This window comes from Salinicoccus sp. ID82-1 (assembly GCF_021991715.1).
Lineage (GTDB): Bacteria > Bacillota > Bacilli > Staphylococcales > Salinicoccaceae > Salinicoccus > Salinicoccus cyprini.
Genome location: NZ_JAGFLY010000005.1, coordinates 172,448 through 262,304, shown reverse-complemented (window position 1 = coordinate 262,304; position 89,857 = coordinate 172,448). Strand labels below are relative to the sequence as shown.

The following is an 89,857-nucleotide window of genomic DNA, read 5'->3' as shown; positions in this document are numbered from 1 at the left end:
CATTTAATCATAAAAAAACGGGGAACCCATCGGCTCCCCGTCCTTCATTTACGATTATTTCGTTGTCGCTTTGATTTCTACATCGATGCCATTGTGGGCCATCTTGGAATACGGGCAGACCTCATGGGCTTTCTCCACGTACTCTTCAGCCTTGTCCTGGTCGATGCCTTCGAATTCAACTTCAACTTCCGCTGAAAGCTTGAATCCACCGTCCGATTCGTCTTTCAAGAGTCTTGCTGTTGCCATGACTACGCGCTGCACATCGCCAGCCTTATCTTTTTTCAATACACCATCCAGAGCACTGTTGAAACATGCGCTGTAAGCTGCGGCGAAAAGCTGTTCCGGATTCGTTTCGTTCGTGTCTTCACCGGACATCTGTTTCGGCTGTTTGACATTCATTGAAAATGATTTGTCTTCGCTGTGCACTTCTCCGTCTCTACCGCCTGTATTGATCATCTTGACTTCGTACAATGGTTTCATTAAAGCTCAACTCCTTCATCAGTATGTTTCCATTGTAAGAAACTCACTGCAAACTATCAAATAAACTGCCCGGTCATTCGCACGCATGACCATCCTTATTGCCATCCATTCTAGACTGATACGCTGCATGACCCGCGTGCACACCGTCCGGATAGACCCGTCTCAGCTCGGTACAGTTTGCGAAACGCTCATCTTCACCCTGCGTATCATTCGCGCTTTCCTCCTGATGGATTTCGGAATCATACGGCTGATCGAGCGACCATATGCCGCGCCCTGCCGCTTCAGCTTCCGCCTGTGCCGCCTCCAGCTGCCCGAGGTGTGTCGTATTCGGCGGGTTGATGTACTTGACCTGTGCAAGACCCTCCCTGACCAGCATTTCATTGACCATCTCCCCGTCCGCATAAATATATGCCAGATATCTATCATAATGATCCTGGTCCGGTCCCACATCGAATTCCACTTCAATGCTTGAAGCCTCTTCCAGAATCTCTTTTGTTCTTGCAGAGGCCTCTTTGCCAAACGGCTGTTCACCGATTCTCGGATGGTTCGTTTCGGGAGTATCAATAAGCAGATATCTGAAAGACGCCTCTTCTCCATCAAAGTTGAACCGCGTCGTATCTCCATCAATAAATGATGCTACTGTGACAGGAATCCGCTCTCCCTCTGAAGGCGCTGCATCCTCGGCCCCAAAGGTTTCGCTGATTTCACGAACCGGATTCTCATCGGAGTCCGCAACAAGGAAAGCGATCGCAAAAGCGGCCACTGCAGTGACAAAAGCAATACCAGCATATCTGAGATGTCCTTTTGCATTTTCCTGCTTCTCCATCAGATGAATGATGAAGATCCCAATGGCCATCAGCACAAGGTATGCACCGACTACACTGAAACCGGTGCCGAGGCTAAGTGCTTCATCCATCAACGCAGCAATGAAACCAAGCACTATCGCAATCGTCATCATCATGATGGAGGTTTGCCAGGATTGCTTATGCCCTTTTTGTGTCGCGTGCTTCACCAGTCCCATACCGAAGGTCACACCTGCCATCAAAGCAGCTAAAACAGATAGAATCAAAAACAAATTCATATAACCCCTCTTATTCATTCAATTACTCTAATACTACTACAGTCATCACCAGACACAATCCATTTATACGAATTTATACAACACTTCTCAATATTGCTCATAATCAATATAATTTTATTGATAAACGATAAATAACGTAATATGATAGTATATATCATAATGTGAGGTGTAAAAAATGAAACGTGGATCATCCTTATTTCTAAAAGCTGCTGTCGTACTCATGGCCCTGCCCGTCCTGGCCGGTTTCGTCTATCTGATATACTTTCTGTTAGGAAACCCGATCAATCCTGAGTATGCCCTGATCCTGTATCCGATCGTCATCGGCATACTGCTGACAGTACTGCCCTATCTCTTTGCGCTGGTCCAGGGCTTTAAACTTCTGAACTATATTGACCGGAAGGATGCATTCTCCAATCTGTCGGTCAAGGCACTGCAGAAAATCAAGATTTCAGCATTCATCATCAGTGGCATCTACTTCATTATACTGCCGTTCGTCTATATCGCAGCAGAAATCGATGATGCACCCGGTCTGATCCTCATGGGTATGGTGCCTGTATTCGCAGCACTGGTCATTGCATTTTTCGCTGCCATACTGGAGAAACTGCTGGATGAAGCCATCAACATCAAAACTGAAAACGAACTGACAGTCTGAGGTGAGAATATGACAATCAGAATAAATATTGATGTGATGCTCGCCAAGCGGAAAATGAGCGTCACGGAACTATCCAATAAGGTGGGCATTACCATGGCCAACCTGTCCATACTGAAAAATGGAAAAGCCAAGGCAATCCGCTTCTCCACTCTCGAAGCATTGTGCCGTGCACTCGATTGCCAGCCGGGAGACATACTGGAGTATGAAGAAGAAACGAAGGAATAGCTGAAGAAGAGCGGCCCATCTGCAAAAGTGGGCCGCTTTTCTTCAACTGTTATAGTTGTTTTATTATGAATGAAGCGGAAGTTCTTTGGATTGATGGCTGCGTCATCTACTCAAAAGACTGGTTCCTTCCTTCTCAATTTCCCTCTGCTTGAGTTCTCTTCTCAGTATTTTGCCACTGATCGTCGTTTTTGGGAGCTCCTCCATCACTTCAATCTCCCGTGGTGCCACATGGGCAGCCAAGTTGCTTTTGACGAATACACGTATCTCTTCAAGAAGTGCTTCCGACTGTTCGAATCCTTCCCTCAACACGATGAACGCCTTGACAATTTCTCCGCGAATGGTGTCCGGTTTACCGATAACACCTGCTTCCTGGATGGCCTCATGCTCTATCAGTTTGCTCTCCACTTCGAACGGTCCGATACGTTCACCAGCCGAGTTGATCATATCATCATCGCGGCTATGGAAGAACACATAGTCTTCTGCATCCTGATAGGCCAGATCTCCTGATATATACCAGCCTTCATACTTGAAGTAGGAATCGAATTTATCCTTGTTGCCCCATATCTCTTTCATTAGACCTGGCCATGGTGTGCGGATGGCAAGTTGCCCGACTGCACCTCTTGGGACTTCATTGCCCTCTTCATCCAGAATGCCGACTTCCACGCCAGGGAAGGGCCGGCCCATAGAACCCGGTTTGATTTTCTCACCCGGCAGGTTTACGATCAGATGTGCACCTGTTTCCGTCATCCACCATGTATCGTGGATTCTTACGCCGAGCTGTTCCCAAGCCCAATAGATGACTTCAGGGTTCAGAGGCTCACCTACACTGAGTATATGCCTCAAAGACGAAAGATCGTAATTCCTGATCACCTCTCCTTGCGAAAGAAGCATTCTGAATGCAGTCGGTGCGCTATACCAGATGGTCACCTTGAGTTCCGCAATTAGCTGGTACCAGTTCTCGGCTTTGAAACGTCCGCCCTGAACAACGATTGTCGCCCGGTTCAACCATGGGGCAAACAGTCCGTATACACTTCCTGTGACCCATCCCGGATGTGAAGTGCACCAGTATATGTCATCCTCTTTGATATCCAGGACCCATCTACCGGACTGATACTGGTGCGTTATGACACGATGGGCGTGAAGTACGCCTTTAGGCTTGCCTGTCGAGCCGCTCGTGTAGTGGATCAGCATGCCATCTTCCGGGTCCATCCATTCCACAAGGTCCCCGGCATCATTTTCGACTGGAGAAGCCTCGATATCTTCAGCGAAAAGAATCGTTTTCAGTGAAGGAATATCTTCACGAGGGACACGTTCCACCATATCCCTGTCTGTAATCAGAAGTGTACCATTGCAGTCGTTGATCCGGTCCCTTACTGCGTCCTCCATGAATGCTTCAAACAGTGGTCCGGCGATGGCTCCCACTTTTATGATTGATAGTATTGCAATATAGCATTCCGGTGTTTTCGGAAGAAAGACAAATACACGATCGCCTTTTCTGATGCCATTTTCCTTCAGAATCCGAGCATAGTGATCCGACTTCTCTTTGATCTCCTGGAATGTATAGGACCGCTTTTCTTCCCCATTGGCATAATGAAGTGCCGTTTTGTCACCGTAACCATCTTCCACATGGCGATCGATCGTCTCATAGGCGATGTTCAATTTCCCTGTTGATCTGAATTTCAACCCATCCGCTGCATTATCCCACCTGAATGTCCGCCTCGTATGATCGTAGTCCCCTAGATTATATGCACCTGGTACGGGATCTATGATTTTTGCTTCTCTATGCGACAAGATATCCACTTCCTTTCCTATTTTTCAGCAGCTGCCGGCTGGTTCAGATCAAGACTGTCCAGTATCTCTTTCTTATATTCAGCCAATTCTCCGCTTCCTCTTGTTCTTGGACGTGCTTCATTGATTGCGATCTCCCTCTCCATTTCACCAGGCTGTCCGCGCAGTGTAATGATGCGGTCGCACAAGTATGTGGCTTCATCAATATCATGGGTGACAAGCACTATCGTCGTCTGATATGTCTTCCATATATCCAGCAGCAGATCCTGGAGCTGCATTTTTGTGAACGCATCAAGCGCGCTGAAAGGCTCATCGAGCAGCAGCACCTCCGGAGAGGTGACGAGGGCACGAGCTATGGCTGCACGTTGTGCCATGCCTCCTGAAAGTTCCTTCGGATATGCATTTTCATTACCGGCAAGCCCTACATTTTCAAGGAACGTTTTCCCCTTCGATTCCTTTTCCGCTCTCGTTCCCTTCAGTCCAAATGTGACATTTTCCAATACGGTCAGCCATGGCATGAGACGCGGTTCCTGAAAAATGAAGCCGATTGCATTGCGGACCGCCCCGGGTGCTTTTCCATTGAATTCTATACGACCATCGTAAGCGTCATCGAGTCCTGAAATTGCCCTCAGCACCGTACTTTTTCCACAACCGCTCGTCCCCAATAGGCCGATGATTTCACCAGGTTGTGCTGTAAAAGAAATATTCCTCACCGCCGCTTTGTCATTAAAAGTTCTACCGACATTCCGTAGTTCCAGACTCATCGGAACCCTCCTTCTATGATTTCACCATGCCATCCTGCCAATGCAGTGTCCGAGTTTCTATGATTTTGAGTATCCAGTCCGTCAATTTGCCAATAATTGCAAATAGTATGATGCTTGAAAGGATGATTTCAGGCGATAGGGTATTCTGACCCAGTACCAGAAGGTAGCCGAGGCCACTGCTCGCTCCCATGAGTTCGGCCGCAACAACAAACATCCAGCCGAGGCCAAGCCCGCTTCTCACTCCTGTCAGAAATGACGGAAGTGCTGCTGGCAGGATGACACGTCTGATCAGCTGAAGATTGTTCAATCCATACATTCTTCCGACTTCGATCAGTTTACGGTCCACTCCGGCGATTCCTCCGATAATATTCAGATACACCGGGAAGAAGACACCGACCGCGATCATCGTCACTTTCGATGGTTCGCCGATGCCCATCCATAGAATGAAGAGGGGCACCCACGCCAACGAGGGAATGGAGCGAAAGGCCTGGATCAGTGGATCAAAAAGCTGTTCCGCCTTTTCGTAGAAACCGACAATCGATCCGACCACCATCGCAGCAACTGTACCAATCAGGAAGCCTATGAAGACACGGTATGTAGTGATTCCTACATGTGTAAAAAGAGTGCCATCCTGGAACATGCCGTTTATTGTGGCGAGTATTGCGGTTGGGGCGGGAAGTTGATAGGCAGGGAATATCCCGGTTCGGCTCAGCACTTCCCATACCGCAATCAAGACAATCGGCAGGATACTGCCGAGCATGATTGGCTGAACCCTCTTCTTCCTTCTTGCAATCGTCTTTTTCTCATCAATGCGTTCATTTGCGGGGACTGCAGTCAGCTGTCCGACACTTTTCTCCATTCATTTCACCTACTTGTGCAATTTATTCGGCGGCTTCAACTGTCTCTTCGGCAAACTTCGGTTCAATCAGATCCGACGTCAATGCCTCGATATCCACTTCGGAGTCGATCACTTCAACTTCCTGAAGGATTTTCCCTGCTTCAACGAGTGCATCGTGATGGGTTTCACCAGGAACAGCGTTTGAAAAATCATTACGTTCAAGCTGCTTCTGAGCCACTTCCTTGTCGATCTGGGCTTCCTTCATCAAAATTTCAGCCGCTTCTTCCGGGTGCTCCTGTGTCCATTTTCTTGCCTTTTCGTATACTTCAATCACGCGTTCAACATACTCAGGATGCTCTTTTGCAAAATCCTCTCTTACATTCAGGAAGCCGTAAGTATTGAAATCCGGTTCCCTATAGAAGAGTTCCGCGCCGGATTCCACTTCGAGACGGGCCATGTGTGGATCCAGCCCAGCCCAGGCGTCCACATCGCCATTGGCCAGGGAAGTGGCACCGTCACTGTGCTGTACATTGACGATTTCCACATCCTCCTGTGAAACACCTTCTTCATTCAGTGACCTGAGCAGGAAAATGTAAGGATCGGTGCCGAGGGTTGCTGCGACTTTTTTACCTTCCAGATCCTGCAGATCTTCTATATCCGAATCTGCATTTTTGACAAGTGCTGTCCATTCCGGCTTCGAGTAGATGTAGACGTTTTTAATCGGAGCGCCATTTGCTTTCGACATCAGAGCAGCAGCACCTGCAGTCGAACCGAAATCGACACTATCACTGTTCAGAAACTCGAGTGCCTTGTTGCTTCCATGGCTGAGTGTCCACTCCACTTCAATGCCTTCTCCTTCAAATGCCTCTTCAGCCCAGCCGAATTCCTTGAGCACCAGGCTTGTCGGTGAATAGTAGGCGTAGTCAAGTCGTATCTTATCCGGCCCGGCCGTCGATTCAGCCGATTCCGCTTCATCCGACCCACATCCAGCCATCACCACGACGAGTACCAGAACTAGAAATATCCACGTTTTATGATTAAAAATTGATTTCTTCATTTTTCCCCTCCTATTCTATATTTCGCATGCATATGTCGAAATGGTCCCTTTCAGCCGTTGTGCTTCCTTATATGTGCATCTATTATGGACAACCTGTATACCACCTTCTCTAGCAATATCTGCAGCTTCCGGAGAGATGACGCCTTCCTGCAGCCAGAAGACTCCAGGATTCACTTCCACCGCCTCCCTGGCAATTCCAATTGCTGCTTCCGGACTTCTGAACACCTGTACCACATCGATAGGCTCCGGCACACTCGAGAGATCCGGATAGGATTTCTCTCCGAGTATTTCCGTCTCCCTTGGATTCACCGGAATGATTCTATATCCAAGGCGCTGCATCTTACGGGCAAGCCTGTAGCTCGGCCTCGCTTCTTTTCCGCTCAATCCCACGACCGCCAGTGTCTTCTGCCTATTCACAGTATTGCCGCTCTCATCCACCACTTTTTCAGTCGGCGAATCGAGTGCCCACCGGATGACACCTTCATCATTGATGATGATCTCCTGTTTCTCTTCAGCTCCGATGCCGGTTGCTTTAGCCAGCGCCTGATTCAGATCCTGCTGTATGTCTCTCACCGATTCGATACCGACGGACAGGCGGACAAGCTCTTCCAGTACACCCGTTTCTTCCAGCTGTTCTTTTGTAAGCTGCTGGTGTGTCGTGGAAGCTGGGTGGATGATGAGTGATTTGGCATCTCCGACATTTGCAACATGTGACCAGAGGGACACATTGTCTATCAACTGCTTGCCTGCAGCCTTGCCGCCTCTGATACCGAAGGTGATGATTGAACCGAAACCATTTCTGAAGCTTTTTTTGGCCAGCTCATGGGATGGATGGTCCGGGAGGCCAGGGTATGTCACCCATTCGACAGCTGGATGATCGTCTAGAAACCTGGCAAGCTTTTCAGCATTTTCATTGTGCCGTTCCACCCGTACATGCAATGTTTCAAGACCTTGGATCAGATGGAATGCATTATGCGGACTCAATGTTGCGCCGAAGTCACGCAACAGCTGAACGCGAATCTTCGTACTGAAAGCCAGTGTCCCAAAGTCGACTGCGTAGCGAATGCCATTATAGCTGGAATCCGGTTCGGTGAATTCCGGATATTTCGCCGTATTCCAGTTGAATCTTCCTCCGTCGACCACTACACCGCCGATGGATGTGCCATGTCCACCGATCCATTTTGTTGCCGAATGGACTACGATATCTGCACCGAGTGCAATCGGCTTGCATACATGAGGTGTCGCAAAGGTGTTATCCACTATCAGCGGGACACCGGCTTCATGTGCAATGGCAGAGACCGCTTCTATGTCCAGTACCTGGAGTCCCGGATTGCCGATTGTTTCGCCGAAGACTGCTTTTGTCCTATCCGTAATGGCAGCCTTGAAATTCTCGGGATCTGCAGGATCCACGAATTTGACATTGATGCCATAGCGCGGCAGTGTCACTGCAAACAGATTATATGTACCTCCATAAAGATTCGATCCAGCAACAATTTCATCACCGGCGCTGGCCAGATTGAGTATGGATAATGTAATGGCAGACATGCCGGATGATGTCGCCACTGAAGCTACACCTTCTTCAAGCAATGCCATGCGCTTTTCGAATACTTCTACGGTCGGGTTGCCGATGCGGGAATATATATTGCCCGGCTCATCCAGTGAAAAGAGGCTTTCTGCATGATCCGTATCATGAAATACATAGGATGTTGTCTGATAGATCGGCACCGCCCTTGCCCCGGTCGTTGGATCCGGAGCTTGTCCACCGTGCAGCGAAATGGTTTCGAGATCATAAGTAGAGTTGTTTTCTTGTGACATGATGATTCCTCCTTGAATATGAATTTATTAAAAAAAGTTCTCTTCTTGTATAAGAAGAGAACTTTGAACCCCCTCTTATCTTTCAGGAATATGATTCCTGCAGGAATTAGCACCTTGTCAAGCTGTACAGCTTGACGGTTGCCGGGCGTCATCGGGCCAGTCCCTCCGCCACTCTCGATAAGTATTTATATGGATTTCTAATAATGTATACTACAATACTATGAATTAAAAATGAATGTCAAAACATTTTTTAAATAAAAATTATTCGGATTTTTAAAGCTGTACAGCGATTACGGATAGCCTTCTATTCCAAGAGCTTCTCAATCGGTGATGATCATATTCGTTCAGATTATAGAATATTGATCGCATGATTTTTCCGTCGCCTGGGTAGGATTGAAGTAGGATGGGGATGATTCCATGGCCGATATGATGACACCTGAACAAAGGAAACGCACGATGAGCAGAATCAGAGCGCAGTCGAAGCTTGAGAACAGGATTACGAAAGCATTGTGGGCCAAAGGGTACAGATTCAGAAAAAATGTGCGCAGACTGAAAGGCACACCCGATATTGCCATACAGAAATACAAAGTCGTCATCTTCATCGACTCGTGCTTCTGGCACGTTTGTCCCGAGCATGGGAATTGGCCGAAGAGCAACCAGGCATTCTGGAATCAGAAGCTTGCGAGAAATATGGAAAGGGATCGTGAGGTGGACACCCACTACCACGATGGCGGCTGGCACATCATGCGTCTATGGGAGCATGAGTTCAAAAATGACTTCGAAGGGGCTGTTGATAGGATTGCTGAATGCATAGAAGCTGCAAAACGCATAAAAAACGCGGAAAAAATAGGAGATGAAACGCAATTTCATTGTTGACAATTTACGAGAATCATTGTAAATTTGAATATGTAGTTTTTAAAGCGTGACTCATCACCTGACCACCTGCCCGGCAGGTGTTGAAATTGTTGTGAGTCCCGACAGATAAATAAAAGCTTGGTCTGTTAGCTCAGCGGGAGAGCACTTCGTTGACATCGAAGGGGTCACTGGTTCGATCCCAGTACAGACCATCCAGTATTAAAACGCAAACATCCAGTCAATAGACTGGATGTTTTTTTTATTTATAACTGTTCAGTATTCTTGAAACAAGGCCGAGAACCGGCAATTCGATGATGGGCCCGATCACGAGTGATAATGCAATCAGCGGCTCGTCTGGAAAGGCAGCAATGGCAATTGCGAGCGCAAGCGGTGAATTGCGTGCCAATGTCATGATGATGAGGCTGACTGATTCCTGTTTGCTGAATGACAGAAGTCTGCTGGCAGCACTGCCTCCAATGAAGTTGATTGTGAAGAATACAAGCAGTGGCAGTAGGAGGAGCAGCACAATATCCAGATTTTCAATCAGTGAAGTCCGCTCGGAGGCGAACATGGCGGCAATTGCTACGCCAAGGAACAGGACATTCGCCTGCTCGAAAAACCGCTTCATCCTGCCCCCTGATCCAAACAGCCTTCTCGTCAGTATGGCAAGGAGGAGCGGTATGCCGATGATGGTCAGTATGCTTTCGATGATCGTATGTACCGGCAGTCCCATACTCTGCTCCAATCCAAAAAAGAGGTGGAGGTAGACAGGTAGAAGAATCAGCTGCAGTATCAGATTCATAGGCAGCATTGAGGTGGAAAGTACAGTGTCCCCTTTTGCAATGCCTGTAAAGACAAGATACCAGTCTGTGCATGGTGTAACGGTGAGCATGATGAAACCGATCCATAGAAGCGGATGGTCAGATAGAAATAACATTCCGATCAGATATGCAATGATGGGGGTCCATATGAAATTGATGACGAGGGACGTCACAACAAACTTCACTTTTCTGAATGATGTAAAGACACGCTTCAATGGCATCAGTAGAAAAAGACCATACAGCATGAGCATGAGAAACGGGGCAATGAAGTGGTCCGCCATACTCCCTATGGCATCAATGCCGCCGATCAAGAGACCGATGCACACAGCAAGCAGTATGATGACCGGCTGGTACCTCTCCAGACTGTTCATGATGCGCACCTATTCCAGCAGATTGGCAACATCCCATGTCTCTCTTTTATAAAGCTTGAACATGAAGTACATAAGGACAATGATGCCGAATTTCATGGACAGATCATCGAGCTCCGTATCCGCCATGATGACGGTATTCCCATTCGGCCCTTTTTCCTTGACTGTAGCCACATATCTTTTGTCTATATGGGCTTCCATATCACCATCGGAATTCTCTTCAACCTTCATATGGTGGTCATCCACCTCTCCGACTATCTTGAACTGCAGGAGATTTCTGCCCGGTTTTTCCTTGAATACATGCTGCACATCATCTGTCACAATAATATATTTTGAAATATTCATATCCTTGAAGCGGCGCCTTTTCAAGCCGAGTACTACAGAAGTGCCCCGTGTGGACGTATATGAATAGGTATTCTGTTCCTCACAGTTTTTTAGAACTGCTTTCTCAACATAGCCGACTGTTTCATCGTGATCGTCTTCTATAGCCAAAACTTTTCTATTCGAATCAACCGAAAGTTTAAATTGATACTGCTTCATAACTGCCTCCTTCATACTGTGTCCGTATCCATCAGAATATCGTCTATAGTGATGGACTGGTTTTTCTGAAAAGTGCCACGAGCTCGACGTGAACTGTATGGGGGAAGAGGTCCACTGGCTGTACTCTCTCGAGTGCATACCCGAATTCCCTGAGTGACGCAGCATCTTCTGCGAAAGATTCCGGATTGCAGGAAACATACACGACACGGTCCGTTCCAAGACGTCCGATTCTGCGCATGACCTTGCCTCCAGCACCTGAACGTGGCGGATCCAGCATCAGCAGATCCGGTATGCCCCATGACTCGAGTACTTCGTCCATTCCCCTTCTGGCATCTTTCGCCAGGAAGTAGGTGTTGCCGATTCCATTGTCTTCTGCGTTTCTTTTGGCCGATTCGATGGATGTCTCCACAATTTCGATACCTGCGAGTTCCTTTACCCTTCTGGCAAATGGCAGGGAGAATGTCCCTACACCGCAGAACAGGTCGATCATGCGTTCATCGAATTCGACTTCAGCCATTTCAATGGCCAGTTCCACAAGCTTCTCCGCCTGCTGCGGATTGGTCTGGAAGAACGTATCGAACCAGATTCTATATTTATAGCCGTACATCTCATCGTTGATGTAGTCACGGCCATGAAGAATATGCGTATTTTCCGACTGAGTCATATCGGCCCAGTCGGTATTTTCCATCCACATCAGACTTTTCAGGCTACTGAACTTAGTCGTCAGTCTCTGAACAAGGTCCCCCACAGCCGTCTCGACCTCAGACGGTCCTTCCGTCGCAAAAACAGCAAGCATCAGCTCACCTGTCTTCTGGGACTGGCGTACCATCAGATTGCGCAGCAGGCCTGTATGCTGATCCTTGTCGTATCCGCTCAGCTCATGCTCCCGTGCCCACTCCGACACTTCGAGCATCGCCTGGACCATCTCGTCTCCTGCAATGAGGCACGTATCGAGATCGATGATATTGCGGAAATTGCCCAGTTCATGGAGACCAAGCGCCCCATCACGACCGAAAGTGAATTCCATCTTATTGCGGTACTCCCATGGTGTCTCCATGCCGATCGCATCTGCGACAATATCCACATCAAATCCATGGTCACGAAGAAACCCACGTACTTTATCCGTTTTATAGTGAAGCTGCCCCTGGTACGTCCAGTGCTGCCAGACGCAGCCGCCGCATTTCTCGAAATGTGGACATGGTGCCACAACACGTTCCGGACTTTCCGATACGATCTCATCCGGAAGCAAGCGGGCCACTTTGCGATCCGGGTTCGGCACGGTCACCTTGGCCGTCTCGCCGATGAGGGTCTGCGGCACGTTGAGTTTCAGTTTCCTCGGATTGCTGCCACCAGCGTCACGCCATACATGACCCATCCCCGATCCCTTCTTATCCAATTTATCTATTTCCACTATATGTGTTTCATAATTCTGATTCGACAAAACAGTCTCTCCTATCCGTATCTCTTAATCTATATATACATTATCCATGATTTTCATAGTAATTGCTTCAAATATTTTAGGATGATTTACTATAATGTGCAATATAGAAAATGCATTCATATCAAAAGACGAACCATCAATCCGACACATGCACCGAAAACTGCGTGGCCGAGTGTCCAGTATAGCCATGCACTATAATCATCGGATGACGGTGGTGACGCTGACAGCCCGGTAAGAAAATAGAGAATGCTGCCACCCAACGTGGACAGAAGGACAAATGACCAGACCTCCGTTTCAAAACCGAAAGGGACGAGCAGGAGATACATCACCACTGCACTCGCAATGCAGCAGAAGTAGTGGAACAGGATGCCGAGCAGCTTATGATCGCTCCTTTGCTTGAGTACGGGGATGTAGTCGATGTTATAGAACAGAACATCCGCCTTGTTGCCGGTAAAAAGACGGATCAGCTTCATTACCAGAGTGAAAACCACTCCCGAAACCGCTCCGGCCAGAACCAGCTTCAAGAAAATCATCATCCCAACACCCCAATCCTTCTGCACAGCTTTATTCCAATGGATTGCTGTAAACATTCATAGTAACTATACCCATAGGAAAAAACCATTAACGATAAAATGTGAAATAAAAGATGAGATATACATATGATTCATTTGCGTGGAAATCGAGGGATTTTCGTGACAGAATATAAGCAAGAGGTGATTGTAATGGCAAACATCGAATTGTCCGAATATGCAAATGCCATCAGATTATACGAACCGTTCGAGCCGGTGATGGCTGAAAACACCAGCAAGGAAACTTTGACGGATGAAGTATTGGAGATATTACGCAATGAAAAGGCAGGGACGCAGGATATTGATATCCCGGATGACCAGATCGCAAAAAGGAGACTGATCCGTGCCCTGCTCAACATCAGACAACCACTGCCACTTAAAAAGGAAATGATGCGAAAGCTTGATGCACTGCTGCAACAGGAGAAAGCAGAGAAGCAGACAACTTCTGCAGCCTCGATTCCAAGTATTGTTTCAGCTTTCCCCGAGAATGGAATACAGGGCGCCGACATGATGGCACTCTGGCAAGGGAATATTACCGACATCAAAGCCGATGCCATCGTCAATGCCGCCAATGAGAAACTGCTCGGATGCATGCAGCCGCTGCATGATTGTGTGGACAATGCCATCCACTCCGCTGCCGGACCGATGCTGCGGGATGATTGTGCCGAAATCATCCACCGTCAGAAATCAGATGAAGAGATAGGGACCGCAAAAATAACACGTGGCTATCATCTGCCGAGCACTTACGTCATCCACACTGTCGGACCGGCAGTGACCAATGAAACACCCCTCAACGATGTGCATGTTGCCGAACTCATTTCAAGCTACCAGTCCTGTCTTGACCTGGCACATGAAATTGAAGACATCAGAACGATTGCCTTCCCTGCCATATCAACAGGCGTGTTCGGCTTTCCAAAGCAGCGGGCAGCAGAGATCGCTGTCACGACAGTCGGCAACTGGCTCAAGCAGAACGATCATCATTTCGATCGGATCGTTTTCAATGTATACAGCGAAGCGGACAAAGCAATCTATGAAGACGTGTTCAAGTAACAAAGAGCGGCAGAGTTTTCTGCCGCTCTTTGTTTATGTCCACTCCTCAATCGGTCTGAGATAGGATTCGATCTCTTCCCTTCTTTCCTCAAGAAAAGGCGGCAGATCAAGTGTCTTGCCAAGCGTTTCAGCCGACCGGTCCGCAGTGAATCCCCTGGATACAGGACCGACGATTTCGAAGGTAATGTCATTCTCCTCTGTAAAATACAGACTTTCGAAATAATAACGGTCTTTGATTCCGGTCGTTGCATATCCTTGGTCTTTCAATATTCTGTCCCATTCCAGAAGCGGGCGTTCTTTCGACTGGATGGCCAGGTGGTGCACACTGCCCCGCCCTGCGCGTGCTTTTTGTCCCGATTGTGCTTTTATCAGAATCTCGCCGAACACTTCATCTGCAACGGAAGTAAGCAGCGTTTCCTCGGCATTGCCATGGACGACGGTATAGCCGAAGGTGTTCTCAAGCAGTAAAACGATGCTTGGCATGTCCATCACGGTGATTTCCACTGTACCCATGCCAAGAATCCGATGCCCTTCTTCTATGTCATTTTCACTCCATGGCTGCCAGTCTTCCGGGACAGCCTGATTGTCATGATTGATCAGTACAAGGGCCAGGCCATCCGGATCATTGAAACGGAGTGCTTCCCTATTGCCATACCGGGTGATGTCTTCGTGCGAAACACCATAGCTATCCAGGCGCTGCTGCCAGTATTGGAGACTCTCATGGCTTGGTACAAGCAGTCCGATGGCGGAGATCATATTGGTACCGGGATGGGTGCTGCCGATATTGCCGATTTCAAAAAACGTCAGATCATTTCCTGTACTGCCAAGCGCATCACCATAGAAGACGTGGTACATCTTCGGATCGCCCTGATTCACGGAAACTTTCACCCTTCTCAGACCGAGTACTTCCGTATAGAAATGATTGTTCTCTTTTAAATCTTTTGTAAACATGGAAATATGATGGTGTCCTGATATCATTCCATTCACCTGCTCTCCTTATTTGGCCGCTCCACAGACATCCATGGACGTTCCGCTTCCCAGTGCATTCTGACTGGAATCTTGTAGACTGTAGAAAGATTCTCTGTCGTCAGCACTTCCTGCTTCGGACCCTGCGAAATAATCTCTCCATCACGTATCAGCAGAACGTGACTGATTGCATCAGTAATCTCCTCAATATGGTGGGTGACGTAGAGCAGTGGCAGAGTGTCTCGAGCAACCGATTCAGTCATCGACAGTACATCCTCCCGTGCCAGCACATCGAGACCCGCACATGGTTCATCCAGAATCAGAAGCTCAGGCTCATTCATCAGTGCACGGCCGAGCAGTACTCTCCTCTGCTCGCCTTGCGACAGGACGGCGTAGCGTTTTTCTGATATGTACTCGAGCCTCAGATCTTTCAGAATACTTGCCGCCCGCTCGGCATCTTCTGGCGTAATTTCCTGATAGATGCCGAAAGATGCAAACTTGCCGCTGAGTATGATGTTTTCAACGGTCTCCCGGTTCATCGTCTGCTGAAATCTACCCAGCGCATTGCTGACAAAACCGATCTTCTTTCTCATTTCAGGAAGACTCGCCTTGCCGAATTCCGTCCCAAGTACTGTGGCACTCCCGGCTGTCGGATAGTTGTACCCCGTAATAATATTCAAAAGTGAAGTCTTCCCCGAACCATTCAGACCGAGGATCGCCCAGTTCTCTCCCCGATTCACTTCCCAACTGATATCTTTCAGAATTTCTTCCCCGTCCCGCTTCCATAGTATATTTTCCAACTTGATGATCTTTTCCATATGACACCCCTCAGATGCTTGATGTATTTACGTGTAAATATACATAAAAAAGGCGATGGAATCCAATCCACCGCCTTGATTACTACTATTCGATCAATCCCATGCTCAAGTAGCGTTCACCCGAGTCCGGTGAGATGGACAGTACCCGCTTGCCTGGTCCCAATTTTTTGGCGACAATGATGGCTGCATGCACAGATGCTGCAGCAGAAGGACCAACAAAGATGCCCTCCTCCTTGGCCAGACGCCTGAACATGTTGATCGCATCCTCATCTTCAATCTGGATGATCTCATCGTATATATCCGTGTTCAGTATGTTCGGCACGAATCCAGGACTTGTACCGACCAGCTTGTGCTTGCCCGGCTGTCCGCCTGAAAGCACCGGTGAACCTTTCGGTTCAACAACTGTGATATGGATGTTTTCCAGATGTTCCCTCAATACCTCGCCTGTGCCTGTAATCGTGCCGCCTGTTCCCGCAGTCGCTACAAACGCATCAAGGTCATGGTCGAAATCCTCAAGAATCTCCATGGCCGTCGTCGTACGATGGATATCCGGATTCGCGTAGTTTTCGAACTGCTGCGGAATAAAGCTGTTCGGGATCTCCGCCTGCAGTTCCTTCGCCTTTCTGATGCATCCCGGCATCTTCTCGTCCGCCGGCGTCAGTACCACTTTGGCACCATATGCCTTGAGCAGGCTGATCCGCTCACTCGTCGAGCTGTCCGGCAGGACGAATATGGCCTTATACCCTTTAGCCGCAGCATTCATTGCCAGACCAATGCCCGTGTTGCCACTCGTCGGCTCGATGATCGTACCACCAGGATCAATTACACCATCCGCTTCCGCCTGTCTCAGCATGTTGAATGCCGCCCGGTCCTTTACACTTTTGCTCGGATTGAACAATTCAAGTTTTACATAGACATCCGCAGCCCCTTCAGGGACTACCCTATTCAGTTTCACAACCGGCGTATTACCGATTACATCTACAATGCTGTCGACCCTATTCATATGGACTTACCCTCATTTCTTTTAATTCCTACTTCAACAGTATCTTATAGCAATTTACGCTGCAGGTCAAAATGATGGATCACAGTGCCCGCTTCAGGCGAATCATATCCCGGCACCAGATGCCATTTTCATAGATATGGTCCTCATAGTTGTCCACGAAGAAGTTGTGTATGATGCCATCAATTCTGAAGCCGCATTTCTGATAGAGTGCAAGCTGGCCGATGCTTGAGTTGCCGGTTCCGATTTCAATGCTTTTCCAACCTGACTGAGCATACCTTTCCACGGCATCCATCAGCAGATGTTTACCCAGACCTTTGCCTTGATGTCCCTCTGTAACAGCAATATTGTATATCTCGATGGCGTCCCGGGAAGTCTCCCCAGCTACACAGACACCGATGATCTCACCGTCCATTTCAGCAACGTAGCAATCAGACTTTGCCAGGTACGAACATATCTGCTGCTCGGATGGATCCGCAATTCTCAGCAGCGCCATCGGTACGCGTTCGTCTTCTCTGATCTGTCTGATATGTATTTCATCAATATTATCCATCAGTTCCGTACCGCCCCTTGCCGATTGACGAGATCGAAGTACAGTCTGATCAGATTCTGTTCGTAGGGAATGAATGTCCCTGCTTCAATCATTTCCAGTACCTCTGCCTTCGATGCCCACTTTACATCTTTGACCTCTTCATACTGCAACGACAGCTCCCTGATATCCACATCCATTTCAATCAGGTAGATATCATCGAAACCCCGACCAAAATTCATCGTCATAGTAGGCCTGACATTCTCCAGATTCAATTTCAGACCGATTTCCTCGAGCGTCTCCCGCTCGGCAGCCATCTGGCTCGTATCGCCACTGAGCGCACTGCCGCCCACCGTCACATCCCACATATCCGGCCATCCTTCTTTGAAAGGCTGCCTCTGCTGGATGAGCATCTCTCCACTGGTATTGAAAATGCACACGTGAACGACCATATGATACTCACCCGGTGCAAGCTGATTTCCACGCACCATCGTCTTGTTCATTTTATTGCGTGAAACATCGTATATATCCCATGTCTCCATAGACCAATCTCCTATTTTCAGTACTTATGCCCAGTATATTGATTTTTATCTGGAAACTCAAAAACATCACTGCTCTAAGGCTTTTACAACAGTACTGCCCGCCAGAATATCCCCTGGATGCCTATGATCCTTCCGTACAAGAACCATCCCTATATATACAATCACCAGAATCATGGATAGAGCATAGAAGGTAATATAGAATGGTGTATCAAAGCCATCATATATGCCACTGATCGTACTCATATGTCCGAACTGCCATGGCAGAAACTTCATCGTATTTCTGATCAGGCTGCCCGCTGCCGGGTTTCCGCGATAGACGACTTTGAGCCCGGTTCTTCGTTTGCCAAAGGAGGCGTATGGCGCTCTCCCTTCCATGTAGGAAAATATAAGAATGATCGGCACAACGGAACAGAACGTAGCAATCAGCTGCGCCTGGACAGCGGTATACTGCGGAATGCCATCCAGTATGAAAAACGTAATAATGAAATTAAGAATGGCTACAACCGCGAGACAGACGAGGATGAACAGCCAGTCGAAAAACAGCGCTTTGAATCTAAGCTTGATTCCTGGTACTTCTGCGGCCTTCTGATATATACTATGCATCTTCTCTACGGTCTTCCCACAGTTTTACGCGCTCATCAAAGCCGACTTCCCTATGAATTTCATGAAGCATCCAAACGTAGCCGAACATATCACTGAACATCGCATTCGATACACCATAATCCGCCATTTCGGTCACGGCCTGCACTTCTGTGCAACCTGCCTCCATGGCTTTGCCATATGTTTCCTCGATATCCGGCACCATGATGTTGAACCATATCGGCTTCGGATCATCCGGTTTCGGTGCCCTCAGTTCAAACGCTTCATTTTCGTCCAGCATATGGAACCTCACATCATACAATGAAAAGACGACTTCATTTTCCCCTTTTGGAAAATCTGTCACTTCAATGCGTTTGACATCAAATATACGCTCATAGAGTTCCAAGGCTTGCAGACTGTCAGCAACAACCATATCAATTTCCACACCGATCATTTCACTCACCCCTTCAGTGTATTTATTCACTTACATTTTATCAGATTTCCGGCATGAGCAGGTACATTATACAGTGCTATCAAGTTGAAGAAGGACAAAAAAACCTGCCCAGATTAATCTGGGCAGGATTCAACGATCGACACTATTCATGAGCGAGTGGATCTTACGGACGGTATTCACATTTCTAATTGTGACTTTCTTATACACTTTCGTCCCCACTATTTTCGACATGCCGCTCTTTGACAGATCCTTCCTATCCATCGACCAGAGTATGGCTCCTGGAATATAGATGACCTGCTCGATATCCGGACGGATCTTGAGTTCATCCAGCACTGATCGATTGTCGATCTCTTCCCATAGAAACAGGACATCGCTTTTTCTTTCCTTATCATTCCGCCAATTATCCGGAAGATGATCAATGACAGCTTCAATTTCCTCAAAACTTCTGATCAGCACTCTGATGTCGAGATTAAAGTCCTGCAGAATCGTCGCTTCCAGAATATCTGGTAGTTCATGCTGATCATGAATTTCATTCGAGAAAATAATATTGCCTGAATTGATATAAGTTGCCACATTATGCATACCTGCATTCTCAAAAGACACTTTCAAATCTTTCATATCAATTTTATTGTTGCCACCCACATTGATTCCGCGAAGCAGTGCAACATAGATCATATTCATCTCCCCCTACCCACCTCAGATTCATTTACATTTTACCACATGACCCCTGCTCCATCGCTACGATAAACTATAGTGGAACAATAAAAAAAGACATCCATTTTCATGAATGTCCCTGGCATCTATCGCTATTTCTATATGGAATGCTGTGCTTCCATCTCTTCAGACAAGGTGCGTTCTGCTTCATTGATCAGTACGCGCGCTTCATCAGTCGATTTGGTATTCATCAGCTGGTTACGCAGTTCACCTGCACCTTTGAAGCCTTTGACGTATATTTTGAAGAAGCGATGGAGCGGTGCATATTTACGCGGTTCAATTTCGGAGTATTTATCATGCAGATCGAGGTGGATCTTCAAAAGATCCAGCAGCTCCTGGCTGCTGTGTTCCCTCGGCTCTTCTTCAAATGCAAATGGGTTCTTGAAAATCCCCCGTCCAATCATGACACCATCCACACCATACTTTTCAGCAAGTTCCATACCTGTTGCACGGTCCGGAATGTCCCCATTGATCGTCAGCAGTGTATCCGGTGCAATCTCGTCACGCAGTTTCTTTATTTCAGCAATCAGTTCCCAGTGTGCATCCACCTTGCTCATTTCCTTACGGGTTCTAAGGTGAATGGACAGGTTCGCAATATCCTGCTGGAAGACATGCGTCAGCCACGCGTGCCTCTCTTCAAGTTCCGTGTATCCGAGACGCGTCTTCACACTGACAGGCAATCCCCCTGCTTTTGCCGCCTGGATCAGTTCCGCTGCCACTTCGAAACGACGGATGAGTCCACTACCTTTTCCTTTGCCGGCAACATTTGCCACAGGACAGCCCATGTTGAGATCGATGCCCTTGAAGCCCTCCTCAGCCATGCCGATACTCATTTGCCGAAAATGTTCAGGGTTATCGCCCCAGATGTGTGCCACCATCGGCTGCTCATCTTCAGTGAAAGTCAGCCTGCCACGCACACTCTGTTTGCCGTCCGGATGACAGTAGCTGTCCGAGTTCGTGAACTCAGTGAAGAACACATCCGGCCTTGCCGCTTCAGCCACGACATGACGGAAGACGACATCCGTTACATCCTCCATCGGCGCCAGTACAAAAAACGGTCGTGGCAGATCACGCCAAAAATTATCTTTCATACGAAATTCAAATCCTTTCGTTACGTTATACCTAAGCAATACTTTATATTAATATGTTCCGCCGTCCACATCAACCTTTTAATCCGGAAATACTCATTTATTTCACATTTGAAATTCTGCCCGAGCTAGGAATAGATGCCCTTGAGCAGTTTCTGCAGCAGTTTCGTCTTCCAGATGCCGTAGCCCATCAATGCACCCGCCATATTGAGAATGTAGTCATCAATATCAATGACACCTCTCCTTGTCAGCACTTGTGCAACCTCAAGGATAATGAGCACGATGGTCATGGCGACAACAAACTTGCTCGCTCCATCTATCTTTCTGATCAGAAATGGCAGATAGATTCCCATCGGCAGGAACATGAACAGGTTGCCAGTCAGATTCCTTATCGCAAGGCCAGTGTCCATACCATTCCCTGCTATTCCATGAATATTTTCGGCAATGGTGCGGAATGGCACGAAATTCGATGACGCCTGTATATATTCAAGCAATGAATGACCAGCATACATGCCATTTTCAGGACGAATGAACATCAAGTCCATCAGAATATAGAGGTAGAGGATGAAACTGAGACCGAGAATGAATTTTACTATTTGCTTCATGCTTTTTCTCCCATTTGCCTTACCTTTAGATATTTCAAAAGACGCTTAAAATAGGTTTTACCTTGCACCAATATTTATACCTCAAACTTGGTTAAAACTAAAAACAGAAACACTAAGCTGTTAAAAATTATTTCCTATTTGAACTAAATGTAATTTACTTTAAAAGTAACCTGTAGCCTTAAAAACTTAAATATTTTATTACGTAAATTAAACCCAGATCTAAAAGTTAAGAACTGGGCAATAGATTATATTAAATATTTTATCCGACTAATGAAAGTTGTTACTTTAAAATGTTCTTTACTAAATTTGTTTAAAACGAAATCAGCTATAATGTTAGAACTTATTTAAATAGTTAAATAGATTAAGTACTTTTCGAGATTTAGACGAATAAAAATTTTTAATATCTTCACACTTGGTAGGTATTCCTCAATACCTTCATCAAATATAACAATTCATTAATGTCTTTTCCATTATTAATCTCAGCATTAATTACTTCTATCCACTCTCGTTTATAAATTAAAAGAGCAACTGAAGAACTGGTGTGTATGCAATCAATACTTAATCTCAATTGACTTGGATCTTCATCTAACCATATTATCGTATTTCTTATTAAAGAAGCGATTGTCTCCCATGCTTGCACAGTCAATTCTAAAATATCTTCTTCAAAAGGGGCTAGTCTCCAGTACCTTTCTATACAAGGTAATTGATCTTCGTCATCACTCAATATACCTAGAACATCTGAATCTCTATCACTATTTGCTTCTGTTAACAAATAATTTACCATAAGAAAATCGCTGTCTTGAAAGGGGTTGAGTGGCAAATTTAAACCCAACTTAATGCCTCTTCCTTCTGTGATGCCAAGGGTTGCACTGCTATTGGGTTTCAATATAGATTGATGGACCACTATATCTCTTTGCTTAAACAGACTCTTAATTAACGGCACTTCGTTTATAACTTTACGCTGCTCCTTATACCATCCTGTAAATCCGTCTCTACTTTGCAATTCCATTTGAAGTATTTGAGGTACTTCTTTTATTACTCTTAGAAAAGAATTTAAAGAATATCTAAACGCATCAGAGTCGTGATAATTATATTCCATTTGGTGAATATTCCAGTGTGCTTCTTCCAACCTATCATACGCACTGAAAATAATTCCCCTTACTGATTCTGACATATCAATTACACCTTCACTACTTTATTATTGCGAACGTCAAGTTTTCATTCTTAAGCTACAATGTAAAGTTTTAAATTTTCATTTTTGTTTACTCAACTCTCTCCAACCCTACAATACTCTCAATATGGTTCGTCTGCGGGAACATGTCCACCGGTGTGACCGGACTGATGTCATAGCCTTGTGTTTTCAGGTATTTCAGGTCGCGCTGCAGTGTGCTCGGATTGCATGATACGTAGATGATTTTCTTCGGAGCGACTTCTGCGAGTGCTTCAAGGAACTCGGGGTGGCATCCTTTCCTAGGTGGATCGACGAAGACGACGTCGGGTCTGACGCCCTGTTTGACGAGTTTCTTCATGACCTCTTCGGATTTTCCGAGGTGGTATTCCGCGTTGTCCACGCCGTTCAATCGTGCATTCTCCTTCGCGTCCTCGACTGCGGAACCAACGACTTCGATGCCGATGATTTTCTTTGCCTTGTCCGATGCGCACAATCCGATGGTGCCGATGCCGCAGTATGTGTCGATGATGGTCTCGTCACCTTTCAGGCCGGCGAGGTCGATGGCTTTCTGATAGAGCTTCTCGGTCTGAGCATGGTTGACCTGATAGAAGGACCTTGCCTTGATGCGGAACTGCTTGCCGAGAAGTGTATCTGTAATATAGTCTTCTCCGTACAGCGTAATCGTCTCGTCACCGAAGATGACATTGGTCTTCTTGTCATTGACGTTCTGGACGATGCTTGTGACCATCGGAAAGGCTTTTGTAACTTCGTTGATGATGTTCTTGAAAATGTTCTTCTTGCCGTTGGTGATGAACGCCACCTGGACTTCGCTGTCATCATGGTTGGAACGGATGATGACGTGCCTGATGAGCCCCTTGTGCATTGCTTCATCGTAGACTGAGACATGCTCTTTATTGAACTGTTCCTTGATGAAGACCATCAGCTGGTTGTGGATCTCCTTCTGGATCAGACAGAATTCAATGTCGACGATATTATGGCTTCTCGGCTGATAGAAACCCATCTCCACTTTGCCGTCTTTGAACTGGACGGGAATCTGGGATTTATTGCGGTAGTTGAATGGATTCTCCATGGCCATGACGTCTTTCGTCTCACGGTCGAGCTTGCCCATCCGGTTGATGCTCTGATCCACTGCACCTTTCTTGAATGCCTGCTGCTCCGGGTAGCTGAGCGGCTGGATCTGGCATCCGCCGCATGCATAGTAGTACGGACATGGCGGTTCAATGCGGTTTTCGGATGGTGTGATCACCTTCATGCTTTTGCCGAAACCGAATCTCTGGTTGGTCTTCAGGACCTTGAACTCTATCTCCTCACCTTTCAGTACATTCCCGATGAAGATCGGATAGTTATCTATCTTGACGACACCCATGCCTTCATGTGTATAGTCCTCTACTGTTGCTGTGTAATAGTCATTCTTTGCTACTGCCATACTGCTCCTCCTTGCTTAGATCAATCTCGTACCAGCTGAATCCATCATCGATTGATTCGATATAATTTATTCTGCTGTCTTTTTCTATATAGCCCCTGGCTTTTGTCGCCGACATCATTTTATATTTACGTGCAGGCATGATGGTCATTGGATTCCTATGTTCGAACTCGGGTTCTGTCATCATGTATTCAACGACGATGTCCCGGACATGCCGATAGGATTCATGGACGACTTCGGCATCTCTCAGAAACGGTGTATATGATACCCGGTAGTTGTTTGCCGGCACTATGAACCAATCATCCGGTTCCACCGGTCTGCCCTTGTATTTCATTTCAACAATGCGTTCCGAATCGCTGATCTGCTTTGCAGTCCCACTGTACCGGGGCGGTCGTGTAATATCAACGGTGTAGTCAAGATCGAAGAAAACATCGAAATTGTAGCTCGGGAAGCCGTCTTTCGATCTGTTCGGCGCAAGCAGTTCATCTGTAGCAGAAGATGCCTCTACAAACTGGGAAGCGCTCCATTCGAGCCACTCCTTGAGTGTTCTGCCATCCACTTTGATGATGGTCATTATATTGGTGTGCTTGTATAGATCAATGGCTGCAGACAGTGTAATTTCTCCCGCTTCAAGCACCGTATAGTCATCCGGACCGTCACGGCCGGCTCTGATGACCGCATTGAACCCGATGATCGGATGTGTCTCGATTTCCCCTTGGTCCATCAGAGCACGGGCATATGCCTTGCCTGCTTCTGCTGTCACCTGGACGGCTTTTGAAGGCAGTACTCTTGAGAAATACGTATGCCAGGCTTCGTCTATGTGTCCAATGGGCTTCGAAAGATAATCCGAGACCTGATCATGAAGGTTTTTGTACTTTGTTTTGAGCGATTCATCGAGTGGCATGTCTGCCGCTTCGATAAGCTGGGCCTTTGAATCCGTGATATGCCAGTCCTCACCACGCTCAAGCTCGAACGTCAGCTGGCCGAGGTGGCTCGCAGATACACCCGGCTGGACCATCGGCTTGCCGTTGACTGCGCCTTTGTTCAGGTCGATATTGTCGATTTCCGCTTCCAGCATCTGATCCGGGAAAAATTCATGCGTATGTCCGAAGACGATGCCATCGATATCCTTGATCATGGTCATCAGCAGTGTCTGGTTCTCTCCATAGCTCTTAAGGTGATCAGGGTGCTTGCTCATGCCGGAGTGGGACAGGAGAATGATGATATCGGCACCTTCCGCCCTTATTTCTTCAGCTGTCCGCTCCACAGTTGTGCGCATATCTTCTACAGTCACGTTGCCTTCAAGATGCGTCTGATCCCATTTGAGTATCTGTGTCGGCACAACGCTCAGAAATCCTATCTTGAGGATGCCTTCTGCTGTCCCCTTTTCAAGGATGACATATGGACTGATGCGCTCTTTTATCGGATGGTCCTTGAAATCAACATTGGAATTGACGATTGCGGCATTGATCTGGCTATATGCTTTATGAAGGTAGTCGAGACCAAAGTTGAATTCATGATTTCCGATGCCGATGACATCATAGATGCCGTTCATTACCTGTGGCACAAAGAGTGGCGTATCCTGATGCCTGTAGTCATAGTCACTCCACACATCGCCCTGGAGCATATCCCCATTATCCACAGTGATCACCAGTTCATCCGGGTGTTCCGTCTTATATCGATCAATGTACGACTGCACATGAAGCAGGCTCGATGATTTTAAAGAAGTGTTGAAATAATCATACGGGTAGATTGCCCCGTGTACATCTGTTGTTGCAAAAATCGTCAGTTTCATAGAACACCTCTGGTTGATTGATTGTATTCATTATATCAAAATTGCATATTCTTTAGGCTTGAAGTGGAATATTCCGGGTATACAAATTAGGAATCCAATTGAAAGTGGTGAATTTATGTACTCGGAACTAAAAGGCAGGACAGCAATCGTTACAGGTGGATCAAGCGGTATCGGCAAGTCGATAGTGGAGAGATTCCACGAAGAAGGCATGAATGTTGTATTTACTTACCATAGCGGAGATGAGGATGCGAACAAGATCGTTGATGATCTCGACAGTGGGGAAGCATCCGTCGTCACCATGAAATGCGATGTGACCAAAGAGCAGGAGATCATCGATCTTGTAAAGCAGACCATCGATCAGTTTGGCGGTTTTGACGTCATGGTCAACAATGCCGGCATCCAGAATGATGTACGCAGCCATGAATTGTCCGTAGACGAATTCGACAAAGTCATCAACACGAATCTCCGTGGCACCTTCATCGGTACACGCGAAGCTGTGAAGCACTACCTCGATACCGACAAGAAAGGCAGTGTCATCAATATTTCAAGTGTACATGAAATCATTCCATGGCCACATTACGCCCATTACACTGCCAGCAAGGGCGGATTGAAACTGCTCACGCAGTCCATGGCACTTGAATATTCCAGGCTCGGCATACGTATCAACAATATTGCACCTGGCAGCATCAACACGCCGATCAATGAAGACTTCTTCTCCACACCGGAGGAAAAGGAAGGCGCGGATGACTTTGTACCGATGGGCTATGTTGGCGAACCGGAGCATATTTCCAATATCGCAGCATTCATGGCATCAGAACAGTCCGTCTACATTACAGGGCAGACCATTGTTGCGGATGGCGGCCTGAGCCTCTATCCTTCCCACAGGGATCCTGAATACGACGAGTAGAAATAAAAGCTGAGTGGCCTGGCCACTCAGCTTTCTCTTTCTGCCTGTTTGCGCTTTTCTCTTTCTTCCTCTTTCTTTTCGCGCGCTTTTTCCTTCTTCTCTTCTTCTTCTTTCCTTTCCCGCTTCTCCTCTTCCACTTCCTCTTCCATCTCATGCATCTCTTCCTGATACTCCTTTTCCACTTCGGAAGTTGCCGGGATGAAAGGTTCCTTATTGCGGTCCGTACGTTTGCCGTAGCGGAGCATTTCATAGACCAGCATTCCGTTGTTCGGCATGCCGTTGACCGTCTTCATCGGAATTGCATCAAAAAGAACATAATAGAATGTGTAGAAGATGAAACGGTTCCAGAAAGTCGCCTGCTCTGTCATATATCCATTCGCAAGCAGCCCGTTGATGGTAAGACCGGATATGACATTGATCAGAATCGGACTGGCATAGATCATCACATAGGCAAATCTGCTCTGGTTGCTCAGTTCATCGTATGAGAACCAGCTGTATAGGTGGTAGTGCTTACGTATGTCCAGTTTTCCCAGTTTGAAAAGCCTGGGGCCGGAGCCGAGCGTAAGCCTGCTGTTTTTTGCTCCAAAGATAAGACCTGCAATCACATATCCCATCTCTCTCATGATCACAACAATTGGAAGTATGATGAAAGCAGATATGATCAGTGATATAAGGTCGGGAATACCAAACATAAAACGTACCTCTTTTCATGTAGTATGCTGCGCATATTATGAAGGATGCATCTGGCATATTCCCTTTTACCCACTATCATTTATTTGAACCCTGGAAATATAAGACTGAAAGGCAGATTATATTTCCTCTTCGAGTGTCAATATGTGCTGATCATAGAATGACTCCGGCACCCGGATTTCCAGATGCTGCTTCAGATTCGTAAATCGTGCCGGCAGGACACCGCCGAATTCCCCATCCAGGTTGAGCTGCACTTCTTCGAACGAAGAAATATTCACTTCCTCTGCTTTGAAGAAATGGACTTTCGGATGCTTCAGGTGCTCGCCTCTTGTCGCAAGCGTCATGATATGGCCGATTTCGGCAATACTCGCCTCTTCCACTATGATGAGGGTGAATTTCCCATCATTCAATCTGGCATCGGGTACAAGCTTGTCGAATCCGCCGATCGAATTCGTCAGACCAAGAAGGAAAAGCATCACCTTGCCCTCGAAGACTTCATTATCATACTCGATTCTGACATCGGTACTTCTGATTTTAGGCAGCATCTCGATGCCTTTGACATAGTATGCCAGAGGACCGATGATCGATTTCAGCTTGCTCGGTGCCTCGTAGGATACTTCCGTAATCTTGCCGCCGCCTGCAATATTGATGAAGTATTTGCTGTTCATCAGCCCGATGTCGATGCTCGCAGCCATGCCATTGAGAATTGTGTCGGTCGCTTCCATTATATCTGTCGGCAAGTTCAAAGCTTTCGCAAAATCGTTGACGGTCCCGATCGGAATGATGCCGAGAGAAGGCCGTCTATCAAAAATGGCCATGCCATTGACTACCTCATTCACCGTACCGTCGCCTCCGGCAGCCACAATCAGATCGAACCCGATCTCACATGCTTTCTCTGCAGCAATTCTTGCATTCCCCATCTCAGTTGTTGCATGGGTACTCGTAATATAGCCATTGATCTCGAACCGCTCCAGTACGTCTGCCAGCGATTCCCTGAATACTTCTCTGCCGGAAGTCGGATTATATATAATTCTCGCAGTTTTCATTTTCTTCTCCTATTATTCTGTTTAGTGTATGAATAGAAAAGATAGACGCTCAATACAAATACGATGATCTGCAGCGCATGCAGCAATGTGTCGTGGCTGGTCGTCGATACAAGAATCATGATTCCGATAAGGAAACAGTTGAAAATGAAGAGGAGCCTATACAACGCCTGCATCCTCCTGCATATTCATAACAGCGGAAAACAGATTGGACTTCCTCTCCTGGTACTCATCATCAGCAATACGTGCGTTCAGATGGGCAGCCTTCAACCGTCTGAATCGCTCAGTATACTCCCGATTCTCCTCGATTCTATTCCTGCAGTAAAGGATTTCATCTTTCCGTTCCGACTCGTGGTGCATCATGATGAAATTCACTTCGAGGTTCTCATGGGTATGGCGCAGAACGACCTCCTCGATATAATCGTTGGAGAAGTCTTCAACCTTGTCGTAGCCTACCCCCGTCAAACGATCTGCCAGTTTATCTATATTATCTTCATACTTTATCAGCAGCAGAACATCGACTTCACCAGGCAGGTTCATATTCTGAATGCTTGTGGAACCAACATGGTGAATTTCCTTTACACTGGTCCTGAAGTGATTCAGAATGTTCAATGAGGCCTGGATATAACAATGCAACGCCTTTTGATAGTTTGTGTCACTGTTCATCATTAATCATCCTAGTTATGTCATTCATTAAAATTTTTGTGTATAATTGACTTGAAAAAAATTTATTTTCAACATTATATCATATTTGATGAATTGTATGTGTACTACATTAAAGGAGGGCATCATGAAGAAAGTACTGATCATTCTACTTGTCATCATTTTCGGCGCCGGAATCTACATCAATTTCGGCATGGACCGAACGATGGATAACAGTGAATCCATAGCGAATGGACCGGCAGAAACCAACGAACCAGCCACTTTAGAGACCAGCGGGGAAAACACTGAAACTTCTACGGAAGAAGTGACTGAGGAAGCATCCACCGAACCTTCAGAGGAGAGCGATACGCTGACGTTCAATCAGGAGTCGCTCGAAGCAGCCTATGCCGAAGCTGTGGTTGCCAATGAAGCACTGATCATCGATGTGGTCATTCCTTCATACTACAGCGACAGCTTCATCGATTCATTATCGGAACAGTTCGGCTCAGACTACATCGAATTCAACCGGGTGGACCTGGCATCCACTACACCAGAGCTCGAAGCAGTGTCTGTCAATGCGAACAGTGATGCCGTCATCATGGACGCGCTGCAGATCAGCGACTATAATGCCGAGGTACTGCCTGAGCGCAATCTGGATCGTCTGACAAATGCCTACATGAATCTCTATGATGATGGCAAAGTCGTCTATATTCTCGGCAACCCGAATGTTCATCAGCATGAAAACCTTGCTGCTGTACTCGAAGAGGAGAGCAATGATCTCACAGCCAGCGACTACTACTATATAGACAACCAGGACGTGTCCGTAGAAGGCGACTTCTATGACTACGAGACGGATGAAATGACACCTGCATCCGAAATGCAGGTCGTACAGAATATATACGAATTCATGGCACAGTAAAACGCTTGGGTGAAGTTTTCACCCAAGCGTTTTTAAATGGATATATTGATCCTGATCATCTTTTGTCGATTTCTTCCAGCAGAATCTGATTGACCATCTTCGGATTGGCCTGTCCTTTTGATTTCTTCATGATCTGTCCGACGAGGAAGCCGAGGGCACGGTCCTTGCCGTTCTTGAAATCTTCGATGGACTGCGGATTCGCATCCAGTACTTCCGTCACCATGCCGGTAAGCACGGATGGGTCTGAAATCTGCTCCATGCCGAGGTCTTTGACGATCTGCTTGGCACTGCCGCCATTTTCAACAATTTTGGTGAAGACCTTCTTCGCCTGCTTGCTTGAAATGGTGCCATCTTCGATCAGGGCTATCATTTCAGAAAGGTTTTCAGGTGTCAGTTCAGTATCGCCGAGCTCGACCTGCTGCTTGTTGAGGTACTCGTTGACGCCACCCATCAGCCAGTTGGATGCCTGTTTGATATCCGCCTGGTGTGTTTCCACCATTTCGTTGAAGAAGTCGGATGTCTCCTTTTTGAGCGTCAGTACATGTGCATCATATGCCGGCAGCTCGTATTCGTTGACGTACTTGTCCTTGAGCGCGTCCGGAAGAAGCGGGATGCTTTCCCTGATCCTGTCCTTCCATTCCTGATCGATGTGAATCTGAACAAGGTCCGGTTCCGGGAAGTATCTGTAGTCGTCAGACCCTTCCTTGACACGCATCAGGAGGGTATCCCCCGTCTTCTCGTCAAAGCGGCGTGTCTCCTGGGCAATCTCTCCGCCCTTCATCAGCACCTTCTCCTGACGCTTCTCTTCAAATTCCAGCCCTTTCCTTACATAGGTGAAGGAGTTCAGATTCTTGAGCTCGGCCTTCGTACCGAACTCCTCCTGGCCGTAAGGACGCAGGGAGATGTTGGCGTCACATCTGAGTGAACCTTCCTCCATCTTGCAGTCGGATACGCCGGTATACTGGATGATCGCCTTCAGCTTCTCAAGGTATGCATATGCCTCTTCAGGTGTTCTGATGTCGGGCTCGGAGACGATTTCAACGAGTGGTGTGCCCTGGCGGTTCAAGTCGACCAGTGAATAGTCGTCCTTGTGGGAAGACTTTCCTGCATCCTCTTCCAGGTGCAGACGCGTGATGCCGATGCGTTTCGTTTCTCCACCGACTTCGATTTCTATCCAGCCGTTCTCACCGATCGGCTGATCGAACTGGGAAATCTGGTAGGCTTTCGGATTATCGGGATAGAAGTAGTTCTTTCTGTCGAATTTGGTGACGTCGGCAATCTCCATGTTGAGTGCCATGGCTGCTTTCATGCCGAAGTTGACCGCTTCCTTGTTCGGTACGGGCAGTGTACCCGGATAGCCGAGGTCGACGACACTCAGATTCGTATTCGGTTCGGCACCGAAGTGTGCAGGTGCATCCGAAAACATTTTCGTATTTGTTTTGAGTTCAACGTGGACTTCGAGTCCGATGACGGTTTCAAAATGCATTATCGCACCTCCAGTTGCAGCTGCTTCAATTCTTCATGCAGATTGAACTGCTCTTCGAATTTGAAGGCTGCATTGTATATCTTCTGCTCATCAAAGTGGTTGCCGATCAGCTGCAGACCGATTGGACGTCCTGAAGCACTCAGTCCACTCGGTATGGACAGTGCGGGCATGCCTGTCAGATTGGCCGGAATCGTGAGGATGTCATCCTTGTACATTTCCAGCTGGTCATCGGATTTCTCACCGATATTATAGGCAGGTGTCGGCGCTGTCGGACCGATGATGAGGTCATATTCATTGAAGATTTCTTTCATTTCCTGCTCTATTACACCACGCAGCTTCTGTGCGCGGATGTAGTGCTGGTCGTAGTGCCCTGCACTGAGGACGAATGTACCAAGCAGAATACGGCGTTTCACTTCGGAACCGAAGCCTTCGGCACGTGTCTTCTTGTAGTGCTCTTCAAGCGTCTTCGCACCTTCTGCTTTGTAGCCATAGCGGATGCCGTCAAAGCGTGCAAGATTGGAGCTCGCTTCACTGGAAGCGATCAGATAGTAGGCACTGACGACATATTTGGTATGCGGGATGGAGACTTCCTCCACTGTCGCACCGAGCGATCTGAAAGTTTCTGCCGCTTTTTTCACTGATTCCTCCACTTCCGTGCTGATGCCTTCGCCGATGAATTCCTTCGGCAGGGCGATCTTCATGCCGGTAAGATCCTTATTGATGCCTTCGAGGAAATCAGCATCACGATCCGGTACACTTGTTGCATCCTTGTTGTGGTTACCTGAAATCAGTCCAAGAATTTTCGCATTGTCCCTGACATTGCGTGTAATCGGTCCAATCTGGTCGAGGGAAGAGGCGAAGGCGACCAATCCATAGCGGGACACGCGTCCGTATGTCGGTTTCATTCCAACAACGCCACAGAATGCAGCAGGCTGGCGGACGGAGCCGCCCGTGTCGGAACCGAGGGAGAATGGTACATATCCTGCTGCCACAGCAGCTGCCGAGCCACCTGAGGAGCCGCCCGGTACAGCGTCCAGATCCCATGGATTGCGGACATTTTTGAAATAGGAGTTCTCAGTGGAACCGCCCATGGCGAACTCATCCATATTCTGCTTGCCCATCAGGATGGCGTTCGAGTCATTCAGCTTCTCCATGACCGTTGCATCATAGACCGGCCTGAAGTCTTCGAGCATGCGGCTCGCACATGTTGTCAGTATATCCTTCGTACAGATGTTATCCTTGATGCCCATCGGTATCCCAAAAAGCGGTCCATCCATCCTATCGTCTTCCTGAAGCTGGTCGAGCGCTTCTGCCTGTTTCAATGCATCTTCCTTATTCAAAAATAAAAAAGAACCGATTGTCTCATCAGACGCTTCGATTCTATCGAATAGCGCACCCACTACTTCAGAAGGTTTGGTTTCTTTGGATTGTATCTTATCGTACAGTGCTTCCACTGTCAGTTCATGAATGTTCACACGAGCCCTCCTTATAGCATTTTCGGCACTTTGAATTGGCCGTCCTGTGTAGATTTGGCGTTGCTGAGCGCTTCTTCCTGGGACAGAGGCGCTTGTTTGTCATCCTCACGCAGGACATTCTTCAAGTCCACTGCGTGGAACATCGGTGTCGTCGAACTCAAGTCCACCTCATCAAGAAGATGGGCATAGTCCACAATTTTATCCAGTTCTTCTGTGAAGGCTTCCGCCGCTTTTTCATCTTGTATTTCTATACGTGCAAGATTGGCCACGTGTTTTACTGTATCCAGATTGATCTCAGACATCCTGTTCCCTCCATTTCTAATAAAGAACATATAAATTTTATCAAACATTACTTTAAAAATCTATTCCATCTATTTCGATAATGTAAAATGGGCCCAATAGTGTAAAATTATTTTCTTTATTTTCTAAATATTCTTTTTAAATGAAATTATGTATAGTATAATTAAACTGTGTAATTTTATACCGTCACAATGGCTATCACATCAAGGATTGAGGCGGTTCGGGGCATGGAATTCCACAGAATCAATTTGCATTGGTACACCAGGTTTTGTATTGTGTTTAAGGGGAGGAGATAAAATGATACTGAATTCAGCACAATTTACTTTTACGGCTGGATGGCAGGAGTACATCATGATGGCAATCTACTTTGCCATACTGATCGGCATCGGATTCTATGCCTACAAGCAATCCACATCCGATCTCAACGGCTATATGCTGGGTGGCCGCAACATCGGGCCATGGGTCACGGCACTTTCAGCCGGCGCTTCCGATATGAGTGGCTGGATGCTCATGGGTCTGCCGGGCAGCATGTACAGCGTCGGGCTTTCAAGCATCTGGATCGCCATCGGACTGACCATCGGCGCGTATGTAAACTATTGGGTGGTGGCACCAAGACTCAGAGTCTACTCTGAGGTGTCCAACGACTCGATCACGCTTCCGGATTTCTTCGAAAACCGGTTCAAGGACAACAAACATATTCTAAAAATTGTTTCTGGTATTGTTATTGTAGTATTTTTTGCAGTTTATACAGCCAGCGGAATGGTATCCGGCGGTAAACTGTTCCAGAGTGCATTCGATGCCCCTTATCATTGGGGATTGTTCATCACTGCAGCTGTTGTTGTCATCTACACTTTCTTTGGAGGATATCTCGCAGTCAGTCTGACAGACTTCTTCCAGGGAACAATCATGTTCATTGCCATTGTACTGATTCCAATCGTCGCATGGCTGAACCTTACTGGGCAAGGTGTTGAACCTTTCGTCAGAATTGAAGAGCTCAGCACACTGGCTGATGCCAATTACTTATCATTCATCGGCGGCGTTTCAATCATCACGATACTCAGTAACCTGGCCTGGGGCTTCGGCTACTTCGGTCAGCCGCACATCATCGTGCGTTTCATGTCCATCAGATCACATAAGATCATTCCAAATGCGAGACGCATCGGCATCACCTGGATGTCCATCGCACTGATCGGTGCATGTATTACAGGACTGCTCGGAATTGCATTCACGGATGCCACAGCCAATGACGTAGCCGATCCGGAAACCATCCTGATTCTGATGAGCCAGGTACTGTTCCATCCACTTATCGGTGGATTTTTCCTTGCGGCAATTCTGGCCGCAATCATGAGTACGATTTCCTCGCAGCTCCTTGTTACATCAAGCTCGCTGGTACAGGATTTCTACAAGATCGTCAGACGCAAGTCATTGGATAAGGAAACAAAATCCAAAGAGGAACTCGATAGGCACTTTGTGCTTCTTGGCCGTCTTTCCGTCGTGCTCGTCGCCATTGTTGCCATCATCATCGCATGGGATGAAGACTCCGTCATCCTGAACATCGTTGCGAATGCATGGGCCGGATTCGGGGCTGCATTCGGGCCGCTTGTTGTGCTTTCCCTTCACTGGAAAGGACTCACACGCTCCGGTGCTGTCGCATCCATCATTGCAGGTGCAGCAACGGTCATCATCTGGATCGCAGCCGGTACTTTCGGTACAGGCCTGTATGAAATCATACCGGGCGTCATCGTTTCGACACTTGCAGCCATCATTGTAAGTAAAATGACCCAGGGCACAGGCATTTCGAAAGAGATGGAAGCTGAATTTGATGAAACGACAAGTATTCTGAAAAATAACAGATAGCATATTGAAGGCCGCATCGATATTCATCGATGCGGCCTTTTCATGTCTGCTATTCATATATATGCACGCTGACATCTTCTTCTCCGGATTTTGTGATGAGTGAATAAGTCTTGTTTTTATCTTTGATCGACACTTCAACTTCCGTATCATTGAAATGTTCTGATACCAGACCTCTGACATACTGGGTCAGCCCGATCACCTCGCCCCTGCTGCTGTATTCCAGAGGAATTTCTATCGTCAGACGCTCGAGCGTCCCATCCATGAAGTAGCCTTGTCCGACCGACGTTGTGAAACTGTCGAAATACGACTCCAGATCCCTGTTGAAATTGATATATTCATTGTTGATCTCTTCATTGATGGTCCCTGCTTCAGAGGAAGGCAGCAGCGCATACGCTGCATTGACCTGCTCGAAGCTGTCTATCTGATCCGCTCCAGGTGCCACTTCTGCTGTGGACACGAAATTACCCGGCACAATGGCAGTATCGGTCGACTGTACGAAGATGCCGAATCTGATGGTGATATCCTGATAGTCTTCGTTGGCCCGGATGCGTTCAAGAATCTCCTGGGCCATCTGCTCGCCCTCCTGCCTGATTGTGTCGGCATCCAGTTCCCTGGTGAATGTCGGACCATACTGCTCTTTCTGATACTGGTATTCACTGTTCATCGCCAGACCGATGGTCATGCCTGAAAAATCGAATGATCCGTCGTTCTCCACCATATAGTTCTGCTCAAGTATGTGGGAGAGGTACAGAGGGGATTCGGCGGCAATCCTTTCAGGATCGGTCTCACCTTCCACAGATGGGTTCAGTCCAAGGTTGCTGAATGCGTTATTGCTGGCCATCTCCTCTTCCGACATCGCCTCTATCTCTTCCACCGTATAGGCGCGGCCGAGATATCCCCGGATCATCTCTTCGGTGAACACCTGCCCTTCCCTGAATACATATTCTTCGGGGCTGAATGATTCGCGGCTCAGCTCGAACAGACCTTTTTCAAACGCTTCGATGTTGTAGCTCGATACCATATTGGAGCTTGTCAGTCCCCGCGAAGGAGAAAGTTCATAGGGAATGACAGTGCGGTAGTATTCGTCTCCACTGCTCGTGGTTGCCGTCTCCTCCTGCTCCTCTGCAGGCAATGTACTTACTTCTCCTTCATTTGCCGCCTCATTCTGTTCGGGTGTCTCCTCGGGGCTGCATGCTGCGAGGAAGACTGACAGAAACAGAAAAGATATTATATACTTCTTCATGACTACTGCTCCATATTCTCAATGAATTCTTTTTCGTTCCAGACAGTTACACCGAGGGATTCCGCTTTCTCAAGCTTGCTCCCGGCATCTTCCCCTGCAACGACGACGTCCGTTTTGCCGGATACACTGCCTGTCACCTTGCCACCGGCATTCTCAATCATTTCCTTGGCTTCTCCACGTGTCAGTTCTGTCAGTTTTCCCGTCAGTACGAATACCATGTCGTCAAACTGGCCACTCGATGCTTCTTTGACATCTTCAGTCATATTGACACCGAACGCCTTCAGCTTTTCCACCAGTTTTATGAAATCGGGGTGCTCCGTATAGGTGACGATGGAAGCCGCAATCTTTTCACCAATCTCAGGAATTTCAATAAATCGTTCCTTAGGCTGCTTCATGATCGCATCCATCGAGCCGAATTCAACCGCAATCAGCTCGGACGCTTTCGTACCGACAAATCGCATTCCGAGTCCGAAAAGAAGTTTCCTGAGCGGATTTTCCTTGGATGCTTCAATAGCTGTGAGGAGGTTCTGGACCTTCTTCTCCCCCATCCGTTCGAGCGGGATAAGGTCATCATAGGTCAATGCGTACAGGTCACCGACATCCTTGATCAGACCGGCATCGAAAAGCTGCCGGACCACTTTTTCACCCAGTCCATCAATATTCATCGCCCCTCTCGATACGAAGTGGATCATGCCTTCGACAAGCTGTGCCGGACAGCCGGGATTGATGCAGCGGATGGCCACCTCATCTTCCAGTTTGACCGTCTCATGACCGCAGCCCGGGCACTTTGTCGGTGCCTTGTAAACTTCCTGGCTGGTCCGCTCTTCAAGTATCGGACGCACCACTTCCGGGATGATGTCACCGGCTTTGCGTATGATCACCTTGTCATTGATGCGTATATCCTTCTCTTCAATTAGCTCATGATTGTGGAGTGAAGCCCGTGCGACGGTGGTGCCTGCCACTTTGACCGGCTCGAGGATGGCCGTCGGTGTAATTGCGCCTGTACGTCCGACAGTGAGTTCGATATCGAGCAGATCGGTGACAACCTCCTCGGCCGGGAATTTATAGGCAATCGCCCATCTCGGAGATTTTGCCGTATAGCCCATCTCCTCCTGGCTGCTGAAGGCATTCACTTTGATGACGATGCCGTCGATGTCATATTCCAGATCATTGCGATGGTTCTCCCAGTATTCGATATACTCGAGCACGCCTTCAATATCACTGACGAGCCTTCTCTCCTTGTTGGTCTTGAAACCTGCGTCATCGAGCTCATCGAGGGCGCCGCTCTGCGTATCCGCCTCAAGCTCCGTCAGATCATTGACGCTGTACAGAAAGATGGACAGGTTCCTTTTGGCTGCAAGCTTCGGATCAAGCTGGCGCAGGGAGCCGGCGGCTGCGTTCCTTGGATTCTGGAATGGTGCTTCGCCATTCTCCTCCTTTTCGGCATTCAGCTTTTCAAATGATGGCTTCGGCATGTATGCCTCGCCTCTCACTTCGAATGACAGCGGGCGGTCGAGTGACAGCGGAATCGCGCGGATCGTCCGCAGGTTCGAAGTGATGTTCTCACCGACCGTGCCATCTCCCCGCGTCGCTCCCTGTACAAGCTGGCCTGCTTCATATTTCAGCGAAACGGCCAGACCATCTATCTTCAGTTCGCACATGTATTCCACATCACCGACAGCTTCCCTTGCCCTTCTGTCGAAAGCTCTCAAGTCTTCTTCATTGAAAGCATTGCCGAGGCTCAGCATCGGTGTGTCATGCGCCACTTTCTCAAAACGGCTCAGCACCGCGCCACCGACTCTGACTGTCGGAGAGGAATCCGTCCGGTATTCAGGATGCTGCTCCTCGAGCGCAATGAGTTCGTGCAGCAGCTTGTCATACTCGCTGTCCGGAATGGTCGGTGCATCGAGCACGTGATACTCATAGTTATACCGGTTCAGCCTATCCTGCAGTGACTTGATTTTCTCTTCCATTGATCGACCTACTCCTTCTTTTCAATCGGTGCGAAATTGGCCAGCAGCCGCTTGACACCGACTTTGGTGAAAATGATATCGAGTTCCTGGCTGTCCCCTTCTCCCTTGATTGCAGAAATGATGCCGTCACCGAACTTCTTATGGCTGACCTTGTCACCGATCGCGAAGCTGACGCCGCTGTTGTTTGTAACAATGCGGCTGCGTTTTGGCATCCGCTTCTTCGGTGCGCTGCCACTGCTGAAGAAATCGGCCTGTGCAGATGCACCGCTGCCATCCACAAGCTCTTCCGGTATCTCTGCCAGGAATCTGCTCTGCATGTTCGATTCCGTCTTACCGAAGATCATGCGGCTGTTCGCCCTTGAGAGGAACAGATGGTCTTCTGCACGGGTCAGCGCCACATACATCAGACGGCGCTCCTCCTCCAGCTCCTTGTCATCATAGATGACGCGTCTTGAAGGGAATATGCCCTCCTCGAGACCAACGATGAAGACCACTTTGAATTCGAGGCCTTTTGAAGCGTGCATTGTCATCATTGTGACACCACTGTCATCTTCGACGCCATCCTGATCCGATACGAGTGCCATATCACTCAGGAAAGTGAACAGCAGTTCATCGGAAATCTCATTATCCCGGTCGAATTCACGAGTTACCGTCTTGAACTCTTCCAGGTTCTCGATGCGGCTTCTTGCCTCGATGGTCTTTTCGCTCTCCAGCACTTCGATATACCCTGTACTTTCAAGTACTTCATCCACAAGCTCGGTAATTGTGATGAACCGGGATTTCTTTTTAAGCTGCTCCAGCAGGTCGACGAGTCCCATCAGCTTGACGACTGCCGTCTTCGGAATGCCGATGAAATCCGATTCCTTGATGCCTTCAAAGATGCTGATGCCGGTCGCCTGGCCATGCGCCTTCAGCTTGTCGACCGTCTTCGGTCCGATGCCCCGCTTCGGCGTATTGATGATGCGCTCGAAGCTGATATCGTCATTCGGATTCAGTATCACTTTCAGATAGCTCATCAGATCCTTGATTTCCTTGCGGTCGTAGAACTTGATGCCGCCGACCATCTTGTACGGAATATTGGATTTGACGAATGTATCCTCGATCGCCCTCGACTGGGCATTCGTCCTGTAGAGTATCGCCATGTCGCTGTGACTGTACTTGTTCGACAGATCGAGGATGTTGCCGACCACTTCCTCCGCTTCCCCACGTTCCGAGTCCGCCACGATGTTCTGCAGCTTCGGTCCGCCATCGCGTTCGGTGCGCAGTGCTTTCGGCTTACGCTCCGTATTGTTCTCGATGACCGCATTCGCAGCATCCAGAATATTTTTGCTTGAACGGTAGTTCTGCTCGAGCTTGATGACCACCGCTTCCGGATAGTCATCCTCGAAGTTCAGGATATTCGAGATATCCGCCCCTCTGAACTTATAGATGGACTGGTCGGAATCGCCGACGACGCATATGTTGCGGTACTTCGCAGCCAGCTGTGTGATCAGACGGTACTGGGCATGGTTCGTGTCCTGGTACTCATCCACGTGGATATACTGGAAGCGGTTCTGGTAGTATTCCAGCACTTTCGGCTCCTTGTCGAACAGCTCGATCGTCAGCATGATCAGATCATCGAAATCAAGGGCACTGTTGCGGTAGAGGATCTGCTGGTAGTCATGGTACATCTCACTGTAGAGTGTATCCGGGTAGGCGACAGCTTCGTGGATGCTCTGTTCCGGACGGATCAGCTGGTTCTTCTTGTCGGAAATGAAGCCGATGATGTTTCTCGGGTTGTGCTGCTTCGGATCCAGATTCCGTCGTTTCAGAATATCCTTGACGACCGATTTCTGGTCCGTCGGGTCAAGGATGGAGAAGCTGTTTTCATATCCCAGATGATTGATGTTGCTCCTCAGAATACGGACACACATGGAGTGGAATGTTGAAATCCACATATCCTGTGCACCTTCTCTGATCAGTGCCGATACACGGTCCCGCATTTCACGGGCAGCCTTGTTGGTGAAGGTGATGGCCAGTATGTTTCTGGCAGGTACTTCTCTCTCTTCGAGCAGGTAGGCCACCCGGTGCGTCAGCACACGCGTCTTGCCACTGCCGGCGCCCGCCATGATAAGAAGCGGACCTTCCGTCGACTGGATGGCTTTCTTCTGTTCTTTATTCATCAAACTCAGATCCATAATCAAAACTCCAATTTATTTAATGATTGTACGCAATGCTTTTTTTACACTGTCATAGATGATGTTGCCGACAACGATGGTATCGGCATACTGCGCCATTTCCTTTGCTTCCTCTTTCGAGGTGATGCCACCGCCATAGATGACATGCGATTGCGACACGTTCTCTTGTACCGTCCGCATCACTTCCGGATCACCATATGTGCCGCTGTACTCGATGTATATGTAAGGTGTCCGATAGAGCTTGTCCATCATGTTGATGTAGTGCGTCACCATTTCAGGCGCGACCACTTTCCCTTCGGCTTTTCTGAACGCCTTGCATTCCGGGTTCATAATGATATATGGCAGCAGGGAAACTTCATCATAGTCGAGCAGATGACCGTATTCCGCCAATGCTTCGAGCATCAGTCCATGCTGCCATTTCATATCCGCCGTATTGAACACAGCCGGGATGAAGTAGTGGTCGAACCCCGGCACGACGGCGTCGGTCGATGTGATCTCAAGCGCAACCGGCACCGAGAAGCGGCGCACCCGCGCCATCAGGTTCAGAACGTTGTCCTCGGTAATATCATCCGTCCCCCCGATGATGATGGCATCCGTCTCAGATTCGCAGATTGCGGCCAGGTCATCATCACTGATTTCCTTCGCCGGATCCAACTTGAATACATGTTTGCAATCTTTAAGCATATATAAAACTCCCATCAGAATTCATAAGGATATTATAGCATTTTTAGACCTGAACTGTTTTATTATATGTGATTTGCAGATGGCAAAAATACAAAAAACCGACCGGCAAAGGCCGGTCGGTCCGTACTAGTCGATGCCCAGGTATTCCTCCAGGGTCAGTCCGCTTTCATATATGGCTTCCGCTTCCTCACCGACATATCTCAAGTGCCATGGTTCATACATGTACCCGGTGATGTCCTCCTTGCCTTCAAGGTAGCGGATGATGAATCCATATTCATGCGCGACATCCTTCATCCACTGGAATTCAGGCGTGTCGCCGAATGATACTTTCAGCGTGGTTGCACTGTCTGCCGATCCTACATCAATCGCAAGCCCCGTCTGGTGCTCGGAGTGGCCCGGCTTTGCACTGTACTGGTCAGCGGCTTCCTGCCCATCCCGTGCCACGTAGTTGCTATAGAGCTGGGCCTGGTAGTCATACGACCTGAAGTCACTGACAAGGACGAAATCAAGTCCACGTGCCGCCCCGTCCTGGAACATCTGCTGATAGGCTGCGACGACTTCCGGCTGCAGGCCCGGTGCATAGTCCGGCGGCAGGGAAATCTCCTTATTGACGATGAGGATGCCGTCCACATAGGTGACCCCATCAATCACTTCAACATTCGGCAGCGCTTCGAGGTTGCCGATCTGTGCCGGCTCATAAGTTCTTTCGAAATTCTCATGCAGCGCCATCTGCTCTTCGCTCAGCGTCACACCACAGCCCGCCATCAGCAGCAGGGCCAACAGCATACCCGCTTTCATACTTCTAATCATCAAACCGCTCCTTTGGCAATCGGTAGTTTCATCTTACCATATCTCCGCCGGATGTCTAAGAGCATACTGCTATTCGAGGCCTGCTCTTCTGAAGATGATGTCCACACGCTTCAGGTGATGGGTCTCATCAAAACAGTCATCGATCTCCGCTTCCGTCAGCAGCTCCTGGATGCGGTCGTCCTGCTCTACAAGTTCACGGAAAGGCACTTTCGTCTCCCATGATTCCATCGCTTTCGGCTGGACGAGATCATAGGCTTCCTCACGGACCAGACCTTTGTCGATCAGTGTCAGCATGACACGCTGTGAATAGACCAGTCCGAATGTCTTATCGATGTTCGCCTTCATGTTATCTTCGAATACCGTCAGATTTCTGATGATGCCAGTGAACCGGCTCATCATATAGTCGAGCGCGATGGTCACATCAGGCAGCATGATCCGCTCTGCTGAGGAGTGCGAAATATCGCGTTCATGCCAGAGCGGCACGTTTTCGTAGGCAGTCGTAATATAGCCGCGGATGACACGGGAGAGCCCTGTGACATTCTCGCTGCCGATCGGATTGCGTTTGTGCGGCATGGCACTGGAGCCTTTCTGGCCCTTGCCGAACGCCTCTTCCACTTCTCTCGTCTCGGTCTTCTGCAGTCCACGCACTTCCACCGCAAATTTCTCGATGGACGTCGCGATCAGGCCGAGTGTCGCTATGTAGTAGGCATGGCGGTCGCGCTGCAATGTCTGTGTGGACACTTCGGCTGTACCGAGGCCAAGATGCTCGCAGACGTAGCTTTCCACTTCAGGTGGGATGTTGGCGAATGTGCCGACGGCCCCACTCATCTTGCCGACTTCGATTTCTTTCCTGACATTTTTGAAACGTTCAAGGTTCCGCTTCATCTCCATGTACCACAGTGCCATCTTGATGCCGAATGTGGTCGGTTCGGCATGTACACCATGAGTACGTCCCATCATCAGCGTCGTCTTATGTTCGCGTGCCTTGTCGGCCAGCACTTCGATGAATTTCTCAAGATCCTCTTCAAGCAGTTCATTTGCCTGTTTGATCATATAGCTCTGCGCCGTGTCGACAACATCCGTCGATGTCAGTCCGTAGTGCACCCACTTCTTCTCATCACCGAGCGTCTCCGATACCTGGCGTGTGAAAGCAACAACGTCATGGCGTGTCTCGGCTTCTATCTCCTTGATGCGGTCCACATCAATCTTTGCATTCGGACGAATCCGCTTCACTTCATCCATTGGAATATAGCCGAGTTCCGCCCACGCTTCAGAAGCTAGGATCTCAACCTCCAGCCAGGCTTTGAATCTGTTTTCTTCCGTCCATATCCGGGACATTTCCTCACGGGAATAACGAGAAATCATGCATACACGCTCCTTAGTCTTATTTCTTTTCCATTATAACAAATCATATTAAAAAACGAACATTTTTTTATAATAAAATGAAAACGTTCGATAAAAAAGACGGATATCCTAATTATCCGCCTCAGTTTCAATTCTTTTTCCTTCAAATACTATTTCCTGGTGATCGACAACAAGCTCTCCATCCCTTTCGATGAAGACCGGCTGCTCCGTTCGTCTGACCGGCTGGTAGCCGGCCTCGCGCATCCGCGCGAGACACTCACCCAGTGATTCATTCTCCGCCACTTTAAACTTTTTCTTTTTCGGCATTTCTTTCATCTTCCATTTCCCTTGCTTCAGAAATTTCTTCCAGTACTTCCTCTACATTTTCAGGCTGGTAGTTTTTGAGACGTTTGCGTTTGACGCCCTTCGTCCAGAAACCACCATTGATGTTTTTAGGTTCATGTGTAATGATGAACGCTTTCTCATCCAGTTCCTTGATGGTGTCGATCAGTTTGCGCTCATACTTTCTTGGTGTCAGTATCTGCATGGTTGTCCGCTCGCCGTCACGGCCGTACTGATAGCCGTGCGTGACGCCATAGCCGAGGTCCCGGATGTTTGTCGGGAGGTCCTTGTCCTTCTGGGAAGTGATGACATTGACCACCAGATATCCGAGCGCCAGTTTCTCTTCTATTTTGAGGCCGACCAGTATGCCGGCACCGAAACCGAGTGCATATGCGACGACGTTCTGGAACTGGTCGAGGTTTTCAAGTACCAGACCCAGTCCGATGACGTAGACGAACGTTTCAAGGATACTGAATGCTGCTGCTGTGTAGCGATACCCTTTCAATGTAGAGATGGTACGCATCGTAAGGAAGCTGACATATACGATGTTCACTACGAAGATGACCAGTACCATCAGCCAGGGGTTTTGTGATATGGCTGTTATCATTCCATTCTACCTTTCCTGAGTGAGTATATCTTTTCCATTTTCTAAACTACTGCTCTTCCTGCTTCTCTTCATAGGCAGGCTTGTTGTAGCGGTTGTAGGGCTGGTCCCGCTTGTGCTGTGTCTTTTTATACCATTTTATGATCGTGTCATAGTCTTCTTCAGAAACTTCCTTGCCTTCAAGGAAATCATCGATGGCATTGTAGCTGACGCCGAGTGCCTCCTCATCGCTGATGAGCGGCCTGTCGTCCTCGAGATCCGCTGTCGGCACTTTATTGGCCAGGTGATCCGGCGCTCCGAGGTGATCGAGCAGCATTCTGCCCTGACGCTTGTTCAGTCCGAACAGAGGAATCAGATCGGCTGCACCGTCGCCGAATTTCGTATAGAATCCGGTGATCGCTTCCGCCGGATGGTCGGTCCCAAGAACGACACCCCCCGTGGAAGCAGCCACCGCATACTGGGCCTTCATCCTTTCACGTGCCTTTTCATTGCCTTCGACGAAGTCGCTCAGTATATATCCTGCTTCCTTGAGCGACGCCACACTGCGCTCGACGTTCGGGCGGATATTGATGGTCGCGGTATGTGTCGGCTGGATGTACTCGATCGCATCCAGTGCATCCTGCTCATCATTCTGCTCGCCGTACGGCAGGCGCAGTGCATGGAATTCATAGCCGGCACCGGTCTCCGCGTTCAGCTCATCGACAGCCATCTGGGTGAGCTTGCCGAGTAGGGTGGAGTCCTGGCCGCCGGAGATGCCGAGCACGAATGACTTGATGAATGTATAGTTCTTTACGTAGTCCTTCATGAAATCGATGATTTCCCTGACTTCCGCTGCAGGATCGATTTCAGGCTTTACATGGAATTCCTTCAGAATCTCTGCTTGCAATGGTTTCATGTCATATCACTCCAATGTTTTATTACTTGCTTCTTCAATCAGGTCCTGCTTGATCTGCCACAATGCTTTCGAGAGGTCGACCGGGTACTCCTCAGGATTCAGGAAACGCTTGTACTCTTCCCATAGCAGGGTGAGCCCCTGTTCATGTCGCTGCTTCATCCTGCCGGTGGTCTCTATTTCATAGACGCATTCTCCATCAACGAAGATATCCTTCATCAGCTCCACGGTATCATAGGAGCGGATGAGCTTCCGTTTCATCGGGTGGATCGGATGGAACATGAGCAACGGCGCATCCTCCTCTATCTCTTCCCCAAAATGTGTAATATATTCACCTTCCGACATGCCTGTGTTCCGGTTGATGATGCGATGGATATTCTTTTTGCCGGGCGTCGTCACCTTTTCCGGATTGCCGGATATTTTGATGCGGTTCTCAAGTTCCCCTGCTTCATTTTCGATGGCCACAAGCTTATACACGGCACCGAGCGCAGGCTGGTCGTAGGCCGTAATCAGCTTGGTGCCGATGCCCCAGCTGTCGACTTTGGCACCCTGGGACAGGAGGGAGAGTATCGTCACTTCGTCCAGATCATTCGAGACGATGATCTTCGCATCCGGGAACCCGGCTGCATCGAGCATCTTCCTTGCCTCCTTCGACAGGTAGGCGATATCACCCGAGTCGAGCCGTATGCCGATGAAGTTGATCCTGTCGCCATATTCACGAGCCACCTTGATGGCATTCGGCACACCGGATTTCAATGTATCGAAAGTATCCACCAGGAAGACGCAGTTCTGATGGGTGTCGGCATAGGCCCTGAAGGCCTCGTAGTCGTCCCCATATGCCTGGACCATCGCATGGGCGTGTGTACCGCTCGCCTCAAGACCGAACAGCTTCGCAGCCCTGACATTGCTCGTACCGTCGAATCCGCCGATGATTGCAGCACGCGCCCCCCAGAGGGCGGCGTCGAACTCATGAGCGCGGCGTGTACCGAACTCCATCAGTGTCCCTTCGGGGACGATCTGCCTGATTCTGCTCGCCTTTGTGGCAATGAGCGTCTGGAAATTGACGATGTTGAGCAGCGCCGTCTCCACGAGCTGCGCCTCGATGATCGGTGCCTCCACCTGGACGAGCGGCATGTTGGCGAAGACGATTTCGCCTTCCTCCACCGCACGCACCTTGCCGGTAAAACGCAGATCCCGAAGATACGAAAGGAAGTCCTCATCATATCCGATCGACCGCAGGTATTCGATATCGGAGTCCGAGAACCTGAAATTTTCGAGGAAATTGATGATGCGCTCAAGACCGGCGAATACGGCATATCCATTGCCGAACGGCATGTTCCTGAAATAGAGATCGAATACTGCCGTGCGATCTGCGAGACCTTGTTCCAGATAGGTTTTAGCCATATTGATCTGGTAAAGATCGGTGTGCAGCATAAAACTGTCATCTTCAAATTGATACATTTGTTCCAGTCCCTCCATGAAGTGCTGTAAATCAGTTATAATCATTCTAACACAACCATTTTTCATCAACATAATATAACAGGAGGATTATCATGAAATTCGAGAGTTTCAGGGCGCGTTTTATCGTCCTATCCCTCATTGTCTGCATATCCGGCTTCTCACAGGGGATGCTTCTCCCCCTCATCTCCTTCATCTTCGAAAACCGGGAAATACACGCGACAATCAACGGGCTGCATGCCTCAGGGCTCTACATAGGGGTGCTTGCATCCGCCCTTTTCATAGAAGGACCTTTAAGAAAATATGGATTCAGGCCGATGATCATCGCCGGCGGCATCATCGTCGGCATCTGCCTGTTCCTGTTTCCGGTGCTTGATTCCATCTGGATATGGTTTCTGCTGCGCCTGCTCGTCGGCATCGGCGACAATGTACTCCACTTCAGCACCCAGACATGGCTGACCCAGAGTACACCGCAGCACAAGCTTGGCAAGGTCATCGCATTCTATGGCCTGTTCTTTTCGCTCGGCTTCATGATCGGACCGAAAGTCAGCGAGCTCGTCACCATCTGGGAGCCGCTGCCGTTTCTTGTCTCAGGTGTGCTCACCATGATCGGCTGGCCGCTCATCTTCCTCTTGAAGGGAGCTGAAAATGCAAAACCGATCGAATCCGGCGTGCCGGTGACGGTCTTCAACACCTTCAAGAACTTCAAGGCTGTCCTCAGAACCAGCTGGATCGCTTTTCTGTTCCCGCTGCTTTTCGGCATCTTCGAGGCTTCCCTGAACAGCAACTTCCCGGTATTTGCCATCCGCAACAATTTTGAACTGTCCGATATTACATGGATTCTGCCGGCATTCAGCTTCGGAGCCATACTGCTGCAGGTGCCGATCGGTTCGCTTGGTGACAGGATCGGACGCAGCAGGCTCATCTCGGTGCTCCTCGGTCTTGGTGCCGTCACCTTCTTCTTCATGGAAGTGTTCAACAGCTCATTCATCATGCTGCTCCTGCTGTTTACACTGGCCGGTGTATTTGTCGGCTCGATGTACTCCCTCGGCATCAGCTACATGACCGATATTACGCCGAAGTTCAATCTGCCCGCCGGAAATCTGATGGCAGGCATCATGTTCAGCCTCGGCAGCATCACCGGTCCCGTCATCGGCGGGTACATCATTACAGCGACAGATGGGGCATACTATTTCAGCTTCTTCACCATCGCCATCATCGTGATTCTCATATTGAACATTTTGTTTATGGTCAGACGCGGGACTGTGGCACAATAGAACCATGATCACCCATATCGGAAATCGAAGGAGGACAATGAATGAACAATGCACTGCTTGTCATCGACTATTCATACGATTTTGCCGCACCGGAAGGCCGCCTGACTGCCGGAGAGGCCGCCCAGGCGATTGAAGCCGCCCTCGTCCAGAAGATCCGGACTTCATATGAGGCGGGTGTGCCCATCTTCTTCATGATGGACCTTCATTTTGATGATGATGGACTGCATCCGGAATCAAAGCTGTTCCCGCCGCATAATATCGAAGGGACGGGCGGCCGTGAGCTGTATGGTGAAGTGCGTGAGGTCTATCAGCAGATCAAGGATCGACAAAACGTCTTTTACATCGATAAGAGGCGCTACAGTTCTTTTGCCGGCACCCCGCTCAACCAGCTGCTGCTGGAAAGAAAGATTGACACTGTGACACTGACCGGTCTTGTGACCGACATCTGCATCATGCATACGGCAGTGGATGCCTATAATTTCGGCTATGACATCATCGTCCCGGCCTCCTGTGTGGCATCCTTCAATCCGCCGGCACACGAGATGGCCCTCGAACATTTCAAAAATGCCCTCGGCGCGACTGTAGAACCATAGAAGGATGCATACTTCAGTGATAAAATGGGAAAAGTAATATCATAATCAAAGGAGAATGAACATTATGACTCAAACTAAAATTTTCGGCCACCAGAATCCGGATACGGACACAATCACTTCAGCAATTGTTACGGCAGACATCGAGGAGCAGCTCGGCAATGACGCAGCCGCCTACCGCCTTGGTGAAATCGGGGCCGAGACGGAATATGCGCTCAACCACTTCGGTGTGAAAGCCCCTGAACTGCTCGAGTCGCTTGAAGAGGGCGCTGAGGTCATCCTCGTCGACCACAACGAATTCCAGCAGTCGGCGGAAAATATCGAAAAGGCGGATATCCTGAAAGTGTATGACCACCACAGGATTGCCAACTTCCAGACGGAATCCCCACTCTACTATCGTGCGGAACCTGTCGGATGCACCGCAACCATCCTGAAGAAAGTATACGAGGAGAATGACCTGCTGATTTCACAGGAAATGGCCGGCCTCATGCTTTCCGCCATCATTTCCGATACACTGCTGTTCAAATCTCCGACAACAACGGAAGCTGACAGAACAGCTGCACAGGCACTCGCCGAGATGGCGGACATCGAAATTGAGGGCTATGGCATCGAAATGCTGAAATCAGGTGCATCCACAAAGGACAAGACGGCTGATGCACTGATTACTGCAGATGCCAAATCCTTCGAGATGGGGCAGAGGACGACACGCATTGCACAGATCAATGTCATCGATGTAGATGAAGTATTCGACAGAAGAGATGAACTGGAAAACGCCATCAACAGACAGATTGAACAGGAAGGCTATGACCTGTTTGTACTGGTTGTAACGGACATTCTGAATTCCAATTCAAGAATTCTCGCACTTGGAACAGAAGCACAGTCTGTGGAAAAGGCATTCGACGTTGCCCTGGATGAGAATTCAGCAATTCTTGAAGGTGTCGTTTCCCGCAAGAAGCAGGTTGTACCGCAGATCACTAAAGCATTGTCATAAGGAGGCAGAAATATGCTGAAAAAAGAGGCAGGCAGACTTTATCTGGAAGAAGGACATGATGTCATCGCAGAACTCATCTATCATGAGACTGACGAATATTATGATGTGACAAGCACGTATACAAGACCGGAGCACAGAAACAGAGGACTGGCCAGAGACCTTGTGGACGAAATCGTGGAAATGGCACGTGAAGACAATAAGAAGGTCCAGCCGACATGTCCCTACGTCGCCTTCGCCATCCGTGATTCAAGCTATGACGATATAAAAATCAAATAATAGACAGCAAAATACCCCGCCATGAAGATGGCGGGGTATTCTACTGGAAGGAATTCCAAAAATAATAGTTGAAAGAATGAAAAAATGGTATGTCCAAATAATAACACTATTTTTCTGAAAAATCAATATTATCAGCATATTTTCATTCGTTGAATATTTTACTTATTACACTTTCCTTGCCTGCTTCAAGCCGCTCTTTTGAGCACGCATCCTCAATCCGGTAGCCCAGCTCTTCCGTCGCTCTGGAAAATGAGACTTCGTCGAGGTAGTTTGTCGTCTCCGCCTGGTCGAAACATCCGGGATGGACGATTTCATGCAGTGTATGATCGACAATCACACGTTCCGATTTGCTTGTACGATCCGCCAGAGGCAGAAACAGCAGAAGTAAAGCAATCAATCCCAGAATAAGGATGATCCATATGCCTTTCCTATTCATCTAGAGAAATCCGACAAAGACGCCTTCCGGTGCTTCAACTTCACCTTCCTGCCTTTCGATGGTGCCGTCTTCGTTTATTTTGAATAGTACAAGGTTATGTGAACTTTCGTGGGCACATACGAGATAGTCGCCATCCGGCGTTATATTGAAGTCCCGTGGCCAGTCTCCGTTGGTGGATTCAATCTGGATACGCTTGAGCGACTTGCCTTCCCCTTCGACTTCGAATACGGCAATGCTGTTATGGCCTCTGTTGGACACATAGATGTACTTGCCATTCGGATGCTTGCGTATGGCCGCTCCCTGGGAATGGCCGTCGAAGGATTGCGGCAGTGCGGAGTACGTTTCCACAGGGAAGAATTCACCGTCGTGGTAGTTGGCGACAATCACTTCATTGGAAAGTTCGGTGAAGATGTAGGCATAATGACCCCCATCACCGAAGACGAGATGTCTTGGTCCACTGCCGGCTGCCACTTTCGTCTCCGTCACTTTTTCAAGCTTGTCGTCCTTGATCTGAAGCGTCACAATCTTGTCTGCTCCGAGATCGACTGCCGCAATATACTTGAGGTCCGGTGTTTCGATGACGAAGTGGGAGTGCGGGTTATCCTGACGCTCATGTGGTCCGTCCCCTTCCACCTGGAAGACATCCAGCTGCTCGGTCACGACGCCGCGCTCATCCACACGATAGAGTCTGATTTCGCCTGACAGATAGACTGCATCGACCAGATGGTTTTGATCGGATGTGAGTGTCAGGTGGCAACCGGACGCACCTTCCTCGAGACAGTCTTCGATGAAGCGCAGCTCTCCCGTTTCCAGGTTGCTGACGCCGAATGTTGCGATGCCTGCTTTCGTCTTGCCCTTCTTTACCGCGTAGACGCGGTCATTCTGTATATCCAGGTAGGTCGCATTCGGTGTCTCCGCCGCTTCTTCTATCGAAATAAACTTGCCCGCCTCAGCATCCAGTTCGAATTTGTAGATTCCTTTGCCATGTTCCTTAGTATAGGTGCCGACATACCCAATCATTGAAATTCCTCCTACGCTTTTTTTATTATCTTAGCACACCAGTAACCATACCCTAAATGAAAAGAATTAATACTTCTTGAAATGCAGAACATATGTTCGTATAATTGAACCATATACACGAACAGGCAGAGAAGGGGATGCGGATGGACTATCGGAAAATACCAATGGAGGAACTCGACTCGAATATTCCCAAAGGACGCGGAATGATCAAATGGGCGCCCTTCGCCACCATGCCCGAGCAGTTTGAGAAGGTTGCCGGCATGATTGAAGACCAGATGAAGGTGGCGCGGCCCATCCTGTCGGATGACCGGCTGGAGGAGATGAATCGTATTCTGAAAAAGGCACTGCATGACAAACGGAGCATCAGGGTCGAATACTATTATGACGGTTTCCGTTTCAAAGCGGATCTCAAGCTCATACAGGTCGATACGTGGAGCATGGTGCTCATCGGACAGCCGACGGACAGGTCGGATGAGGAGATGATATTCATTTCATTCATTGATGTGCTCGATATCGTCATGATATGAAAAAGCCACGCAGAAATTTCTGCGTGGCTTGATATTAGCGTTCCAGGAAAAGGACCGGCTCCTTCTGATAATCGGTCGCGAGCATCAGATGGTAGACGAGGACCGTCGTCGTAATGGCACCGATGCCGCCCGGCACAGGAGTAATATGCGACGCCTTGTCCTTCACTGCGTCAAAATCTACATCACCGACCATCCTGCCTGCGTCATTGAAGTTGATGCCGACATCCACGACGACCGCCCCTTCCTTGACATGCTCAGGCCCGATCAGATTGATTACACCTGCTGCGCTGATGATGATATCGGCCGCCCTGCATCTGCCGATGAGGTCATCTGTATACACATTGCATGTCGTCACTGTGGCATTGCGGTTCATGAGCATCAGCGACAGCGGCTTGCCGACTACGGCACTCGCCCCGACCACCGTGACATGCTTGCCTTCGAGATTGATGTCGTAGAAATCGAGCATTTCCATCACCCCTGCCGGTGTACATGGTTCCAGACGATTGCTCTCATCCGTCAGTACCTGGCCCAGATTGAACGGGGTCATGCCGTCGATATCCTTGATCGGATTCATCAGCTCCACTACACGCTTCATATCAATATGCTCAGGCAGCGGCTGCAGCAGCAGGATGCCATTGATGGCATAATCCTCATTGATCTCCCGGAATTTCGTCAGAAAGGCCCTGTTCGAAACATCCGCCGGAAAATGGAACTGCTCCGTATCGATGGACAGCTTCTCAAACCGTTTCATCGCCGCTCGTTCATAAGAGATTGCATCGGACAGTTCGCCGACCCTGACAAACGCAACTTTCGGTCTGATGCCATGCTTCCGGGACTCCTCTACAGCATCCCTGATTCCCTCGGAAAGATGTGCCGCAACCGCCTTGCCATCCATGATCGTTGTCATAAAAAAGCTCCTTTATCCTTTTTTCAATCAATATACCACACTATACTCAAGATGATGCAGCCGGGACCGGAGCCTCGGCAAATAAAAAAAGCCGCCCCAAAGGACGGCAGATCAATTATTTTGTTTCACGGTGTGTTGTGTATCCGTTGGATCTTGGGCAGTATTTTTTCATTTCAATACGCTCAGGGTTGTTTCTTTTGTTCTTAGTCGTAATATAGTTACGATCTCCGCACTCAGTGCAGGCCAAAGTTACATTTACTCTCATCAGTTCCGCCTCCTTTACTCTTTACCTATTCCGCTTTGCGGTGAGGAACATCCAATTGGAATAATATTTCTATTATACCACGTCCGGAATTCTGTTGGAAGATGACCCGGACTCCATTTCAACTGGCCAGTTGATCATCCTATGCGAGGATGAAACGATGGTAATCAATGTCAGTGTGTTCCTCGTCTACATTGAACCGCCTTAACCATTTTAAAGGTTTTAAAGGATTTTTTCAACACTTTTATCACTCACCCTGAAATTTACAGCAGATCCCGGCGAATTTCGTGCATATCATACCACCCGTCGGGGTCAAACTCATGCAATGAAAAAGCTGACCTTTTTCAGGCCAGCTTCATATCCGTCATTTATTTTCTGCTTCGATTTCACGCTTCAGCTTTTCTGTGAAGTCCTTGATCTCCTCTACATCCTTCTTCAGGAAGAATGCCAGCACCACTGCACCGATTGTCGTAATGATGACGAGTATTGATATGATTTTCAACAGAAGACCGAGCACTGATTTTAAAAGTTCCATGATTGACCTCCAAGAAGTTATTTAACCTACTGTACCCTGAATTCCAAAATAAATTCAACAAATTCAACATAGGGGTTGTAATTTATCTGAAAATTCAGTATTATAGAAGTAGTTAATAGATATTAACTAACCTATTCCATTTTCTTAATAAAATTTCTCCTATTTTTTCCTGCACCTAACCAGTGCAGGTTTTTTTTATCCTTCAATCACTTTGATGTGCACTTTCCGCGTCCGCGGACCATCAAATTCCGCAAAGTACGTGCTCTGCCACGTTCCATAGATGACTTTGCCGCCGTCGATGATCAGCGTCTCACTGGCACCTGTCAGGGAGGACTTCATATGTGAATCGGAATTCCCCTCCGCATGCCTGTATTCATTCTTATTATCGAATGTCTCGTTCATTCCATATACCAGATCGCGTGTTACGTTCGGATCTGCATTTTCGTTGATTGTGATGCCGGCTGTCGTATGCGGCGTGAAGACTGTCATGATGCCCGACTGGACACCGCTCTTTTCAAGTACTTCTTCAATGAGCGCATCGATGTTGATGTACTCGGCACGTGCATTGGATGTCACGCTGAATGTGTAGAGCATATTATCACCTTTAACTTTATGATTTATGGGTACTATACTACTAGAGAATCTAAAAAAGGAGAAATGATAATGCCTTATTCAATGAATGACTATCCCGATTCCTTGAAGAATATGGAGAAGCTTGAACGGAAGAAGGCGATCGACATCATCAATGCCCTCCTTGAAGAAGGCTACGATGACGGACGTGCCATCCCGATCGGTACGAGCCAGGCAGAGGAATGGTATGCTGATGCTTCAAAAGAAGAGCTGGATGAACTGGAAAATAAAGATGTCACCGAACATGAAGATGATCCGGGTAAGCAGGGCGGCAAGATTGCCGACAATGACGTGGAAGTATTCTTCGAAGACGATGAATGGAAAGTCCAGACCAAAGGGGCAAAGCGCCCGAGCAATACGTACGACAATAAGAATGACGCGACGAAACGAGCGAAGGAAATCGCCGAGAACCGCGGTGCGGAGACCATCATCCATAATAAGAATGAATAGAGAGAATCCTCGACTGGTACCAGTCGAGGATTCTTCTATACTTGGAGATTCAGGTCACGTGTCTTATCGAGACCCATCTTATCAAGTGTCAGCCCTTCACGTGTAAAGTCCACTTCAAGCATCAGGGAAGTCAGGTGGATGATTGAATCGATCGCCGGCGTTTCGACTGCCGCCGCTTCTGCGATGCTCTTCCATAGTACGAGCCCATAACCGACATCTTCAACAATATAGCGGTTGTTCAAAGTGACCGGACCTACAAGGTCTTTTAATACCGGACTTTCATTATACTGCTCCTTCAATGGCTTATCCGGTTCGAAGTATGTGCTCCGCTCGGAGCGGGCGGATTTGTCGAGCACCTCGAATCCAAGCACTTCGCATACTTTCTGCCGTTCCTTGTCTATCGCCTCGATCACCTTGACCGTATGGTTCGTCACCCCATCACGGTAGAGGTAGAATGAGTCTCCGTTGTTATCGATGGTGCCGGTATTGAGAATCGATGGCGCCGGATGACTCTCCGGATTGCCGTTGTTCAACGCCGTCTCGATGATATTCTGTGCCGGTACGAGCGTATCATAAAGCACAGTCAGCTTTTCCATCATCCTTTCCGTGTTGCTGCTCGGATAGGCACTGAAAAGGTTATGCTTACTTTTAAGAATGATATCTGCATCATTCTCCTCGTAGTCATACCGTGCAGCATAGGTCAGCGACATGGATTCACCGATGAGCACATCAACTTCCGGGCGCTTCTCCTCGAGTATATTGCTCAGTACCACGCTGTTCATCGCGCTGGCACCATTGATGAAGATCATCTGTCCATCCTGAAGATACGGAATGAATTCTTCGAACATCTGGGCAAGTATGTGCGTCGGCAGGCATGTCATGATTACATCTGCGCCCTTCACCGCTTCGAGCGGATCCTGCGTAAACTTGTGGAGATAGAGCGGCTCTCCTCTGTAATGGACCTTGCCCTGCATAATATCTTCATGTGGATCTTTCAGCGCCTGCAGGGAATGGTAGAGCGTCACCTCATGACCTCTTGAAGTCAGATCAGCTGCTGCAACAATGCCACCATTACCTGCGCCAACTATGGAAACTTTCATTGAAATGGAACACTCCTTAAAATTATATAAAAACAATTATACTGAAAATTCTTATTTCATGCCAGTATAAACAACATAAAACCCAGACCGGATGGTCTGGGTTCAGACTGTAGACAAAGTCATAGTAAAATGACATGTCTGCAGTCTTTTTGTCGGGATGCATGGGAATCTGCAGATCAGGGGAAGAGGATGCTGGGATCAACAGGCAGCGGGCGCAGGATGGAAAAGCGGATTTCCCGAACGATAAGCGGCTCTTTGTACTTGCTTCATCAAGTTTGTTGGGGGTGTGCCAGTGGGAATGAGATTAACCTCTAACTCGCCATGGCGCCGTCCACGATGGTGAATTAGCCTTCTAATTCGCCATGGTAGCACCCACGATGGTGAATTAGCCCTCTAACTCGCCATGGCGCCGTCCACGATGGTGAATTAGCCTTCTAATTCGCCATGGTAGCACCCACGATGGTGAGTTAACCCTCTAACTCGCCATGGCAGCGCCCACGATGGTGAATTAGCCTTCTAATTCGCCATGGCAGCGCCCACGATGGTGAGTTAACCCTCTAACTCGCCATGGCGACGTCCACGATCCGGGATCCATCAAATTACATAAAAAGAAGACAAACTCCGTGTCAAAACGGGGTTTGTCTTCAATCTGAACCCAGACCGGATGGTCTGGGTTGTTTTTCCTATTTCGCAGGGCTGCCATTCCTGATCAGTTCGATTGCCGGAATATCGGCAGGTGCCCAATTCAGAGTACCTATATTTTTACGTGAGAGCCATTTCATATCGACATGCTCGAGGAGCTGGATTTCACCAGTCAGCTGTTTTGCATAATAGGTTGTCAGCTCGACAGTACCGAAATCATATTCATGCACAGTCGTCGTAATCTTCTCACCGACGGCGATTTCACAGTCCATCTCTTCCATCAGTTCCCGCTTCAATGCCGCGCGTGGCGCTTCCCCCGCCTCGACCTTGCCCCCGGGAAACTCCCACATCAAAGCGAGACTCTTGCCTTCCGGTCTTTGTGCACACAATATTTCATCCTGTTCATTTACTATGACCGCACCGACGACTCTGATATATTTCTTCATCGAATCCTCCATCACAACTTTTTTAATATAATCATTATAACAGACAGCATTTTAGAATGAAGCGCATCAGTATATGTAAAAAGGGGTAATATGGTAATATTATTCCATTGATATATCATGCACCGGCATAAAAATCGGCATAAAAAAAAGACCTCCTGCCTTAAATAATTAAGAGGTCGGGTGCATTTAGAGGCAGGAGGAATCCAATTAAGGGTAAGGAAAAAATGAACTTACTAGAAGTTGCTAATAAACACCGATAGGGGCTGGCCTGCCATCAGGAAGATAACCAGAACCTTTACCAAAAGTACCGACTTCTCCGTAGCCATCCTTCACAACACTCGCTTCTGCTGTTGGGACATTAACTGCTGAGATTGAGCCCAATAGGATAGTACTCAATACGACAACACTGATAAGTTTCTTCACGCCATCACCACCTCCGTTGTTTATAATTATATTATGCATTATCATTTAATTTATCGCAATATTCACATATGCAAAAATTGTGAACATTTTTCAGAAGAGGGGTCTACCTATGAGATATCACATACGGTTCAAGGAGATTAGACAGCAGAAAGGGTTTACTCATAAAGATCTGGCAGAAGGAATATGCGGCATGACGACCATCTACCGGTTTGAGCGTGGAGATACTGCGATTGCGGCGGAAGTGCTGTATAAATTGTGCCAGCGTCTTGGTGTCGCGATGCAGACGCTGTTTGTCGATGATGATTCCGAGTATGCTCTGATCGACCATTATCTGGACATGCTTCGTGAATATGTCTACTTCAGCCATGAAGACCTTCTCAAGGTCACCTTGCAGGATGCGAAGGAAACGATCAATGATAATCCGGAATTCGATATGCAGTACCGCAACTATGAAAGAGTCTACCGTACGTACACGGCGATCGATCTGCGCAATGATGACCAGTTCGAGGCATCGGAAAAGATTCTGCTCGAACTCATAGCGGAAACGAAAAATGTCAATCGGATCGAGCTTGAAATCATCAATACACTTGGTGACCTCTACCTGATCATGGACCGGTATGAAGATGCGCTTGCCCTCTACCATAGGCACAGGGAGCGCATCATGGACTTCCAGCACGTGAATGATTTCGACCAGTATATGATCATCCAGCTCCATTACGGCTATGCGATATGCCTCTATAATAGTTTTTCGTACGTCCAGGCACTGGATGTATGCTACAGGCTGCTGATCAGAATCCAGGAAAACAACTCCATATACTATCTTGGCAAGACGCATCATCTGATGGCACTCATCCAGATCGCACTCAATGATCCAGAGCCTGCTAAAGAACATATTGCCAAGTGTGAAGCTGCATTTTTCCTGGAAGACCTGGATGAAAGAATGGAATACCACATCCAGATCGCCAGAGACGCAATAGAAGCGCTTGCGCAATGAGTGCGCAGGCGCTTTTATATACTCCGTCTGTATCTCACTGAAATCTGCACTTCCCCCGTGCCTGTCGACCGGACTTTTCTGCCAGCGTATTCAAATCCTCTGGATTCATAAAAAGGCAGTCCATACATATTTCCCTCCTGCACGGATACCCATTGCGACTGGAAGCCTTTCTGGTGGTGGTGCCGGGTCAGCTCATCGAGCAGCATACTGCCGACACCCTGATATCTGTATGCTTCATCCACATAGAACACATGGATCTCAGCAGCATCTGCACCCGCCTTCCCGCCGCCGATTACACCGGCGACACGGCCATCCACTACCGCCACATAGCTGTAGTGGCCCCGGCCGATGTCCTGCTGCACTTTGGATTCTGCATACCAGAAATCAACGATCTGCTGCTGATGGCTTTCTGACAGCCTGCCTTCCACGGTCTGCTGCCATCCGAGCCGGCATATTCTGGCCACATCAGAAGCATCCTCGGGTTTTGGTCTGCGGATGAGCGGCGGCATGGCTCTGTTCATGACTTCATTTTTCATTCCGCTGTTCAGGAATCCGGACTTCCTGATCCATCTCTACATAGTTCACCTTATCAAGTGTTTCAATCTCCTGTGCCTCGACCTCGGTCATTGTAATGACATACACCTTCATCAGTGAATACCGGTGCTTGATATCCTCCTGCTCCAGACCCGACGCCGCAAGATCTTCTTCCGTCAACTCTCCACTGACACCAACAAGATAATCCTTTCTGTCTTCCATACCACTACACCCCACGATAATCAGGAATAGAATACATAGTGCAGACAGCGTCCATTTTTTCATGGCACATCTCTACTTTCCCTCAAGCATTTCGATGATCTCATCCCGGGACAGCTGGGCAATATTGTTTTTCATATTGGCAGGCCGCAGACTTTCTTCAGCAATTTTTGGTATATCCTCCCGGCTGATGCCGAGATCGTCGAATGTCACAGCCAGACCCATCTCACTTTTCAGCTTATTGAAGGCTTTACTCAAAGCTTCGGCATCATCGAACCCGATATCCCTGGCATGCTGTTCGAGTGCCGGATTGGCTTTTGCATTGGCTGCATACCACGCATCCATTGAAAATGCACACGCTTCACCGTGCGGCACATCATAATGGGAGGTCAGATAGTAGCTCATGGCATGGGAACCTGATGTCCCCGTCTGACTGAATGCCATGCCTGCCGTCATGCTTGCCAGTGACAGGTTCTTGCGTGCCTGCCTGTTTGACGGCTCCTGATAGGCGGTCAGCAGATTTTCAAACGCAAGCTTCGATGCACGGATGGCTAGTGCATCGGATATCGGATTGTTCTTGACCGACCCGAGGCAATCGAGCGCGTGACATAGAATATCGATGCCGGAAATGGCAGTGACACTCTGCGGGCATGTCAACGTCAGTTCCGGATCGACAATGGCCGTCTTCGGATACAGTGCCGGTCCGATCAATGGGATTTTAAGTTCGTGGCGCTTGTCACTGATGATGCTTGAAGCCGTCACTTCGGATGCGGAGCCGCTTGTTGAGGGTACCGCAATGATCGGCAGTGCCCGTGTAAAGTCGTCATGGCCGAGCAGGTCTTCGATTTCAATCCCCTGCATGTAGGCTGCCGCTGCGGCTTTTGCGGCGTCCATTGCAGAACCGCCACCGACGGCTACGACTGCGTGGACATTATGTGCATCCATCGCCTCGACAATCGCTGCGACATTTTCCAAAGTCGGATTCGCTTCAATATCGGAAACGATCTCCTTGACGCTTTCCCCAAGCTGGGTCCTTATGAACTCGATGACTCCGTTCTCTATCTGTGAATTGGCAGATACAATGACGACACGGGTATACCCCTGTTCTTTTACAATTTCGTTGATCTGGGAAATGACCCCTTCCCCGAATCTGATTTCAACTGGATGATGAAATGTAAACATCATGCGCCTCCTCCTATACTGTAGTCTCTCTCCATTATATACTAATTTCTTCGCGCAATATAATAGGGCATCTCGATTGAGATGCCCTATTGGTATTTTAAAGTAGACGCTTCATTTCCTCTGCCACATGCTCGACTTCAGTACCGACCACAACATGGACGTTGTTCCTGCCCGGCTTGATGACACCATGGGCGCCTGCTGCTTTGATCTGCTCCTCGTCGATCAGAGCATCGTCATGTACATTCATGCGCAGCCGTGTCGTACAGTAGTCGATCGTGTCAATATTGTCCTTGCCGCCGAGACCGATCAGAATCTGATCGGCTTTTTTGGAGTATCTGTCGTTATGCGCCGACTTGAGGTCTTCCCCTTCTTCCGTTCCAGCCGGCGCCTCTGCTTCAAGCACCGCATCGGAACGGCCTGGCGTCTTGAGGTCGAGTGCGGTGATGATTACTCTGAAGATGACATAGTAGATCACGAAGAACACCACACCCTGTACCATCAGCATATACGGCTGATTCGCAATCGGCACTTGTGTACTCAGTACGAAGTCGATCAGACCCGCACTGAAGCCGAAACCGGCAGTCCATTCGAACAGTGCCGCAATGAACAGGGATATGCCTGTCAGCAGTGCATGGACGACATAGAGCAATGGCGCCAGGAACATGAATGAAAATTCGAGTGGTTCCGTTACACCTGTCAGGAATGCTGTCAATGAAGCAGCCAGAAGAATGGATCCGGCCACCTTCTTATATTCCGTCTTCGCCGTATGGTACATGGCAAGTGCCGCACCCGGCAGGCCGAACATCATGATCGGGAAGAAACCGGCCTGGTAGCGGCCTGTAATGCCCTCTTCCCCTGAACTGTTCCAGAAATTCCCGATGTCATTGATGCCGACAGTATCGAACCAGAAAACCGAGTTCAGTGCATGGTGCAGCCCTGTCGGGATGAGCAGGCGGTTGAAGAACCCGTAGATGCCGGCCCCGATGGCGCCCATGCCGCTGATCCATTCTCCGAAGGTGAACAGTCCGTTGTACATCAATGGCCATACGAAGTATAGAATGCCGCTGATCAGCACCATTACAAATACAGCGATGATCGGCACGGCTCTTCTGCCACTGAAGAAAGCCAGATAGTCCGGCAGCTTCGTGCCACTGAAGCGGTTATAGAGCGCAGCACTGACCAGTCCGGTGATGATGCCGATGAATACATTGTTCTCTATGACGTTGAATGCTTCCCCTACCGCGTCCACTTCGATTCCACGCAGCAGTGCCACTGAATCGGCACTGAGCAGCGTTGTAACAACGAGAAACGAGACGAGTCCGGCGATGGCTGCCGCACCATTCTTATCCTTCGACATGCCAAAAGCGAGACCGACCGCAAACAGGATGGCCAGATGATTCAAAATTGCGTTGCCGGCAGTAATGAACATCGCAGCCACCGAGTTGCCTGCACCCCAGCCTTCATGGTCAAGTGCGTAGCCGATACCAAGGAGCAGGGCAGCAGCTGGCAGGACTGCCACCGGAAGCATGAAAGCACGCCCCATGTTCTGAATATAACGTAGCATGTAAATCCCTCCCTCTTTTTATGTAAGTGCTTACAAATAATATATCACAGGTCATATGGAGAGGTGTATAAGAATTTTACAAGGTATACTATAATGGAATGACTAATGATTATGGAAGGGACGGAAGATGATGCAGCTTCTGATTAGAAATGCAAACCTCGTAACCCATGAGACAACCCTCAAAAACCACTGGCTGATGTGCAGTGATGGCAGTATTGAAGATTTCGGCCCTATGGAAAGCTGTCCTGAAGTCGGCAATGCGCTTGATGCGGAGAATATGTACGTCCTGCCGGGAGCGATTGAAATGCATATCCATGGTGCTGCCGGCGTCGATGCCATGGATGCGGACATGGAGTATCTCGAAAAGATTGCCACGCACCTGCCGAGAACCGGTTCGACCGCGTTTCTCGCTACGACCATGACTGCACCTTTCGCCGATATAGAACGGGCGCTGATCAATCTGGCCGACCACAAATATGATTCCGGTGCGAAACTGCTAGGTGTCCACCTGGAGGGACCTTTCATCTCAAGCAGGCATCCGGGCGCACAGAATCCCGAGCACATCATCATTCCGGATGAGGAAGCACTCCGGCATCTTCAGGATCTATCAGGAAACCGCATCCGCCTGCTGACCTATGCGCCTGAAGAGGATGACGGTGCTTTTCTCGAGGCGCTGCGTGCACTCGATATCATCCCTTCTGCCGGACACACGGACGCGACATATGATACTTTGAAAAATGCGCAGGACAATGGACTATCCCACATCACCCACCTCTACAATGGCATGCGCGGACTGCATCATCGCGAGCCGGGAGTGGTCGGCTTCTCATATCTGGAACAGCCATATGTGGAGGTCATCGCTGATGGCGTCCATTCCAGACCTGAAATGGTGAAGCTCGCCTTTGACACCATCACTCCGGAGCGCCTGATCATGATTACCGATGCGATGCGGGCCCAAGGGCTGCCGGATGGGGAATATGACCTCGGCGGGCAGACGGTCCATGTATCCGGCAATGAGGCCAGACTGTCGGATGGTACACTCGCCGGCAGCGTGCTGACGATGCAGCAGGCTGTGAGCAACATGCGCGATTACACCGGCTGCAGCTGGACCGATATCGTCCGGATGAGCGCATACAACCCCGCTGTCGAACTTGGTCTTACCGATGCCAAGGGAGTCATCAGGCAAGGTGCGGATGCCGACCTGGTCATCTATGATGAAGCATCGAATTTGAAGCATACGATCATCAATGGGGAAAGAGTCTTCTGATTCCACTTCCAGGCTCATCTGCATGTAGCCTCCCCTATGCTAAAGAGTGAAAACAGTTGGATACAAACATGAAATACAATGACTGACCATAAGAAGAAGCCCCTGCAAAGTAGATACTTTGCAGGGGCTTCTAGTCCCGCAGGCTTCTTCTACTCCCACCATTTATCGCGCTTCGCGTGAGTAATCGAGAGAGTGCGTCTTTCTTTTTCCTTATGGGCTCTGCGTCTTTCCTCGAGCTTGATCCGATCGTCACCAAGCGTCCTTATGAACGATATCATCAGCATGGTGAATATGACGATAAGGGGCGCCCCTGCCACAATCGAAGCTGTCTGCAGGAGCCCGAGCGAATCCTCACCGCTGATGAGCATCAGTGAGAACGGCAATACTGACAGTGCGAATGCCCAGAACAGGCGATTCCATCTGTAAGGTTCCCCCTCCACTTCGGACTGCGTTGTGGCAGCAAGGATATACGAACCGGAATCGAATGTTGTCGCCAGGTAGATCAGCGCAGTAATGATGAATAATGCTGTCGTGACTTTGCCGAATGGCAATTGGCCGATGATGGCCATGATTGCCGCCTCGCCACTTTCATTGTTTATGACTTCTGTGACAGAAAACGTACCGGAAAGTTCAAGCCATAACCCATAGTTCCCAAGGATGCCGAAGAAAAGGACACAGCCCAGTGTGCCATAGAGCAATGTACCGAGCACGACCTCCTTCAGTCTGCGCCCCTTTGAAATACGTGCAATAAAGAGTCCGACGAATGGTGCATAGACGAGCCACCATGCCCAGTAGAACACCGTCCAGTCCTGTGGAAACGATGTTGCAGGCACACCATTGTAGCCGCCAAACGGCTCAAGCCACGTGGCCATCCTGAAGAAATCCTTGAGCAGCAGCCCGACACTGGAGACCGTCGTCTCCATGATGAATACCGTCGGTCCAACGATGAAGACGAACCCAAGCAGCAGGAAAGTCAACCAAAGGTTGATGTCACTGAGCACTTTTATTCCACGCTTCAGTCCTGAATAGGCACTGGCCGCAAAGATCACAGTTGCTGTAATCAGTATACCGATCCGAAGTGTGGCTCCCTCACCATCAATGCCGAACAAGGACTCCATGCCTGCCGCAATCATCGGAGTGGCGAGACCCAGCGTCGTTCCTGCCCCACCCAGCAGACCGAAGATGAAAAGAACATCGATCAGTTTGCCGGGCCATCTTCTCGTATATTTTCCAAGCAATGGTTCACAGGCCAAGCTGATTTTCAATATCGGTGTTTTTTTAACGTAGAGGGAATAGGCAATGGGCAAGGCAGGAAGTACATATATCGCCCATGCAATCGGCCCCCAGTGGAAGATGCCATATGCAGAAGCGTAATTGATTGCTTCCTCACTTCCGGGTTCCAAGTGGAAAGGCGGCGCCTGATAGTAGTAGACCCACTCTATGACACCCCAGTACAAAATGCTGGAACCGATGCCTGCACAAAAGAGCATGGCTGCCCAGCTGAATGTGCCGAATTCGGGATCGTCCGACTCCTTCCCAAGTGTCACCTGTCCATATTTTCCGAATGCTATGTAGAGAACAAAGAAGAATACCGCAAGCCCTGTAGCCAGGTAGACGGCTCCGAGTCCGGTAGTCACCCATTCATTCAACTGCAGAATGGTATCGCGGCTCGCTTCCGGAAATGCAATGAGTGGCACAACCACTGATATCAAAATCAACAGTGATACCAGAAAAGTCGGCCAATCCATCAATTGATACTTTTTCATGTCATCACCTCTTGTAATTTTATACTTTCAATTAGACGCACTATGTTAGACTATCATACTGAATAATATAAGCAAGTTGACCAAAAAAAGATGGGCCCGACACCCATCTTCTAATCTCCCATATTATAGCGATACCTTTTGAAACGCACAGTGAAAGGCAGAAACACGCCCAGATAGACCGCCAGCAGCACAGCACTCAGTATGATCGACAGGGAGATCGCAAGTCCCATGATCGGAATGAGCAGAAACACCATCAGCGCGATACCGAATATTGCGATATAGTCATAGATGATCGTCAGAGTCGAAGGTTCAAGATACTCCCTGCAGTGCGGGCATCTGACCCGTGTGCGCGGCTTCAGCGCATAGCCGAGAAGCTTTTCCTTATATGTCCATTCATGGTTACAGTAGGGGCATTTTCCCAATTCCATCACTCCGCTCATTGACTGTAAGATCATTATAATTCAATTTCCCACGTAAACCAAATCCAATAATTGAAAGCGCTTGCAAATAACAGAACATTCGAATAAAATGAAGGCATACTAAACAGGGGGTATGCATAATGGTATTCGACTTTCCAAACAAGCAGGATGCACAATACAAGATCAAGGAGCAGTATGAAAATTACATCGGTGGGGAATGGGTTCCGCCGGTAAATGGAGAGTACTTCGACAACGAGTCGCCCGTCATCGGAAAGGTGGTTTCAAAAGTTCCGCGCTCTACACAGGAAGATATCGACAAGGCAGTGGAAGCCGCCCACAGGGCCCAGGAGTCATGGGGAAAGACCTCCCCGACCGAACGCAGCAATATTCTGCTGAAGATTGCAGACCGGGTGGAACAGAATCTCGAAGAGCTGGCAGTCCTTGAAACATTCGAGAACGGCAAGGCAGTAAGAGAAACATTGAATGCCGACCTGCCGCTCATCGTCGACCACTTCAGGTACTTCGCCGGTGCCATCCGCGCCCAGGAAGGCGGCATCTCGCAGCTTGACGATGATACGGTCGCCTACCATTTCCATGAACCGATTGGCGTTGTCGGCCAGATCATCCCTTGGAACTTCCCGATGCTGATGGCTACATGGAAGCTTGCACCGGCACTTGCGGCCGGCAACTCGGTCGTACTAAAGCCGGCGGAACAGACACCGACGACCATACTGCATCTGATGGAGCTTGTCGGGGATCTGATTCCGAAAGGGGTCGTCAATATCGTCAATGGTTTCGGCTCTGAGGCCGGTCAGGCACTGGCAACACATGACAGGATCAACAAGCTCGCCTTTACGGGGGAAACGACGACAGGCCGCATCATCATGCAGAATGCAAGCCAGAACATCATTCCTGTCACACTTGAGCTCGGTGGAAAATCACCGAACATCTTTGCAAAGGACGTCATGGACCAGGATGACGACTATCTCGACAAGGCAATCGAAGGACTTGTCATGTTTGCACTCAACCAGGGTGAAGTCTGTACATGCCCTTCCCGCGCGCTCATCCATGAGGACATCTTTGATGAATTCATGAAACGTGTCGTCGAACGTGTCGAGAAAATAAAAGTCGGCAACCCGTTCGATGTCAATACGATGATGGGCGCACAGACTTCGAAGGAACAGAAGGAGAAGATCAGCTCCTACCTCGACATCGGCAGAAAAGAAGGCGCTGAAATACTGACAGGCGGAAACGTCAAGAAAGTGGATGGGGATATCGAAGGCGGATACTACTTCGAACCGACCATCTTCAAAGGCGATAATAAGATGAGAATATTCCAGGAAGAGATCTTTGGTCCTGTACTTGCTGTCGCAACCTACAAGGATGATGACGAAGCCATCGCCATTGCCAACGATACACTGTATGGACTTGGAGCGGGTGTATGGACACGCTCACAGAACAAGGCCTACAGATTCGGCCGCGCCATCCAGGCCGGTCGTGTATGGGTGAACACCTACCATGACTACCCTGCCCATGCAGCATTCGGCGGCTACAAGATGAGCGGTATCGGTCGTGAGAACCATCTCATGATGCTCAGTCATTATCAGCAGACCAAAAACCTGCTCATCAGCTATGGCGAATCACCAAAAGGATTCTTCTAGATGGAAACATTGAATGCCGTTGACGCGACAGAAACGGCAAAAGCACTGATCAGGGATCTGAAGAAAGAACACGGAAATCTCATCTTCCATCAGTCCGGCGGCTGCTGCGATGGATCGAGCCCGATGTGCCTGAAGGAAGGCACCATGCTCATCGGCGATGCCGACGTGAAGCTCGGCGAAGTCGAAGGGGTCCCCTTCTACATGCACCACCGGCAGTATGAATACTGGAAGCATACCCGCCTGACATTGGATGTCGTCGAAGGCATCGGGGGCATGTTCAGTGTCGAAGGGCCACGCGGCGTCCGATTCCACATCAGAAGCGAACCCATCAAATAAAAAGACGGTCTGTACAAAAGTACAGACCGTCTTCCGTTCTATTCTTCATCATCAAATTCGTAGTAGTCGCCAAGAATATCCTTTATTCTGATTGCTTCGGTGGACTGGATCAGTTTGATATTCGAAATGACTTTATCGCACCCTTCATTTGCCAGGTGGTTGTTCAATTTCTTGATCAGATTCATCAGCTCGTCAATACTGCCCTCGACCGTCGTTTCCATTGGACCTACAAAGTGGGTCAATCCACTCTCTTCGATAATTTCAATCGCACCACCAACGTGGCTGTAGAGGTCTTTTGCTTCCGGGTGATGAGGAAGTAGCTGCACACTCATAATATAGTTCATTGTAAGCCTCCTCTTTAGAATTATACTTCACTAATATGATACCATTATGAAAAGTGCTTTTAAAGAAACTCGAGCACACGACCTCAAAGGAGCAGTTGAATGAACAGAAATACATTGAAGTGGCTGAATTTCACACTGACCATCATTGCACTATTTGCCATCTATGTCTTCCTTGACGGCATCATCGACCCATCAATGCAGGGACTGCTGATCATCGGTCTCTTGATTGTCGGCATGGTTTCCCTTGTACTCGTCCTGCGCAGGGAAAACGAAAACGGCAAGTAGCCCCACTCATATCGAGAGCCAACCATACTTGATGGTTGGCTCTTTTTCATCCGCTAGCCGAGAATGCGCCACATGTAGAGTGTTGCATAGGCGCCGTTATCACCCCATTCGTCCGTCACTGAACGGATGTATCCAGCACTCGGTTTCTCTTCGAGATTATCGGTTATCCTGATTGCATTTCTGAGACCTGCGTCACCGATCGGCACCGCATTTCTGAACTTCAAAGTCCGCATCAGTACCGAATTGGCACTCCACGGTCCGATACCTTTTATGCTGGTCAGATGATCGAGTACCTCCTGGTAGCCGCCCATACGCTGAAGATGAGCCTTTAAGAGGATGCCGGTTTCGATGCCTTCTGCACAACGATGCAGATATTCGGCTTTCCTGTAGGAAATCTGCATTTCACGCATCGCCTCAACATCCAGTGACAATATCTCCCGGGCCTCAGGCATCAGCCAGTACTTCTCCCCTTCAAATTCGATGTAATGGTTGAAATGTTCGACCAGCCGTCGCTTCAGAATGAAAGCGAATCTCATATTGATCTGCTGGCCGACGATCGACCACGTCAGCGCCTCCATCATATCGAGCGTACATATCATGCGGTAGCCGTACAGCTCCTGGACAACTGCCGCCAGCCGCTTGTCCTTCCGGGCAAAGTCATAGAACGCTGCCATATCATACTCAAGATCCAACCACTCCGCAACATACTGGGCGATATCGGATTCAGCGGCCCCCTCATTCAATAGGATATCCACTTCGACAGCATTCTCCGGCCCTTCCCCGACCTCGAGCAATACCCGCTGACCGTCCAGGGAGACCGCTTTTCTGACATTATTGTTTTCGGTACGATAGAGGCAGTCATCCTGCTGGGCCATGAATTCATAGTTCAAAGCATAGTCGAAAGGTCCCTGCGCCCGGATGATCATTGCCAACTCCTACCTTTGACTGTATCGCCCTGTCTCGGCTCACGCAGTTCCGCAAACTGGATGCGTATTGACCGGGAACTGTATGGATCTCTGCTATCCATCACATGAAAATGGAGATGCGGTGTATCCGATGCACCGCTGTTGCCGCATTGGGCGATTCTTGCGCCTGTCTTGACAGTGTCCCCTTCTGCGACAGTGATTGAATTCTTTCTCAGATGGGCAAGCAGCGAATACTCACCGTAGCCGTGGCTGATGATGATATGATTGCCCTCAGGCACAGTCATATTGGGATACCCCGGCAGATTGTCCTCCACATCATTCACTACTTTGACCACTTCCCCACTCCTTGGTGCCACAACCTCTGAGCCGAACGCATGATAGGCTTCAAGCATTTCCACATCGCCTTCGAATGCTGTGCCACCCGCTTTACGGATGAAGTCATAGGCATACCGCTGGTGGGCATATGGGTAATGGTAGTTCAGGAAGGCATCATTGCCGCCCCACAGCACGAACCATTCTCCCTCGAACGGCAGAGGGTATGTGTTGATCGATGTGCCCCTGTCCGTTGTGAACTTCTCATAATTATCGAACTGGATGCCGATGATTTCACCATTGCTGCTGTAGGCGACTGTGATCATCCTGGTCTCTTCCGTATTCACCCACTGGTACCGTTTTATGCCGGGCTCCAACTGATTCGAGTGCTTCAGATTGAAATCACCCGAATCATGATTGAATTCGCGGGCCGCCTCGACAAACGTGTCGATGCCCATCTGCAGCTTGAAATCCTGCACTGTCTGGTTGTAGATCCTTTCAAAACTGCCTTCTGAAAAGTAGTATCCGAACTCCTCGGGAAACACGCTTTTCTGTGCCATGATTGTGCCCTCCTATGGTTTGATCTGTTCCAGGATCGCCTCCACCTGCATTTCGATTGAAATCAGATCGTTCAGGCGGTAGTCCTCGTAATCCTGCATGATGACATGATCCTCTTGAATTCCCATCACATCGGCAATTTTCCTGGCTACGCCACTGTCCATATCCTTCGTATTTACAAACACATAGTCCGCTTCGTATGCATCCAGATCCGCAATATCCACTTCAAATGGTCCTTCGCGCAGCTTTTCTTCCAATGCCTCATCCATCTGGAAATTCAGTACATCATATACCGCTTCCGTTCCGAATGCGGAATATCTGCCATATGCATAGTATGAACCGGATGCTTCCACCAGCACAAGCGCCTGGCTGTCGATGACCGCCTCGCCCGCTTCACGCTGGAACCTTGTCGTCTCCTCCAGCCACTCATCACCTAGAGCTTCCGCTTCCGCCTGCTTATTCAAAACGACACCCAGATTATGAAGATGCGTCAAATAGAGTTTGTCCCGAAACGGACTGAATGGAGACGCAGTGTAGCTCATCTGCACCGTCGGTGCAATCTCCTCGTACTGGAAAACATATTCATCCGGCGCAAATGTAACGATCAGGTCCGGATCGAGCGCCTTCAAAGCCTCCAGATCACCGTGCTCCAGATAGGTGATACCTTCATCGAGATGTTCTTTTGCAAGCTGTGTACCTTTGACAATATTGCTGACCCCGACCACATTGCCACCCAGAAGGTCCGCGTTGCCGGCGTCAGTCGTCCGGAATAGTACAACCCGATCAGGGTCGGATGGTATATCAATCTCTTCAGTATGTTCGGTCATGATCTGCCGGATCGTGCCGTCTTCTGACACACCGGTCTCCCTGAAGCTGCTGCACGCCGACATGACAAACACGAGCATGACCGCAAGTAATAGTCTTAATTTCATTCATTCATCCTCTTTCTCTGATTCCACTTCATTATACACCAATGATTTTTTCAAAGAAAATGAATGGAAACATAAAAAAAACCGGGCCGCTGCCCGATTTTCATATTTGTATCTATCCAGCCTTCTCGGTCCTGTTCAATGATGCATCGGAATCGAGACGCAGTTGGCGGGACCTGTATTTGTACAGGAAGCTCAGGAATCTGTCGAGCTTCCCATCAGAAACGCTCTTCATGCTGATCTTGATTTCATTGCCGATCCATATATGGATGATGTTCCCCACCATCAGGAGATTTTCAGTACTGATGCCGGAAATATCACTATATTCCACGGGATGGCTCTCAATCCCATCTTCACGCCTGATATTGACAAATACCCTTTGTGTTGTCGTAATGATTGCGCCATAGAAAGAATGGAACCCATCCTTTTCATACTCGATGGTCCCTACAATCTCAGGACCGACGACTTCATCATCACGCAATTCAACGTTATCGAGACTCTTCAACTTTCTATGCATGCAACATACCCCCTTAATGCTTATTACTTTCCTTACCCGCTCCAAAGAAGTAATAAACAATTCCCAATTTTGAGAATACAGCGCCCACCACCATGCCGATGATGGCGCCAAGAGTATTGAGGATGACATCATCCACATTGGAAATCCGCCCGATCGGCAGGAAGTACTGGAGTGCCTCCACTGTGATTGAAAACAGGCAGGCGATGATGGTGGTCAGAAATTCATTTCTGCAAAACAGGTACATGAACAGCCCGAAAGGCACGAACAGCAGCACGTTCATCCCGATGGAATTGATGATGGCGCGGTCTGTCGCATACTCGAATGTATCGAGGATACTGTAGAAAGGCACGAACTGGGTCACTTTTTCAGGGTTCGAACTGGGCAGCAGTGTCAGCAGCAGAATGCCGATGATGGTCATCATCAGTCCGATATGGACGATGAAATCTACTCTTTTTCTCATGCTGTCCATCCGGTACCCTGCCCTCCTGTTGATGAACAGTGTGGCAATGACGACGACGATGAACAGGATGATGAATACCGGAATGACCGGCTGGAACGCTTCATATAATTGACGCATTGATTATTCCTCTTAACTTTATCCAAATTGTTGTTCTGTAAAAATGCGGTACATCGTGTGGTTCTCGATCAGTTCCCGATGTGTTCCTTCTCCTGTGATGTAGCCATTATCGAGAAAGAAGATGCGATCCGAATTGATGATGGTGGACAGTCTGTGTGCAATGACAAGCACCGTCCGACCCTGCATCAGATCATCAAGTGCCTCCTGGACGAACTTTTCCGACCGCGAGTCGAGGCTTGCGGTTGCTTCATCCAGCATGAGCAGCTTAGGATCTTTCAGAAATGCCCGGGCGATGCCGATGCGCTGGCGCTGGCCGCCGGACAGCTTGATGCCCCGTTCCCCGACTTCCGTATCCAGGCCCTGGTCAAGCATCTCGATGAACTCGTGGGAGTAGGAGCGCCTGACGGCGAGCTCGACATCCGCCTCTGTATATTCATGGCTTTCCAGCCCATAGGTGATATTATCGCGGATTGTACCCGAAATGATGGCACTTTCCTGTGCCACATAGCCGATCTGGCGCCGTAGCGTATTCAATGGAATGTCCCTTATATCCGTGCCATCCACAGTTATGCTGCCGGCGTCCACATCATAATACCTTTCGATCAGTGCAAAGATCGTTGATTTGCCGCTGCCGCTCGGGCCGACAAATGCAACCTTCTGATTGCTGTTTGCTGTCAGGCTGATCTGGTGGAGAATCTCCTTGTCCGGATCATAGCCGAATGAGACGTTGTCGAACGCGAGTATTTTGAAATCGAGTGAGGTTTCGAGTGTATTATCTTGAGCACCCTCCTCCTCCTTGCCGAGTATCCCGATGATCCGTTCCGTCGCCCCGAGCGCCTTGTTGTACTCGGTGAAGAACATGGCGAACATCGTCATCGGCATGATAATCTGGAACAGGTAGAGCAGGAACGCCACCATGGTGCCCATGCTGAGCGTCCCTTCAGAAACTCTGAGCCCGCCGTAGCCGATGATCAATATGATGACGAACATCATGACCGTACCCATGATCGGTGACAGGAAGGCGTTGATTGTCGCCTCCTTCATACCATAGCCGTAGAGAGATCTGATGCCGGTGCGCCCTCTTTTTCGTTCGTACGCTTCTCCATTGAACGATTTGACAAGACGCATTTCACTGAGCGTCTCCTGTATGACACCTGTGAATGCAGCCGTCTCGTCCTGCAGCGCACGGGAAATCCGACTCATCTTCCTGCCAAGCGGCATGATGATGACAAGCGACACCGGTACTGCGATGAACATGATCAGTGACATCCGCCAGTCAAGGATGAACAGTATGATTACCGCCCCGATGACCGAGATGATACCGCTGATCAGCTGCGGGAAGTGGCTCGTGATCAGATCCTTGATGATGGCCGTATCATTGACGACCCGGCTGACAGACTCGCCGCTTTTCGTCTGATCAAAATAGCGGATCGGCAGCTTCAGAAACTTGTCCCATACCCGCTCCCTGAGCCTTAGGATGATGGTCTGTCCAATCCGTGCCAGAATATAATAGGCCACTCCGTCGAGAGCGGCACTCAGTACGAAAACTGCAATGATCAGCGCAATCAGTCCGGTCGAGAACAGTTCGGTATCATAGCCATCTATGAAACTCTGTGTCAGAAGCGGCACAATAAGAGAACCGATTGTGCCGATCAGTGTCAGGAATATTCCTGCCGCGAACAATCCCTTGTTCAGTCTTGTCTGCCTGATCAGTTCTAGAAAATCTTTCAGGCTGGTCTTGTTATCCATATCCATACCATCCATTCATTTATCGTGCTATTTCGTCCAGTATATATTATTCCCCTTCATTGCTCTATGGTAAAATATCTTTAGATTGATAAAGGAGGATAAACATGACACTGGAAATAAGAAATCTATCCAAAAGCTTCAACGGGCAGACGGCAGTGGACCACATCGATCTGACTGTGCCCGCAGGCAGCATGTACGGTTTTCTCGGCGGCAACGGCGCCGGCAAGACAACGACATTCCGCATGATTCTTGGACTGCTTCAGCCGTCTGAAGGTACAATCACCTATAACGGCAATAAGATCGACTATAGTGTGACGAACGACATCGGCTACCTGCCCGAGGAGCGTGGTCTGCATCCGAAACTGAAAGTCGAAGAGCAGATCCGCTATCTCGGCCAGCTGAAGGGCATGTCGAAAAAGGAAGTCGATACGAAACTCGATGAATGGCTCGAACGCTTCGGTGTACCCGAGAACCGCAGCAAACGGATAGAAAAACTATCAAAGGGAAATCAGCAGAAAATCCAGTTGATTGCATCCATCATCCATGATCCGAAACTGATCATACTTGATGAACCGTTCAGCGGGCTGGACCCGGTCAACGTCGAAATTCTGAAAACCGCCGTCAAGGACCTGAACCGCCAGGGCGCAACCATCATCTTCAGTACCCACCGCATGGAACATGTGGAGGAGCTGTGCGAATCACTCTGCATCCTGAACAAGGGCAAGCAGGTGATCAGCGGAAACATCGATGAGATCAAGAGCGACTTCGGCCAGAAGGAGATCATCATCGAAGGCGATCATGATGTCGAATTCCTGCGCGATATGCCAGGTGTAATTGATATGAAGCAGATCAGAAAGAAAAGCATACTTAAAATTGAAAATGAATCGTACGCTGAGCCGATCTACAACGAAATCATCAAACTCGGCTACTTCAAGCGGTTCCAGGTCAATGAACCGTCCATAAACGATATTTTCATTTCGAAGGTGGGACATGAGCTATGAGTAAATTTCTCGCTACTTTTTCACAGACATACCTGTCCAAAGTCCGTGCCAAATCGTTCATGATCAGTACCCTCATCATTGTACTGCTCATATTCATCGGAGCCAACTTCGATAAGATCATCGGCATCTTCGATTCATCGGAAGAACTGACAACGATTAAAGTTGAAGGCAATGAAGCCGTAGCGGCCCAGTTCGAAACAGTCTTCAATGCCCTTGAAACCGACATCTCAGTCTCGGAGAATGATGGGGAGCTGGGTGAAGGCGAAGCACTGCTGACCATCGAAGAAACAGAACCGATGACCTTTACAATCGAAGCCGACCAGGAAATACCTGGCGATCAGATGAGTGATATCGAAATGGCACTTGGTGAAGTGCAGCGTAGTGCGACCATACAGTCATTGAACCTGTCTCCGGAAGAAGCACAAAGACTGAACGCCACCCCTGATATTACATACGATATCGCTTCAGCTGCTGGAGATCCGGAAGAAGAGGAAGCCACTGCTTCTGAAGGCGATGGGATGCCGGATATAAATATACTCAACATGGTCGTCTTCTATGTGACCGTCATCGTCATGTTCTTCATCATCATCAACTACGCCAGCCAGATTGGAACAGAAGTCGCCATGGAGAAGACATCAAGAGTCATCGAAATGATCGTCTCCAGCGTACCGCCAGTGACCCATCTGCTCGCCAAGATCACAGCCATGATCTCCGTCAGTCTGACACAGCTCGCCATATTCCTGATTGCCATATTCGCTGCGATTCAGCTGTTCGATTTCAGCGACCTCATTTCGGAATTCGGGCTCGAAGCAAATGACCAGACAGCCACGATGATTGTCTATTCCTTCATCTATCTGATCCTGGGGCTTATACTCTACTTGTCCATCTCTGCAATGCTCGGTTCGTTCATCAGCAGAATGGAAGACCTGCAGCAGGCACTGCTGCCCGTCACCATGTTCTCGCTGATCGGGTTCTATATTGCCATCTTCAATCTATGGGGCAGTGCCGATAACCTGCTTGTCAGAATATCAAGCTACTTTCCGCTCTTCACTCCATTCGTCATGCCCCTTCGGGCGATGAATGAAGAGACAGGGCAGATGCCCCTGCTGATCGGCGTCGCCATACTTCTCGTGTCGATTGCGCTGGCTATATGGCTTGCCGCAAGCGTCTATAGAAACAGCGTACTGTCGACAAGCAATGGCATATTCAAAAACTTGAAACGTGTCAGAAAAGAATAAGAAAAGTGCAGCCGGCCGGCTGCACTTTTTCTATTCCAATGCCTCATCATCTGCAATGATCGTCACATCGGGATGTGTCTGCAGTATGGTTGCCGGCAGTTCCTCCGACACTTCGCAGTCGATCATGCATTCGAGTGCTTCTTCCTTTTCGTCTCCTGAGACAAGCAGGAGTATGGATTTTGCGTTCATGATGGTGTGGAGTCCCATTGTAAGGGCCTGTCTCGGCACTTCGTCGACCGTATCGAAAAATCTGGCATTGTCGTTCACCGTACTTTCTGCCAGATTGACGACATGGGTTCTGGAGTCGAAGGAGGTACCGGGTTCATTGAAGCCGATATGGCCGTTTCTGCCGATGCCGAGAATCTGCAGGTCGACACCGCCAAGCTCCTCGATCAGCAGTTCATAGCGTTCGACTTCCACTTCGAGGTCCGGAGCTTTGCCATCGGGCAGAAAAGTATGGTCGGCCGGAATATCGACCTTGCTGAAAAACATGGTTTCCATATAATGATGGTAGCTTTGTGGATGACCCTCTGACAGACCGACATATTCGTCCAGATTGACGGTATACACATGGGAGAGGTCGACTTTATCCCGATTCAGCATCTCCGCGAGATGATCGTACATCGCCTCCGGTGTTGATCCTGTTGCGAGTCCGAGCACAAGGCGCTCGGAGTTGACGATTCTATCAAACACGATACGTGCCGCCAGCAAGCTCATTGCATCATAATCCTCTACACGCCTGAGTTCCATGATCATCCTCCTATGAATTCAAGATACTATATATTACCCAAAATGATGCCGACTGCCTTGTTGATGTCATCCTGCGACCAGCTTGGCACACCAATTTCCGCCCCGATTTCGTGATGGGCAGGTACATGGATGAAACCGGCCGGGATATCGATGTCTTTCTGCCTCAATATGTTGAGGGTGGTGTACATCAGATTGTTGCACAGGTATGTTCCGGCAGTGTTCGAAATGTCAGCAGGCACGTTATTTGTCTTCAACGCCTTCTCGAGACGCTTGATCGGCAAAGTGGAAAACAGACCATCCGGTCCCGCTTCGTCGATCTTTTCACCATCCGGGTTGAATCCCGCATTGTCCGTCCGGCCGTCGATGCAGTTGATGGCGATGCGTTCGATATGCACCGTATGCCTGCCACCTGCAAGACCCAGATTGACTACGGCATCGGGCTTTACCTCCTCGATATCGTCGGCAATCAGGCCGTTGATCTGATCGAATACAACCGGGTAGATCCGCCCCACTATTTTGTAGTCTCCGATGACATCTCCATCAAACTTTTTCACGACTGTGCCGGTCGGGTTCTCATTGAACTGCAGAAACGGTTCAAATCCCGTCAGAAGCAATGTCTTCATGCTCTCATCCTTTCGTGTACCTCATATCCATTCCACTATACCAGAATATGATAAAAGCTCCCATCTTTACGATGGAAGCTCGTGTCTATTGAAGGTCTTTCAAATACGGGAAGCTGCTCGGATACTGGAAGTAGCCCTCAAGCTCATCATTGATGCCGGCAAGGAGTACCGAATGGTAGATCGGCACAAGCGGCGCCTCGTCGATGATGATCTGCTGCGCATCTTCATACATCTGCATGCGCGCGGCTTCATCTGTTTCCGTTCTTGCCTCGTCGAGAAGTGTATCCACTTCTTCATTTGAATAGAATGTTCTGTTTCCTGGTGCACCATGGTTGTCGGAGTGGAACATCGGATAGAGACCGTAGTCCGCATCCAGTGTCACCGTCCCCCAGCTGCCCATGAACATGTCATGCTGGCCGTTGGCCGTATATTCCTGATACGCACCGGACTCCATCTGCCTGATTTCAAGCGTGATGTTCAACTCCTGCAGTGCCTGCTGGATGTAGGTCGCAATATCCGAAGTCGTCCGGTCACGGACGATGATTTCTGCTGTGAATCCGTCGGCATAGCCGCTCTCCTCCAGCAGGCTACGCGCCGCTTCCATATCATGGTCTATCGGCTCAAGGTCTTCGCTGTAGCCTTTCACTGTCGGGTTGAGTGGTGTTTCGGCAACAGCTGGGATGCCTTCGAGCATCTCGTTGATGATGGCCTCCTTGTCGATCGCCATGGCGATGGCACGTCTGACGTTCGGATCATCGAATGGTTCCTTCTCAAGGTTGAACCCAAGATAGGACATGCTTGCACTTTCATGCTGTTCGGCTCGGGCACCATCCGTGCTGTCGATACGCTCGACATCACTCGGATTCACCGGATAGATGAGATCGGCATCTCCTGTCGAAAGCTCTGCAATTCTCGTACCATCTTCAGGCACCGCCTTGAATGTCACTGAAGCGGGACTCGCCGGTTCGCCCCAGTAGTCTTCGTTGCGTATCAGTGTGATATGGTCACCTTCCGCAATCTCCTCGAACTCGAAGAATCCGGTACCGACAGGATTGGCATTGACCTCAGTCAGCGGCTGTCCGCCATTCTCCATGTTTTCATAGTCCTGGTCGATGACTTCCTTGCTGATCATGCTGCCACCCGGATGTGCCAGGTGTGCCGGCAGTGCGGCAAATGGTCTTGCGGTATGGATATTTACAGTATAGTCATCGACAACTTCGACTTCCTCGATTTCAGTGAACAGGAACTCGAGTGGTGACCCGACTTCAGGATCACGTACACGGTCCAGATTGGCTTTGACCACTTCGGCGTTGAATGGACTGCCATCATGGAACGTTACATCTTCACGCAGTTTGAATTCCCACGTTGTATCATCCACCTGCTCATAGGATTCCGCCAGACCCGGTTCGAGCTCCAGATCCTGGTTCATCCGGACCAGCGTCTCATAGATGTTGATCATGACATAGAGCGAATACCCGTCGTTCGCTGCATGCGGGTCAAGCGAGCTCGGCAGTGCCTGCAGGCTGAAGCCGATATCCTCCCCGCCCATGCTCGGATCTCCCGATTCAGCCGCCTGTTCATCGACATTGCTGTCATCTGTGCATCCGGCAAGTGCCAGAATGCAGATCAATAGAAATAAGTATACTTTTTTCATTTCTCCACCCTCTCTTCTTTTTACTTATTATACATATAAAACTGGTAGGAAATAAAGTGCAAATTTAGCGGAATCATGGCCGGGACCACAATTCCGCTGGGTATGATACTCTATGTCTCCTTGAAATCTTCGTTGTGCATGTCGGTCACGAACATATGACCCGGCGCATGAGTGATCATGATTTCAGGCCTGGCATTGAGGGCGGCATTCTGCGGCGTGACCCCGCATGCCCAGAATACGGGCACTTCGTCGTCTTCGATGTCCACCGCTTCGCCGTAATCAGGCTTCATGATATCCGGGATCCCTATGGCTCCTGGATCGCCGTAGTGCACTGGCCGCCCGTGCATGTTCGGGAACCTGGCTGTAATATCGGACACCATCTCCACCAGCTCCTTTTTGAAAGGGCGCATCGATACGACCAGCTCACCGGAGAAGACACCCGCCGGTGCAGTCGCAATATCCGTTTTGTACATGGCGACATTCCTGCCCTGTGCAATGTGCTTCACTTCAACCCCCGCTTCAAGTATGGCCTGTTCGAAAGTGAAGCTGCAGCCGATCAGGAAAGTGACGAAGTCAGGCCGCCAGTAGCCGGTAGCATCCGTCACTGTCTCGGACAGCACGCCATCCCTGTAGATATTGTACTTCGGAATATCAGTCCGGATATCGGAGCCCGCTGCATGCATGCTTTCGGTCATACCGTCCTCCATCACTTCGATGACAGGGACGGCTTTTTTATTTCTCATTGCATAGAGCAGAAAATCGAATGCGTATGCTTTCGGCAGAATGACGATGTTGGCCTGGACATTATTACCAGCTGCACCGGAGGTCGTCCGGTTGAATGCGCCGCTTCTGATTTCCTGCCTCAACTGTTTTGCTTCCATGGGTATGCCTCCTTATCCTGCCCAGAGGTCCTGAAGACCCTGGAGCGAAATGACGCCAGCGACAATCGTGACAATGACGGCGACAATACCGAATATGATCATCCAGGTCGGGTGGCGATAGTCACCTACAATCTTCCTGTTCCTTGAAGCGAGGAGTACTGCACCAAGCGTCAGCGGCAGGATGAGGCCATTGAAGGCACCGGCGAGAATCAGCAGTGCGACCGGACGGCCGATGAATGTAAAGATCAGTGTCGAAATGACGATGAACGTTATGATGACGATATTGTTGTAGTCATCGAACACCCTATGAAGAGACCTCAGGAAGGATGCGCTCGTATAGGCGGACCCGATGACAGAGGACAGCGCCGCTGCCACAAGGACCACACCGAATATCTGCATGCCGATGTCACCGAGCGCAATCTGGAAGACGGACGCCGGCGGATTTGACGGATCCAGCGCGACACCGCCGGAGACGACACCGAGAACTGCCAGGAACAAAAGTACACGCATGACGCCGGTGGTCAGGATGCCGTAGTTCGCCGCCCTGCTGACAAAACCGAGATTTTCCCTGCCCGTAATGCCCGCTTCGATCAGACGGTGGGCGCCGGCGAATGTAATGTAGCCGCCGACCGTCCCGCCGACCAGAGTGACGATCGGCAGGAAGAGCGTCATCGGCTCTTCCGGAATGATGGCTCTATAGGCCGCTTCGCCATATGGTGGGTTGGAGCGGATCATGACGAAAGCTGTAATGGCGATCATCAGCACACCAAGAATCTGGATGATGACATCCATGACCGCGCGCCCGTTCTTCAGCAGAAATACAATGATGGCGATGACGCCGGCAAGAGCGGCACCGATACGTGGATCCCAGCCGAAGATGGCATTGAATCCGAGGCCGGCACCGGCGACATTGCCAATGTTGAATGCGAATCCGCCGAGCACAATCAGGAATGCAATCAGATAGCCAAGGCCCGGGAATACGGCATTGGCCACGTCCTGGCCCCGCTTCCCGGAAACACTCAGCACCCGCCATATATTGAGCTGGGCACCGATGTCAATGATGATCGATGCCAGAATGGCGAATGCGAAACTGGCCAGAAACTGTTCGGTAAACACACTCGTCTGTGTCAGGAATGCCGGTCCGATGGATGATGTCGCCATCAGGAATATTGCACCGAAAAGCAGACGACGCTGCATCGCAGTCATTTTAGGTCTATTCTCCATAACCGAACGCCTCCCTACATTGTTTGAATGGTGATGCCTTCATCTCCGAGCCGCTTTCTGATCTCCTTGACGAATTCGAGCGCTTTCGCACCGTCTCCATGGACGCAGATGCTGTCGGCCTGGATGTCGATATCCGTGCCGTTCAAACTTTCCACTTTGCCTTCCTTGACCATGCGCACGACACGTCTGACGGCTTCATCAGTATCCGTGATCATGGCACCGTCTTTTCTGCGGCTGACGAGTGTGCCGTCATCCTCATACGCCCGGTCGGCGAATACTTCATGACGGACTGCAAGACCTGCAGACTCGCCCGCCTTCACCAGGTTCTGGTTCGACAGTCCCATCAGCTTTAGCTCGGGATTATAATCCTTCACCGCCTGGGCGATGGTTTCAGCCAGCTCCATATCGTTGAAGGTGGCATTGTACAGGGCACCGTGCGGTTTGACATGATTCATCGTGACCCCTGCGACACGGCAGAAGCCATCGAGTGCACCGAGCTGATACAGCATCATTGCGTGCACCTCAGGCATCGTCATGTCCATATACCGTCTGCCGAATCCCATCAGATCCGGAAATCCAGGATGGGCACCAATGCCGGTTGTGTCGCTATTTTTGATCAGTTCTACAGTTTCAAGCATGACCGACGGGTCGCTGGCATGGAAGCCGCAGGCGACATTTGCCGAAGAGATCAGCGGGATGATCTCCCGATCATTGCCAATCGAATAGTTGCCGTAGCTCTCCCCAAGGTCTGCATTCAGATCTACTGTGTACATGGTCATTCCCCTTTCTGGTCGATGATATGATTGTTCTGAAGAAATTTGATATCCACATTGTTGTCCTGGTAGTTCGGGTGGTTCATCAGATAGGATTGGAAATCGAGATTCGTCTCGACAGGACCGATGACAGTCTCATCAAGCACGTGCATCATCTTTCTGATTGCCGCTTTCCTTGATACCCCGTGGACAATGATTTTGGCGATCATGGAGTCATAATGCGGCGGCACGGCGTAGCTCGGATAGATATGGGAATCGATCCGGACACCCTGTCCCATGCCGAAATGCAGTGTGTCGATGGGGCCTGGGGCCGGCATGAAATTGTCTGCCGGATTTTCCGCATTGATCCGGCACTCAATCGCAAATCCATTGATGGAAACTTCATCCTGGGTCAGCGTCAATGCCCCCTCTCCAGCCACTTCAAGCTGCAGTCTGACGATGTCGATGCCTGTAATCTCTTCCGAAATCGTATGCTCCACTTGGATGCGTGTGTTCATTTCGATGAAATAAAAGGCATCTTCCGATTCCACATATAAATATTCGACCGTGCCGGCACCTCTGTAGCCGAGCTTTGCCACCGCTTCTGCCGTACGTTCAGTAATCTCTTTCCTTGATGCGTCATCAAGGATGGCAGCCGGCGCCTCCTCGATCAGCTTCTGGTTGTTGCGCTGGATCGAGCAGTCCCGCTCGTACAGATGGATGGCGGACCCATTGCCGTCACCGACGACCTGCACTTCGATATGGCGTGCACGCTCGATGAACTTCTCAATATAGATGCGGTCATCCCCGAACGCATTCTTTGCTTCCTTTCTGGCATCCTTGAACTGCTTTTCGAGCTCGGAAGCTTCATGGACGAAACGCATGCCCTTGCCGCCACCGCCGGATACGGCCTTGATGACGAGCGGATAGCCGACATCTTCAGCCACGCTTTCCACTTCCTCGAAGCTGTCGATGACCCCGTCACTGCCCGGGATGACGGGTACACCCGCCTCTTTCATCGTCTGGCGCGCCATCGCCTTGTCCCCCATGCGGGAGATCGTATCTGCTGTTGGTCCGATGAATGTGACACCGATCTCTTCCATGCGTCTCGCAAAAGTTTCCGATTCGGACAGGAAGCCGTAGCCCGGATGGACCGCATCCGCACCGCTCACTTCGATGGCGGCGGCGATCGCTTCGATATCGAGGTAGCTATCAATGCTTTTGGCCGGGCCGATGCATATGGATTCATCCGCCAGTGCCACGTGAAGGCTGTCCTGATCCGCTGTGGAATAGACCGCTACACTGTGCAGACCCATCTCTTTCAGCGTCCGGATGATTCTGACGGCGATTTCGCCACGATTTGCGATCAATACCTTTTTCACGCTAGTCCTCCTTTTTGCTGATGGAGAAGAGCGGCTGATCATACTCGACGCTCTCCCCATTGCCGACGAGAATTTCTTCCACCGTACCGGAAACATCCGCCTTCACTTCATTGAAGACCTTCATCGCCTCGATGACACCAAGCGTGTCTCCCTTACTGACTGAATCTCCAACGGAGACGAACGTTTCATCACTGTTCTCCTCCTTCTCAATAAAGAATGTACCCACTTGCTTTGCGTTGACGGTATAGGTAGCATCCGTTTCATCGGCACTCTGCTTCGGTGCAGAAGGTGTGCCTGAAACAGCCGATTCCTCAGCATGCGCCTCGAGATGGATCTTGAAATCCCCATCCTTGATGGTCAGTACTTTAAGATTCTCTTCATTCAACAGTTTTGCATATGCTCTTACTTCTTCAATATCCAACGCCATCACCTCTTCATTATTCTTGCGACTTTCCTGGCCACAGGTCGCCCGTGAGACCGGAAAGCATTGTTGATTTCCAGATATCCACCACTTCTGATCCGCTCCATCTCATCCCGATGGAGCGTGCTTGCTTCTTCGACGGTGATCTCGATGAACTTCACCATATCGCCCGGCTGCTTCTGCACAAATTTCGGGATATCAACACGGGCCACTGTACCGATGCGTGCATAGCCGCCGGCGGTCTGCCTGTCATTGAGCAGTACAATCGGCCGACCGCCTTTCGGCACCTGGATGCTGCCGAGCTGTGTCGGTTCCGACAGCACATCATGGCCGGGAGTGGCCACAAGTTCCGGTCCATCGAGCCGGAAGCCCATCCGGTCACAGTCCTTCGTCAGGGCATACGATGCGCTGAAGAACTGCTGCTTCATATCGTCATCAAAACGGTCGAACTGCTGGCCCGGTATGACCCGCACCATTCCGTCACCATCGTCAAAATCCTTTATTCTGTATGGTGTTGCGCTACCGGCTGCGCCGGCATGCAGTACGTCCCCCACCTGGAACGGCCGGCCTTTATAGCCGCCGATGCCGCTGCGGACATGGGTCGAAGCACTGCCGAGCACCGTTTCCACCTTGAATCCGCCCGGGACCACCAGATAGGTCCTTGATCCATTTTCAGCCGCTCCAAACTCGATGGTACTGCCCTTTGCCACATGGACCGGTACACCAGCAGGATGGTGATCATCGTCTATCTTCATTTTCATATCCGCACCTGCAGTGGCAACCACCGTATCCTTCACCACTTCGAATGTGGCACCTTTGAATGTCATCTCGATTCCCGGTGCATTTTCTTCATTACCAAGCAGCTGGTTGGCGAGCATGAGCGCCCGGTAGTCCATTGCGCCGGCTGGTGAAAAGCCTTCCGACTGGTGGCCGAAGCGTCCAAGATCCTGGACGGTCGTATAGAGTCCGGGGCGTGTCACTTTCAACGTCATCATGATCCTCCTTTCACTTCGAACTGGATTTCATAGTCTCCAGCTTCGATCCGGGACGCGATCTCCTTGTATTCGGAGGCATCGATCGGACGATAGATGATGCGGTCCCCTGCCTCGTAGAGGATGGTCTCTTCCCGGTTTTCATCGAATAGAGGCACAGGCGTCCGCCCGAGCAGATGCCAGCCGCCGGGAGATTCGAATGGATACATGCCGGTCTGCTTGCCGCCGATGCCGACGGAGCCTGGCGGAATGCGTACCCGCGGTGTTTCGAGACGCGCCTTATGAAGCCGCTCGTCGAGCCCGCCGAGATATGGGAACCCCGGCATGAAACCGAGCATATAGACAAGATATTCCTTATTGGCATGCAGCTCGACCACTTCATCAGCCGACAATCCATTCTCTTCAAAACTGTCGATATCGGGTCCGTATTCACCGCCGTAGCACACCGGAATCTCAATCACACGATATGATACTTCCGCTTCCAGCAGCGCCGTCTCGTCAATCTGATCGACTGCCGCCTTCAAGGCATCCACATCCGTTTTGAAAATATCAAAATAGATGATGAGGCTCGTATAGGAGAGGACAACCTCCCCGATGCCTTCAATTTCCATTTCGTCGATCCGATGCCGCAGTGCCACGAGCTGCCGGTTGATCCTTTCGTCGATCTCGTCACCCAGATAGATCGTCAGTGCGTTCTCGGCAAATTGTCTGATCTCCATTCCTTCCACCCCTCTACTGAATATTCTAACTTTTATTATAAACCTTCATGGTTTATTATCAAAGAGAAGATAAGAAGGGAGAATGAATGATGAGATTATTTACAGACAAGATGGCAGCAGAAAAACTGGAGGATCCGACAAGCGAGAGACTCCATGCACGCATATTGGAAATCTCCAAAATCGGCCGGACGGAAAATGAAGGCGCCAAACGAATGGGCTATTCAAAAGAGGAATCACAGGCCAAGGACAAGGTGATCGAATGGATGCAGGAGATCGGCATGCAGATCAGAAAAGACGGCGCGGGCAATGTGTTCGGCACCTATCAGGGGGAAGACAGTTCCAAAGTATTCATGGCCGGTTCCCATATCGACACGGTACCGGACGGCGGGCACTTTGATGGTGCAGCCGGTGTACTCACGGCACTTGAAATCGTCACCTTGTGGCACGAGGCCGGCTACACGCCGAAGTATGACTTTGAAGTCGTCATCTTCTCCGATGAGGAAGGCAGCCGCTTCAGCAGTGGACTGACAGGCAGCCGTGCGTTCATGGGTCTGATGACCGAGGAGGAACTCGACAAGTACCGTGACCCGGATGGGCAGACGTTCGATGAAGTCATCCGCAATATCGGCTCCGACAGACAGCAGTTCCTGACAGCCGAAGGCCCCGGCAAGCAGATTGCGATGTATGCCGAAATACATATCGAGCAGGCCAAGCAGCTGGAACAGAAGAATCTGCCGGTCGGTATCGTCAGTGGCATCGCAGGGGCGACGCGGACGAAGATCACATTCCACGGTGCCGCCGGGCACGCCGGCAGTACACCGATGACCGAGCGGAAGGACGCGCTTGTGAAGGCATCAGAATTTATCAGCACCCTGCCTGGCATCCCTAAAAGCATCAGTCAGACCGCCGTCGCCACTGTCGGCAAGATGAGTGTCAGTCCCGGTGGCGTCAACGTCATCCCTGGCGAAGTCGAGCTCGTCGTCGATGCACGTGACATCAACGAAGAAAACCAGTCGAAACTGATCCAGGCAGTTGCCGATCATGCGCAGGACATCGTCCATGACAGTGGCATCACCGTCGAAACCGACCTGACCACACGCGTCACGCCGATCCCGATCGATCCCGAAGTCATTGAAAGGATGGAAGCATCATTCAAGCGCCACGACCTGCTGCCGATCCACCTGCCGAGCGGTGCAGGCCATGACGCCATGACCGTCGGCACAAAGTTCCCCGTGACGATGCTGTTTGTCAGAAGCATCCAGGGCATCAGCCACAACCCTGAAGAATTCACACACATCGAAGACCTTACGCAGGCTGTGAAAGTACTGAAGGATTTCTTTGAGAACCTGTAGGGGAATAAAAGCACAGTACCCCCGGAAGTTGAACATCGATTCAATTTCCGGGAGTTCCTGATTTGCATCAGAACGAAGTTGGAGCATACATGAGAAAGAGAGCAGATTGAAGACAAACCCCGTTTTGACACGGAGTTTGTCTTCTTTTTATGTATTTTGATGAATCCCCGATCGTGGGTGTTCCATGGCAAGTTAGAGGGCTAATTCACCATCGTAGGCGCTACCATGGCAAGTTAGAGGTTAATCTCATTCCCACTGGCACACCCCAAAAAAACTTGATGAAGCAAGTACAAAGAGCCGCTTATCGTTCGGGAAATCCACTTTTCCATCCTGCACCCGCTGCCTGTTGATCCCAACATCCTCTTCCCCTGATCTGCAGATTCCTATGCATCCCGATAAAAAGACTGCAGACATGTCATTTTACTATGACTTTGTCTACAGTCCGCTCTCTTTCTTTTTCGTTCCTCGTAGTCATGACGCTCTGATGCCTCTTCTGAATACTTCCCACACACGTTCGAATTCTGCTTTCTGATAGGCTTTGCCATAGAAATCGGGTATGACGGCAAGGCCATCTGCGAGAAGAAAAATGGAAGATCAGCTCTTTTATAGCCAACTTCAAAAACGAGTAGATGCTGGACCAGGAAAACTTGTGCCTTCAGAAGAAGTATTGGAAGCATCAAGCCAACCTAATCCGTTTGAATCCATGCCCGACAAGGACTTGTTTGACTGATGGCAGAGGTATACTTCTGGGAAGAAGCCGAAAGAGACTATAATAAACTGGATGGTACAATGAAACGGTGGGTCGAAGCAGATGAAGCACGACTGATTGTACGTGGATCAGAGAGGTAAAGATCTAGAAAATACACATTACTCAAAACCGGCTGGTTTTAAGGAATTGAAAACCCATAAAATTGGAATCCGCCTGATTTTCAAAGTGTCATCCGAAGGTAACATTGAAATCATCGAAATTGTTGCTATAGGTAAAAGGGAAGACGAAAAGATTTTTCGTACGGCAGAAAATAGAAGGAAAAAGCATTTGTAATCCAATATGTAATAAGACACAAAAAACGGGATGCACCAAGGTGCATCCCGCTTCTTAATGACTATTCTGCCTGCATTCTGACGATGACTTTCCCGTCGACTTCATTATTTTTCACTTTCTTCAGCCCTTCCGGCAGTTCCTCGCGTGGAAGCACTTCATTGATGACCGGATCGAGATTGCCTGCCGCCACTCTCTGCATCAGTTCGCTTGCCATATAGGCGAGGTTCTTCACTGCCTTTTCAGAGCCGCTGGCGTGCGCCGCACCAAGTGCGACTTCGTGGATGGAAGGTGACAATGTGAATGGCTTTACGTCACTCGTATCCGGTGCGCCGGCTATATAGGCCAGCTGCCCGGCGAATGCGAGTCGATCGAGGTCTGCTGTCGCCTCTTCCGAGCTGACTGTATTGAAAATCAGATCGACGCCTTCGTCTTTCGTCTCTTCCATGATGCGCTTGGTCACGTCTTCATTCTTATAATCGATTGCCACATCAGCACCGAGGGCTCTCACTCTGTCATGGCTCTTTTCGGATGCGGTTGTGTATACAGTGAGACCGAGCTCTTTCGCCAGCTGCACTGCAAATCCGCCGACACCGCCTGAACCGCCGTGGACAAGAATCGTCTCCTTATCTGCAGCATTCAGTTTCTGCACGACTGCCTGGTACGCCGTCATTCCGGCAGTGAGCAATGCCGCTGCCGCATCAAATGTTACACCGTCCGGTATTTTTGCAGCAGCCGTTGCATTGACGACCGCTGTTTCGGCGAATGCCCCCGGCCTGCTCATATCCGTATGGATCGCAACGCGCTCTCCCACTTCGAAGTCTGAGACGCCTTCCCCGACTTCCACCACTTCACCTGACAGGTCAACACCTGGCGTATGCGGATAGTCCCATTTTGGATTGCCGGATTCGATCAGCTTGTAGTCCACCGGATTGAGCGCAGTACTGACCACTTTGACGACCAGTTCGCCTGAATCTGCATGAAGATCATCCACGTCTTCCCACTTCAGATTATCGATGCTTCCGGAGTCTTTCAGTTGCCATGCTTTCATGATTCAATCGCTCCTTTTATATTATTGCGCCAGCTTCTTTAATTTCTATTGTGTCCACTTCTATCATTCCCTGGAACCACCTTGGAATAAACACGTCTCGTCTTTTATCGTAATTTGACGTGTCCCGGATGGCTTCTTCGGGTAGACTGGACTGAAGAGGTGAAAGTTATGTCATATATACGCATCAAAGGTGCGAACCAGAATAACCTTAAAAATGTCAGCGTCGATATACCGAAACATAAACTGACTGTCTTTACAGGACGCTCGGGCTCCGGCAAGTCGTCCCTCGTATTCAGTACACTGGCTGCAGAATCGGAACGGCTGCTCAATGAGACGTATTCAAGCTACATCCAGAACCAGCTCACCCAGTATGAGAAGCCGGATGTCGACCGGATCGAGAATCTGCCGGTGGCGATGATCATCAACCAGAAGCGGCTCGGAGGGAATTCCCGTTCCACTGTCGGCACAATCTCCGACATCTACTCATCCGTCCGCCTGCTCTGGTCGCGCATTGGAGAACCATTTGTCGGCTACTCCAACATATTCTCCTTCAACAATCCGAGTGGCATGTGCGAACGGTGCCAGGGACTCGGCTATGTGGAGGACATCGACCTCGATGAGCTGATCGACTATGACCGGTCGCTCAATGAGGACGCCATCCGCTTCCCTTCATTCAGACCCGACAGCTGGCGCGGCAAACGCTATCTGTACAGCGGGCTGTTCGACAACGATAAGAAGCTCAGGGACTACACCGATGAAGAGATGGAGACCTTCCTCTATACGAAGCCGAAGAAGCTGAAGGATCCGCCGGACAACTGGCCGAGGACCGCAAAGTTCGAAGGGCTCGTCCACCGCTTCAGACGCTCCTTCCTGCTCAATGACAATTTCGAGAAGAAGCGGTTCATGGATGATGTGGAACGTGTCGTCACCAGCCGCAAGTGTCCGGAATGCAACGGGAAAAGACTGAACAACACGGTGCTGTCATGTAAAATAGACGGACTCGATATCGCGGATTTCACCCATCTGTCCATTGAAGCGGCGATCCCTTTCCTGAAAAAGCTCGATGATCCAAAGTCGGAGTATATCATCCGGCCACTGCTCGATCAGATGGAGTCGCTCGCATACGTCGGCCTCAACTACCTGACGCTTGACCGCGAAACCCCTTCCCTGTCAGGCGGGGAATCACAGCGCATCAAGCTGATCCGCCACTTGAACAGTCCGCTCTCCGATCT

At 49.3% G+C, this 89,857-nt stretch carries 97 protein-coding genes, 1 tRNA gene and 1 riboswitch (1 of these 99 only partly in view); of the genes, 24 read left to right on the top strand and 74 right to left on the bottom strand.

The window, feature by feature from the left end; genetic code table 11:
• Positions 1 to 54: 54 nt before the first annotated feature.
• Both J4760_RS12765 and J4760_RS12760 read right to left on the bottom strand, forming a co-directional pair.
• Positions 55 to 480 (bottom strand): Ohr family peroxiredoxin, encoded by a 426-nt coding sequence (locus J4760_RS12765; RefSeq protein ID WP_145288363.1) that lies wholly within the window; start codon positions 478 to 480, stop codon positions 55 to 57.
• 73 nt (positions 481 to 553) lie between these two features.
• Positions 554 to 1,561: a thermonuclease family protein gene (locus tag J4760_RS12760; protein WP_237605971.1), complete on the bottom strand. Its 1,008-nt coding sequence runs from the start codon at positions 1,559 to 1,561 to the stop codon at positions 554 to 556.
• A 175-nt stretch (positions 1,562 to 1,736) separates the two neighbouring features.
• Here J4760_RS12760 and J4760_RS12755 point away from each other — a divergent pair, with 175 nt between their 5' ends.
• Together J4760_RS12755 and J4760_RS12750 are read left to right on the top strand one after the other, a co-directional pair.
• Positions 1,737 to 2,213, top strand: coding sequence for a DUF2975 domain-containing protein (locus J4760_RS12755; RefSeq protein WP_237605970.1), 477 nt, complete (start codon positions 1,737 to 1,739; stop codon positions 2,211 to 2,213).
• Between the two features lie 9 nt (positions 2,214 to 2,222).
• Positions 2,223 to 2,438 (top strand): helix-turn-helix domain-containing protein, encoded by a 216-nt coding sequence (locus tag J4760_RS12750; RefSeq protein WP_237605969.1) that lies wholly within the window; start codon positions 2,223 to 2,225, stop codon positions 2,436 to 2,438.
• A gap of 102 nt (positions 2,439 to 2,540) precedes the next feature.
• Here the strand turns inward: J4760_RS12750 and acsA are convergent, their stop codons facing one another.
• Genes acsA through J4760_RS12725 form a run of 5 tightly spaced genes read right to left on the bottom strand, consistent with a single transcriptional unit; the run spans position 2,541 to position 8,700 of the window.
• Positions 2,541 to 4,229, bottom strand: a complete 1,689-nt coding sequence (gene acsA / locus J4760_RS12745) for an acetate--CoA ligase (RefSeq protein WP_237605968.1) — start codon at positions 4,227 to 4,229, stop codon at positions 2,541 to 2,543.
• Positions 4,230 to 4,246: 17 nt separating this feature from the next.
• Positions 4,247 to 4,990 (bottom strand): ABC transporter ATP-binding protein, encoded by a 744-nt coding sequence (locus J4760_RS12740; protein WP_145288374.1) that lies wholly within the window; start codon positions 4,988 to 4,990, stop codon positions 4,247 to 4,249.
• A gap of 13 nt (positions 4,991 to 5,003) precedes the next feature.
• Entirely contained in the window at positions 5,004 to 5,849 is an 846-nt protein-coding gene (locus J4760_RS12735) for an ABC transporter permease (protein WP_145288377.1), read from the bottom strand.
• A gap of 22 nt (positions 5,850 to 5,871) precedes the next feature.
• Entirely contained in the window at positions 5,872 to 6,885 is a 1,014-nt protein-coding gene (locus J4760_RS12730) for an aliphatic sulfonate ABC transporter substrate-binding protein (protein WP_237605967.1), read from the bottom strand.
• 15 nt (positions 6,886 to 6,900) lie between these two features.
• On the bottom strand, positions 6,901 to 8,700 hold the full coding sequence (locus J4760_RS12725; RefSeq protein WP_145288382.1) for a PLP-dependent aspartate aminotransferase family protein: 1,800 nt from the start codon (positions 8,698 to 8,700) through the stop codon (positions 6,901 to 6,903).
• A 72-nt stretch (positions 8,701 to 8,772) separates the two neighbouring features.
• A riboswitch (SAM riboswitch) is annotated at positions 8,773 to 8,884 on the bottom strand.
• Between the two features lie 233 nt (positions 8,885 to 9,117).
• Between J4760_RS12725 and J4760_RS12720 the strand changes: the two genes are divergently transcribed.
• Positions 9,118 to 9,576 (top strand): very short patch repair endonuclease, encoded by a 459-nt coding sequence (locus J4760_RS12720; RefSeq protein WP_237605966.1) that lies wholly within the window; start codon positions 9,118 to 9,120, stop codon positions 9,574 to 9,576.
• A gap of 119 nt (positions 9,577 to 9,695) precedes the next feature.
• Positions 9,696 to 9,767: transfer RNA gene (locus tag J4760_RS12715), tRNA-Val, on the top strand.
• A 47-nt stretch (positions 9,768 to 9,814) separates the two neighbouring features.
• On the opposite strand, the gene J4760_RS12710 is transcribed toward J4760_RS12715, so the two are convergent.
• The 4 genes from J4760_RS12710 to J4760_RS12695 all read right to left on the bottom strand — a co-directional run bounded on the left by J4760_RS12710 (position 9,815) and on the right by J4760_RS12695 (position 13,261).
• A complete protein-coding gene (locus J4760_RS12710) occupies positions 9,815 to 10,747 on the bottom strand; it encodes an arsenic resistance protein (RefSeq protein WP_237605965.1) in 933 nt (310 codons plus the stop codon).
• 9 nt (positions 10,748 to 10,756) lie between these two features.
• A complete protein-coding gene (locus J4760_RS12705) occupies positions 10,757 to 11,284 on the bottom strand; it encodes a hypothetical protein (RefSeq protein WP_237605964.1) in 528 nt (175 codons plus the stop codon).
• Between the two features lie 43 nt (positions 11,285 to 11,327).
• On the bottom strand, positions 11,328 to 12,725 hold the full coding sequence (rlmD, locus tag J4760_RS12700) for a 23S rRNA (uracil(1939)-C(5))-methyltransferase RlmD (protein WP_237605963.1): 1,398 nt from the start codon (positions 12,723 to 12,725) through the stop codon (positions 11,328 to 11,330).
• Between the two features lie 116 nt (positions 12,726 to 12,841).
• Positions 12,842 to 13,261, bottom strand: a complete 420-nt coding sequence (locus J4760_RS12695) for a hypothetical protein (RefSeq protein WP_237605962.1) — start codon at positions 13,259 to 13,261, stop codon at positions 12,842 to 12,844.
• A 186-nt stretch (positions 13,262 to 13,447) separates the two neighbouring features.
• Here J4760_RS12695 and J4760_RS12690 point away from each other — a divergent pair, with 186 nt between their 5' ends.
• Positions 13,448 to 14,344 carry a protein-ADP-ribose hydrolase gene (locus tag J4760_RS12690; RefSeq protein ID WP_237605961.1) on the top strand — a complete coding sequence of 299 codons (897 nt, stop codon included), beginning with the start codon at positions 13,448 to 13,450 and terminating at the stop codon, positions 14,342 to 14,344.
• 33 nt (positions 14,345 to 14,377) lie between these two features.
• Here J4760_RS12690 and J4760_RS12685 read toward each other — a convergent pair whose 3' ends face one another.
• From J4760_RS12685 to J4760_RS12625, 13 genes are all read right to left on the bottom strand, one after another.
• Positions 14,378 to 15,322 carry a VOC family protein gene (locus tag J4760_RS12685; RefSeq protein WP_237605976.1) on the bottom strand — a complete coding sequence of 315 codons (945 nt, stop codon included), beginning with the start codon at positions 15,320 to 15,322 and terminating at the stop codon, positions 14,378 to 14,380.
• Between the two features lie 5 nt (positions 15,323 to 15,327).
• A complete protein-coding gene (locus J4760_RS12680; protein ID WP_145288402.1) occupies positions 15,328 to 16,128 on the bottom strand; it encodes an ABC transporter ATP-binding protein in 801 nt (266 codons plus the stop codon).
• Positions 16,129 to 16,213: 85 nt separating this feature from the next.
• Positions 16,214 to 17,131: a cysteine synthase A gene (gene cysK / locus J4760_RS12675; protein WP_145288404.1), complete on the bottom strand. Its 918-nt coding sequence runs from the start codon at positions 17,129 to 17,131 to the stop codon at positions 16,214 to 16,216.
• A 79-nt stretch (positions 17,132 to 17,210) separates the two neighbouring features.
• Positions 17,211 to 17,681, bottom strand: a complete 471-nt coding sequence (locus tag J4760_RS12670; RefSeq protein WP_145288407.1) for a GNAT family N-acetyltransferase — start codon at positions 17,679 to 17,681, stop codon at positions 17,211 to 17,213.
• Positions 17,681 to 18,199 carry an NUDIX hydrolase gene (locus tag J4760_RS12665; RefSeq protein WP_237605960.1) on the bottom strand — a complete coding sequence of 173 codons (519 nt, stop codon included), beginning with the start codon at positions 18,197 to 18,199 and terminating at the stop codon, positions 17,681 to 17,683. Before J4760_RS12665 ends, J4760_RS12670 begins: the two co-directional genes overlap by 1 nt.
• A gap of 66 nt (positions 18,200 to 18,265) precedes the next feature.
• Positions 18,266 to 18,802 carry an RDD family protein gene (locus J4760_RS12660; RefSeq protein WP_237605959.1) on the bottom strand — a complete coding sequence of 179 codons (537 nt, stop codon included), beginning with the start codon at positions 18,800 to 18,802 and terminating at the stop codon, positions 18,266 to 18,268.
• Positions 18,795 to 19,232, bottom strand: coding sequence for a VOC family protein (locus J4760_RS12655; RefSeq protein ID WP_237605958.1), 438 nt, complete (start codon positions 19,230 to 19,232; stop codon positions 18,795 to 18,797). The genes J4760_RS12660 and J4760_RS12655 overlap by 8 nt, the downstream gene beginning before the upstream one ends.
• Positions 19,233 to 19,361: 129 nt before the next feature.
• On the bottom strand, positions 19,362 to 19,907 hold the full coding sequence (locus tag J4760_RS12650; RefSeq protein ID WP_237605957.1) for a DUF1697 domain-containing protein: 546 nt from the start codon (positions 19,905 to 19,907) through the stop codon (positions 19,362 to 19,364).
• A 137-nt stretch (positions 19,908 to 20,044) separates the two neighbouring features.
• The gene (locus tag J4760_RS12645) at positions 20,045 to 21,037 is read right to left on the bottom strand and encodes a tRNA dihydrouridine synthase (protein WP_237605956.1); all 993 of its coding nucleotides are present in this window, start codon (positions 21,035 to 21,037) and stop codon (positions 20,045 to 20,047) included.
• A gap of 125 nt (positions 21,038 to 21,162) precedes the next feature.
• Complete coding sequence (locus J4760_RS12640) at positions 21,163 to 21,639, bottom strand: VanZ family protein (protein ID WP_237605955.1); 477 nt, start codon at positions 21,637 to 21,639, stop codon at positions 21,163 to 21,165.
• A gap of 406 nt (positions 21,640 to 22,045) precedes the next feature.
• Positions 22,046 to 22,813, bottom strand: a complete 768-nt coding sequence (locus J4760_RS12635; protein WP_237605954.1) for a hypothetical protein — start codon at positions 22,811 to 22,813, stop codon at positions 22,046 to 22,048.
• An 88-nt stretch (positions 22,814 to 22,901) separates the two neighbouring features.
• Positions 22,902 to 24,257, bottom strand: a complete 1,356-nt coding sequence (gene rlmD / locus J4760_RS12630; protein ID WP_237605953.1) for a 23S rRNA (uracil(1939)-C(5))-methyltransferase RlmD — start codon at positions 24,255 to 24,257, stop codon at positions 22,902 to 22,904.
• Positions 24,238 to 26,049: a 5'-nucleotidase C-terminal domain-containing protein gene (locus J4760_RS12625; protein WP_145288430.1), complete on the bottom strand. Its 1,812-nt coding sequence runs from the start codon at positions 26,047 to 26,049 to the stop codon at positions 24,238 to 24,240. Before J4760_RS12625 ends, rlmD (J4760_RS12630) begins: the two co-directional genes overlap by 20 nt.
• A gap of 115 nt (positions 26,050 to 26,164) precedes the next feature.
• On the opposite strand from J4760_RS12625, the gene J4760_RS12620 reads away from it, so the two are divergent.
• A complete protein-coding gene (locus tag J4760_RS12620; RefSeq protein WP_237605952.1) occupies positions 26,165 to 26,956 on the top strand; it encodes a glucose 1-dehydrogenase in 792 nt (263 codons plus the stop codon).
• A gap of 26 nt (positions 26,957 to 26,982) precedes the next feature.
• Here the strand turns inward: J4760_RS12620 and J4760_RS12615 are convergent, their stop codons facing one another.
• The 4 genes from J4760_RS12615 to J4760_RS12600 all read right to left on the bottom strand — a co-directional run bounded on the left by J4760_RS12615 (position 26,983) and on the right by J4760_RS12600 (position 29,355).
• Positions 26,983 to 27,648, bottom strand: a complete 666-nt coding sequence (locus tag J4760_RS12615) for a hypothetical protein (RefSeq protein ID WP_237605951.1) — start codon at positions 27,646 to 27,648, stop codon at positions 26,983 to 26,985.
• Positions 27,649 to 27,765: 117 nt separating this feature from the next.
• Entirely contained in the window at positions 27,766 to 28,692 is a 927-nt protein-coding gene (locus J4760_RS12610) for a diacylglycerol kinase (RefSeq protein WP_237605950.1), read from the bottom strand.
• Positions 28,689 to 28,856 carry a hypothetical protein gene (locus J4760_RS12605; RefSeq protein ID WP_186365509.1) on the bottom strand — a complete coding sequence of 56 codons (168 nt, stop codon included), beginning with the start codon at positions 28,854 to 28,856 and terminating at the stop codon, positions 28,689 to 28,691. Before J4760_RS12605 ends, J4760_RS12610 begins: the two co-directional genes overlap by 4 nt.
• Positions 28,849 to 29,355, bottom strand: coding sequence for a GrpB family protein (locus J4760_RS12600; RefSeq protein ID WP_237605949.1), 507 nt, complete (start codon positions 29,353 to 29,355; stop codon positions 28,849 to 28,851). The genes J4760_RS12605 and J4760_RS12600 overlap by 8 nt, the downstream gene beginning before the upstream one ends.
• A gap of 124 nt (positions 29,356 to 29,479) precedes the next feature.
• On the opposite strand from J4760_RS12600, the gene J4760_RS12595 reads away from it, so the two are divergent.
• A complete protein-coding gene (locus J4760_RS12595) occupies positions 29,480 to 30,250 on the top strand; it encodes a hypothetical protein (RefSeq protein ID WP_237605948.1) in 771 nt (256 codons plus the stop codon).
• Positions 30,251 to 30,305: 55 nt separating this feature from the next.
• On the opposite strand, the gene gatB is transcribed toward J4760_RS12595, so the two are convergent.
• The 3 genes from gatB to gatC are packed head-to-tail and all read right to left on the bottom strand — an operon-like array spanning position 30,306 to position 33,513.
• On the bottom strand, positions 30,306 to 31,736 hold the full coding sequence (gene gatB, locus J4760_RS12590; RefSeq protein WP_237605947.1) for an Asp-tRNA(Asn)/Glu-tRNA(Gln) amidotransferase subunit GatB: 1,431 nt from the start codon (positions 31,734 to 31,736) through the stop codon (positions 30,306 to 30,308).
• Entirely contained in the window at positions 31,736 to 33,211 is a 1,476-nt protein-coding gene (gene gatA, locus J4760_RS12585; protein ID WP_237605946.1) for an Asp-tRNA(Asn)/Glu-tRNA(Gln) amidotransferase subunit GatA, read from the bottom strand. The genes gatB and gatA overlap by 1 nt, the downstream gene beginning before the upstream one ends.
• An 11-nt stretch (positions 33,212 to 33,222) precedes the next feature.
• Complete coding sequence (gene gatC / locus J4760_RS12580) at positions 33,223 to 33,513, bottom strand: Asp-tRNA(Asn)/Glu-tRNA(Gln) amidotransferase subunit GatC (protein ID WP_145288453.1); 291 nt, start codon at positions 33,511 to 33,513, stop codon at positions 33,223 to 33,225.
• 295 nt (positions 33,514 to 33,808) lie between these two features.
• Between gatC and putP the strand changes: the two genes are divergently transcribed.
• Positions 33,809 to 35,368 carry a sodium/proline symporter PutP gene (gene putP / locus J4760_RS12575; RefSeq protein ID WP_145288455.1) on the top strand — a complete coding sequence of 520 codons (1,560 nt, stop codon included), beginning with the start codon at positions 33,809 to 33,811 and terminating at the stop codon, positions 35,366 to 35,368.
• 49 nt (positions 35,369 to 35,417) lie between these two features.
• Here putP and J4760_RS12570 read toward each other — a convergent pair whose 3' ends face one another.
• From J4760_RS12570 to J4760_RS12525, 10 genes are all read right to left on the bottom strand, one after another.
• Positions 35,418 to 36,611, bottom strand: coding sequence for a CamS family sex pheromone protein (locus J4760_RS12570; RefSeq protein ID WP_237605945.1), 1,194 nt, complete (start codon positions 36,609 to 36,611; stop codon positions 35,418 to 35,420).
• Positions 36,612 to 36,613: 2 nt separating this feature from the next.
• Positions 36,614 to 38,584: an NAD-dependent DNA ligase LigA gene (gene ligA, locus J4760_RS12565; RefSeq protein ID WP_145288460.1), complete on the bottom strand. Its 1,971-nt coding sequence runs from the start codon at positions 38,582 to 38,584 to the stop codon at positions 36,614 to 36,616.
• Positions 38,585 to 38,592: 8 nt separating this feature from the next.
• Positions 38,593 to 40,761 carry a DNA helicase PcrA gene (pcrA, locus tag J4760_RS12560; RefSeq protein ID WP_237605944.1) on the bottom strand — a complete coding sequence of 723 codons (2,169 nt, stop codon included), beginning with the start codon at positions 40,759 to 40,761 and terminating at the stop codon, positions 38,593 to 38,595.
• Positions 40,762 to 40,776: 15 nt separating this feature from the next.
• Positions 40,777 to 41,445, bottom strand: coding sequence for a heptaprenylglyceryl phosphate synthase (gene pcrB / locus J4760_RS12555; protein WP_237605943.1), 669 nt, complete (start codon positions 41,443 to 41,445; stop codon positions 40,777 to 40,779).
• Positions 41,446 to 41,571: 126 nt separating this feature from the next.
• A complete protein-coding gene (locus J4760_RS12550; protein WP_237605942.1) occupies positions 41,572 to 42,255 on the bottom strand; it encodes a M15 family metallopeptidase in 684 nt (227 codons plus the stop codon).
• Positions 42,256 to 42,324: 69 nt separating this feature from the next.
• Positions 42,325 to 43,620 (bottom strand): adenylosuccinate lyase, encoded by a 1,296-nt coding sequence (purB, locus tag J4760_RS12545; RefSeq protein WP_237605941.1) that lies wholly within the window; start codon positions 43,618 to 43,620, stop codon positions 42,325 to 42,327.
• 108 nt (positions 43,621 to 43,728) lie between these two features.
• Positions 43,729 to 43,926, bottom strand: coding sequence for an NETI motif-containing protein (locus J4760_RS12540; protein ID WP_237605940.1), 198 nt, complete (start codon positions 43,924 to 43,926; stop codon positions 43,729 to 43,731).
• Entirely contained in the window at positions 43,904 to 44,548 is a 645-nt protein-coding gene (locus J4760_RS12535) for a DUF2179 domain-containing protein (RefSeq protein WP_255695452.1), read from the bottom strand. Before J4760_RS12535 ends, J4760_RS12540 begins: the two co-directional genes overlap by 23 nt.
• Positions 44,549 to 44,594: 46 nt before the next feature.
• On the bottom strand, positions 44,595 to 45,440 hold the full coding sequence (gene nadE / locus J4760_RS12530; protein ID WP_237605939.1) for an ammonia-dependent NAD(+) synthetase: 846 nt from the start codon (positions 45,438 to 45,440) through the stop codon (positions 44,595 to 44,597).
• Between the two features lie 6 nt (positions 45,441 to 45,446).
• Positions 45,447 to 46,898 carry a nicotinate phosphoribosyltransferase gene (locus J4760_RS12525; protein WP_237605938.1) on the bottom strand — a complete coding sequence of 484 codons (1,452 nt, stop codon included), beginning with the start codon at positions 46,896 to 46,898 and terminating at the stop codon, positions 45,447 to 45,449.
• A 92-nt stretch (positions 46,899 to 46,990) separates the two neighbouring features.
• On the opposite strand from J4760_RS12525, the gene J4760_RS12520 reads away from it, so the two are divergent.
• The 4 genes from J4760_RS12520 (at position 46,991) to J4760_RS12505 (ending at position 50,029) form a co-directional block, all read left to right on the top strand.
• Positions 46,991 to 48,172, top strand: a complete 1,182-nt coding sequence (locus J4760_RS12520; protein WP_145288486.1) for an MFS transporter — start codon at positions 46,991 to 46,993, stop codon at positions 48,170 to 48,172.
• A 41-nt stretch (positions 48,173 to 48,213) separates the two neighbouring features.
• Positions 48,214 to 48,765: a cysteine hydrolase family protein gene (locus J4760_RS12515; RefSeq protein WP_237605937.1), complete on the top strand. Its 552-nt coding sequence runs from the start codon at positions 48,214 to 48,216 to the stop codon at positions 48,763 to 48,765.
• A 64-nt stretch (positions 48,766 to 48,829) separates the two neighbouring features.
• Positions 48,830 to 49,753: a manganese-dependent inorganic pyrophosphatase gene (locus J4760_RS12510; protein WP_145288491.1), complete on the top strand. Its 924-nt coding sequence runs from the start codon at positions 48,830 to 48,832 to the stop codon at positions 49,751 to 49,753.
• 12 nt (positions 49,754 to 49,765) lie between these two features.
• Positions 49,766 to 50,029, top strand: a complete 264-nt coding sequence (locus J4760_RS12505; RefSeq protein ID WP_145288493.1) for a GNAT family N-acetyltransferase — start codon at positions 49,766 to 49,768, stop codon at positions 50,027 to 50,029.
• 142 nt (positions 50,030 to 50,171) lie between these two features.
• Here J4760_RS12505 and J4760_RS12500 read toward each other — a convergent pair whose 3' ends face one another.
• Positions 50,172 to 50,465 (bottom strand): alpha-amylase, encoded by a 294-nt coding sequence (locus J4760_RS12500; RefSeq protein WP_237605936.1) that lies wholly within the window; start codon positions 50,463 to 50,465, stop codon positions 50,172 to 50,174.
• Entirely contained in the window at positions 50,466 to 51,485 is a 1,020-nt protein-coding gene (locus J4760_RS12495; protein WP_237605935.1) for a lactonase family protein, read from the bottom strand.
• 143 nt (positions 51,486 to 51,628) lie between these two features.
• Here J4760_RS12495 and J4760_RS12490 point away from each other — a divergent pair, with 143 nt between their 5' ends.
• Complete coding sequence (locus J4760_RS12490) at positions 51,629 to 52,012, top strand: YolD-like family protein (RefSeq protein ID WP_145288500.1); 384 nt, start codon at positions 51,629 to 51,631, stop codon at positions 52,010 to 52,012.
• Between the two features lie 34 nt (positions 52,013 to 52,046).
• Here the strand turns inward: J4760_RS12490 and J4760_RS12485 are convergent, their stop codons facing one another.
• The 4 genes from J4760_RS12485 to J4760_RS12470 all read right to left on the bottom strand — a co-directional run bounded on the left by J4760_RS12485 (position 52,047) and on the right by J4760_RS12470 (position 54,310).
• On the bottom strand, positions 52,047 to 52,919 hold the full coding sequence (locus J4760_RS12485; RefSeq protein ID WP_145288503.1) for a bifunctional 5,10-methylenetetrahydrofolate dehydrogenase/5,10-methenyltetrahydrofolate cyclohydrolase: 873 nt from the start codon (positions 52,917 to 52,919) through the stop codon (positions 52,047 to 52,049).
• 115 nt (positions 52,920 to 53,034) lie between these two features.
• Entirely contained in the window at positions 53,035 to 53,184 is a 150-nt protein-coding gene (gene rpmG, locus J4760_RS12480) for a 50S ribosomal protein L33 (protein ID WP_145288506.1), read from the bottom strand.
• Positions 53,185 to 53,545: 361 nt separating this feature from the next.
• Positions 53,546 to 53,716: a hypothetical protein gene (locus tag J4760_RS12475; RefSeq protein WP_186365511.1), complete on the bottom strand. Its 171-nt coding sequence runs from the start codon at positions 53,714 to 53,716 to the stop codon at positions 53,546 to 53,548.
• A 195-nt stretch (positions 53,717 to 53,911) separates the two neighbouring features.
• Entirely contained in the window at positions 53,912 to 54,310 is a 399-nt protein-coding gene (locus J4760_RS12470) for a secondary thiamine-phosphate synthase enzyme YjbQ (protein WP_237605934.1), read from the bottom strand.
• Positions 54,311 to 54,379: 69 nt separating this feature from the next.
• On the opposite strand from J4760_RS12470, the gene J4760_RS12465 reads away from it, so the two are divergent.
• Entirely contained in the window at positions 54,380 to 54,796 is a 417-nt protein-coding gene (locus J4760_RS12465; RefSeq protein WP_145288511.1) for a DUF2188 domain-containing protein, read from the top strand.
• A gap of 35 nt (positions 54,797 to 54,831) precedes the next feature.
• On the opposite strand, the gene J4760_RS12460 is transcribed toward J4760_RS12465, so the two are convergent.
• The 3 genes from J4760_RS12460 to J4760_RS12450 all read right to left on the bottom strand — a co-directional run bounded on the left by J4760_RS12460 (position 54,832) and on the right by J4760_RS12450 (position 57,407).
• Positions 54,832 to 55,896, bottom strand: a complete 1,065-nt coding sequence (locus tag J4760_RS12460; RefSeq protein WP_237605933.1) for an NAD/NADP-dependent octopine/nopaline dehydrogenase family protein — start codon at positions 55,894 to 55,896, stop codon at positions 54,832 to 54,834.
• Between the two features lie 683 nt (positions 55,897 to 56,579).
• Complete coding sequence (locus J4760_RS12455) at positions 56,580 to 56,984, bottom strand: (deoxy)nucleoside triphosphate pyrophosphohydrolase (protein ID WP_145288514.1); 405 nt, start codon at positions 56,982 to 56,984, stop codon at positions 56,580 to 56,582.
• A 243-nt stretch (positions 56,985 to 57,227) separates the two neighbouring features.
• Positions 57,228 to 57,407 carry a hypothetical protein gene (locus tag J4760_RS12450; protein ID WP_237605932.1) on the bottom strand — a complete coding sequence of 60 codons (180 nt, stop codon included), beginning with the start codon at positions 57,405 to 57,407 and terminating at the stop codon, positions 57,228 to 57,230.
• A gap of 109 nt (positions 57,408 to 57,516) precedes the next feature.
• Here J4760_RS12450 and J4760_RS12445 point away from each other — a divergent pair, with 109 nt between their 5' ends.
• Positions 57,517 to 58,401 (top strand): helix-turn-helix domain-containing protein, encoded by an 885-nt coding sequence (locus tag J4760_RS12445; protein WP_237605931.1) that lies wholly within the window; start codon positions 57,517 to 57,519, stop codon positions 58,399 to 58,401.
• 14 nt (positions 58,402 to 58,415) lie between these two features.
• Here the strand turns inward: J4760_RS12445 and J4760_RS12440 are convergent, their stop codons facing one another.
• The 4 genes from J4760_RS12440 to nagE all read right to left on the bottom strand — a co-directional run bounded on the left by J4760_RS12440 (position 58,416) and on the right by nagE (position 61,900).
• A complete protein-coding gene (locus J4760_RS12440; RefSeq protein WP_237605930.1) occupies positions 58,416 to 58,937 on the bottom strand; it encodes a GNAT family N-acetyltransferase in 522 nt (173 codons plus the stop codon).
• Positions 58,927 to 59,157 (bottom strand): protease inhibitor I9 family protein, encoded by a 231-nt coding sequence (locus J4760_RS12435; RefSeq protein ID WP_186365512.1) that lies wholly within the window; start codon positions 59,155 to 59,157, stop codon positions 58,927 to 58,929. Before J4760_RS12435 ends, J4760_RS12440 begins: the two co-directional genes overlap by 11 nt.
• 72 nt (positions 59,158 to 59,229) lie before the next feature.
• Positions 59,230 to 60,339 (bottom strand): iron-containing alcohol dehydrogenase, encoded by a 1,110-nt coding sequence (locus tag J4760_RS12430; protein WP_237605929.1) that lies wholly within the window; start codon positions 60,337 to 60,339, stop codon positions 59,230 to 59,232.
• A gap of 94 nt (positions 60,340 to 60,433) precedes the next feature.
• Positions 60,434 to 61,900: an N-acetylglucosamine-specific PTS transporter subunit IIBC gene (gene nagE, locus J4760_RS12425; protein ID WP_145288529.1), complete on the bottom strand. Its 1,467-nt coding sequence runs from the start codon at positions 61,898 to 61,900 to the stop codon at positions 60,434 to 60,436.
• Between the two features lie 130 nt (positions 61,901 to 62,030).
• Here nagE and nagA point away from each other — a divergent pair, with 130 nt between their 5' ends.
• Positions 62,031 to 63,167, top strand: coding sequence for an N-acetylglucosamine-6-phosphate deacetylase (gene nagA / locus J4760_RS12420; RefSeq protein WP_145288532.1), 1,137 nt, complete (start codon positions 62,031 to 62,033; stop codon positions 63,165 to 63,167).
• 149 nt (positions 63,168 to 63,316) lie between these two features.
• Here the strand turns inward: nagA and J4760_RS12415 are convergent, their stop codons facing one another.
• Positions 63,317 to 64,933 carry a BCCT family transporter gene (locus J4760_RS12415; protein ID WP_237605928.1) on the bottom strand — a complete coding sequence of 539 codons (1,617 nt, stop codon included), beginning with the start codon at positions 64,931 to 64,933 and terminating at the stop codon, positions 63,317 to 63,319.
• A gap of 110 nt (positions 64,934 to 65,043) precedes the next feature.
• The gene (locus J4760_RS12410) at positions 65,044 to 65,361 is read right to left on the bottom strand and encodes a TIGR04104 family putative zinc finger protein (RefSeq protein ID WP_237605927.1); all 318 of its coding nucleotides are present in this window, start codon (positions 65,359 to 65,361) and stop codon (positions 65,044 to 65,046) included.
• 131 nt (positions 65,362 to 65,492) lie between these two features.
• On the opposite strand from J4760_RS12410, the gene exaC reads away from it, so the two are divergent.
• Both exaC and J4760_RS12400 read left to right on the top strand, forming a co-directional pair.
• Complete coding sequence (exaC, locus tag J4760_RS12405; protein ID WP_237605926.1) at positions 65,493 to 67,013, top strand: acetaldehyde dehydrogenase ExaC; 1,521 nt, start codon at positions 65,493 to 65,495, stop codon at positions 67,011 to 67,013.
• The gene (locus J4760_RS12400) at positions 67,014 to 67,349 is read left to right on the top strand and encodes a DUF779 domain-containing protein (RefSeq protein WP_237605925.1); all 336 of its coding nucleotides are present in this window, start codon (positions 67,014 to 67,016) and stop codon (positions 67,347 to 67,349) included.
• A gap of 38 nt (positions 67,350 to 67,387) precedes the next feature.
• Here J4760_RS12400 and J4760_RS12395 read toward each other — a convergent pair whose 3' ends face one another.
• Positions 67,388 to 67,693, bottom strand: coding sequence for a thiamine-binding protein (locus J4760_RS12395; protein WP_145288543.1), 306 nt, complete (start codon positions 67,691 to 67,693; stop codon positions 67,388 to 67,390).
• Between the two features lie 99 nt (positions 67,694 to 67,792).
• Here J4760_RS12395 and J4760_RS12390 point away from each other — a divergent pair, with 99 nt between their 5' ends.
• Positions 67,793 to 67,978, top strand: coding sequence for a hypothetical protein (locus J4760_RS12390; RefSeq protein WP_145288546.1), 186 nt, complete (start codon positions 67,793 to 67,795; stop codon positions 67,976 to 67,978).
• 53 nt (positions 67,979 to 68,031) lie between these two features.
• Here J4760_RS12390 and J4760_RS12385 read toward each other — a convergent pair whose 3' ends face one another.
• From J4760_RS12385 to J4760_RS12360, 6 genes are all read right to left on the bottom strand, one after another.
• Positions 68,032 to 68,904 carry a DNA-3-methyladenine glycosylase family protein gene (locus J4760_RS12385; RefSeq protein WP_237605924.1) on the bottom strand — a complete coding sequence of 291 codons (873 nt, stop codon included), beginning with the start codon at positions 68,902 to 68,904 and terminating at the stop codon, positions 68,032 to 68,034.
• Complete coding sequence (locus J4760_RS12380; protein ID WP_237605923.1) at positions 68,901 to 69,776, bottom strand: peptidoglycan DD-metalloendopeptidase family protein; 876 nt, start codon at positions 69,774 to 69,776, stop codon at positions 68,901 to 68,903. Before J4760_RS12380 ends, J4760_RS12385 begins: the two co-directional genes overlap by 4 nt.
• Before the next feature lie 12 nt (positions 69,777 to 69,788).
• Positions 69,789 to 70,706, bottom strand: coding sequence for an ABC transporter substrate-binding protein (locus tag J4760_RS12375; RefSeq protein ID WP_145288554.1), 918 nt, complete (start codon positions 70,704 to 70,706; stop codon positions 69,789 to 69,791).
• Between the two features lie 112 nt (positions 70,707 to 70,818).
• The gene (locus tag J4760_RS12370) at positions 70,819 to 71,220 is read right to left on the bottom strand and encodes a PH domain-containing protein (RefSeq protein WP_237605922.1); all 402 of its coding nucleotides are present in this window, start codon (positions 71,218 to 71,220) and stop codon (positions 70,819 to 70,821) included.
• Between the two features lie 13 nt (positions 71,221 to 71,233).
• On the bottom strand, positions 71,234 to 71,797 hold the full coding sequence (locus J4760_RS12365) for a VanZ family protein (RefSeq protein ID WP_145288560.1): 564 nt from the start codon (positions 71,795 to 71,797) through the stop codon (positions 71,234 to 71,236).
• Positions 71,798 to 71,815: 18 nt separating this feature from the next.
• Positions 71,816 to 73,546, bottom strand: coding sequence for an ABC transporter ATP-binding protein (locus tag J4760_RS12360; protein ID WP_145288563.1), 1,731 nt, complete (start codon positions 73,544 to 73,546; stop codon positions 71,816 to 71,818).
• A 104-nt stretch (positions 73,547 to 73,650) separates the two neighbouring features.
• Between J4760_RS12360 and J4760_RS12355 the strand changes: the two genes are divergently transcribed.
• Positions 73,651 to 74,547: an ABC transporter ATP-binding protein gene (locus tag J4760_RS12355; RefSeq protein ID WP_145288566.1), complete on the top strand. Its 897-nt coding sequence runs from the start codon at positions 73,651 to 73,653 to the stop codon at positions 74,545 to 74,547.
• On the top strand, positions 74,544 to 75,785 hold the full coding sequence (locus J4760_RS12350; RefSeq protein WP_145288568.1) for an ABC transporter permease: 1,242 nt from the start codon (positions 74,544 to 74,546) through the stop codon (positions 75,783 to 75,785). The genes J4760_RS12355 and J4760_RS12350 overlap by 4 nt, the downstream gene beginning before the upstream one ends.
• 30 nt (positions 75,786 to 75,815) lie before the next feature.
• On the opposite strand, the gene nagB is transcribed toward J4760_RS12350, so the two are convergent.
• The 10 genes from nagB to pxpB form a co-directional block, all read right to left on the bottom strand.
• Positions 75,816 to 76,535 carry a glucosamine-6-phosphate deaminase gene (gene nagB, locus J4760_RS12345; protein ID WP_237605921.1) on the bottom strand — a complete coding sequence of 240 codons (720 nt, stop codon included), beginning with the start codon at positions 76,533 to 76,535 and terminating at the stop codon, positions 75,816 to 75,818.
• Between the two features lie 26 nt (positions 76,536 to 76,561).
• Positions 76,562 to 77,158 (bottom strand): pyroglutamyl-peptidase I, encoded by a 597-nt coding sequence (locus J4760_RS12340; RefSeq protein ID WP_237605920.1) that lies wholly within the window; start codon positions 77,156 to 77,158, stop codon positions 76,562 to 76,564.
• Positions 77,159 to 77,243: 85 nt separating this feature from the next.
• Positions 77,244 to 78,812 (bottom strand): glutathione ABC transporter substrate-binding protein, encoded by a 1,569-nt coding sequence (locus J4760_RS12335; protein WP_145288577.1) that lies wholly within the window; start codon positions 78,810 to 78,812, stop codon positions 77,244 to 77,246.
• Positions 78,813 to 78,922: 110 nt separating this feature from the next.
• Complete coding sequence (locus J4760_RS12330; RefSeq protein ID WP_237605919.1) at positions 78,923 to 79,693, bottom strand: putative hydro-lyase; 771 nt, start codon at positions 79,691 to 79,693, stop codon at positions 78,923 to 78,925.
• A gap of 12 nt (positions 79,694 to 79,705) precedes the next feature.
• On the bottom strand, positions 79,706 to 80,917 hold the full coding sequence (locus tag J4760_RS12325; RefSeq protein ID WP_237605918.1) for an NRAMP family divalent metal transporter: 1,212 nt from the start codon (positions 80,915 to 80,917) through the stop codon (positions 79,706 to 79,708).
• Between the two features lie 14 nt (positions 80,918 to 80,931).
• Positions 80,932 to 81,690, bottom strand: a complete 759-nt coding sequence (locus J4760_RS12320) for a LamB/YcsF family protein (RefSeq protein WP_237605917.1) — start codon at positions 81,688 to 81,690, stop codon at positions 80,932 to 80,934.
• Positions 81,691 to 81,692: 2 nt separating this feature from the next.
• Positions 81,693 to 83,051 carry an acetyl-CoA carboxylase biotin carboxylase subunit gene (gene accC, locus J4760_RS12315; protein ID WP_237605916.1) on the bottom strand — a complete coding sequence of 453 codons (1,359 nt, stop codon included), beginning with the start codon at positions 83,049 to 83,051 and terminating at the stop codon, positions 81,693 to 81,695.
• A gap of 1 nt (position 83,052) precedes the next feature.
• Positions 83,053 to 83,478, bottom strand: a complete 426-nt coding sequence (locus J4760_RS12310; RefSeq protein WP_237605915.1) for an acetyl-CoA carboxylase biotin carboxyl carrier protein — start codon at positions 83,476 to 83,478, stop codon at positions 83,053 to 83,055.
• The gene (locus J4760_RS12305; protein ID WP_237605914.1) at positions 83,478 to 84,464 is read right to left on the bottom strand and encodes a 5-oxoprolinase subunit C family protein; all 987 of its coding nucleotides are present in this window, start codon (positions 84,462 to 84,464) and stop codon (positions 83,478 to 83,480) included. Before J4760_RS12305 ends, J4760_RS12310 begins: the two co-directional genes overlap by 1 nt.
• Positions 84,464 to 85,183: a 5-oxoprolinase subunit PxpB gene (gene pxpB / locus J4760_RS12300; RefSeq protein ID WP_145288598.1), complete on the bottom strand. Its 720-nt coding sequence runs from the start codon at positions 85,181 to 85,183 to the stop codon at positions 84,464 to 84,466. Before pxpB ends, J4760_RS12305 begins: the two co-directional genes overlap by 1 nt.
• 86 nt (positions 85,184 to 85,269) lie before the next feature.
• On the opposite strand from pxpB, the gene J4760_RS12295 reads away from it, so the two are divergent.
• Positions 85,270 to 86,535 carry a Zn-dependent hydrolase gene (locus J4760_RS12295; protein WP_237605913.1) on the top strand — a complete coding sequence of 422 codons (1,266 nt, stop codon included), beginning with the start codon at positions 85,270 to 85,272 and terminating at the stop codon, positions 86,533 to 86,535.
• Between the two features lie 586 nt (positions 86,536 to 87,121).
• On the top strand, positions 87,122 to 87,265 hold the full coding sequence (locus J4760_RS12290; RefSeq protein WP_186365513.1) for a hypothetical protein: 144 nt from the start codon (positions 87,122 to 87,124) through the stop codon (positions 87,263 to 87,265).
• A 373-nt stretch (positions 87,266 to 87,638) separates the two neighbouring features.
• Here the strand turns inward: J4760_RS12290 and J4760_RS12285 are convergent, their stop codons facing one another.
• Complete coding sequence (locus J4760_RS12285) at positions 87,639 to 88,625, bottom strand: zinc-binding dehydrogenase (protein ID WP_237605912.1); 987 nt, start codon at positions 88,623 to 88,625, stop codon at positions 87,639 to 87,641.
• 168 nt (positions 88,626 to 88,793) lie between these two features.
• Between J4760_RS12285 and J4760_RS12280 the strand changes: the two genes are divergently transcribed.
• A protein-coding gene (locus tag J4760_RS12280; RefSeq protein WP_237605911.1) for an ATP-binding cassette domain-containing protein crosses the window boundary here: on the top strand, positions 88,794 to 89,857 show its start. Its footprint extends 1,195 nt past the window's final position; only the first 1,064 of its 2,259 coding nucleotides appear in the window; the start codon lies at positions 88,794 to 88,796; the stop codon falls past the right edge of the window.

Bases quoted from the DNA above. Each gene is read 5' to 3' on its own strand.
- J4760_RS12765 (WP_145288363.1), bottom strand. From the start codon at position 480: ATGAAACCATTGTACGAAGTCAAGATGATCAATACAGGCGGTAGAGAC.
- J4760_RS12760 (WP_237605971.1), bottom strand. From the start codon at position 1,561: ATGAATTTGTTTTTGATTCTATCTGTTTTAGCTGCTTTGATGGCAGGT.
- J4760_RS12755 (WP_237605970.1), top strand. From the start codon at position 1,737: ATGAAACGTGGATCATCCTTATTTCTAAAAGCTGCTGTCGTACTCATG.
- J4760_RS12750 (WP_237605969.1), top strand. From the start codon at position 2,223: ATGACAATCAGAATAAATATTGATGTGATGCTCGCCAAGCGGAAAATG.
- J4760_RS12740 (WP_145288374.1), bottom strand. From the start codon at position 4,990: ATGAGTCTGGAACTACGGAATGTCGGTAGAACTTTTAATGACAAAGCG.
- J4760_RS12735 (WP_145288377.1), bottom strand. From the start codon at position 5,849: ATGGAGAAAAGTGTCGGACAGCTGACTGCAGTCCCCGCAAATGAACGC.
- J4760_RS12730 (WP_237605967.1), bottom strand. From the start codon at position 6,885: ATGAAGAAATCAATTTTTAATCATAAAACGTGGATATTTCTAGTTCTG.
- J4760_RS12725 (WP_145288382.1), bottom strand. From the start codon at position 8,700: ATGTCACAAGAAAACAACTCTACTTATGATCTCGAAACCATTTCGCTG.
- J4760_RS12720 (WP_237605966.1), top strand. From the start codon at position 9,118: ATGGCCGATATGATGACACCTGAACAAAGGAAACGCACGATGAGCAGA.
- J4760_RS12710 (WP_237605965.1), bottom strand. From the start codon at position 10,747: ATGAACAGTCTGGAGAGGTACCAGCCGGTCATCATACTGCTTGCTGTG.
- J4760_RS12705 (WP_237605964.1), bottom strand. From the start codon at position 11,284: ATGAAGCAGTATCAATTTAAACTTTCGGTTGATTCGAATAGAAAAGTT.
- J4760_RS12695 (WP_237605962.1), bottom strand. From the start codon at position 13,261: ATGATGATTTTCTTGAAGCTGGTTCTGGCCGGAGCGGTTTCGGGAGTG.
- J4760_RS12690 (WP_237605961.1), top strand. From the start codon at position 13,448: ATGGCAAACATCGAATTGTCCGAATATGCAAATGCCATCAGATTATAC.
- J4760_RS12685 (WP_237605976.1), bottom strand. From the start codon at position 15,322: ATGATATCAGGACACCATCATATTTCCATGTTTACAAAAGATTTAAAA.
- J4760_RS12680 (WP_145288402.1), bottom strand. From the start codon at position 16,128: ATGGAAAAGATCATCAAGTTGGAAAATATACTATGGAAGCGGGACGGG.
- cysK (WP_145288404.1), bottom strand. From the start codon at position 17,131: ATGAATAGGGTCGACAGCATTGTAGATGTAATCGGTAATACGCCGGTT.
- J4760_RS12670 (WP_145288407.1), bottom strand. From the start codon at position 17,681: ATGGATAATATTGATGAAATACATATCAGACAGATCAGAGAAGACGAA.
- J4760_RS12665 (WP_237605960.1), bottom strand. From the start codon at position 18,199: ATGGAGACATGGGATATATACGATGTTTCACGCAATAAAATGAACAAG.
- J4760_RS12660 (WP_237605959.1), bottom strand. From the start codon at position 18,802: ATGCATAGTATATATCAGAAGGCCGCAGAAGTACCAGGAATCAAGCTT.
- J4760_RS12655 (WP_237605958.1), bottom strand. From the start codon at position 19,232: ATGATCGGTGTGGAAATTGATATGGTTGTTGCTGACAGTCTGCAAGCC.
- J4760_RS12650 (WP_237605957.1), bottom strand. From the start codon at position 19,907: ATGATCTATGTTGCACTGCTTCGCGGAATCAATGTGGGTGGCAACAAT.
- J4760_RS12645 (WP_237605956.1), bottom strand. From the start codon at position 21,037: ATGAAAGATAATTTTTGGCGTGATCTGCCACGACCGTTTTTTGTACTG.
- J4760_RS12640 (WP_237605955.1), bottom strand. From the start codon at position 21,639: ATGAAGCAAATAGTAAAATTCATTCTCGGTCTCAGTTTCATCCTCTAC.
- J4760_RS12635 (WP_237605954.1), bottom strand. From the start codon at position 22,813: ATGTCAGAATCAGTAAGGGGAATTATTTTCAGTGCGTATGATAGGTTG.
- rlmD (WP_237605953.1), bottom strand. From the start codon at position 24,257: ATGGCAGTAGCAAAGAATGACTATTACACAGCAACAGTAGAGGACTAT.
- J4760_RS12625 (WP_145288430.1), bottom strand. From the start codon at position 26,049: ATGAAACTGACGATTTTTGCAACAACAGATGTACACGGGGCAATCTAC.
- J4760_RS12620 (WP_237605952.1), top strand. From the start codon at position 26,165: ATGTACTCGGAACTAAAAGGCAGGACAGCAATCGTTACAGGTGGATCA.
- J4760_RS12615 (WP_237605951.1), bottom strand. From the start codon at position 27,648: ATGTTTGGTATTCCCGACCTTATATCACTGATCATATCTGCTTTCATC.
- J4760_RS12610 (WP_237605950.1), bottom strand. From the start codon at position 28,692: ATGAAAACTGCGAGAATTATATATAATCCGACTTCCGGCAGAGAAGTA.
- J4760_RS12600 (WP_237605949.1), bottom strand. From the start codon at position 29,355: ATGAACAGTGACACAAACTATCAAAAGGCGTTGCATTGTTATATCCAG.
- J4760_RS12595 (WP_237605948.1), top strand. From the start codon at position 29,480: ATGAAGAAAGTACTGATCATTCTACTTGTCATCATTTTCGGCGCCGGA.
- gatB (WP_237605947.1), bottom strand. From the start codon at position 31,736: ATGCATTTTGAAACCGTCATCGGACTCGAAGTCCACGTTGAACTCAAA.
- gatC (WP_145288453.1), bottom strand. From the start codon at position 33,513: ATGTCTGAGATCAATCTGGATACAGTAAAACACGTGGCCAATCTTGCA.
- putP (WP_145288455.1), top strand. From the start codon at position 33,809: ATGATACTGAATTCAGCACAATTTACTTTTACGGCTGGATGGCAGGAG.
- J4760_RS12570 (WP_237605945.1), bottom strand. From the start codon at position 36,611: ATGAAGAAGTATATAATATCTTTTCTGTTTCTGTCAGTCTTCCTCGCA.
- ligA (WP_145288460.1), bottom strand. From the start codon at position 38,584: ATGGAAGAGAAAATCAAGTCACTGCAGGATAGGCTGAACCGGTATAAC.
- pcrA (WP_237605944.1), bottom strand. From the start codon at position 40,761: ATGGATCTGAGTTTGATGAATAAAGAACAGAAGAAAGCCATCCAGTCG.
- pcrB (WP_237605943.1), bottom strand. From the start codon at position 41,445: ATGCTTAAAGATTGCAAACATGTATTCAAGTTGGATCCGGCGAAGGAA.
- J4760_RS12550 (WP_237605942.1), bottom strand. From the start codon at position 42,255: ATGATTAGAAGTATGAAAGCGGGTATGCTGTTGGCCCTGCTGCTGATG.
- purB (WP_237605941.1), bottom strand. From the start codon at position 43,620: ATGATTTCTCGTTATTCCCGTGAGGAAATGTCCCGGATATGGACGGAA.
- J4760_RS12540 (WP_237605940.1), bottom strand. From the start codon at position 43,926: ATGCCGAAAAAGAAAAAGTTTAAAGTGGCGGAGAATGAATCACTGGGT.
- J4760_RS12535 (WP_255695452.1), bottom strand. From the start codon at position 44,548: ATGATAACAGCCATATCACAAAACCCCTGGCTGATGGTACTGGTCATC.
- nadE (WP_237605939.1), bottom strand. From the start codon at position 45,440: ATGAAACCATTGCAAGCAGAGATTCTGAAGGAATTCCATGTAAAGCCT.
- J4760_RS12525 (WP_237605938.1), bottom strand. From the start codon at position 46,898: ATGTATCAATTTGAAGATGACAGTTTTATGCTGCACACCGATCTTTAC.
- J4760_RS12520 (WP_145288486.1), top strand. From the start codon at position 46,991: ATGAAATTCGAGAGTTTCAGGGCGCGTTTTATCGTCCTATCCCTCATT.
- J4760_RS12515 (WP_237605937.1), top strand. From the start codon at position 48,214: ATGAACAATGCACTGCTTGTCATCGACTATTCATACGATTTTGCCGCA.
- J4760_RS12510 (WP_145288491.1), top strand. From the start codon at position 48,830: ATGACTCAAACTAAAATTTTCGGCCACCAGAATCCGGATACGGACACA.
- J4760_RS12505 (WP_145288493.1), top strand. From the start codon at position 49,766: ATGCTGAAAAAAGAGGCAGGCAGACTTTATCTGGAAGAAGGACATGAT.
- J4760_RS12500 (WP_237605936.1), bottom strand. From the start codon at position 50,465: ATGAATAGGAAAGGCATATGGATCATCCTTATTCTGGGATTGATTGCT.
- J4760_RS12495 (WP_237605935.1), bottom strand. From the start codon at position 51,485: ATGATTGGGTATGTCGGCACCTATACTAAGGAACATGGCAAAGGAATC.
- J4760_RS12490 (WP_145288500.1), top strand. From the start codon at position 51,629: ATGGACTATCGGAAAATACCAATGGAGGAACTCGACTCGAATATTCCC.
- J4760_RS12485 (WP_145288503.1), bottom strand. From the start codon at position 52,919: ATGACAACGATCATGGATGGCAAGGCGGTTGCGGCACATCTTTCCGAG.
- rpmG (WP_145288506.1), bottom strand. From the start codon at position 53,184: ATGAGAGTAAATGTAACTTTGGCCTGCACTGAGTGCGGAGATCGTAAC.
- J4760_RS12475 (WP_186365511.1), bottom strand. From the start codon at position 53,716: ATGGAACTTTTAAAATCAGTGCTCGGTCTTCTGTTGAAAATCATATCA.
- J4760_RS12470 (WP_237605934.1), bottom strand. From the start codon at position 54,310: ATGCTCTACACATTCAGCGTGACATCCAATGCACGTGCCGAGTACATC.
- J4760_RS12465 (WP_145288511.1), top strand. From the start codon at position 54,380: ATGCCTTATTCAATGAATGACTATCCCGATTCCTTGAAGAATATGGAG.
- J4760_RS12460 (WP_237605933.1), bottom strand. From the start codon at position 55,896: ATGAAAGTTTCCATAGTTGGCGCAGGTAATGGTGGCATTGTTGCAGCA.
- J4760_RS12455 (WP_145288514.1), bottom strand. From the start codon at position 56,984: ATGAAGAAATATATCAGAGTCGTCGGTGCGGTCATAGTAAATGAACAG.
- J4760_RS12445 (WP_237605931.1), top strand. From the start codon at position 57,517: ATGAGATATCACATACGGTTCAAGGAGATTAGACAGCAGAAAGGGTTT.
- J4760_RS12440 (WP_237605930.1), bottom strand. From the start codon at position 58,937: ATGAAAAATGAAGTCATGAACAGAGCCATGCCGCCGCTCATCCGCAGA.
- J4760_RS12435 (WP_186365512.1), bottom strand. From the start codon at position 59,157: ATGGAAGACAGAAAGGATTATCTTGTTGGTGTCAGTGGAGAGTTGACG.
- J4760_RS12430 (WP_237605929.1), bottom strand. From the start codon at position 60,339: ATGATGTTTACATTTCATCATCCAGTTGAAATCAGATTCGGGGAAGGG.
- nagE (WP_145288529.1), bottom strand. From the start codon at position 61,900: ATGCTACGTTATATTCAGAACATGGGGCGTGCTTTCATGCTTCCGGTG.
- nagA (WP_145288532.1), top strand. From the start codon at position 62,031: ATGCAGCTTCTGATTAGAAATGCAAACCTCGTAACCCATGAGACAACC.
- J4760_RS12415 (WP_237605928.1), bottom strand. From the start codon at position 64,933: ATGAAAAAGTATCAATTGATGGATTGGCCGACTTTTCTGGTATCACTG.
- J4760_RS12410 (WP_237605927.1), bottom strand. From the start codon at position 65,361: ATGGAATTGGGAAAATGCCCCTACTGTAACCATGAATGGACATATAAG.
- exaC (WP_237605926.1), top strand. From the start codon at position 65,493: ATGGTATTCGACTTTCCAAACAAGCAGGATGCACAATACAAGATCAAG.
- J4760_RS12400 (WP_237605925.1), top strand. From the start codon at position 67,014: ATGGAAACATTGAATGCCGTTGACGCGACAGAAACGGCAAAAGCACTG.
- J4760_RS12395 (WP_145288543.1), bottom strand. From the start codon at position 67,693: ATGAACTATATTATGAGTGTGCAGCTACTTCCTCATCACCCGGAAGCA.
- J4760_RS12390 (WP_145288546.1), top strand. From the start codon at position 67,793: ATGAACAGAAATACATTGAAGTGGCTGAATTTCACACTGACCATCATT.
- J4760_RS12385 (WP_237605924.1), bottom strand. From the start codon at position 68,904: ATGATCATCCGGGCGCAGGGACCTTTCGACTATGCTTTGAACTATGAA.
- J4760_RS12380 (WP_237605923.1), bottom strand. From the start codon at position 69,776: ATGGCACAGAAAAGCGTGTTTCCCGAGGAGTTCGGATACTACTTTTCA.
- J4760_RS12375 (WP_145288554.1), bottom strand. From the start codon at position 70,706: ATGAAATTAAGACTATTACTTGCGGTCATGCTCGTGTTTGTCATGTCG.
- J4760_RS12370 (WP_237605922.1), bottom strand. From the start codon at position 71,220: ATGCATAGAAAGTTGAAGAGTCTCGATAACGTTGAATTGCGTGATGAT.
- J4760_RS12365 (WP_145288560.1), bottom strand. From the start codon at position 71,797: ATGCGTCAATTATATGAAGCGTTCCAGCCGGTCATTCCGGTATTCATC.
- J4760_RS12360 (WP_145288563.1), bottom strand. From the start codon at position 73,546: ATGGATAACAAGACCAGCCTGAAAGATTTTCTAGAACTGATCAGGCAG.
- J4760_RS12355 (WP_145288566.1), top strand. From the start codon at position 73,651: ATGACACTGGAAATAAGAAATCTATCCAAAAGCTTCAACGGGCAGACG.
- J4760_RS12350 (WP_145288568.1), top strand. From the start codon at position 74,544: ATGAGTAAATTTCTCGCTACTTTTTCACAGACATACCTGTCCAAAGTC.
- nagB (WP_237605921.1), bottom strand. From the start codon at position 76,535: ATGGAACTCAGGCGTGTAGAGGATTATGATGCAATGAGCTTGCTGGCG.
- J4760_RS12340 (WP_237605920.1), bottom strand. From the start codon at position 77,158: ATGAAGACATTGCTTCTGACGGGATTTGAACCGTTTCTGCAGTTCAAT.
- J4760_RS12335 (WP_145288577.1), bottom strand. From the start codon at position 78,812: ATGAAAAAAGTATACTTATTTCTATTGATCTGCATTCTGGCACTTGCC.
- J4760_RS12330 (WP_237605919.1), bottom strand. From the start codon at position 79,693: ATGGAAGCAAAACAGTTGAGGCAGGAAATCAGAAGCGGCGCATTCAAC.
- J4760_RS12325 (WP_237605918.1), bottom strand. From the start codon at position 80,917: ATGGAGAATAGACCTAAAATGACTGCGATGCAGCGTCGTCTGCTTTTC.
- J4760_RS12320 (WP_237605917.1), bottom strand. From the start codon at position 81,690: ATGTACACAGTAGATCTGAATGCAGACCTTGGGGAGAGCTACGGCAAC.
- J4760_RS12310 (WP_237605915.1), bottom strand. From the start codon at position 83,478: ATGGCGTTGGATATTGAAGAAGTAAGAGCATATGCAAAACTGTTGAAT.
- J4760_RS12305 (WP_237605914.1), bottom strand. From the start codon at position 84,464: ATGACGTTGAAAGTGACACGCCCCGGACTCTATACGACCGTCCAGGAT.
- pxpB (WP_145288598.1), bottom strand. From the start codon at position 85,183: ATGGAGATCAGACAATTTGCCGAGAACGCACTGACGATCTATCTGGGT.
- J4760_RS12295 (WP_237605913.1), top strand. From the start codon at position 85,270: ATGATGAGATTATTTACAGACAAGATGGCAGCAGAAAAACTGGAGGAT.
- J4760_RS12290 (WP_186365513.1), top strand. From the start codon at position 87,122: ATGGAAGATCAGCTCTTTTATAGCCAACTTCAAAAACGAGTAGATGCT.
- J4760_RS12285 (WP_237605912.1), bottom strand. From the start codon at position 88,625: ATGAAAGCATGGCAACTGAAAGACTCCGGAAGCATCGATAATCTGAAG.